The sequence below is a fragment of the Enterobacter quasimori genome (assembly GCF_018597345.1).
Classification (GTDB): Bacteria; Pseudomonadota; Gammaproteobacteria; order Enterobacterales; family Enterobacteriaceae; genus Enterobacter; species Enterobacter mori.
In genome coordinates, this window is the sequence record NZ_JAHEVU010000005.1 from 1 (window position 1) to 115,020 (window position 115,020).

The window sequence follows — 115,020 nt, forward strand, 5'->3', positions numbered from 1 at the left end:
ATGTCGCATTTGTTCAGGAACACGATGATGAAAGGAACGCCTACCTGACGACCCAGCAGGATGTGCTCACGAGTCTGAGGCATTGGGCCGTCAGTTGCAGCAACAACCAGGATCGCGCCGTCCATCTGCGCAGCACCGGTGATCATGTTTTTAACATAGTCGGCGTGGCCTGGGCAGTCTACGTGTGCGTAGTGGCGAGTCGGGGTGTCGTACTCAACGTGGGAGGTGTTGATGGTGATACCACGCGCTTTTTCTTCTGGTGCGTTATCGATCTGGTCGAATGCGCGAGCAGAACCACCGTAGGTTTTTGCCAGAACGGTAGTGATTGCAGCGGTCAGCGTTGTTTTACCATGGTCAACGTGGCCGATAGTACCGACGTTAACGTGCGGTTTTGTACGTTCAAACTTTTCTTTAGACATCGATTGTCCCTCTAAGACACGGATAAATCGGTGATATCACCACATCAACCAGGCGAAATGCCTGAACTGTTGAATACATTTAAATTGAAACAGAGAGAAACGGGAGGAGAAGTGAAGTGGTGCTGATACCCAGAGTCGAACTGGGGACCTCACCCTTACCAAGGGTGCGCTCTACCAACTGAGCCATATCAGCACGTATTGGAGCGGGCAGCGGGAATCGAACCCGCATCATCAGCTTGGAAGGCTGAGGTAATAGCCATTATACGATGCCCGCATCCTGAAACTCGGCTACCCAGTTCTTTCTGTAACAAAAAAAGAGATTTCTCTCTTTTCATGTTCGAGCTGGTTAATTTTTCCAACCAGCTCCGGCGGCATTTACGCTGCCAGAAAGTGGTGGTGGGGGAAGGATTCGAACCTTCGAAGTCTGTGACGGCAGATTTACAGTCTGCTCCCTTTGGCCGCTCGGGAACCCCACCGGACTTGATGGTGCCGACTACCGGAATCGAACTGGTGACCTACTGATTACAAGTCAGTTGCTCTACCTACTGAGCTAAGTCGGCATCAAGTAGCGCGCATTCTATGGAGACATGCGCATTCATGCAACTAAAAAATTGCATAAAACGTTCTTTCGCTCACATTTTATGCGAAACCAGTGCTAACCGCTTTAAATTCATCCGCTCGCGGTCAAATATTCAACATGAACCCCTGATTTACCCCTTCTATACCGTACCGTGATACCTCCCGCGTAAAGCATCGCTTTCCCATATTTTTTCTTATTATTCCTGTCATCTGGTGTTAACCTCCTGCCCATTGTCCAAAATTAACTATGTGAAGAGCCATGACCCGGCAGTTTTGTGCTGGCTTACAGAAGCAGGCTTATGAGCAAAAAAGAGCAAACGTTAATGACACCTTATCTTCACTTTAACCGCAGCCAGTGGGCTGCCCTGCGTGATTCCGTTCCTATGACGCTGACGGAAGGTGAAATCGCACGGTTAAAAGGGATAAACGAAGATCTGTCCCTGGAAGAGGTGGCAGAAATTTATCTTCCCCTCTCTCGCTTGCTTAACTTCTATATAAGCTCGAACCTCCGCCGCCAGGCGGTACTGGAGCAGTTCCTCGGTACTAACGGTCAGCGTATTCCTTATATCATCAGTATCGCGGGCAGCGTGGCAGTGGGTAAAAGCACCACCGCGCGCGTGTTACAGGCGTTACTGAGCCGCTGGCCAGAACACCGCAGCGTGGAACTGATTACCACCGACGGCTTCCTGCATCCTAATGAAGTATTGAAAGAACGCGGGTTGATGAAGAAGAAAGGCTTCCCGCTCTCGTATGATATGCATCGTCTGGTGAAATTCGTCTCTGATCTGAAATCGGGCGCGCCTAACGTCACTGCGCCGGTTTACTCACACCTGATTTACGACCGTATCCCGGATGGAGACAAAACGGTTGTGCAGCCAGACATCCTGATTCTGGAGGGGCTAAACGTGCTGCAAAGCGGAATGGATTATCCCCACGACCCGCATCACGTCTTTGTTTCCGACTTTGTTGATTTCTCTATCTATGTTGATGCGCCGGAAGATCTGCTGAAAAGCTGGTATATCAACCGCTTCCTGAAGTTCCGCGAAGGGGCGTTCACCGATCCTGATTCCTACTTCCATAATTACGCCCAGCTCTCTAAAGAAGAGGCGATCAACGTCGCAACGGGACTGTGGAATGAGATCAACTACGTGAACCTGAAAGAGAACATCCTGCCAACACGTGAGCGCGCCAGCCTGATCCTCACCAAGAGTGAGAAACATGCTGTCGACCAGATCCGTCTACGGAAGTCATAACGCAGATATAAAAAAACCGGCTTCACGCCGGTTTTTTTCTTTACGCATGCGGCTTTTCGCCATTTTCATCCTGATCGACCGCGAAGCAGGCCACCAGCTGTCCACGATAATCCTTCAACTGTGGCTGCAACTGCGTGCAGGGTCCGAAGCGTCGGCTACAGCGGGCATTGAACGCACATCCCGGAGGCGGATTCAGCGGGCTTGGCAGCTCGCCGGTCAGCTTAATGCGCTCACGGCGATCGTCCGGGTTCAGGCGCGGCGTCGCAGACAGCAGTGCCTGGGTATACGGGTGACGAGGATTATTGAAAATCTGCTCTTTCGTCCCCTTCTCCACGCAGCGCCCTAAGTACATCACCATCACTTCATCGGCAATGTGCTCCACGACAGACAAATCATGTGAAATGAACACATACGACAGCCCCAGATCCTGCTGCAGATCCATCATCAGGTTCAGCACCTGCGCGCGTACGGATACGTCGAGCGCAGAAACAGGCTCATCGGCAATCACGACGTCCGGGTCGAGCATCAGACCGCGGGCGATGGCGATACGCTGACGCTGGCCGCCCGAGAACATATGCGGATAGCGATCGTAATGCTCAGTTTTCAAACCCACTTTCGCCATCATCGCCAGCGCTTTCTCACGACGCTGCTCTTTGCTCAGGCTGCTGTTGATCAGCAGCGGCTCTTCCAGAATTTGCCCCACTTTTTTGCGCGGGTTCAGTGAACCGTACGGGTTCTGGAACACAATCTGGATTTTCTGGCGACGCAGCTTCTGCGCCTGCGGGTCGTGCTTGAGCAGATCCTGCCCCTGATAGTACAGCTCACCGCCGGTCGGCACTTCAATCATCGTCAGCAGACGCCCCAGCGTCGATTTGCCACAGCCGGACTCCCCCACCACCGCGAGCGTTTTACCGCGCTCGAGGGTAAAGGAGACACCGTCCAGCGCTTTGACCAGGCGCTCGGGAGCGAATAAGCCCTTCTTCACCGGGTAGTGTTTTTTCAGGTCGATGGCCTGCAACAGCAGTTGTTGCGTACTCATAGTGTTGGCCTCCCGGCATCATCGAGTGGGTAGTGGCATTTGGACTGGCGACCGTCGGCCAGCAGATTCAGCTCTGGCTCGTCGACGCGGCATTTATCCGTCGCATACGGACAGCGCGGGTTAAGCAGACAGCCCTGCGGACGGTCATATTTACCCGGTACAACCCCCGGAAGCGAGGCCAGACGCGCTTTATCCTGCGCAAATTCCGGCAGCGCGCGCAGCAGAGCCTGCGTATACGGATGACGAGGGGCACGGAAGATATCGTGCGAACTTCCGGTCTCCACCACCTGGCCTGCGTACATCACGATGATTTTGTGTGCCGCTTCAGCCACCAGCGCCAGATCGTGCGTAATCAGCACCAGCGCCATATTCTCTTTCTGCTGCAGCTCCAGCAGCAGCTCGATGATTTGCGCCTGGATGGTTACATCCAGCGCGGTTGTCGGTTCATCGGCGATCAGCAGTTTTGGCCGACAGGCAATTGCCATGGCGATCATTACGCGCTGGCTCATCCCGCCGGATAGCTGGTGCGGATACACATCCAGACGCGATGCCGGATCGGGAATACCCACCTGCGTCAGCAGATCGATAGCGCGCTGACGACGGGTTTGCTTGTTCCCCCCCTGATGCACCTTGATGGCTTCCATAATCTGGAACCCCACGGTGTAACACGGGTTCAGGCTGGTCATTGGGTCCTGGAAGATCATCGCCACTTCCGCGCCCACCAGCTGGCGGCGCTGCTTCTCGGAAATGCGCTGCAGATCCTGACCATTAAATTCCAGGCTTTCCGCCATTACGCGGCCGGGATAGTCAATCAGCCCCATGATTGCCAGAGAGCTTACTGACTTACCGGAACCGGACTCCCCGACGATACCAACCACTTCGCCCTGATTTACGCTGTAGCTGATGCGGTCCACGGCGCGAAACGGTGTGCCTTCGTCGCCGAAGTGCACCGATAATTTATCTACATTTAATAACGCCATCTCGTGCCTCTTACTGCTTCAGTTTGGGATCAAGCGCATCACGCAGGCCATCACCCATCAGGTTAAATGCCAGCACCGTCAGCAGAATCGCCAGACCCGGGAAGGTGACGACCCACCAGGCGCTTTGCGCGAACTGCAACACGTCGGAGAGCATAGTGCCCCACTCCGGTGTTGGCGGCTGCGCACCCATGCCAAGGAAGCCAAGAGCGGCCATATCGAGAATGGCGTTAGAGAAACCGAGCGACGCCTGAACAATCAGCGGCGCAAGGCAGTTAGGCAGAATATTGACGAACATCTGGCGCATTGCACCCGCACCCGCCACGCGAGAAGCGGTGACGTAGTCTCGATTCACCTCGACCAGGACGGCCGCACGGGTTAATCGGACATAGTGCGGCAGCGCAACGAACGTCAACGCCAGGGCAGCATTGCCTATCGAAGGTCCAAAGACCGCCACCAGCACCAGCGCCAGCAGCAGGCTTGGCAATGCCAGCATGATGTCGACGATACGCATAATGACGTTATCAACGATACCGCCGAAGTAGCCAGCCACCAGTCCGAGCACAACGCCCATGATCAGCGACAACACAACAACGAGGCAGCCCACCAGCAGCGACAGACGCGCGCCGTACATCAGACGCGACAGCACGTCGCGGCCCACATCATCGGTACCGAGCAGGTGCGTCAGGCTGCCGCCGTCCTGCCAGGCAGGTGGCGCGAGCAGCGCATCACGGAACTGATCGGCCGGGTTATAGGGCGCGAGCACGTTCGCAAACACCGCAATGAGGATCATGATGGTGACATACACCAGCCCTACCACCGCGCCTTTGTTGCGCTTGAAGTAGTGCCAGAACTCCTGCAGCGGCGTCATAGGCACCGGTGCAGAGACCACTTTATTTTGAGTGACTTGTGACATGATGGTCCCTTACTTCTTATGACGAATACGCGGGTTCACCACGCCGTACAGCAAATCGACCAGCAGGTTGACGAGGATAATCATCGTCGCAACCAACAGTACACCGCCCTGCACAACCGGATAGTCACGGCGCTGCAGCGCGTCAATCAGCCAGCGCCCAAGGCCCGGCCAGGAGAAGATGGTTTCCGTCAGGATCGCCCCTGCAAGCAGCGTCCCTACCTGCAGACCGATAACGGTCACCACCGGCAGCATGGCGTTACGCAGGGCATGAACGATGATGACGCGCATGCGGGTTAACCCTTTGGCGCGCGCGGTACGGATGTAATCTTCGCCCAGCACTTCCAGCATGGAGGAACGGGTCATACGCACGATCACCGCCAGAGGAATGGTGCCCAGCACCATCGCAGGCAGGATCATGTGCGCGACGGCATCAATGAAGTTGCCCTCTTCGCCCCAGATAGCCGTGTCGATCAGCATAAAGCCGGTGAGCGGGTTGGTATCATCAAGGAAGACCATATCGCTGACGCGCCCGGAGACCGGGGTTAGGTTCAATTGCACTGAGACCAGCATGATCAGCATCATGCCCCACCAGAAGATAGGCATGGAGTAACCGGTCAGCGCCAGACCTACGGCAGTATGGTCGAAAATAGAGCCACGCTTAACGGCAGCCAGTACCCCAACAGGAATACCCACCGCGGTGGCGAAAATCATGGCGCAGACGCCAAGCTCCAGCGTCGCTTTAAAACGCGGCACGAACTCGTCCCACACCGGAAGACGGCTTTTCAGCGAAATTCCTAAATCACCGTGCAGCACGCCCCAGATATAGTGGAGATACTGCTGCCACATCGGCTTATCGAGGCCGAGTTCAGCCAGCAGCTGTGCATGGCGCTCAGGGGAAATACCACGCTCGCCCGCCATAATCATTACCGGGTCGCCGGGGATCATATGGACGAAGGCAAAAGTGAGAAGGGTGATACCGATAAACGTCGGGATAACAAGTCCCAGACGTCGGAGGATGAACTGCAACATAACCCGAATTCTCTCTGATGACGCACGACCAGTGGCGTGACGTCTGTATTGCTCACAAATGTAAATTCCCTCTCCCTGTGGGAGAGGGTTAGGGTGAGGGGATGCATGCACGACCCTCACCCCTGCCCTCTCCCACAGGGAGAGGGAGAACACCCTACTTATTATTCAACAGATACGTTTTCGAAGTGGTGTTTGCCCAGTGGATCAACCACGTAGCCCTTCACTTCTTTACGCACTGGCTCATACACGGTGGAGTGAGCAACAATCAGCGCCGGGGCCTGATCGTGCATAACAACCTGCGCCTGCTTGTACAGTTCAATACGTTTGTTGTGATCGTCGGTCGCACGCGCCGGCTGGATCAGATCTTCAAACGGCTTGTAGCACCAGCGAGAGTAGTTGGAACCGTCTTTCGCTGCAGCGCAGCTGAACAGGGTGGCGAAGAAGTTGTCCGGATCCCCATTGTCGCCGGTCCAGCCCATCATCACCGCCTGGTGTTCACCCGCTTTGGCACGCTTCAGGTACTCGCCCCACTCGTAGGTCACAATCTTGGCCTGAACGCCGATCTTCGCCCAGTCAGCCTGAACCATTTCCGCCATACGGCGCGCGTTCGGGTTATATGGACGCTGAACAGGCATTGCCCACAGCTCAACGGTAAAGCCTTTATCCTGGCCTGCTTCTTTCAGCAGCGCTTTCGCTTTCTCAGGATCGTAGGTGTAGTCCTTAACGTCATCGTTATAGCCCCACATGGTTGGTGGGATCAGGTTCTTGGCAGCAACGCCAGCGCCCTGGTAAACGGCTTTGATGATCGCTTCTTTGTTCACCGCGTAAGTCAGCGCCTGACGCACTTTCACGTCATCAAACGGTTTCTTCTCGGTGTTGAAGGAGAGATAGCCCACGTTCAGGCCAGCCTGCTCCAGCAGGTTGATGTTCTTGTCCTGCTTCATACGAGCGATGTCAGCCGGGTTCGGGTACGGCATCACCTGACATTCGTTTTTCTGCAGTTTTGCGTAACGCACTGACGCGTCAGGCGTGATGGAGAAGACCAGGCGATCGATCTTCGGCTTGGTGCCCCAATAGCCTTCGAAGGCTTTGTACAGAATGCGGGAGTCTTTCTGGTACTGCAGCAGCTGGAATGGACCGGTACCGATTGGGTTCAGGTCGACTTTCTCCGGCGTACCGGCTTTCAGCATGTTGTCCGCGTATTCTTTAGAGAGAATAGAAGCGAAGTCCATGGCCAGGTCAGCCAGGAACGGTGCTTCCGGACGCGTCAGCACGAACTGAACGGTATTATCGTCCACTTTTTTCACTTCGGCGATCAGGTCCGGCAGGCCCATCCCTTCAAAGTATTCATAGCTGCCGCCAGAGACTTTGTGGTAAGGGTTCTGGGCGTTTTTCTGACGGTCGAAGGAGAACACCACGTCGTCGGCGTTAAAGTCGCGCGTTGGTTTGAACTCTTTGCTGTCCTGCCACTTCACGCCCTGACGCAGGTGGAAGGTATAGGTTTTACCGTCTTCGCTGACGTCCCACTTCTCGGCCAGACCCGGAATCACTTCCGTGGTGCCGGTTTTGAATTCAACCAGACGGTTATAGATCGGTACAGAGCTTGCGTCGTACGTCGTACCAGAGGTAAAGAGCTGTGGGTTAAAGCCTTCCGGCGAGCCTTCAGAACAGTAAACCAGGGTTTTTGCCTGTACGCTTGCTGCCACGGTCATAGCCACCAGGCTCAGACCAAGCTTCAGCATCCCTGACTTCTTCAAGGAAATACTCATTATTCTGCTCCAATGTGATGTTTTGCTTTGTTGTGTTACGCCGCCAGACCTTTATTTATTTTTTACCCGGTCCGGTCGGTGATGCCCGAAGGCGTTAAAGGGATGGAGAATCCTTTCAGAAGAGCGTTTGAGTTGCAGCGCAGATCGTCCCTGAAATGCCCCTCATGCCCTACAATCTGTCAACAGAATGTGAAAACGTCAATACAGGTGACGGGGATTTACGCGGAGTGTGAGAAACCGCAAACAAAGATTAAAAAAACCTCCAGCGCCCGTTTTCAGCAGGGAAATTTATGCTACTCGCCATGTAGCAGCACAACTATCTTCATATTTCGCAACATGTAGTGATTAACTTTTATTCAGATTGGGTAAACTTTCTTGCAGAATGGTGATTATCTGAGCACTAAATTCCGCGAACGTTAAAACGCACAGCGAAAAATGCTGAGGTTATCCATAAGCAACGCGAAAAAAGATCAATCCATATATAAAAAAATACAATGGATAACGTCACAAAATCGTTAACAGGCAGGGTGAAGCAGGGCTAAGGGGCGTTTTGGTGAGTCTGGCTGGCTAACGCCATAATGCAAAAAGGGCTAACCTTGCGGTTAGCCCTTTTTTAAATGTGGTCGGCGAGAGAGGATTCGAACCTCCGACCCACTGGTCCCAAACCAGTTGCGCTACCAAGCTGCGCTACTCGCCGAATGCGGAGCGCATCTTACTGCTGAGGTGCGCCCCCGTCAATCCCTTATTTTCAAAAAGCCATTCAACTGGCGATATTCTCGCCAGAGCAGCTACTGCGCGGCTTTTGCGGTGTTATCAGGGAGTTTACACCAGTTGTTGTTTTCGTTAATCCCACCGTTCGGTGAGGTATAGCCGAGACAACCCATAATGGTATCGTACAGCTCAACGTGACGGCGCGGGACCTTGATTTCTGCCTGCTGCTTCAAATGTGCAAACATTTTGGCTTTGTCAGGGTTCTCAAGGTACTTATCCGACATCCACATGATCATCGGCACGCGGAACTGCTCCGGCGGCGCAAGCTTGCGTGGCGTGCCGTGCAGGTGTTCTTTTTCGTTGATGGACTCGCCGTGGTCAGCCGCGTAGATCACAATCGCCTTCTTATCGCGCAGCTCGTCGATCACCCTGCTCAGGAACGTGTCCACATACAGAATCGAGTTGTCATAGGCATTGATCAGCTCCTGCTTGCTGCAGTTTTTGTTAATGCCGACACACTCAGGCGTCCATTTCGCGAAATCGCGGGTATAACGCTGATAATAGCTGTAGTGCGAGCCTTTGGTATGCAGCACGATAAGATGCTTACCCTGCGGATGGTTTTTCAGCGACTGTTCCATCTCGGAGAGCAGCAGCATGTCGTCAACGTTCTTCCCACGGTTGCGCGGCTCGGCGCCAATCTGCTCGCGATAGGCGATGTTATCCGCCAGCGTGTTGGTGTAGAACCACATCTCACTTTGCATGGCGAACAGGTCGGCGCTAAATCCAAGTTGCTTCAGTACGGCAAATACGTTCTGCTCTTTGAGGGTACGCTGCGGGTTATCGCTGGCACCGCCTTCACGCACAAACATACAGCGCAGAGAGAGCTTCGTCGCGGTATCGCAGGAGTAGCCGCGGTAAGCCACGAGGTTCTTTTCCTGGGCCAGTTTTGGCGTGGTGTCGCGGTCATAGCCGAGAAGACCCATATGATCCCAGCGCGTGGTTTCACCGATAACAAAGACGACGTAGGTATCATCCAGCCCGTCAGCCGGTGCCACGTACTTGAATTTTTTCGTCGGATTCATCAGGGATTTGACATCACTGGACTCGTCCGCCTGTGCCCAGGCATAGAGGCCTAATGCCGAAAGCCAGTTCGAGGGCAAATAGGAGTTAGCGACTACACCGCCGTAGCTTGGCATGTCCACGCCCGTCGCTTTTTCGATGCGTTTTTGCTGTTTTTCCATCAAGCGAATCGGTGCCCAGACCAGTAATCCGGCCAACAGGACAACGGCGATATTCCGGATCCGCTGCCCGCGCGTGCGCAGCTGGCGTAATAACGTATAGCGGCAGGTATTACTCCAGATAAAGAAGAGCGGTATCAGACAGGTTAAAACCGTCCAGACGATAAAGCCCTTACCTACGACCTCTTTCGAGAGATCGATATCGGTGGTCATGACTGACGCCACAATCCCATAGCCAATGACCACATTCATAAAGGTCATGTAATAACTGGCGGCGGCAGAAATAATGACAACCAGTGAAGCCAGAATTTGCCACGGGCGTCGGCCAAAAAGGGAAAGCAGACGTAACAGGAAGAAGGTAGCGAGGATGGAACCGAACACTTCAATTGCAGCAAAAATTCCATTTCTTACGGTGAGGTGCTCGAAATAACCTTCCACTCGTCTGAACAGCACCGCGCCATTCAGAAACAAACCGATATAGACAGCCAGCATCAGACACAATCTTTGCTGGGTAAGAGACCTAATGTATTTCATGCAAACAACCCTGGGGGAAGGGGTATAGAGACCCGCCGACTCTCATCGAGAAAACAGACAGAGTAAGTATGTGCGTAGGAAAGCGTTATCAGAAACGTCTACAAGCGCGGTAAGTAGACCACAGCGGGAGAGAAAAGTGGCAGCAGAGAATGTGATCCGTGCAAATTTTTACAAAAAAGCAAGTCAGGAAGCGTATCCCACAGCGCAAAAAAAGAGGCCATTACGGCCTCTCCTTATTCGTTAAGCATGCGCTTCTTTAAAGACTTCTCGCTGCGGCTGACGAATCGTCGTCGACAGCGCCAGGGAAATAATCAACAAGGCAAATATTACGCAGAAGGTCACGTAGAACCCGCCGAACAATGAAGCAATCAGCGAGCCGCAGATACTGCCGATCCCGAACCCTAAATAGATGACGCCGTAGTTTTTCGCCAGATTGTTCAGACCGAAGAACTCGCTCACCAGAGACGGGAAGACGGTAATGGTGCCGCCAAAGTTAAAGGCCACGCAGGCAATCGCCGCGAAGAAGGTGGCTTCATTCAGCGGAGCGAACAGCAGCGCCGCCATGCCGACCAGCGAAACCACCTGCCCAATCGTAATCACGCGGATACGGGCAATTTTGTCAGACAGAATACCGAGCACCAGACGGCCGGAGAGGTTGGCAATAGAAATCACGGTAACCGCATTCGCCGCCGTGGCCGCGTCCAGCTTCACCATGCCCTGCGCGATATCCTTCGCCACGCCAATGACATACAGACCACTCATGCAGGCCGTCAGGAACATCACCGCCAGCATCCAGTACTGTGGTTTGCGCATGGACTGAGCCAGGGTGAAGTCGTTCTCCACCACGCCGTTAACGGATTTCACTTCCTGCTGCGGCGCATCTTTCATCAGGGTTGCACCGAACAGAATCATCACCAGAACGATAACGCCCCAGATCATAAAGGTCTTTTCAAGACCAACGGAGGCCAGCAAATGGGAATCGATAAATTTGAACCCGAGGCTGCCCAAACCATAAGAACCGATGGCAAACGCAGAGATCAAGCCTTTACGCTCCGGGAACCACTTCACGCAGTTCGACAGCGTCAGCAGGTAGCCTGCGCCGTCTGCCAGACCCACCAGTACCCCGGCGCTCAGCCAGAGCATCATCAGGTTGTTGGAGTGCGCCGTCAGGAAAAAGCCCACGCCCAACAGGATCCCGGACGCCATGGTGACGCGCTTAACGCCGAAGCGCTCCTGCAGTTTGCCCGCGACAGAAGAGGAAAGCGCCAGCCCCAGGCTCAGCAGGCCGAAAGAGAACGCCACCTGGCTGACCGGCGCATCGAGCTTATCGGAAAGCGCGCTGTTGAACAGGCTCCAGGTGTAGACCGATCCCAGCGCGAACTGGGTGACGATAGTGCCGAAAAGCGTGAGCCAGCGCGTACGGTTATAAGTTGAAGTGTTCATGGCAGTTGTCCTGCAAGAGAAATTAGGGAAGTTCGCTGAGGACAACAATAAACAAAACCTTATTTCCGCTGGGGTAAAACGGCATGAAATGCAGGAGGAACGGAATGAAATGCCTGGAATCGGGAATGAATGACCTTGCCGGGGAACGACATGCACAATTGTTAGTGCCTGCTATCACGACAAGGCGCGCCGTTATTGTATTTAATATGTTATCGCAACGTTGGAAAAAGTGACAACTTTAAAAATTTGCACTCACACCCAGGGTGTACATGAACTCCTCGCCCGTCGTGGTGTTTTCCCCCTGAGCCAATGACGCATAGGCCGCCATATGGGTTGTAAACGGCATATCCGTTCCGACGGTCACGTCCATCCAGCTGCTGTTTTGTGCAATAGCAGGCGTTTGCGACATGCCGAACTGAGACTTCCACTGATTCTCGCCAAACTGCTGGTTGAAACTGACCTGCGCCCAGGGCCGAAGATCGCCATATTGCGTATCCACGCGCCAACCGAGGCTGCTCACGCTGGCATGCCAGAGCGGATCGGTCAGCCCCTGCGTCGTCACGCTATCACCGAATTCATTAATCATCATGGGTGCCGTGCCATCGTAACGCCACGCCATCACCGGGCCGGTTGTTATATTTCCCGCCAGCGGAAAATTCCAGCCTACGCTCATGCTGCCTTCCGCTGTCGAGCCGGAAGGCGAATTCAGGGCAAGCCCAGGTCCAGTTTGCGAAGACTTAATACGTTCAGCCAGAATGTCTTCATAACGCGGTTGGTGATCCGCATCCCATGTATAGCGTTCCGCCATATTACTTTGTGCGTCTGAAACGATATATTCCTGTTGCCAGGCAGATGCTGTGTGACAAAAAAACAACCACGCTGAAATCCCCACCAGGCCAGAAACAGCATGGCGACCACTGATTTTTTTTATCATCATCAAAGCGACTCCAGAAAGAGCCAATTTCGGCGATATTTATCGTTGTTCAGGAAGAGGTTTAGGGCATATAGCCCTGTATTAACTATTGTCTTTAAAGCAGACACGTCAAGCCTGACGAAATGAAATTTTTTGCGATAACCGTGTGAATAAGGGAGATAACCTATGCAACGTTGCGGCTGGGTAAGCCAGGATCAGCTCTATATCGACTATCACGATCGTGAATGGGGCATACCGGAAACGGATGGCAAAAAACTGTTTGAAATGATCTGCCTGGAGGGCCAGCAGGCGGGTTTGTCATGGATTACCGTACTGAAAAAACGGGAAAATTACCGCAACGCCTTCCACCAGTTCGATCCTGTCGCCGTCGCCGCCATGACCGAAGAGGACGTCGAGCGACTGGTTCTGGATGCCGGTATCATTCGTCATCGCGGTAAAATCCAGGCCATCATCGGCAATGCACGCGCTTACCTGGCGATGGAGCAAAACGGCGAGTCATTTTCAGAATTTGTCTGGTCTTTTGTGAATGACGCGCCGCAAGTCACGCAGGCCGCTACGCTCGGGGAGATCCCCGCCTCCACACCCGCTTCAGATGCACTTTCTAAGGCGCTGAAAAAACGCGGTTTTAAATTTGTCGGCAGCACCATCTGTTACGCCTTTATGCAAGCATGCGGGCTGGTCAACGATCATATTACGGTCTGCTTCTGTCATCCGGGAGGCCATCATGATCCGCAAATGGCAAAGTGAAAATACCGATCCGCTCCTGAGCCTGTGGCTTGCAAGCACCACGGAGGCGCATCCGTTTATCGATGCAAACTACTGGAAAGAGAACGAAGCCATGGTGCGGGAGGTTTACCTGCCGTCAGCGGAAACCTGGGTCTGGGAACAGGACGGAAAGCCGTGCGGATTTATCAGCGTGATGCAGTCGCAGTTTGTCGGCGCGCTGTTTGTCGCACCGTCGTACATCGGGAAAGGCATCGGGCGGGCGCTGCTGAACCATGTTCAACAGCGCTTTCCGTATTTAAGCCTGGAGGTGTACCAGAAAAATGTCCGGGCGGTGAATTTCTACCATGCGCAGGGTTTTCGCATTGAAGACAGCGCCTGGCAGGATGATACCCAACACCCGACGTGGATCATGAGCTGGCAGGCGGATCAAACGCCGTTAACGTAAGCGCTGGCCCCTGATATTTCTCGACCCATGCCAGCGCCGTATTCCCCGCGCAGCCATTCCCCAGCTTCGAGCTGGGGAGATCTTTGGTCAACACGTTAACCGCCCCGTTTTTACAGATGCCACCTTCGCTCAGGTCCAGATCCGGCCATGCCCCCTGGTGAATGCAAATAACGCCAGGCTTAATCCCGTCGCTCACCACCGCCCCCGCCAGCACCTGTCCGCGCCCGTTCCAGACGCGCACCACGTCGCCATCTGCGATTCCACGCGCTTTCGCGTCCTCGGAATGCAGGGTAATGGGCTCGCGCCCGGCAACCGCATACTGCTCGCGCAGTGACGTATAGTTCAGCTGGCTGTGCAGGCGGTGCGCCGGATGGGCAGATAAGATCTGAAGCTGTCCCGGCTGCGCATTGCCGTACCATTCGTCAGGCTCCAGCCACATAGGGTGCGGTGGGCAATCAGCATAGCCAAAGCCAGCAATGCGCTCGCTGAAGAGAACGATTTTCCCGCTTTCGGTTTTTAGCGGATGGTTCTCCGGGTCGCGGCGGAAATCAGCAAAACGGACAAACTGCGCATTTTGCTCGCTCTCTGGCATTTCGAAGATGCCATTCGCTTCCCAGAACTCAGCAAACGGCGGCAGCGTCACCCCTTGGGCTGCGCCACGCTGGGCCGCAATCTGGTAGAAGGTTTCCAGCCATTCCAGATCCGTTTTGCCTTCGGTAAAACGCTCGCGCCCGCCCGCTTCCCAGCGCTCGCTCAGCTCCGCAAAGACGTCAAAATCATCACGTGCTTCATCTCGCGGGGCCACTACGCGCTTCATCGGAACCATATGCTGGTTGCTGTAGTCGCCGGTCATGGTGAGATCGTTACGCTCAAACGAGGTGGTCGCAGGCAGCACGATATCGGCATGCTTAGCCGAGCCGGTCCAGAAGCACTCGGAAATGACCACCAGCTCCGGCTTCTGCCAGGCGCGGATCAGGCGGTTGGTATCCTGATGGTGCGTGAAGTTCGACCCGCCCGCCCACCAGACAAATTTAATATCCGGGAAGTGGCGGTCCAGACCGTTGTGCTGATAAAAACCGCCCGGGTTTTCCAGGGCTTCAACAATGCGCGCCACCGGGATTTTATCCACCGCATCCACGCCGCCCTGCACCGAGCCTTGCAAAGAGGCCAGCACCGCCGCTTTGCGCGTGGGGTTACCGCCGTTCGCAAAGTGATAGGAGAGACCAAAACCCCCGCCCGGCGTGCCGATCTGCCCCAGCATCGCAGCAAGGGTCACAAGCATCCAGTGTTTCTGCTCGCCAAACTGCTGGCGCTGCATTCCCCAGCCGGACATTAACATGGTGGTATTTTTATGGAACAACGCTGCCAGTTCGCGGAGTTTGCCCGCAGGAACGCCACAAATCTCTGCTGCCCATTCCGCCGTTTTAGCCACCCCGTCGGCTCCACCCGTCAGGTAGTCGGCGAATTTATCGAAGCCGGTGGTACAACGCGCCAGGAATTCCGCATCGTGCCAGCCGTTTTCTACCAGCGTATGGGCAATACCCAGCATCATCGCCACGTCGGTGCCCATATGGGGGGCAATCCACTCGGCGCTGTCGCCGAAGAAATCCATGGTTTCAGAGCGCATGGGGTCAATGCAGATGATGCGCTTGCCGCTTTTGCGCAGCGCGTCGAAATACGACACGCCCTGTTCATCGCTGGCATTCCAGGCAATTTTCAGGGTGTTGAGCGGGTTAGCGCTCCATAGTACAACCACATCAGTATGTTCCAGCACCAGCGGCCAGCTGGTCTGCTGTTGGTAGACCTCATTCCCGCCCACGACATACGGCATAATCGCCTGCGCCGCCCCGGTGGAATAATCTCCCAGATGCCCGGTATAGCCCCCGGCCAGACTCATATAGCGCTGCAGCAGCGTCGAGGCCTTATGCAGCACGCCGTTCGAACGCCAGCCGTAAGAGCCAGCAAAGATGGCCGACGGACCATAGCTATCACGGATACGTTTATGCTGGGTGTGAATCAATGCCAGCGCCTCATCCCAGCTCACGCGGACAAACTCATCCTGCCCCCGAATACCTTGCGGTTTGTCTGGCGAAGCCAGATAACCTTTACGCACCATCGGCCAGCGCACGCGCGTTTTGCTATGTACCTGATCGCGTACGACAGTCTGTAACGAGTTGGGATGCTGTGTTGGCAGTGCCCCGCGGGACGACAGGACATTTTCTCCGTCGGTTTCGACCAACATGGGTCCCCAGTGGGCGGCGGTCAGAATGGTTTTGGTTGAGGTGCTCAAAGCGTGCGCTCCTGGTTGCGTGCAGGTTTACGGCCTTCTTAATTGAGGCGGTTTATGGTTTGTCACAAATTTCAGAGTTATACACTGAATTTTCTCCGTATCTGGACGTCATAATCAACTGCCACGCTCGCCGTGGCAAAGAATAAAAAGGATTAAGGAAATAAGATGAAAAAACGCGTACTCGTTATTGCCGCTCTGGTGAGCGGTGCCCTGGCTGTTTCTGGCTGCACAACTAACCCTTACACCGGTGAACGCGAAGCGGGTAAATCCGGCATCGGCGCGGGTATCGGCTCGCTGGTCGGCGCAGGCGTTGGGGCGCTCTCTTCCTCCAAGAAAGATCGCGGCAAAGGCGCGCTGATTGGCGCAGCAGCAGGTGCAGCACTGGGCGGCGGCGTCGGTTATTACATGGACGTGCAGGAAGCGAAGCTGCGCGACAAAATGAAGGGAACCGGCGTGAGCGTGACGCGCAGCGGCGATAACATCATCCTGAACATGCCAAACAACGTGACCTTTGACAGCAGCAGCGCAACGCTGAAACCAGCAGGCGCAAACACCCTGACCGGCGTGGCGATGGTGCTGAAAGAGTACAACAAGACCGCTGTAAACGTGATGGGCTATACCGACAGTACCGGCAGCCAGGAGCTGAACATGCGTCTGTCTCAGCAGCGCGCCGATTCCGTGGCCAGCTCGCTGATTACCCAGGGTGTTGAAGCGAACCGTATCCGCACCAGCGGCATGGGTCCGGCAAATCCAATCGCCAGCAACAGCACGGCGGAAGGCAAAGCGCAGAACCGTCGCGTAGAGATTACGTTAAGCCCAATTCAGTAGGTAAAAGCAAAACGGCAACCCCGTTGCCGTTTTTAGTGTTTGCGCCCTCTCCCGTGGGAGAGGGTCGGGGTGAGGGCATCAGACCGCAACCTCCGCTAAGCGCAGCGCCACCGGGCAAATTACTTGATTCGCCAGATTTTCCCGCTAAGGTATTCTCACTAAATTCAGGGAAATCAGCGATGAGCAAACCAGCCCGGGCCACCATCAGCGACGTGGCGAAAGCCGCCAAAACCGGTAAAACCAGCATTTCGCGCTATCTCAACGGTGAGAAGCATCTGCTGTCCGACGCGCTGCTCGCCCGCATTGAACAGGCCATTGCCGAACTCGACTATCGCCCAAGCCTCATGGCGCGCGGCCTGAAACGCGGCAGAACTCGCCTGATTGGTCTGATCATTGCCGATATCACCAACCCCTACTCCGTCAACGTGCTCAGCGGCATCGAAGCTGCCTGCCGCGAAAAAGGCTTTACGCCGCTGGTCTGTAACACCAATAACGAGGTCGATCAGGAGCTGCACTATCTGGATTTGCTCCGCAGCTACCAGGTGGAAGGTATTGTGGTGAATGCCGTGGGCATGCGTGAAGAAGGGCTCAACCGGCTGCAGCAATCTTCGCTGCCAATGGTGCTTATCGACCGCAAAATTCCGGAATTTGCCTGCGATGTGGTCGGGCTGGATAACACGCAGGCGGCGACTACCGCCACCGAGCACCTCATCGAACAGGGTTTTGAAGCGGTACTTTTCCTGAGCGAACCGCTGGGTATGGTCAACACGCGGCGCGAGCGTTTAAGCGCCTTTTGCGCCACGCTGGACCGCTATCCCGGCGTGATCGCCGAAAATGCCGAAACCCCGCTGCACGAAGCTGACCAGATCGACAATACCCTTCGCCAGTTCCACACGCGCCACCGCGGAATGCGTAAAGCCGTCATCTCCGCAAACGGGGCGCTAACGCTCCAGGTTGCCCGCTCCCTCAAGCGCATTGGCCTGCACTGGGGAAGCGATATCGGCCTGCTGGGTTTTGATGAGCTTGAGTGGGCAGAACTGGCAGGCGTTGGCATCACCACGCTCAAGCAGCCCACATGGCAAATCGGCTATGCCGCTGTGGAACAGGTGGTTCGCCGTATTGAAGGCGCGAGCGACGCCGTGCGTGAACAGGTCTTCTCTGGCGAACTGATCGTTCGCGGCTCTACCGCCCGCTAAATTCCCTTCGTGACAGCGATCATAAATTCAACATCCCGATCTTTTCTTTGGAACCGGTTCCATCTAGCGTAATACTATCGATTACGCGATGGAGTCTGGTATGAGCAGGAAAATAATGGTGGTCACCGCCGCTTATGGCGCGGACCAGGTGCGGCAGGCCGGTGGTCAACGCGCAATGCTTCCCGTCATTGCGGGCGCAGGCGCGGACGGGGTAGAAATTCGCCGGGAGCTGTTCAACAGCGAAGAGCTGCTGGCGCTGCCTGCGCTGGGGGAATCCATCGAGCTGCTGGGTCTGCTGGCATGTTATTCCGCACCCGCCGCCCTGTTTATGCCTAACGGAACGCTCAACCCTGACCTTCCCCGCTATCTGGCCGAAGCCACCGCGCTCAACGCGCTGTGGTTGAAACTCTCGCTGGGTCATTTCAACGATAAACAGCCGCTTGAAGCTTTACGCGCGATGCTGAATGAAAGCGGTATGGCGCTGGTGGTGGAAAATGACCAGACCGACTGCGGCCAGCTCGCGCCCATGCAGCGCTTCAAAGCCGCCTGCCGGGTGATGGCATTGCCCGTCACCCTGACCTTCGACATGGGCAACTGGCTGTGGGTGGGCGATTCCCCCGAAGAGGCCGCGCGTCATCTGGCTCCGGCCGTGAGCTATATCCACGTTAAGGCCGCCGTTCCGCATAAGGAGCAGTTCCGCGCCATTGCGCCGGACCGCGCGGAATCACGCTGGCTGGACTTACTCAATCAGCTTCCTGCCGATGCCCCGCGCGGTATCGAATTTCCGCTGGAAGGGGCAGATTTAACTGCCGTTACCCGCCACTACGTTAACCTGCTGCGCGAGGAGTAAACCATGCAAAAGACGCTGGATGCGATCACTATCGGCGAAGCCATGGCGATGTTTGTGGCCACCGAAACGGGCGACCTGAGCGCGGTAGAACGCTTTATGAAACGCGTGGCGGGTGCAGAGCTGAACGTCGCCACGGGGCTGGCGCGCCTGGGCCTGAACGTCGGCTGGGTGAGTCGCGTAGGGGACGACAGCTTTGGCCACTTCGTTCTCGACTCGCTGAAAAAAGAGGGAATTGATGCCGCAGGCGTCACGCTCGACGGACGTTTCGCAACGGGTTTCCAGTTGAAATCTAAAGTCGAAAATGGAACCGATCCCATCGTGGAGTATTTCCGAAAAGGATCGGCCGCAAGCCATCTTTCCGTGGAGGATTACCACGCCACCTATTTTGCCTCCGCGCGGCATCTGCACCTCAGCGGCGTGGCGGCAGCGCTGTCTGCCAGCTCGTATGCGTTGCTGGATCATGCGGCAACAGCCATGAAGTCGCAGGGTAAAACGATCTCTTTCGATCCCAATTTGCGGCCGGTGCTGTGGAAAAGCGAAGCGGAAATGGTCGAGAAACTGAACCGTCTGGCGTTCCAGGCCGACTGGGTTCTGCCGGGCCTGAAAGAAGGGATGATCCTGACGGGTGAAAATACGCCGGAAGGCATTGCCGATTTCTACCTGAATAAGGGGGTAAAAGCGGTGGTGCTGAAGACCGGTGCCGATGGCGCATGGTTTAAAACGGCCAACGGCGAACAGGGCGCGGTCGCGGCGGTGAAGGTTGAGAACGTGGTCGACACCGTCGGCGCGGGCGATGGCTTTGCCGTGGGCGTCATTAGCGCCCTGCTGGAAGGCAAACCGCTGCAGCAGGCCGTCGCGCGGGGCAACAAGATTGGCTCGCTAGCGATTCAGGTGCAGGGCGACAGCGAAGGATTACCAACGCGAGCAGAGCTTAACGAATAAACATCCCCCTCACCCGAACCCTCTCCCCAAAGGGGCGAGGGAACTCGTACACCCTCTCCCCTTTGGGGAGAGGGCTGGGGTGAGGGGAGCAAATCGCACTCAACAAAACAAGCCACCGTGTACCCTACAGACAACGGCGGTAACAACCTCAACAACAGAGGCAAGCCTATGAACAGTTCGACCAATGCAGTAAAACGCTGGTGGTACATCATGCCAATCGTGTTTATCACGTACAGCCTGGCGTACCTCGATCGCGCTAACTTCAGTTTCGCATCTGCCGCGGGGATCACCGAAGACCTCGGTATCACCAAAGGTATCTCCTCCCTGCTCGGCGCGCTTTTCTTCCTCGGCTACTTCTTCTTCCAGATCCCCGGCGCGATTTACGCGGAACGCCGCAGCGTGCGCAAGCTGATCTTCGTCTGTCTGATCCTGTGGGGCGGCTGCGCGTCGCTGACCGGCGTGGTGAATAATATTCCTGCCCTGGCGGCCATTCGCTTTATTCTGGGCGTCGTTGAAGCGGCGGTCATGCCGGCGATGCTGATTTATATCAGCAACTGGTTTACCAAATCTGAACGCTCGCGCGCGAATACCTTCCTGATCCTCGGTAACCCGGTCACCGTGCTCTGGATGTCGGTGGTCTCCGGCTACCTGATCCAGTCTTTCGGCTGGCGCGAGATGTTTATCATTGAAGGTGTACCGGCGATTATCTGGGCCTTCTGCTGGTGGGTGCTGGTGAAAGATAAACCTGCCCAGGCCAAATGGCTCTCTGAAGATGAAAAAGCCGCACTGCAGGCTCAGCTGGATAAAGAACAGCAGGGTCTGAAGGCGGTGCGCAACTACGGTGAAGCCTTCCGCTCCCGCAACGTGATCCTGCTGTGTGCGCAATATTTTACCTGGAGCATTGGCGTCTATGGCTTCGTGCTGTGGCTGCCGTCGATTATCCGCAGCGGTGGCGACAATCTTGGCATGGTCGAAGTGGGCTGGCTGTCATCCGTGCCTTATCTGGCCGCCACCATCGCGATGATTATCGCTTCCTGGGCATCGGACAAACTGCAAAATCGTAAGCTGTTCGTCTGGCCGCTGCTGCTCATCGCTGCCTTTGCCTTTATTGGCTCCTGGGCCGTCGGTGCGAACCATTTCTGGGTCTCTTATACGCTGCTGGTGATTGCGGGTGCAGCGATGTACGCCCCGTATGGTCCGTTCTTTGCCATCATCCCGGAAATGCTGCCGCGTAATGTGGCAGGCGGCGCGATGGCGCTGATTAACAGCATGGGCGCGCTGGGATCGTTCTGTGGCTCCTGGTTTGTGGGCTATCTGAACGGTGTCACCGGCAGCCCGTCAGCGTCGTACATATTTATGGGGGTAGCGCTTTTCGCCTCGGTATGGCTTACTCTGACCGTTAAGCCTGCTAATAATCAACAGCACCCTGTCGGCGCGCGACACGCCTGAAACCTTTTAAAATCAACGGAGATTAGCATGAAGCCGTCCGTCATTTTGTATAAAGCACTGCCTGACGATCTGCAAAAACGCCTTGAGGAACACTTCACCGTCACGCAGGTGAAAAACCTGAGCCCGGAAACCGTGGCGCAGCACGCCGGGGCGTTCGCCAGCGCTGAAGGTCTGCTGGGTTCAAGCGAGAAAGTGGATGTCGCCCTGCTGGAGAAAATGCCGAAGCTTCGTGCGACCTCTACCGTTTCTGTGGGTTACGACAACTTCGACGTGGATGCCCTTAACGCCCGCAAGATCCTGCTGATGCACACGCCGCATGCCCTGACGGAAACCGTGGCCGACACGCTAATGGCGCTGGTGCTCAGCACGGCCCGCCGCGTGGTGGAAGTGGCTGAGCGCGTCAAAGCGGGCGAATGGACAAAGAGCATTGGTCCGGACTGGTTCGGTGTGGACGTTCACGGCAAAACGCTTGGCATTGTTGGCATGGGACGTATCGGGCTGGCGCTGGCGCAGCGCGCACATTTCGGTTTTAACATGCCGATTCTGTATAACGCACGCCGTCACCACAGCGAAGCTGAAGAACGTTTCAACGCGCGTTACTGCGAGCTCGATACGCTGCTGCAGGAATCTGATTTCGTCTGCCTGATCCTGCCGCTGACGGATGAAACGCGTCACCTGATTGGCAAAGCCGCGTTTGAAAAGATGAAGACGTCGGCCATTTTCATCAATGCGGGTCGCGGCCCGGTGGTGGATGAAAAGGCGCTGATTGAGGCGCTGCAAAACGGCGAGATCCATGCAGCAGGTCTGGACGTGTTTGAACAAGAGCCGCTGTCAGTAGATTCCCCGCTGCTCAAACTGCCAAACGTCGTCGCCCTGCCCCACATCGGCTCTGCCACTCACGAGACGCGCTATAACATGGCGGCGACTGCGGTAGACAACCTGATTGCCGCGCTCGGCGGAAAAGTGGATAAGAACTGCGTTAATCCGCAGATCCAACAGTAGAAACGAAAAAACCCGCCAGAAGGCGGGTTTTTGAATTTTGTGCTACTGGGTTGGAAGCTTACAGGCTTACAACGTTACCAGCTGCTGGGCCTTTAGCGCCGCTTTCGATGGTGAAGGAAACTTTCTGACCTTCATCCAGAGATTTGTAGCCATCGTTCTGGATAGCAGAGAAGTGTACGAACACGTCTTTAGAGCCATCGTCAGGAGTGATGAAGCCGAAACCTTTATCAGCGTTGAACCATTTTACCAGACCAGTCATTTTAGCAGACATAGAAATTACCTTATTAACAAATATATTGTGCCTTCCGGCTTGATGGATTGCGTTACAGATTTTTAAGCGATGAAGGAAGGGTCACAACGAAGGGTATCTATGGATAACAATCTGGACTGCTTTACTAAACTGCTTTAGGTCTGTGTAACAAACCGACGGCGATAGTTATACCGATGTGGTAGAGGAATGACAAGCGTTATTTTCAACACGCTTAAAAAAACCCCGCACGAAGCGGGGTTTTTTATCTTACTCGGTGGCAGCGACTGCCGCACTCCACGCCTGGCTAAAGGCCTGGTGCTGAGAAGCCAGCGGCCCAATCAGCGTATTGTATTGACTTGCCTGCTGTGAGGTCGGGAACTGGATACCGTTAGAGACAAAGCTCACCTGCGTCCCCTGCTGGGAGATAAAATCCCCCACCTGAACCAGCTGCTGCGTGAAGACCTGCGCGGCCGGGATCAGCGGCTGCAAAGCGTCAGACGGCTTCGTCACCACTTTCTCATACACTTTGTCAAAGACAGGCTTGAGATCCTCGCCCTGCTTCAGCGCAGAACGTGACGCATCGGCCTGCATTTTGGCATTCTGTAACTGCTGGCTCAGCACGCCAAGCGCACCGTTGGACTGGCGCAGCGGTTCACGTTGGGTCATATAATCCTGCGGTACACGGATCGCATTAACGCTATCCAGCACCGGACGAAGGCCGGAGTCCATCGCCTGGCTCACCTGCTGCGAATAACCATAAAGAATGGCGTAATCGGACACGAAAGGACCAAACTGTTTTTTCTGATCCGCAGTCAACGTCGGTAAACGCTCGCCGCTACGCATCACTGTATTCTGTAGAAAATCGATAAACGCTTTGCGCTGATCGCCTTCTTTATCGAAACACCCACTCAGGCTAACTACCATCAACAACGCCGCAAGAGGCGCAAACCAGCGAGAGCAGGACTTTCCTGTCGCCATTTTATTACTCCTTTCACCCAAAAAAGCGCACACCGGCACACGCGTGCCCAACGCTGACAAGGATAGTCCAGGTCAGCCCCGCAAGATACTCTTTTCATGCAAAACGGCTATTGCCGTTTTATTTCTTACCATTTACAAAAAAATACCTGTCGCAGCCGATATATGGCTAATCAGGTAATTAGCATAACTATCCAGATAGCTGAAACGCATAAAGCTATCGTTACCGCACGATTAATCACATCCGTAACGATCCTTCGTTTGTATTAGGGACTATTCTTAATTGGCTCTCTGATGTTCTTGATCCCGATGTGTGATTTAAGAGGAGTTCTCAATGGAATATAAAGATCCTGAGTTTGAGCTGCTGAGCAGCCTGGAACAGATTATTTTTAAAGATGTACCGCAGACGGTTACCCTGCAACAAAAGTCCAATCCCTTTACAGAATTTGAGCAATTGCGCAAAGGGACAGGGCTGCAAACAGATGAATTCGCCAGAGCGATGGGTGTCAGCGTAGCGATGGTGCTGGAGTGGGAATCAAAACGTGAAAAGCCCACGCCAACCGAGTTAAAGCTGATGCGCCTGATTCAGGCGAACCCTGCACTCAGTAAACAGATTGCGTAATACAGTTTGACCGCCCCCGCCCTTGCGGGGGCTTGTGTTTTACAGGCTTACGTAATTCCATCCCGCCTCATTCCACACCAGGTTATGCGTCAGCGTTAATCCCTTTAGAAAAGCTTCATCATGCGACACCACCAGCAGCGCGCCGGGGAACTCCGCCAGTGCAGCCTCAATGGCCTGAACGGAGGCCAGATCCAAATGGTTAGTGGGCTCATCCAGGAGCAAAAGCTGCGTGGCCTCTTCACGCCATAAAACAATGGCCAGCGCGGCTTTGAGGCGCTCACCGCCGCTGAGTTCCGCCAGGGGGAGCGAGACCTTATCAGCGCCAAGCTGAAGCTGCGCCAGACGAGTACGCAACGTGCCTTCTTCAAGCGGCGAGTTGCTGAGGTTGAGATGCGTCATCACCGACTGTGAAAGATCGAACTGCGACAGCTGTTGATCGAGATAGGCGCAGGTGACCGATACCGTGCAGGTTCCTGAACGGGGCTCTTTCTCTCCTGACATCACTTTCAAGAGCGTCGATTTACCACAGCCATTCGGCCCTCGGAGTGCGACACGCATTGGCCCGTCCATACGCCAGCTTATCGGCGGAATATCCACATGCGGCAGCGCCAGCGCCTCCAGCACCAGTACCTGCTTCCCCTCCGCGACGCGACTGCCCGGCATGGTGAAGATGACCGGGTTATCGTCTTCAACCCGCTCGCGCGCGTTGTTTACTGCAGTATTTAACGCGTCATTCCTTTCGCTGTGCTGTTTTTTCCAGGTGCCAATGCGCTCTTTTGCCGCCATTTTGTATTTCACCCGCTCAAAGGAGGCAATATTGAGGCTATCAACCGTACGCAACGTTTTTGCTGAACGTCGCTGGCTGTCATCGTGCTCTTTATGCATCCGCGCGCGGATTCGTTTGCGCTCAGTGGCCGCGTGCTCCAGCGCGGCGCGGGCAGCCTGCTGTTCCGTATCGCGCTGAGTTTGATAATCAGCATAGTTTCCACCGAAGCTGCGCAGGCCAGAAGGGCTCAGCTCGAGAATGCGCGGCACCAGTGCCAGCAACTCACGATCGTGAGAAGCCACCAGCACGCCGCCCTGATGGTGGGAAAGCTGGTCGTAAAACCATTCACGCCCTTGTCTGTCCAGATGGTTCGTGGGTTCATCCAGCAGCAGATAATCGGCATCCGCAATCAATGCCCCGCAGAGCAGGGCGCGAATACGCTCGCCGCCGCTGAGTTCCCTGGCCGGTTTATCGGGATCAAACGGCGGGAGGTGCGCGTTCATAAACGCTTCACTCAGGCGTTCCGCCAAATCCCAGTTACCGTCGAGCTTTTCCAGATCCTCGGGCTGATAGTCACCGCTGTCGATGCGCTTACGGGCGGCGAAGATCGCGTTATATCCGAGCAGTTCCGCAAGCGTGGTCTGCGAGGAAATATCATGCTGCTGCGCCACATAGGCATGGGTACCGAAACGCTCAATATGACCGTTTTCAGGTTCATCAATGCCAGCCAGTAGACGCAGCAGGCGTGTTTTACCGCTGCCGTTGCGGCCAACCAGCGCGCACGGCGACGCATCGAGTGTAAGATTTAGCGGACCGAAAAGGGTATCGCCCGTCGCAAACTGACAGGTGATCTGATGCAAAATAAAAGAAGGGGACTGCGCAAAATGAGCCATAAGCACTCCTGAATGAAATCAAAAACCTCCCCTGCCGACGCGGTGGCGTTTAGCAAGGACAGAAATTCATCAGTCGTGTTTGTTCATTTTTGGGGGGCGCTCCTGAGGGAGAACAATAACAGCGCTAAGGATAGCGGCAATGCATTAACCTTTTCAAGGTTAAATTATCGCCAATTCTCCTTGAGACAAAAAACCCGCCGAAGCGGGTTAGACACTTAGATAAACGCGAACGCATCGCCAAACAGGCGATCTTCCCGCGCGTCGCGCTCATTACAGAACAGATCGCGGGCAATTTTCGCCATTTCAAAACGGCCAGCGATGTAGATATCGTGCCCGGCGAGCGTGCCATGATCCTGCAGGACCGCCGTTAGCACCGTACCACTACGCCCGCGCCAGCCCTCTTCCGGCTGCTCGACAACCGGCTCAACGCGCAGGTTCGGGTGATTCACGCTCAGCGCTTCCAGTTCGGACAGGTCGTACAGATGTTTCTCTTCGCGGCCGCCCCAATAGATGGTGATGTCGCGGTTCGGGTTACGTGCCAGCGCGGTCAACAGAATAGAGCGAACATACGAGAACCCCGTACCGCCAGCAATCAGGATAAGCGGACGGTCTTCATCTTCGCGCAGCCAGGCTTCACCGTGCGGAATGTCTACCACGATTTCACGCTCTTTCAGGATGCGGTCCATGACGGCCATGGCGTAAAGGTTAAGCTCAGACGCACCAATATGAAGCTCAATAAATTCCTGCTCCGCTGGCGTAGACGCCATAGAGAAAGGACGTTTATCGCGCTCATCCATCACGACCATCAGGTACTGACCAGCGCGGAAAGAGAATGCCGATTCTGGCACTAAACGGACGCGATATACGGTGTCGGTAATGGCATCTACCGAGGTCACTTTACAGCTTAAGGTTGTCATTCGCTCTCTCTGTCGGGAAGTCTATAGGGCTTAACGGTCAGCTTCAGATTTACCGTTATTCATTATGGCCAGTTCGTCCCAGATCGCGTCTATTCGCGCGGTCACGGCAGGATCTTTTTTGATCGGGCGACCCCATTCACGGTCGGTTTCGCCAGGCCATTTATTCGTGGCATCCAGTCCCATTTTTGAGCCAAGACCGGAAACCGGCGAGGCAAAGTCCAGATAATCTATCGGCGTGTTTTCGACTAACACCGTATCACGCGCGGGGTCCATGCGTGTAGTGATCGCCCAAATAACGTCGTTCCAGTCGCGGGCGTTAACGTCATCATCGCAGACGATAACAAACTTGGTATACATAAACTGGCGCAGGAAAGACCATACGCCCATCATCACGCGCTTAGCGTGACCGGCATACTGCTTCTTCATCGTCACTACCGCCAGGCGATACGAGCACCCTTCCGGCGGCAGATAGAAATCAACAATTTCCGGGAACTGTTTCTGCAGAATCGGCACAAAGACTTCGTTCAGCGCCACACCCAGCACCGCAGGCTCATCCGGTGGACGGCCGGTATAGGTTGAGTGGTAAATCGCATCTTCACGCTGGGTAATGTGCGTGACGGTAAACACCGGGAAGTGATCAATTTCATTGTAATAACCCGTATGGTCGCCGTAAGGCCCTTCCGGTGCAAGCTCACCCTGTTCGATGTAGCCTTCCAGAACGATTTCCGCACTGGCTGGCACTTCCAGGTCATTGGAGACGCACTTTACGACTTCCGTTTTGGTGCCGCGCAGCAGCCCGGCAAAGGCATACTCTGACAGCGTATCCGGAACAGGCGTAACCGCGCCCAGAATCGTTGCCGGATCGGCACCCAGGGCAACAGAAACCGGGAATCGTTCACCGGGATGTTCCGCGCACCACTCCTGGAAATCGAGCGCGCCGCCGCGATGTGACAGCCAGCGCATGATAAGTTTATTTTTACCGATCAGCTGCTGGCGGTAGATACCAAGGTTTTGGCGCTCTTTGTACGGACCACGGGTGACGGTCAAACCCCAGGTAATCAGCGGAGCGGCATCTTCAGGCCAGCATTGCATAATCGGGATTTTTGTCAGATCAACCGCATCACCTTCCAGCACTTTTTGCTGGCACGGCGCACCGCGCAGGCGTTTGGTTGGCATGTTCAGCACCTGCTTGAACTGCGGGAGCTTGTCGAACAGATCGCGGAAGCCTTTCGGCGGCTCCGGCTCTTTCAAAAACGCCAGCAGTTTACCCACTTCACGCAGCGCCGTGACATCCTCTTGCCCCATGCCCAGCGCCACGCGGCGCGGCGTGCCGAACAGATTGCACAGCACCGGCATGTCGTAACCTTTCGGATTTTCAAACAGCAGCGCAGGCCCGCCGGCACGCAGGGTGCGGTCAGCAATTTCTGTCATTTCCAGATAAGGATCAACAGGAAGCGTAATCCGTTTAAGTTCGCCCTGCTTTTCCAGCAGCGTCAGGAAGTCGCGTAGATCGTGGTATTTCATGCAGTTAGTCATGGCCTCTCTGTAAGCGCTTCATTATACGGCGTAAGCCTACGTGATGCTGTAATTTTGTTAAATTAGCGTGAACTTCCGCGACTTACTCCACTTTTGCCCATTATAATCAACTTAGCGATCCGGCCAGGGTTTTGATATGCTTGCGCCCCGAACTAAGGGAAAGAGTGATTATGCAGGCCTGGTATTTACTGTATTGCAAACGCGGGCAACTTCAGCGCGCGCAGGAACATCTTGAACGTCAGTCGGTGAATTGCCTGACGCCCGTGATCACGCTTGAAAAAATGCAGCGCGGGAAACGCACGATGGTCAGCGAGCCTCTCTTCCCGAACTATCTGTTCGTCGAATTCGACCCGGAAGTGATCCACACCACGACAATCAGCGCCACGCGCGGTGTTAGTCACTTTGTCCGCTTTGGCACCAGCCCCGCGACGGTTCCCTCAACCGTCATTCATCAGCTTTCGATTTATCAACAACCCGAAGGGATTACCGACCCGGAAACCCCTTATGCGGGCGATAGCGTGGTGATTACAGAAGGTGCCTTTGAAGGCCTGCAGGCCATATTCTCTGAACCTGATGGCGAAGCGCGCTCTATGTTGCTGCTTAACCTGTTGAATAAACAGGTGCTGCAGAGCGTGAAAAACACCGACTTCCGTAAGCTTTAAAACGCAATTCGAAACAGGCGGCGCACGTTGTCATCGGTCTGCGCGGCCAGCCAGTGCGGATCTTCTCCGCGCCAGTGCGCCACGCTCTCAACGATATGCCCCAGATACGCCGGCTCGTTACGCCGCGATGCCGGTTTGGGTTTCATGTCGCGCGGCAGCAAATAAGGGGCATCGGTTTCCAGCAGCAGGCGTTCGGCCGGGATCGCCGGCAATAATTCACGCAGTTCCAGCCCGCGACGCTCATCGCAAACCCAACCGGTAATGCCCAGATAAAGTCCTCGATTCAGGCAATCCAGCGCGTCCTGATGCGATCCGGTAAAGCAGTGCAACACAGCACCAGGCAGTTTATCCAGCCACGGTTCCAGAAGGGTGAGAAAACGCTCATGCGCATCGCGGCAATGCATGAACACCGGCATTTCAAGCTCTGCGGCCAGCGCCAATTGTGCGGTGAATGCTTTTTCCTGGTCTTCCGGCGTGGAAAAATTGCGATTGAAATCAAGACCGCACTCGCCGATGGCGACCACCTGTGGCATTTTCGCCAGCGCGTGGAGCGTTTCAGCGCTGTGTTGCGTCCATTGGCTACTGTCATGAGGGTGGACGCCTGCGGTTGACCAGCAGCGTTCGTAGCGTTGCGCCAGCAACTGCGCCTGCTCACTTTCATGAAGGTTGGTTCCCGTCAGCAAGAGCCCTTTCACCCCGGCGGCAAAAGCACGGGCGACGACCTCATCCCGGTCTTTCGCGAACTGCGAGCTGGTCAGGTTAAGCCCAATATCAAACATGCCCCTCTCCATATGACAACCGCCCTGACGGGCGGCTAGTGTTATTCTTCTGTGGTCTTTTCAGACCCGTCTTCTTCATCTTCCGGCGGACGTCGTTTGCCCACATAGAAACGCGAGAAGAACACGCCGACCTCAAACAAACAATACATCGGTATCGCCAGTAAGGTTTGCGAGAAGACATCCGGTGGCGTCAGCAGCATGCCCACCACAAATGCGCCTACGAGGATATACGGGCGCTTCTTGCGGAGATCGTCAGGCGTTGTCACGCCCATCCAGCACAGCAGGACGATTGCCACGGGCACTTCGAACGCCACGCCGAATGCCATAAACAGCGCCATAACGAAGCTGAGATAGCTGGCGATGTCTGTCGACACCTGAACCCCTTCCGGCGCGGTATGCGTGAGGAAGCCGAAGGCCAGCGGGAAGACAACGAAATAGGCGAACGCCATGCCGATATAGAACAGCAGCGAACTGGAGACCAGCAGTGGGATCACCAGTTTACGCTCGTGCTTGTACAGCGCCGGCGCGACGAAGGCCCAGACCTGGTACAAAATGACCGGCGCAGACGCAATCAAGGACACCCAGAAGGTCAGCTTGATCGGGGTGAAAAACGGCGAGGCCACGTCCGTAGCAATCATCGTCGCGCCCAGCGGCATCTGTTTAATCAGCGGTGCAGAGACCACCTGATAGATATCGTTGGCAAAATAGACCAGGCACAGGAATATAAGGAGAACTGCAATAATGCAGTTTAACAGGCGCTTGCGCAGCTCAATGAGGTGCGTAATGAGCGGTTGAGTATCATCTACTGCCATGTTTACGCTTTATCACTCGTGGAAGGGGATGATTCGGAAACGGACGCAGCAGGCTTTACTTCAGCCGCTTTTAACACCGGTTCTTCCGACTGCGCCTGTTTTTTCACTTCAGGTTCCTGCGGCGTCTGTTCTGGTGCGGCAGCCTGATGCTCCGCGCTGGACGGCGTTACGCCCTCGCGCTGCTCTTCGCTGCCCTTCACCACCGGGTTATGGATGGTGTTAGCTTCATCACTCGCCTTTTCAGGATCGTTGATGCTGTATGAACGCTTCATAGATTCAGCCGCTTCGCGCAACTCATCCATTGATGCTTTTAGCTCGGGCGTCAGGTTTTCCATGCTCGCCTTCTCAACTTTTTTCAGGCTGTCCTGAAATTCCTGGAGCTTGAGCTCCTGCGCCAGCTCGTTTTGCACGGTGGTAGCCAGCGAGCGAAGCGCACGCACCCAACCCGCCACGGTTTTAACCGCAACAGGGAGACGCTGTGGCCCCAGCACAATCAAACCAATCACAAAGACCAGCAGCAGCTCACTAAAACCAATGTCGAACACGAATTACACCTGCTCTTTATCGTGGCGTTTAGCGTCTTCCTTTTTGGCTTCATCTTGCTTGTCAGCGATGGATTTAGCAGTAAAGTCAGCGTCCTGGCTGGTTTTATCCTGCTTACTTTCATCATCACCCATGGCCTTCTTAAAGCCTTTGATAGATGCACCAAGGTCGGAACCGATAGAACCGAGTTTCTTCGTACCAAACAGCAGTACGACGATGACGGCAATGATCAACAATTGCCAGATACTGATACCACCCATACGTATTCCTCAGTGATAGATGCTTAATGAGTCAGGTTGCATTATACGTATGCAACCTGGTGATAGCGACGCAAAATCAGCGCGTTTTTCTCCAGCCAGCGAGCCAGACAACAACGCCGCCAGCCATAATCCACGCGGGCATCATCTCCCAGTCAGGGCGATTGATGAGCAGCAGCGTACCGCTCAGCAGCAACGTCGCGCCAATGCCAAAGAGGTAGCGTGACTGTCCCTGGCGCACGCGGCTGGACTGAAGCTCGTGCGCGATTTTATCCATGCTGTGCTGAAGGTTCTTGCTCTGACGCAAGCTGTCGTAAACCAGTTCAGGAATTTCAGGCATTTTTTCAATCCAGAACGGGCCTTTCTCCTTAAGGGAGCGTACCAGCGCTGGAATGCCAACCTGATCTTTAATCCAGGATTCAAGGAAAGGTTTCGCCGTTTTCCATAAGTCTAACTGAGGATAGAGCTGGCGACCTACGCCCTCAACGTAAAGTAATGTTTTCTGAAGTAAAACTAATTGTGGCTGCACTTCCATATTGAAGCGACGCGCGGTATTGAAGAGGTTCAGCAAAACGTGACCGAAGGAGATCTCCGACAGCGGTTTTTCGAAAATAGGTTCGCATACCGTGCGGATCGCAAACTCAAACTCTTCAACATTGGTGTCTGGTGGAACCCAGCCAGAGTCCACGTGCAGCTCGGCCACCTTACGGTAGTCGCGGTTGAAGAACGCGATGAAGTTCTCTGCGAGATAGCGCTTATCTTCTTTGTTCAGCGAGCCAACAATGCCGCAGTCGATCCCGATGTACTTCGGATCCTCCGGGTGTTCGTAGCTCACGAAGATGTTGCCCGGGTGCATGTCCGCATGGAAAAAGCTGTCGCGGAAGACCTGGGTAAAGAAGACCTGCACACCACGCTCGGCCAGCAGCTTCATGTTAGTGCCCTGCTTTTCCAGCGCCACAACATCCGAGACCGGAATACCGTAAATACGCTCCATGACCATCATGTTCTGGCTGCAATAGTCAGAATAGACTTCAGGAACATACAGCATCGGGCTGTCTTCAAAGTTACGACGCAGCTGAATGGCATTCGCCGATTCACGCAGCAGGTTGAGCTCGTCAATCAGCGTTTTTTCATACTCCCGCACCACTTCCATCGGGCGCAGTCGGCGGCCATCCGGCAACAAACGCGGTACCCAGCGGGCCAACCTGTAGATCAGCTTCATATCGGCTTTGATAATCGGCAGGATATCCGGACGAATAACCTTGATAACCACTTCTTTGCCGTTTTCTTTCAGGCGAGCCGTATGTACCTGGGCAATGGAGGCCGATGCGAGCGGCTGAATGTCGAAATCATCAAACCAGGTTTCAACAGGTATGTTGCCCATCGCTTCTTCGATCTGCTTCTTCGCTCTCACCCCGTCAAACGGAGCAACGCGATCCTGCAGCATCGCCAGTTCATCGGCAATTTGCGGTGGGAAGAGATCGCGGCGGGTAGAGAGCATCTGCCCAAACTTGATCCATACCGGGCCCAGCTCCTGCAGCGCAAGACGCAAGCGTTCGCCTAAAACCTGGTCTTTGTGGCGATTTGGCATCCAGAACAGCATGCGCCGCCAGATACGAAGCGGCAGCGTGATACGCATTCTGGGGATAAGCTCGTCGAGCCCGTAGCTCAAAAAGGTGCGAACGATAAAATAGAGGCGCCGAATTTCACCAGGCGTCATTTGCCCTCCAGTTTTTCCAGGCGTTTGGTTAACGCATCAACCGCGCGTTCAACAGCAGCGGTCTCTTCTGCAAACCATGCCACTTCCAGCGGCCCGGGGGCCATGCGCCACTCTTCGGTGAGGACTTCTGCGGCATAGCGCTGCTGGCGTTGCAGATTTTTGCGCAGGAACGCCGTACCGCCATGAATCGCTTTTCCAATCCCTTCGGCAGCGATGTCGCCAATAAAAGGCGCAAGCAGTTCTGCCGGGTCAAACTCGGCCATATCGCTGAGCGCCACGAAGTTCTGCACGACCTGAATGTCGCCTTCCACTTCGAGTTCAGCGCTGCGGATAAGCGCCGTCAGCTGCTGACGGTCACGCAGTTTTGGCAGCACGCTCATATGGGTGATGACCGAGCAGTCCGCCTCGCCCTCCCATTCACCCAGAACGTCAAGCTGGCGCTCGCTGAAGACCAGCACAAGCGGCGTCGAGAACTCTTTCAAAACGATACGCAGTACCTTTCCGTTCAGCCGCTGACGTGCAGCCTTCAGCGCCGGAGCGCGATACAGAAAGGCATTCAGTACATTCTCAATGCCTGCGGTGACTAAGGGTTTAAAGGGCACGGGACACCTCCACTCAGAACTTGTAACCGCGGTGCAGCGCGACGACACCCGCCGTCATGTTGAAATACTCAACGTTTTCAAAACCCGCGTCCTGCATCATCGCTTTCAGGGTATCCTGATCCGGGTGCATACGGATGGATTCGGCCAGGTAGCGATAGCTCTCCGCATCGTTCGCTACCAGCTCACCAATACGCGGCAGAACGTGGAAGGAGTAGGCGTCGTAGGCTTTGCTCAGCGGCTCGATAATCGGTTTGGAGAATTCAAGCACCAGCAGGCGTCCACCCGGCTTCAGCACGCGGTACATGGAGCGCAGCGCTTTATCTTTGTCGGTGACGTTACGCAGACCAAAAGAGATGGTGATGCAGTCAAAGGTGTTATCCGGGAACGGCAGCGCTTCGGCGTTTGCCTGCACATATTCCACGTTACCCACGACGCCGATGTTACGCAGCTTCTCGCGTCCCATTTTCAGCATGGAGTCGTTGATATCTGCCAGCACGACGCGACCGGTTTCACCCACCAGACGGGAGAATTTCGCCGTCAGATCGCCCGTTCCGCCAGCCAGATCGAGAACTGTTTGTCCACGACGCACGCCGCTGCAGTCAATAGTAAAGCGCTTCCACAAGCGATGAATGCCGAAGGACATCAAGTCATTCATCACATCGTACTTCGCCGCCACGGAATGAAATACGTGGGCCACCATGTCCGCTTTCTGCGCTTTGGCAACGGTCTGAAAGCCAAAGTGCGTCGTGTCTTGTGAATCGTCAACCATCTCAGAGCCTGCTTATCAGTAAAATGTTCGTGAAGTGTAACAGATTGGGCGCATTTGCCCTACGATTCAACCACCGCGAAAGAAACGCGTCGGCTGCTCTTCTGGCGATAAATTCGCCGCTACATCGTTGTCTTCACTGTGCGTATTTTGTTCATCCGCGCCTTCACGCAGTCGGAACTCTTCGTCCTGCGCCGTCGCCTGTTCAACCAATTCCGGATTAATCTCGCGTTTCACCTCCACCCCCAGGCTGCGAAACGCTTCGGCCTGCGCCAGCAGGTTGCCACGCCCGGAGGAGAGCTTTTTCATCGCCTGCCGGTAGTTATCCTGCGCACGATCCAGGCTTTGCCCGACCGAGGACATATCGTCCACAAACAGGCGCATTTTGTCGTACAGCTTACTGGCGCGATCGGCAATGTGCTGCGCGTTACGGCTTTGATGCTCGTAACGCCACAGATTAGCAATGGTCCGTAAGGCCACCAGCAGCGTGGTAGGGCTGACCAGCATAATGTTATTTTTCAGCGCTTCGGTGATCAGTTCGGGCTGTCTGTCGAGCGCCAGCAGGAAGGCGGGCTCTACCGGGATAAACATCAGCACGTAGTCCAGCGATCGCAGCCCCGGCAGCTGCTGATAATCCTTTCTGCCCAGCAGACGAATATGGTTACGCACGGAGGCAATGTGTTCCTGCAGCGCCGACTCGCGCGTGTAGTCATCTTCCGCGTTGAAGTAGCGCTCGTAGGCCACCAGCGTCATTTTGGCGTCAATCACCACATCTTTGCCCTGCGGCAGCCTCACGATCACATCCGGCTGCATGCGCGAGCGGGCATCGTTCTCAATGCTCACCTGGGTTTCGTATTCGTACCCTTCGCGCAGCCCAGAGGCTTCCAGCACGCGGGTGAACACCACTTCCCCCCAGTTGCCCTGGGTTTTGTTATCCCCTTTAAGCGCACGGGTCAGGTTCACCGCCTCCTGCGCCATCTGGGCATTCAGCTGCTGGAGATTACGGATTTCATGCGCCAGGGTGTGCCGCTCGCGCGCCTCCTGGCCAAAGCTGTCCTGCACCTGACGGCGAAAACCGTCCAGCTGTTCACGCAGCGGCGTCAGCAGGCTATTCAGGCTCTGTCGATTCTGTTCGTCAACGCGGCGGTTGCTGTGCTCAAAAATTCGGTTGGCGAGGTTCTCAAACTGTTCGCTGAGGCGCTGCTCGCTGTTGATCATCTGGCGGATTTTGTCTTCCGCATGCAGCTGGGTGGATTCAAGACGGGTGGTCACTTCGCGGAGATCGGCCTCCAGCGAGGTGTTGATATCACGGAGATTGCGCAGCTCGTTGTTGAGCAGCTCGCACTCGTCGCGCCAGTGGTCGCTCAGGGCAAGCTGCTGCTTTGCCGCACTTAATTCAGCGACTATCTCTTCGCGCTCTGCCAGCTGTTCGGCCTTCTGCTGCGCATGCTGATAGCTGGAAATAAGCCAGCCTATCGCCACGCCCGCCAGCGCAATCACCGCATAAATCAGGATTGAGATATCCACAATGCCCCCTGCATCAACGTATTACCCGCACAAAATAGAATTGTGCTGTATAAACGTCCAGTTTGAAAGGGTTTTCCTGCGAGGCGCTACGCAAAAAATAAAGGCCGAACGTGTCGGCCTTGTGTCTTTAAAGAGAGGATTAGATGAGGCGACGAGCCGCTTCCACCACGATTTTCACCGCATGACTTTCGGTCTGCTTCATGGTTTCGGCGTTCGGGATCTCCTGCTGGGTACGGTTGACGATCACGCCCGCCACCATACCGGCGCGCAGACCCTGGCTTGCACACATGGTTAACAGCGTTGCAGATTCCATTTCGTAGTTCATCACGCCCATGGACTGCCACTCTTCCATAGAGCCTTTGAAACGGCTTACCACGCGGCCTGAGAAGGTGTCGTAACGCTCCTGGCCCGGGTAGAAGGTATCGGAAGAGGCGGTGACGCCCACGTGAGTAGTCGCGCCCACGGATTTCGCGGCTTCAACCAGCGCGGTGGTGCATTCGAAGTCGGCAACTGCCGGGAATTCCATTGGTGCAAAGTGCAGGCTTGCGCCGTCAAGACGAACGGATGCGGTCGTAACCAGCACGTCGCCGACGTTGATGTGCGGCTGAATAGCGCCAGTGGTGCCGATACGCAGGAAAGTACGAATGCCCAGCTGCGCCAGTTCTTCCACCGCAATAGACGTAGACGGGCCACCGATACCGGTAGAGCACACGATCACCGCTTTGCCATCCAGCTCTGCGCGCCAGGTGGTGAATTCACGATGGGCTGCCAGCTTAACCGGCTTATCCATCAGCGCGGCGATCTTTTCCACACGCTCAGGATCGCCAGGGACGATAGCGAGCGTAGCCCCTTGTAAATCGTTTTTGGTGAGGCCGAGATGAAAAACATCAGACTTAGACATAGGGTGACTCCTCTGTGGGTCGGTTAGTCAGAAGAAGTAAAACGGTACTTTACAGAAGCACTACGCAGAATTTCGTGACACACCTCACCATGAATGAAAATGATTGCAGTTAATTTCCATTAAATAGTGACTTACATCACATTAACAAGTTATATCGCCAGGTGCTGCACAAAAGATAGACCGTATAAGGCACTGTGGGTTGTTAACCTGGTGACTATATTTACCTTTGCGCTAACTCATTGGTACGGAGAATGCCATGACTGAAAAAACCGGTTTTGCACCTGCTGCGGCTCCGCATGCTTCAACCATCGTCTCAACCTCAGAAGAAGCCATTACTGCGGGCGAGACCTCCATCCCCTCGCAGGGAGAGAATATGCCTGCTTATCACGCTCGGCCAAAATCAGCAGAGGGTCCGCTGCCGATCGTGATTGTGGTTCAGGAGATTTTTGGCGTTCACGAACATATTCGCGACCTCTGCCGCCGCCTGGCGCTGGAAGGGTACCTGGCCATTGCGCCAGAGCTCTATTTCCGTCAGGGCGATCCGAACGATTACAGCGATATCCCTACGTTGTTCAACAATCTGGTGAGCAAAGTCCCGGATGCCCAGGTGCTGGCTGACCTTGATCATGTTGCCAGCTGGGCCGCACGCAACGGGGGTGATGCACATCGCCTACTTGTCACCGGCTTCTGCTGGGGCGGACGCATTAGCTGGCTGTATGCCGCGCATAACCCGCAGCTGAAAGCGGCCGTGGCCTGGTACGGCAAGCTGGTGGGCGAAAAAACGCTGAACTCGCCGAAGCAGGCCGTTGATATCGCCACGGATTTGAATGCGCCGGTGCTGGGGCTTTATGGTGGTCAGGATACCGGCATTCCGCTTGATACCGTTGAGACCATGCGTCATGCGCTGCGCGCGGCGAATGCAAAGGCGGAGATTGTGGTGTACCCGGATGCCGGACACGCGTTTAACGCCGATTATCGCCCAAGCTATCACGCAGAATCAGCCAAAGATGGCTGGCAGAGGATGCTGGCGTGGTTTAGCCAGTACGGCGGGAAAAAAGCTTAAAAGCAAAAAAGCCCGGTGGCGGCAACGCCTTACCGGGCCTACGCTTCATCAAGCCTGACGCAAGTTCTGCGCCGCCTTCACCATGTTGGCGAGCGCCGCGCGCGTTTCCGGCCAGCCGCGGGTTTTCAGCCCGCAGTCCGGGTTCACCCACAGACGTTCCGCCGGGATCCGCTGGGCGGCTTTTTTCAGCAGGGCTTCAATCCACTCCACGCTCGGCACGTTCGGGGAATGAATGTCATACACGCCCGGCCCGATTTCGTTCGGGTAGTCGAACTCTTCAAACGACTCCAGCAGCTCCATGTCTGAACGCGAGGTCTCGATGGTGATCACGTCGGCGTCCAGCGCGGCAATCGAATCCATGATGTCGTTAAATTCGCAGTAGCACATGTGGGTGTGGATCTGCGTGTCGTCCTTCGCCACCGCGGCGTTGATGCGGAACGCTTCCACGCCCCACTGCAGGTAAGCATCCCAGTCGCTGCGGCGCAGCGGCAGACCTTCGCGCAGGGCCGGTTCATCAATCTGGATGATGCCAATGCCTGCGGCTTCCAGATCTGCCACTTCATCACGCAGCGCCAGCGCGATTTGCTTCGCGATGGTTTCACGGGTCACGTCTTCACGCGGGAACGACCAGCAGAGAATGGTTACCGGACCGGTGAGCATGCCTTTCACCGGCTTGTCGGTCAGGGACTGGGCATACTTCGCCCACTCCACGGTGATCGCTTCCGGGCGGCTGACGTCGCCAATAACCACTGGCGGCTTCACGCAGCGGGAGCCGTAGCTCTGCACCCAGCCGTTCTGGGTAAAGACGAAGCCGTCCAGGTGCTCACCGAAGTATTCGACCATGTCGTTACGCTCGGCCTCGCCGTGCACCAGCACGTCCAGACCTAAACGCTCCTGCTCGATAATTGCCTGCTTAATGTGCTCAGCGATACCGGTGCGGTAGTTGTTCGCATCCAGGTTGCCCTTCTTGAAGTCCAGGCGCAGGCCGCGGATTTCAGTGGTTTGCGGGAAAGAACCAATTGTGGTGGTCGGCCACGCGGGCAGGTTGAAACGGGCGCGCTGCGCTTCGGCGCGCACCTCATACGGGCTCTGGCGCTGGCTGTCCTGCGCGGTGATGGCCGCCAGGCGTTTTTCCACCGCCGGGTTGTGCACGCGGGCCGAGTGACGACGCGCCTGGATCGGTGCGCTCCATTCGGTAATCGCCGCCGTCTCGCCGCTGTTCAGCGCGTCGCGCAGCAGCGTCAGCTCTTCACATTTTTGCAGGGCGAAGGCAAACCAGCTTTTCACTTCAGGGTCGAGACGGGTTTCCACGCTGAGATCGATTGGGCTGTGCAGCAGCGAGCAAGAGGATGCCACCCACAGCTCACGTTTGCCGACGATGTCTTTGATTTGTGCATATTTCTCGGTCAGATCGGCACGCCAGACGTTGCGCCCGTTAACCAGCCCGGCAGAAAGCAGCCAGTCCGCCGGCAGGCGCTTGTGCAGCTCCGCGACATCGTCTTTCCCGTGAACGAGGTCAACGTGCAGGCCCTGCACCGGCAGCGCGGTTATGGTCTTCAGGTTCGGCGTCACGCCTTCGAAATAGGTGGTGAGCAGCAGCTTCACCTGCCCGGTGAGCGCGTCATACGCCGGTTTGAAGGCATCAAGCCACTCCTGCGGCAGCTCGAGCACCAGCGCGGGTTCGTCGATTTGCACCCACTGAATGCCGCGCTTGCCCAGCTCAATCAGCACCTGTTTGTAGACCGGCAGAATATCGTTCAGCAGGCTGAGGCGGTCAAACTGTTCGCCTTTTACTTTACCCAGCCACAGGTAGGTGACTGGCCCCAGCAATACGGGCTTCACCTGATGACCCAGCGCCAGCGCTTCGTCCACTTCATCCAGCAGCTGCGTCCAGGTCAGCCTGAACTCCTGACCTTTTACGAACTCCGGCACCATATAGTGATAGTTAGTGTTAAACCACTTGGTCATTTCCGCCGCTGCCGCTGGCTCACCCGTTGGCGCACGGCCGCGGCCAATGCGGAACAGGGTATCGATATCTACCGATCCATCTTTGTTCTGATGACGAGCCGGCACGTTGCCAAGCAGCAGGCTGGTCGTCAGAACATGGTCGTACCAGGCGAAATCGCCCACCGGCAGCAGGTCAATGCCCGCCTGTTTCTGCTGCTCCCAGTGACGGGCGCGCAGCTCGCGTCCCACCGCCAGCAGTTCTTCACGGGTGCTGTTACCCGCCCAGTAGCTTTCTTGCGCTTTTTTCAGTTCGCGGCGCAGGCCAACGCGAGGGAAACCGAGAGTGTGATTGCGGATTGTCATGTTATGCCCCTTGTGAAATTTGTTATTTAGACGTCCAGATGTTTACACATCTATAATTGGCAGGTACTGTATATTCCTCAAGCGCAAAATGTTCATGGCGAAGTGAAGGACTTTCATGATCGAGATTAAACACCTGAAAACGCTACAAGCGTTGCGGAACTGCGGTTCTCTTGCGGCAGCGGCGGCCACGCTGCACCAGACCCAGTCTGCCCTTTCTCACCAGTTCAGCGATCTGGAACAACGCCTCGGCTTTCGTCTTTTTGTGCGTAAGAGCCAGCCTTTGCGCTTTACGCCGCAGGGTGAAATTTTGCTGCAGCTGGCAAACCAGGTCCTGCCGCAGATCGCCAGCGCGCTGCAGGCGTGTAACGAACCGCAGCAAACCAAACTGCGTATTGCCATTGAGTGCCACAGCTGTATTCAGTGGCTGACCCCCGCGCTTGAGAACTTCCGCCAGAAGTGGCCGCAGGTGGAGATGGACTTTACATCCGGCGTGACATTTGACCCGCAGCCCTCGCTGCAGCAGGGCGAGCTGGATCTGGTGATGACCTCTGACATTCTGCCGCGCAGCGGCCTGCACTATTCGCCGATGTTTGATTATGAAGTGCGCCTGGTGCTGGCCCCGGACCATCCGCTTGCCAGTAAAACGCGCATCACGCCGGAAGATCTGGCGACGGAAACGCTGCTGATTTATCCCGTGCAGCGCAGTCGACTGGATATCTGGCGTCACTTCCTGCAGCCCGCAGGCATTAGCCCACAGTTGAAAAGCGTGGATAACACCCTGCTGTTAATTCAGATGGTGGCGGCCAGAATGGGCATCGCGGCATTGCCGCACTGGGTGGTGGAGAGTTTTGAACGCCAGGGCCTGGTGGTGACCAAAACCCTGGGTGAAGGACTGTGGAGTCGACTGTACGCCGCCGTGCGCGATGGCGAGCAGCGTCAGCCGATTACGGAAGCGTTTATTCGCTCAGCGCGGAACCACGCGTGCGACCATCTTCCCTTTGTGCGGAGCGCGGAGCGACCCAATGGCGATGTACCCACAGCGAAGCCAGGATCACCGCTCCCCCAATAAGGAAACTCGGCCAGTGCGGCTGTTGCTGCCAGATGGCGAGATTGACCAGCAGCCCTGCCGGGACATGTACGTTATTCATGATCCCTAGCGTACCGGCGTCTACCTGCGTAGCGCCGTAGTTCCACATGAAGTATCCCAGCCCGGAAGCCACCACGCCCAGCCAGACCAGAACGCCCCACTGCAGGGTGGTGGTCGGCAGTTTTTGCGGGTTGCCGAGCATAAACCACGCCGCCACCGCGACAATCGCGGCCCCCATATAGAACCAGGCAAACGCGTTGTGCTGCGGCATCGGACGGGTTTCCATCAGGCGTTTGTAGCCCACCATGCCGATAGCGAAGCTGATATTGGCGAGCTGGACGAACATCAGCCCTGTCCAGAAGTGATCGCTTACCTTGTCATAGCGAATAATCGCCGCCCCAAGCACCGCCAGCGCCGCGCTTAGAAGATATCCCCAGCGCAGGCGGCGCCTGCTGAGCAGGTCGTAGATTAGCGTGATATAGAGCGGCGTGAGCACGGTGAACAGCAGGAATTCCGAGACGGACAGATAAACGTAAGCCCGGAAGCTAAACAGGTACATGATGCCGAGCTGCATCGCGCCCACCAGCATATACAGCAGAATCGTTTTCAGCGATTGTCCGCGCGCGCGCAGAAACGGCAGGAACACCAGCGCCGCCAGCCCCACGCGCATCAGCACCGAGAAGTAGCTGTCGACCGATCCGGCAAGGTATTCGCCAATCAGGCTAAAGGAGAAGGCCCACAGGATAGTGGTGATAATGAGTAGCGCCACAATGCTTGTCTCTCAGAAAGAAGGACAGGCATTGTAGCGAACTCTTTAGTTGACAACTGAGCAATAAATAATCAAATGAAGATTATTCAAGGAACAGTTTGCGCAGATACTTAGGCACAGCGTTATCGCCATTGGTGCCGATCACTTCCAGCTCCGGGTGCAGGTCTTTCAGGCGCTGGTGCGCATTCTCCATGATGCAGCCTTTTCCCGCCATGGAGAGCATCTCGGCGTCGTTCATACCGTCTCCGAACGCGATGCAGTCTTTCAGCTCAAAGCCCAGACGTTTAGCCACCGCTTCCAGCGCGTGACCTTTGGAGACGCCACCGGCCATCACTTCCAGACAGGTCAGCGTGGAGAAGCTTACGTTAACGCGGTCGCCCCAGCGAGCGTTGATCGCCTGCTCCAGCGGTAGCAATGCCTCATGATTTACACAGGTGAAGAACACCTTACTGATCCCTTCCGGCTCCAGCAGGCCAGGCTCGTACAGTGAGTACTGGAATACGGCTTCCTTGAAGAAACGCATCTCTTCCGGGCGGTGGCGGTTCATAAACCACTCGTCATCGCGATAAACGTTAGTGACGATATCCGGGTTATTGTGCACTACGCCGAACAGATCGGCGGCAATATCGCGGTCCAGATTATGGGTAAAAATCAGGTTACCCTCCGTGTCGTGCACGCGCGCACCGTTGGAGGTGATCATGTACGATTTGATTTCCAGATTATCGCGGATCTGCCCCACGTCCACGTGGTGGCGACCGGTGGCAAACACGAAGTTCACGCCACGGGCAGTCAGGAGTTTTAAGGTCTCTTTCGCATAAGGCGAGAGGGTGTGGTCGGGGGAAAGCAGCGTGCCATCTAAGTCAGATGCAACAACCTGGTACATAGGGAAATTTAACCTCTGGTGAATATCAATTATGCCTGTTGAAAAATTCAACAATGGCGTTGAGCGCGACTGAGCGCATAGCGTCCTTTTCAAAAAGGATCTCATGGTACGCGCCGTTGATGACCAGCGGTTTACCCCCTTCACAAGGGTGACCGGCGGCAGCGCGCAGTTCACAATAGCGGTCATGCATGCGGTTATCCACCACACGCTCGTCCTCCGCCTGAATCAGAAGCGTCGGCGTGTCATCATCGCCTACGCCCGCCAGCACCTGCTCACCGGCATGAATACCTTCCCGCACCCAGTGCCAGGTCGGGCCGCCAACGCGCAAGCGCGGTTCATCGGCATAAAAGCGCAGGTTGCGGCGATAGCGCTGTCGACTGTGGGTCAGAACGTTGATGGCGAACGGCAATGCGCGCCAGCGTCCGGTTCCGATGGCATAGCCTTCACGAATGCGCTGATGGCCCTCAGCCCAGTCGAGAAGATGGCGTACCATCCAATCGGGAAAACGAATGACAATACCGTACATCGGTGCGGTGAGCGCAATGGCGTCGCACTGATGCTCATACCGCTGCAAAAACAGCGTCGAAATGGCACCGCCCATGGAGTGCGCAAGGATATACCGCTTGCGCCAGGGACCCGGCTGCACTTCCTGCTGCCAGAACGCTGCAAAATCGTCGACGTAATCGCTGAAGTTATCCACGTGCCCACGGTGCGTATCCGGCAGCATACGACCGGACAACCCCTGTCCACGGTGGTCGATGATCAGCACGTCGAACCCCATATGGACCAGGTCGTAAGCCAGTTCGGCATATTTAACGTAGCTTTCGATGCGTCCGGGGCAGACAACGATCACACGGTCATTTTTTTTATTGCGGAAACGAACGAAGCGCACCGGGATGCCCCCGACGCCCGTAAACTCATCTTCCTCACGCTGCCGCCAGAAATCGGTCAGCGGCCCCATAGAGAAAGCAGCAAAAGCGTTTTCTCGTGTTTCCCAGTCCTTTTTCTGCTGAAACATTGGGTTTCCACTCACGTAATCCAGGGAATATCGTTTTTTTCGTCACTGTTCACAAAATGACGCAATAATAGCGTATTGTGGCATAAAAATAGACGGTTCGGGAGTTTCAAATGACCTTCGAATGGTGGTTCGCCTACCTGCTGACATCCATTATCCTCAGCCTTTCACCGGGCTCGGGTGCCATTAACACCATGACCACCTCCATCAATCACGGCTATCGCGGAGCGGCGGCATCCATCGCGGGTTTGCAGACCGGGCTGGGTATTCATATCGTCCTGGTGGGGGTTGGGCTTGGGACCCTGTTCTCCCGCTCCGTGCTGGCCTTTGAAGTGCTGAAATGGGCCGGAGCGGCGTATCTGATTTGGCTCGGCATCCAGCAGTGGCGCGCCGCAGGCTCCATCAACCTCAATACGCTCGCGCAGACGCAAAACCGCGGCCATCTGTTTAAGCGCGCGGTGTTCGTCAACCTGACCAACCCGAAGAGCATCGTGTTCCTCGCCGCGCTATTCCCACAGTTTATCGTGCCGCACCAGCCGCAGGTGATGCAGTACGTGGTGCTTGGCGCGACCACCATTATTGTCGATATCATCGTGATGATTGGCTATGCGACGCTGGCGCAGCGAATTGCGGCGTGGATCAAAGGGCCTAAGCAGATGAAGGCCCTGAATAAGGTGTTTGGTTCGCTGTTTATGCTGGTTGGCGCGCTGCTTGCGTCAGCGCGTCATGCTTAGCGAGAAATGATGAGATGAATGCCGAAGCCGGCGAACAGCGCGCCGGCGAAGCCATCAATCCACTTCGCGATACGCTGGTAGCCGCGGCGCATCGCCGGTAAGGCAAACAGGCTTGCTACGATGGTAAACCAGGCAAAGGTTTCAACAACGATCAGCAGGAAGATGCCCCAGCGTGCGCCCGCACCGACGCTATCGCCGACAAACAGCGAGAACACCGAGCCGAAATAGATAATCGCTTTTGGGTTTGCCAGATTGGTCAGCAGCCCTTTTACAAAGCTGCGGCCGCCCGTTGCCAGCTCAACCTTCGGCTCTTCCGGCTTTTTCTCTTCTTTCTTCAGCGCCCCGCGCAGCATCTGGTAGCCCATCCAGCACAGGTACAGCCCACCGCCGACCATAATGATGTTATGCAGCCAGGCCATCTTCGCCAGGATCAGGTTCAGACCGAGCAACGCGACTGCCGCCCAGACCATGACGCCCATGGTAATACCGAGCACGCCCATCATCGCCTCTTTGCGGGAGCGGCTGACGGCGGTTTGCGACACGAAGAAAAAGTCAGGTCCCGGGCTCATCAGCGCAACGATGTGCACTAACGCCACGGTAAGAAATAGCATTAACATAATTAGCTCGCGGGGAAATAATTCAGTGAGTCATCATCCTGGCACTTTTTCGCCCGGCTGACTACTCCTCATCGTCACCGTCGGCGTGAGAACGGATGAGCGCCATAAACTCCTTTCCGAAGCGCTCCAGCTTGCGCGTGCCGACGCCGTTGACGCTGAGCATTTCGCTGGCGCTGAGCGGCATCTGCTCGGCCATCTCAATCAGCGTCGCGTCGTTGAACACCACGTAAGGCGGGATGTTCTCTTCGTCGGCGATGGCCTTACGCAGTTTGCGCAGTTTGGCGAACAGCTTGCGGTCATAGTTGCCGCCGTAGGATTTTTGCATCACGCGCGGCTTGAGGGCGATAACGCGCGGAACCGCGAGCTTCAGTTCAACTTCACCGCGCAGGACCGGGCGCGCGGCCTCAGTAAGCTGAAGGGCGGAGTGCTGAGCAATATTTTGCGTGGCAAAGCCGAGGTGGATCAGCTGACGAATAATGCTGACCCAGTGCTCGTGGCTCTGATCTTTACCGATGCCGTAGACGGGCAGCTTATCGTGACCCATATCGCGGATACGCTGGTTATTAGCCCCGCGCAGCACTTCCACCACGTAGCCCATACCAAAGCGTTGATTGACGCGCCCAATGGTTGAGAGCGCCTTACGCGCGTCCATCAGACCATCGTACTGCTTCGGCGGATCAAGGCAGATATCACAGTTGCCGCACGGCTCCTGTCGCCCTTCACCAAAGTAGTTGAGCAGCACCAGACGGCGGCAGGTTTGCGCTTCGGCAAACGCGCCCATCGCGTTGAGCTTGTGGCGCTCGATATCCTGCAGCTGTCCCTGCGGTTTCTCTTCCAGACAGCGGCGCAGCCACGCCATGTCCGCCGGATCGTAAAACAGCATTGCTTCCGCAGGCAGCCCGTCACGCCCGGCGCGACCAGTTTCCTGATAGTAGGATTCGATATTGCGTGGGATGTCGAAGTGCACCACAAAGCGCACGTTGGGCTTGTTGATGCCCATCCCGAACGCCACCGTCGCGACCACGATCTGCAGGTCGTCGCGCTGGAATTTCTCCTGCACGTCGGCGCGGATGTGGTTCTCTAACCCGGCGTGATACGCGGCGGCGCTAAAGCCGCGGTTTTGCAGCCGCGCGGCGGTGTCTTCCACCTTCGCCCGACTGTTGCAGTAGATGATGCCGGACTTGCCGCGCTGCTCCTGGACGTAGCGCAGGAGCTGATCCAGCGGCTTGAATTTTTCCATCAGCATGTAGCGGATGTTGGGGCGGTCGAAGCTGCTGACCTGAATATAAGGGTCGTTCAGCCCGAGCAGACGAACGATGTCCAGACGCGTGGTGTCATCCGCCGTGGCGGTAAGCGCCATAAACGGCAGCTCGGGGAAGCGCTGACGAAGCTGGCCGAGGGCGGCATATTCCGGGCGGAAATCGTGTCCCCACTGGGAGATACAGTGCGCTTCATCGACCGCCAGCAGCACCGGATTCCAGTGCGCGAGATGGTCGAGGAAGTTATCCAGCATCAGGCGTTCCGGCGCGATATACAGCAACCGGATCTGTCCGGTGCGGCAACCCGCCATCACCTCTTGCTGCTGCTCGCGGGTTTGCGTGGAGTTAAGACAGGCGGCCGCCACGCCGTTGGCGAGCAGCTGGTCGACCTGGTCTTTCATCAGGGAAATGAGGGGGGATACCACGACCGTCAGGCCGTTCAGCACCAGCGCAGGCACCTGATAGCAGAGGGATTTCCCGCCGCCGGTCGGCATCACTACCAGACAATCACGACCTTCCAGCACGGTTTCAATGATGGTTTCCTGGCCGGGGCGGAACTGCTGGTAGCCAAAGGTTTCATGCAAAACCTGTTTAGCCAGCGATTCCTGATTCAATACTTCCGCCTGCGCCACGTTAACCCCATATGCCAGAAATGAAACAGGCGCTATTTTCAGCGCCTGAGAAAGAAACTTCAACGTTTAACGCAAAAACATTCGAGCGACCTAGAAAATATCGTTCAGCATCACGCCCACGCCAACGCGGGTCTGGTTGAAGTTGTAATCGATAAGCGACTCGCCGTAACCGCTGTACACCTGAGTATAGATGCGGACATGCTTCGTCATTGGATAGCTTAAGCCCACTTCCGCACCACCGTAGCCGGTGTTCCAGTTGTACTGACCTTTGGCGCTGAGCACGGCATCACCTAGCTGGTAGCCGACCTTGAGCTGGTAGTAGCCCATATATTTGGTGATATCCGGGTTGTCATCGGTTTCGCCCACCACATACCACGGCTTCACTTCCACCATCCAGTTACCGTTCTGCGCCATCAGACGCGTATAAGCGCGGTTCCAGCTGCGGGAGGTTGGGTCGGAGCGACCGTTGGAATCGTGGTTAAAGCCCACTTCGACGTCGCGCAGCGTCCAGCCTGCAAATTCGTAATCCGTTGCGAAGCCGAGGAACAGCTGCGGCTCATAGTTAGTTTCACGGAACGGCGAGGACTCCCCGCTGTTGGAGAGCTGCCACCAGGACTTTTGGGTGTATGACGCACCGAGCACCGAGTTCGGCCCAAGAATGCCTCGCCAGAACGGGAACGCGAGGCTGAGCTGGAACTTCACCTCATCTTTACGCGCATTATCGGACCAGTTATAGGAACTTATCGCCTCTTTGTTGAGATCGCTGGTCTGGGTGTAGATCACGTAGTTGGTGTCATACGGGTACAGCGTGAACGGATTGTCATGCTCCTGAAGCATATTGGCGATGATGCTGCCGCGCACTGCGGGGGCATCGTGCACTTCTTTGACGGTTGCTTCTTGCGCATATGCTGTGAGGGGCAGCGAAACCGCCGCCAGTAACCAACCCAGATACGTCCGCATCGGTGGTGTTCTCCTGAAAGGGTGATATTTAATGAATAGTTTTGTCCGGGCATTCTACAGACTTCTGCAGCAACTTCCGCCTCCTCGTTTCTGAAAGTGGAAATCCTTATTGTTGAGGCATAAAATCAACATTTTGTTAACAACAAGGATGCATCCCTCATGTCAGCCACGCTTACCGCCGAAGAAACATTAAAACTCGTGGGCGAGATTTTTGTGTACCACATGCCGTTTAACCGCGCGCTGGGGCTGGAGCTGGAGCGATACGAGAAAGACTTTGCCCAGCTCAGCTTTAATAATCAGCCAATGATGGTAGGCAACTGGGCGCAAAGTATTTTGCACGGCGGGGTAATTGCCTCCGCGCTGGACGTGGCGGCAGGGCTGGTCTGCGTCGGCAGTACGCTGACGCGCCATGACACCATCAATGAAGAGGAGCTCCGCCAGCGTCTTTCGCGGATGGGCACTATCGATTTACGCGTCGACTATCTGCGCCCTGGACGGGGTAATCGCTTTACCTGTACCAGCAGCCTGCTGCGCGCGGGCAATAAAGTCGCGGTGGCGCGCGTTGAGTTGCATAACGAAGAACAGGTTTATATCGCCAGCGCAACCGCCACTTATATGGTGGGTTAAGGCGATAAAAACGGGTAAAATTAATTCACTCTTTTGTAACGGATTTTCCCGATGGATGCTAAACAGACGCGGCAGGGCGTTTTACTCGCCCTTGCCGCTTATTTTATTTGGGGTATCGCACCGGCGTACTTCAAATTTATCGCCTATGTACCGGCCGACGAGATCCTCACCCACCGCGTCATCTGGTCGTTCTTCTTTATGATTGCGCTGATGAGCGTCAGCCGTCAGTGGTCCGGCGTCAAAACGCTGCTGCAAACCCCTAAAAAGGTCTTCCTGCTGGCGCTTTCTGCGGTTCTGATCGGCGGCAACTGGCTGCTGTTCATTTGGGCGGTAAATAACCATCACATGCTTGAAGCGAGCCTGGGGTACTTTATTAACCCGCTGGTGAACATTGTGCTGGGGATGATTTTCCTCGGCGAACGCTTCCGCCGGATGCAGTGGTTAGCGGTCCTTCTGGCCTTCTGCGGCGTACTGGTGCAGCTGTGGACCTTCGGCTCGCTGCCGATTATTGCCCTCGGTCTGGCGTTCAGCTTTGCCTTCTACGGCCTGGTACGCAAGAAGATTGCGGTAGAAGCGCAGACGGGGATGCTGTTTGAAACCCTGTGGCTGCTGCCGGTGGCGGCGATTTATCTCTTCGGCATCGCCGACAGCCCAACCAGCCACATGGGCAGCAACCCGTGGTCGCTGAACCTGATGCTGATGGCCGCGGGCGTGGTAACCACCATTCCTCTGCTGTGCTTCACCGGCGCGGCGACGCGCCTGCGTCTCTCCACGCTGGGCTTCTTCCAGTACATTGGCCCGACGCTGATGTTCCTGCTGGCAGTGGTGTTTTACGGCGAAGTGCCGGGGGCAGATAAGATGGTGACGTTCGCCTTTATCTGGGTGGCGCTGGCGATTTTCGTTGCGGATGCGATTTATACCCAACGCAGAGTGCGTAAAGGGCTGTAATGTTGCCCTCACCCTAACCCTCTCCCACAGGGAGAGGGAATTCGATCGTAGGGCGGGTAAGCGCAGCGCCACCCGCCAGATTTTTACAGCCAGTTCCGGCGTTTGAAATAGAGATACGGCGCCAGGCCCGCGAGGATCATAAAGATAATCGCCCCCGGGTAGCCAAAGCTCCACCTCAGCTCCGGCATAAACTCGAAGTTCATCCCGTAGCTGGATGCCACCAGCGTCGGCGGCAGGAACACCACGGACACCACCGAGAAGATCTTGATGATGCGGTTCTGCTCGATGTTGATAAAGCCCATCGCCGCCTGCATCAGGAAGTTGACCTTCTGGAACAGGGATTCGTTGTGCGGCAGCAGAGATTCGATATCTCGTAAGATCTCACGCGCCTGTTCCAGCTGACCGCCCGGCAGACGCGCCTTGCGCACCAGGAAGTTCAGCGCGCGCTGGGTATCCATCAGACACAAGCGCACCTTCCAGCCGATATCTTCCAGCTCCGCCAGCGTGGAGAGCGCTTCGTCGTACTCATCGCCCTGATGGCCTTCCATGATCACCCGGCTCAGCTTTTCGAGGTCGCTGTAGATGTTCTCAATTTCATCCGCCAGCTGTTCAATTTTGGTCTCGAACAGATCGAGCAGCAGCTCGTACGCGTTGCCGTCTACCATCGCCTGGCTGCGGGCGCGCATGCGGTAGAGACGAAACGCAGGCAGTTCGCGCTCGCGCAAGGTAAACAGACGACCATCGCGAATGGTAAACGCCACGGTGGAGTTACCCGCGTGGTCATCAGCGTCTTCAAAGAAGAAGAAGGAGTGGATGTGCAGACCGTCTTCATCTTCAAAAAAACGTGCGGATGCTTCGATGTCTTCCAGTTCAGGACGCGTTGCCAGGCTTTGCCCCAGCTCAGATTGTACGCGAAGGCGCTCATCGTCGTCCGGCTCGACCAGATCCACCCATACGGCATCAACGAGGGGCTGTGACTCTTCGGCTTCAAGCCGAGTCAGTCGGTTATTTTCGAGTTGAAATGCGCTCAACATGACCGGGACTCCCAATGCAAAAAATATCGGACAGTTCGGTGGGCACACAGAAACAAATTGGGTTTCAGACCATTAAACAGCCTGACTCAGCGCGACGGGAATAGAGCAGTCGCTGACAACCACTAAGGCCATCAGCAAGGGGAGATAGCCTTAGGAGTTGTTCCTGGATGACAGGGAATTGAGCCAGTATCTACTGGGTGTGTCCAAGGCGAATGTCCTCTTAGCGTAATCGTGCGCGCATGTTACGCCAGCAGTAACTGTGGCGTCAACACGCAACGGAACGCTGAAGGGCATTAATTGACCTTCACGGTATAAGGCTAGCAGATTATTACAAAATAATGATATTTTTCTGAAGGTTAGACTGTTTCCAGCTTCGCATAGGCCGCCACCAGCCATTTGATCCCCTGCCCCTGGAACGCCACCTGCAGGCGACTGTGCTCGCCGCTGCCTTCCAGATTCACAATGGTACCTTCGCCAAACTTCGAATGGCGCACGCGCTGGCCCAGCTTGTAGCCGGTGTCGGTTTCCGCAATCGGCGAGCCCATGCGCTGATGGCTGACCGGACGGCTGATGCTTGCCCGCAGACGCACCTCTTCCACGCACTCTTCCGGCAGCTCGCCGATGAAGCGCGACGGACGGTGATAAACCTCTTTGCCGTACAGACGGCGGGTTTCGGCGTAGGTCAGCGTCAGCTTTTGCATCGCGCGCGTCACGCCCACGTAGGCCAGACGACGCTCCTCTTCCAGACGTCCGCCTTCATCCAGCGACATCTGGCTCGGGAACATCCCCTCTTCCATGCCAACAATGAACACCTGCGGGAACTCCAGACCTTTGGCGGAGTGCAGGGTCATGAGCTGAACCGCGTCCTGCCAGGTGTCCGCCTGCCCTTCGCCCGCTTCCAGCGCGGCGTGGGACAGAAACGCCTGCAGCGGCATCAGGTCTTCGTCTTCTTCGTTGTAGCTGAACTGGCGCGTTGCCGTGACCAGTTCCTCTAAGTTCTCAATGCGGGTCTGGCCCTTCTCGCCTTTCTCCTGCTCGTACATGGTGCGCAGGCCGGAGTCTTTAATCACCCGGTCGGTCTGCACGTGCAGCGGCATATCGGCCGTTTCCTGTGCCAGCGCGTCAATCAGTTCGAGGAAGCGCTGTAACGCGCTGGCGGCACGTCCGGCGAGGGCTTTTTCCTGCAGCAGCTCGCGGCACGCCTGCCACAGCGTCAGCTGGCGGTCGCGCGAGGCCTGACGCACCACGTCCAGCGTGCGGTCACCGATGCCGCGCGTCGGCGTGTTCACCACGCGCTCAAACGCCGCATCGTCGTTGCGGTTGGCGATCAGGCGCAGATACGAGAGCGCATCTTTGATCTCCTGGCGTTCGAAGAAGCGCATGCCGCCGTAAATGCGGTACGGCATGCTCACCTGCAGCAGCGCCTCTTCCAGCACGCGCGACTGGGCGTTGCTGCGGTAGAGAATAGCGCACTGCTCCAGCGCGCCGCCGTTGTCCTGCCAGGTTTTGATGCGGTTCACCACGAAGCGGGCTTCGTCGAGCTCGTTGAAGGCGCAGTAAATCGAAATCGGTTCGCCGTCGACGCCGTCGGTCCACAGTTTTTTACCCAAACGCCCGTTGTTGTTTTCGATCAGGGCGTTAGCCGCGCTGAGGATGTTGTTCGTCGAGCGATAGTTCTGCTCCAGACGGATGGTTTCCGCGCCGGGGAAATCGTTGAGGAAGCGCTGGATGTTCTCCACCTGCGCCCCGCGCCAGCCGTAGATCGACTGGTCGTCATCGCCTACGATCATTACCTTGCCGGTATCGCCGGCAAGCAGGCGGATCCACGCGTACTGGATGTTGTTGGTATCCTGGAATTCGTCCACCAGGATATTGGTGAAGCGTTCACGGTAGTGCTGCAGGATGTGCGGCTTGTTGAGCCACAGCTCGTGGGCGCGCAGCAGCAGCTCGGCGAAATCCACCAGACCGGCGCGATCGCACGCTTCCTGATAGGCCTTGTAGAAGTTCTGCCAGGTCTGCTCGACCGGGTTGCCAAAGCTCTGAATGTGATGCGGGCGCAGCCCTTCGTCTTTCTGGCCGTTGATGTACCACATCGCCTGACGCGGCGGCCACTGCTTCTCGTCGAGGTTCATCGCCTTGATCAGGCGCTTCAGCAGACGGAGCTGGTCTTCGCTGTCGAGGATCTGGAAATCCTGCGGCAGGTTGGCGTCCATGTGGTGCGCGCGCAGCAGGCGGTGCGCCAGGCCGTGGAAGGTGCCAACCCACATGCCGCCCTGGCTGGTGCCCATCAGCTGCGCGATGCGGTGGCGCATCTCCGCCGCCGCCTTGTTGGTAAACGTGACCGCCATGATGGAGTACGGCGAGCAGTTCTCCACGCTCTGCAGCCATGCGATACGGTGAACCAGCACGCGCGTCTTACCACTGCCCGCCCCAGCCAGCACCAGCATGTTGGTGCGCGAGGCGGCTACGGCTTCACGCTGTTTGTCATTAAGGCTGTCGAGCAGGTAAGAAACGTCCATTGGCACCGTCACATAGTATTCAGGAACACAGCAAAACGCCCGGTGGCGCTTCGCTTACCGGGCCTACAACTGCAAAACCCTGGTAATTTATACAATATTACTGGTGATTATATCAGCGTCGTGAGGGATGCCAACCGCGAAATTTCCACGTGCGGCAGAAGACGGCTATCCTGCGCGATCATCAGGTCGGCGTTTTCCGGCTTGATCCAGCAGGCCTGCATGCCGCAGCGAATGGCGCCCGCTACGTCCGTGGTCAGATCGTCGCCCACGTGCAAAATTTCACCGAGCGGCAGGTTCATTTTTTCCGCTGCCAGATGATACATATCGCTGAACGGCTTCGAGCGCCCGTGCGGGCCCGCGCGCAGCACGAACTCGAAGTAATCGCCGAGGCCAAACAGCTCCGGCTGGGCGTTACCGTTGGTGATGGCCACCAGCGGCCACTTTTCGGCAAGCTTCGCCAGCGTGTCGTGGGTTTCCTGCGGCACGTCGATACGGCTGCGCCATTTGGCGAAGTTTTCCATGGCCGCTTCGGCACCGATGGCCGCGTCCTGCACGCTCAGACCCACGTTGAGCATCGCCTGCTCTACCGCACGACGACGCCATTCGGTCACGTCGTGGTAAATGTCCGGCTCGGTCTCCCGCAGGGACTGGCGCAGCTTCTGGAAATCCTTGTTCTGTATCGCCTTCAGCGCGGGATGGTAGTTCTGCACGAACGCCAGCGACTCCTGCTCGGTACGCAGGATCACCTCGCGGTTGTCATAAAGGGTGTCATCAAGGTCAAACGTCAGAGCTGAGATCTGACCGAGTGGGCGGTAAAAACGCATTATTTCCCCCGTTTGGCGCGTGGATGCGCCGCGTCATACACCGAGGCAAGGTGCTGGAAGTCTAAGTGGGTATAAATTTGTGTGGTCGACAGGTTCGCGTGGCCAAGCAGTTCCTGCACGCCGCGCAGATCGCCGCTGGATTCCAGCATGTGGGTGGCGAACGAGTGGCGCAGCTTGTGCGGATGCACGTGGCTGTTCAGCCCCTGCTTGATGCCCCACTCCGCAAAGCGCTTCTGCACGTTACGCGCCGAGATCCGCTTGCCGAGTTTCGACAGGAATAGCGCATCTTCGTCGGAGCCAAACAACCCGCGCAGATCCAGCCAGTGCTCAATCCAGGAGACCGCATTGCGGCCAATCGGCAGGCGGCGCTCTTTGCTGCCCTTACCCATTACCCACACTTCGCCAGATTCCAGATCGAGATGCTTGAGGTCAAGGTTGACGAGTTCAGACAGACGTAGCCCGGCACCGTACATCACCTCCAGCATCGCGCGGTCGCGTACGGCGAGCGGATCGTTGAGATCGATATCCAGCAGGCGGTTTACGTCATCGACGTCGATATTTTTCGGCAGATGGCGCGGCGCCTTCGGCGTGGCGATCCCCTTTGCCGGGTTGGCTTTTAAGCCCCCCTGGCTCACCAGCCAGTCGAAGAAGCTGCGCAGCGCTGAGAGCCTGAGCGCCAGGCTCGCCGGGCTGAGGTTTTTTTTACGGCTACGCACGACGAACCCGCGTACCGTCGCAGCATCACATTGTTGCCAGCTTTTCAGGCCGATTTCGTCGGCGATCTGCATGATGGCATCAAGCTGACGCTGATAGTTAAGCAACGTAATGGGGCTAAGCTGACGCTCCACGCCGAGATAGCGCAGAAAGCGCGAGACGTCAGTGGCGAGCAGTCCGTCCGTCATACGCGCTCAATCCAGCGCTCCAGCAGCTCGGGCAGCATCAGGGCGATCTCCTGCAGCAGGTGCGTGGCTTGCCCTTGCTCATAGTGATGCGCATCGCGGCTGGTAAATAACATGACCCCCAGATCGCCGTCGCGCCCCATCAGCGACATCGCCACCGAGCCAATCGCTTTGGCTTCCGGTAATACCACCAGCAGCTCAGGCCCGTTAAGCGGCCCCAGATAGTGGTGCTGATGGCCCAGACGCTGAATGCGCAGCGGCTCAAACGCCTGACGGCTCAGCGCCAGATGGGTAAACCCCGACGGCGCGCCGATGCGCCAGCGATCCGGGAACAGGCGGATCGTCGCGCCTGCCAGCCCAAGCTCGCGCGCCCAGCGGTGGAAGCGGCTGAGGAATTCTTCAAGGCTGTGCGCCGAGGCCAGACGCGCCTGCAGGTGCAGCAGACGATAAAACAGGCTCTCGTTATTGCTGGCCTGCTCCATCAGCAGCATCATGTTCTCTTCAAGCTGGTTGATGTGCTTGCGCGAGCGTGCCATGTGCCATTCGACCAGCGACACGGTTTCACGAACCGGATGCGGTACGCGCATCTGTTCAACGACGCGCGCATTGCGGATAAAAAACTCAGGATTGTTCAGCAGGTAATCAACAACAGCGCTGTCATCCAGTTCCGTCATTATTTCCTGCAGTTCTTCCCCTGGTTGTTTCATAGATGGATAAACCCGTCATAAACATGTGTCGCCGGGCCCGTCATATACAGTGGATGACCCGGTCCTTTCCAGGCGATATCAAGCCGACCGCCCGGTAATTCCACGCGAACCTCTTCTGCCAGTAACCCCTGAGAGATGCCCACAGCAACTGCCGCACAGGCACCGCTTCCGCAGGCCTGGGTTTCGCCCGCGCCGCGCTCGTAAACCCGCAGACGGATGTGCTCACGCTTCACCACCTGCATAAAGCCGATGTTCGCGCGCTCCGGGAAACGTTCATGGCTTTCCAGCACCGGGCCGAGCGTTTCAACCGCGGCAGTTTGCACATCATCAACCTGAATCACACAGTGAGGGTTACCCATCGAGACGACGCCGCACAATACTGTCTGCTCGGCCGCACGCATAATATAGGTCTTTTCCGCTTTGTTTGCGCGGAACGGTACGGCGGAAGGCTCGAAGTTTGGCTCGCCCATATTCACGCGTACCAGCTCGTCATCGGTCACGCTGAGCACCATACGGCCGTTCGCAGTACTGACGCGAATATCGCGCTTGTTGGTCAGCCCTTTCAGGCGGACAAAGCGGGCAAAACAGCGCGCGCCGTTGCCGCACTGGTTAACTTCGCTGCCGTCAGCGTTAAAAATACGGTAGTGGAAATCAAGATCGGGATCGTACGGCGGCTCGACCACCAGCAGCTGATCGAACCCCACGCCCACGTGCCGATCCGCCAGGCGGCGAATCAGCTCCGGGGAGAAAAACACATTCTGCGTTACCGCGTCGACGACCATAAAATCGTTGCCAAGGCCATGCATTTTAGAGAACTGCATCATTTGCTCCATTGCGCGGGTACAGAACGTAATCTGTCAGAGATTAACCTGAGTCGGGCCACCGTTATCGCCGCGATCGTTAGTATCTGGCGTAGTTGACTCAATGCCGCTTTGCACCGGTTTCGTTGGCGGCGGTGCGTTTTTATCCTCTGGCGGGAAGTACAGCGGTCCTTTCAGTCCACAACCCGTCAGGCTAAACAGCGTGATGAGAACGGCAAGCGTTCGGAAGACGTTTTTCATTATCAAGTTGCTCGTAAGTTCAAATCTGTTTCTATCATCGCAGGAGAAGACACAAAAGCAAGAGTTTGCCGCTTTCCTGCAACGGGAATTATTTAGCGTTATACTGCCGCCATCACGAAAAACAGGAACAAAACCATGAACGACAGTGAATTCCATCGCCTTGCCGACACCCTGTGGATGACCATCGAAGAGCGCCTGGACGACTGGGACGGCGACAGCGATATCGATTGTGAAATCAACGGCGGTATCCTGACCTTAAGCTTTGAAAACGGCAGCAAAATTATTATTAACCGCCAGGAGCCGCTTCACCAGGTGTGGCTGGCCGCGAAACAGGGCGGCTATCATTTCGATCTGAAAGACGGGGAATGGGTTTGCGACCGTAGCGGCGTACCGTTCTGGGATCTGCTGGAACAGGCCGCGACCGCGCAGGCGGGTGAGGCGGTGAGTTTCAGGTAGTTTCTGTGCCGGGTGGCGCTTACGCTTACCCGGCCTACGGGTTCGAGCGGTTGTAGGCCGGGTAAGCGTAAGCGCCACCCGGCGAAAAGGCTCAGGAGAAATACTGCTGCAACAGCGGCGCGGTGTCCTGATTGGCAGGTGCGGCAGGCGTGACGGCCTGGGTGCGGAACGGGATCACCTGCGCACGCCCGTCGACGTTTACGATCTGATAGAACTGCGGCAGGTTGAAGTTAATGAAGCTTGAGCCGTAGGTAAAACGGTCATGCGAAGAGGAATAGAAGCGGCTGACGTCGCGCACCAGCTCCTCTTTGCTACCTTCACAGTGGTGATACACCTCGGCGCGGTTAGTCTCATCAAGGATATAGATATTAAAACCGGCATCCTCGCCTGACTCTTCGAAGAAGAACTGAATAATCCCTTCGCTCGCAAAACCATCCACTACCTGCGGCAGTTTGACATGGTTGGTTTCAACCTGCACCGACAGGCCATGCAGCTTGTTGTGCGAAATCGCCCCGTAGAACTCGATGGCATTTTCCAGCTTCTGTACCGACACGTTAAGGCGCTCGAAGAACAGCCCCCAGGTCTGGCCGGAGACGCGTAGCGCTTTGAAGCGCCCGGTTTCGTGGCGGGTGCTGGAAAGACGCAGTTCGATGCACTCAGAGACCAGCTGCTGCACGCGGGTACGAATCAAACCGCGCAGGTGCTGGCTGTAGCAGAACACTTCGACGCTGTCCGGCGGCGCGGCGTCCTGATGCATCTTGCCAAGAATGGTTTTCAGCGCTTCGATCATCGCCTGCTCGCCGTTGAAGTGCAGGGTACGCACTTCGTTCCACGAATTGCGGTAAAGCAGATCTACGCTGCCCACCAGGCAGTTTTGCTGCTCGCCAAAGCTGAAGACGTCCAGCTTGCGGAAGTCAAAATGGACCACCTGATTGCGGAAGGCCGCCGTCGGGTCGTACTCCAGGTTGACGATAATCGCCAGATGGCGAATCTCGCACGGGCTGTAGAGCGCTTTTGGCGTTGGCGCAGGCAGACGCAGCGGGAAGTGGTGCGAGACGTCAGCGACCATCTCCTGCAGCTTGGCTAAATCAACCACCTCATTGCCTTTGATAAACAGGCGCGTGCGCGAGGTCAGCAGGCCGTTAAACCAAGCCCAGGCCACCAGCTTGTTCAGATAGCGGTTATACTCCAGCGGCTGATGGCTGATGATGGAATCCATGCTTGGCGCACGGTTGTACAGATACCACCCGGTGCGGTTTGCGCGGCCCGGTGGCACAAAGATAAAGGTCAGATTCGGCTCTGACAGGTCAGGTGAAATCTGCGGGTTCACCAGGGTGACTTTACCCGGCAGCGCTTCAAACGCCGCGTACAGCTTACGGGTCAATACCCCGATGTCCTGCGGGCTGGCGGAAACGCTGAGGTTGTTACGGCGCGCAAAGCGGATCAGATTACGGTAGCTTTGCATCATTGCATCGAGCAGTTCGTTGTGCGCTTCACGCACCTGATCGATCTTCCAGTTGGCGCGGTTGTCGAGCATGGACAGACGCGCTTCGTCCCATCCCCACTCTTTGACTAACTGACTGACCACTTCACGACGCCAGCCCACGCAGGCGCGTTCGCGGCTCAGTTTTTCACAGACTTTGAGATAGAAACATCGACGCACCAGATCGAGACGCGTGGTGTCATCAATGGCTTTCAGGTATTCGGTAACGCGTTCCAGCATCATGCAGTAGGCATCAAGCCCGTAGGAGACAATCTCCCCGTCGTGCAGACGCTGTTTGATGTCTTTCGCCAGCAGGCGCGGCGTAGGGTATTCCCAGGAATAGGCTTCCAGCAGCAGCGTTTTCAACACCGCTTTGTACGGTGAGTCGATGCTCTTATAAAGCTGCCAGAGGCTCGCGCCAAAGTACTCTTCAGCGGACAGAGAGCTGAGGCCCCCCAGATCCAGCCATTCGTTTGGCGTCAGTACGCCCTGCGAATAGAGCGACATGACGTAATCGTCGTAATGCTCTTCTTCATCGCACGGCACCATATTCCACAGAATACGCTTCCCGGCAAGGCGAACGGCAGTACGGTAGAATTCATCCAGCAGTAAGATGTGCTGAGTCGAGCCGCAGTCTTCACCACCCAGACTGCCGCTTTCGTTATGGCGGAAACGGTTTTCATCAATCAGGAAGAAGCTCACTTCCACGCCGAGCGACGCCGCCCAGCTTTCCAGCAGGCTGCATTTACGCTGCAGCAGCTGGCGCTCTTCGTTATCAAGCCAGGATTGATGGCAGACCCAGATATCCAGGTCAGAGGAACAGCTTTGCCCTACCGATGAGGTGCTCCCCATGGAGTAAACGCCCGTGATGGGCAGTTCACCTTTCGGAGAAACCTGAGGCGGCATGCCGCGGTAGAGTTCGAGCTCGTTCAGATAGTGCTGTTGGGTTTCATCAGGCGTGAAAAGGCAAATGCCCTGGGGAACGTTACCATCGAGGTAACCCGGCATCAGCGGATGGTGATAGTGCAATAATGTCGGCAGCAGACTGTATACCTGCTGGAAAGCAGGGCCCATGGCAGCAAGCGCGCGATCCACGCGCAGTTGATTTATGGCATCCAGTCTCTGTTTCAGAGTCTCAATATAGAGGTACAAGACGTATCGCCTGATGTTTCCGGGTGTCGTAAGCTATTCAAAACACGAATAACAGCGAGCCCGCAGTATTTCAAAAAGATAACCGTTACCCTTCTTTCGCCCTTATCATTATGGTGGTACCGACGAAAAAATGGTCTAAAACGTGATCAATTTAACACCTTGCCGGTTGACCGTAAAGAAAGATGCACTACATAAAAGTGTAGCACCGTTCTGTACGTGTAAATTCCTGAATACGGCTACGGCAGACAAATACGCCGCCTTGTCCCTCTCACCCTTCATCAACCGTAAAACTGCCATCCCAGAGTCAACAATGTTAGGATGGTTAGCGATTGATAATGACGGTAACAAGCATGTTAGACAATGTTTTGAGAATTGCCACACGCCAAAGCCCACTTGCGCTCTGGCAGGCACATTATGTGAAGCAGCGCCTTGAAGCCTGCCATTCCGGATTGCGCGTCGAGCTGGTGCCGATGGTGACGCGCGGTGACGTGATCCTTGATACGCCGCTGGCGAAAGTCGGCGGAAAAGGCTTGTTTGTCAAAGAGCTGGAAATGGCCTTGCTTGAGAACCGTGCTGACATCGCCGTGCACTCCATGAAGGATGTGCCCGTTGAATTCCCGGAAGGGCTGGGGCTGGTGACCATCTGCGAACGTGAAGATCCGCGCGATGCGTTTGTCTCCAATCAGTATGATTCTCTTGACGCGTTGCCGGAAGGCAGCGTGGTTGGCACGTCCAGTTTACGCCGTCAGTGTCAGCTGGCTGAACGCCGCCCGGACCTGGTAATTCGCTCGTTGCGCGGAAACGTGGGCACGCGTCTGGGCAAGCTGGATAACGGCGACTACGATGCCATTATCCTCGCCGTTGCCGGTCTGAAGCGTCTGGGGCTGGAATCACGTATTCGCGTCGCATTGCCGCCAGAGCTGTCGCTCCCGGCCGTGGGCCAGGGTGCGGTGGGCATTGAGTGCCGTCTTGACGATGCGCGCACGCGCGAGCTGCTTGCACCGCTGAACCATGACGAGACCGCTATCCGCGTAAAAGCGGAGCGCGCCATGAACACTCGCCTCGAAGGCGGCTGTCAGGTGCCAATTGGCAGCTATGCTGAATTAACCGACGGTGAGCTGTGGCTGCGTGCGCTGGTTGGCGCGCCGGACGGTTCACAGATGGTGCGCGGCGAACGTCGCGGCAAAGCGCAAGATGCCGAGCAGCTTGGCGTGTCGCTGGCGGAAGAATTGCTAGATAACGGCGCCCGCGAGATTCTGGCTGACGTTTACAATGGAGAACCCCCTGCATGAGTATTCTTGTCACCCGCCCTTCTCCCGCAGGAGAGCAGTTAGTGAGCCGTCTGCGCGCACTGGGGCAGGTGGCCTGGAGTTTTCCGCTCATTGAATTCTCCCCCGGTCGGGAGCTGTCCATGCTCGTCGACCAGATGAATGCCCTGCAGGAAGGCGACCTGATCTTTGCGCTGTCGCAACATGCCGTGGAATTTGCCCGTGCGCAGTTGCAACAAGCAGGGAGAGAGTGGCCAACTGCTCCCCGCTATTTCGCTATCGGGCGAACAACCGCACTGGCCTTACATACCGTGAGCGGAGCAGACGTTCGCTACCCGTTAGATCGGGAAATCAGTGAAGTCTTGCTACAATTACCTGAATTACAAACTATTGCCGGAAAACGTGCGCTCATTTTACGCGGTAACGGTGGACGTGAACTGTTGGGTGAAACGCTGCGGGAACGCGGGGCTAACGTCACGTTCTGCGAATGCTACCAGCGTTGTGCGAAACACTACGATGGCGCGGAAGAGGCGATGCGCTGGCACATGCGCGGCATCGATACCCTGGTCGTAACCAGCGGTGAAATGCTGCAGCAGCTATGGTCGCTTATTCCACAATGGTATCGTGAGAACTGGTTACTCCACTGTCGGCTTCTGGTCGTCAGTGAGCGTCTGGCGAACCACGCCCGGGAACTGGGCTGGCAAGATATTCGGATCGCTGATAACGCCGACAACGATGCGCTGCTGCGCGCATTACAATAACTCTCAAATGGGAAGCCATAATGACGGAACACGAAAAATCCTCCGCCGTGGTTGAAGAGACCAGGGAGACTGTGGATACAACCCCACAGCCAGAGACGACAGAGAAAACCGCTGAGAAGAAAAACGGCAGCAACAAAACCAGCCTCGCGCTGAGCGCAATTGCCATCGCCATTGCCCTGGCGGCAGGCGTTGGCCTGTACGGTCTTGTTAAGCAGCAAGGCTCTAACCAGACGGCCACCAGCGACGCGCTGGTCAATCAAATTACCGCCCTGCAAAAAGCGCAGGAGACGCAGAAAACCGAGCTGGAAAGCGTGATCAAACAGCAGGCCGCCGCGCTTGCCGATGCGAACAGCAAACGGGAAGAGTTGACCAAACAGCTGAGCGAGGTGCAGGAGAAAGTCGCCACGATTTCCGGTACCGATGCCAAAACCTGGCTACTCTCTCAGGCTGATTTTCTGGTGAAACTGGCCGGTCGTAAGCTCTGGAGCGATCAGGACGTTACCACTGCCGCCGCGCTGCTAAAAAGCGCCGACGCGAGCCTGGCAGACATGAACGACCCAAGCCTGATCGCCGCGCGCCGCGCGATTACCGAAGATATCGCCAGCCTGTCTGCGGTGTCACAGGTGGATTACGACGGCATTATCCTCAAGGTGAACCAGCTCTCGAACCAGATTGATAATCTGCAGCTGGCGGATAACAACGACGACGACTCCCCGATGGATTCCGACGGTACCGAGCTTTCCAGCTCCCTGAGCGAATGGCGCATAAACCTGCAGAAAAGCTGGCAGAACTTTATGGACAGCTTCATCACCATCCGCCGCCGCGATGAAACCGCCGTGCCGCTGTTAGCGCCGAACCAGGATGTCTATCTGCGCGAGAACATCCGCTCCCGCCTGCTGGTTGCGGCACAGGCGGTACCGCGTCATCAGGAAGAGACCTACAAGCAGGCGTTGGATAACGTCTCAACGTGGGTGCGTGCGTATTACAACACGGATGACGCGACGACCACGGCCTTCCTGGAAGACATCGATAAGCTGAGCCAGCAAAACATCACCATGAACGTGCCGGATAAGCTGGAAAGTCAGCCGATTCTGGAGAAGCTGATGCAGACGCGCGTGCGTAACCTGCTGGCCCAGCCCGGCGTTCCGGCGGAAGGCACGGCTGAAGCACCGGCCGCCGCGCCAGCGCCTGAAAGTGCGCCACAAGGAGAGTAATGATGCTAAAAGTCCTCTTACTCTTTATCCTGCTGATCGCCGGGATCGTCCTGGGGCCGATGCTCGCAGGTCATCAAGGCTATGTGCTGATCCAGACTGATAACTACAACATCGAAACCAGCGTTACCGGCTTAGTGATTATCCTGATCCTCGGCGTGGTGGTGCTGCTTGCTGTGGAATGGATCCTGCGCCGTATTTTCCGCACCGGGGCGCATACCCGCGGCTGGTTCGTTGGCCGTAAGCGCCGTCGTGCCCGTAAGCAAACAGAACAAGCGCTGCTGAAACTGGCCGAAGGCGATTATCAGCAGGTAGAAAAGCTGATGTCGAAGAATGCCGATCACGCAGAACAGCCGGTGGTGAACTATCTGCTGGCCGCTGAAGCGGCACAGCAGCGCGGCGATGAAGCCCGTGCCAATCAGCACCTTGAGCGCGCGTCCGAGCTTTCACCTAAAGATCCGATTCCGGTGGAGATCACCCGCGTTCGCCTGCAGCTGGCGCGGAATGAAAACCATGCGGCGCGCCACGGCGTTGACCGACTGCTGGAAATCACCCCACGCCATCCCGAAGTGCTGCGCCTTGCTGAACAGGCCTACATCCGTACCGGTGCCTGGGGTTCACTGCTGGACATCATTCCTTCGATGGCAAAAGCAGACGTCGGTGACGATGAACATCGTGACGAACTGCAGCGCATGGCGTGGATTGGGCTGATGGATCAGGCGCGCGCCGACCTGGGCAGCGACGGCCTGAAAACCTGGTGGAAGAATCAGAGCCGTAAAACGCGTCAGCAGGTTCCTCTGCAGGTGGCGATGGCGGAACATCTGATTGAATGTGACGATCATGACACTGCGCAGGAGATCCTCCTCGACGGTCTGAAGCGCCAGTACGACGACCGCCTGGTAATGGTGATCCCGCGCCTGAAAACCAATAATCCTGAGCAGATCGAAAAAGTGCTGCGCCAGCAGATCAAAACCGTGGGCGACCGCCCGCTGCTGTGGAGCACGCTCGGTCAGTCGCTGATGAAGCACGGCGAATGGCAGGAGGCGAGCCTCGCCTTCCGCGCGGCGCTAAAACAGCGTCCGGACGCGTTTGACTACGCCTGGCTTGCGGATTCACTGGATAAGCAGCATAAGCCGGAAGAGGCCGCCGCCATGCGGCGTGACGGGTTGCTGTTGACGTTGCAAAATAACGGTAACCAGCCGTAATTGAAATGGAGGCCTTTAGGCCTCCTTTTTTTATCTTCACTCTCCTGCTACATTCATTGCATCTTCCGCAGGAAACGAACCCGCCAATGTAACGATCGCTTTTCATTAACCCCTTTTTCGCACACGCGCATTTTGCAGCGTGGAGTAAAACGTTTTTGAAAGGAAATCGTCATGAATTCGCTTTTGTATGCGCTTATTGAAGCGCTGCGCTGCCACCGCTGGCTGCGCCTGCTTGCCTGCGCGTTTATCTTCTCTTCACTGGGGAATGGTTTGACCCAGGTTGTTGTTTTCGGCTTACTGCTGCAGTGGGCAGCACCACCGGTGCTGCTGACGCTCGCTTTTCTTTTTGCCACGGTGCCAGGATTCCTCGGCAGTATGATCGGCGAAAAATTGTGCTCTCGATTTTCCCCGTTGTCTTTGCTGATTCTGACTGAGGTACTGGGATTGCTCGCACTGACCTTTCCCTCTCTCGGCGTGCATTATCACAGCATACCCGCCCTGCTTGCCATGCAATCCGCTGAAGCATTATTGAGTGGGATCGGCTGGCCTGCGCTAACGCTGCTGTTCAAACGCGGCCTAAGTGATGCCGAGCTGCCTGCCGCAACCGTTCTGGAGAATCTGATATTTGCTTCTCAAGTCCTTTTGGGAACCGGACTTGGCGTCGTGCTTTTTCAGAAAATGCCGGTCGTCGATTTGCTGGCAATCGATGCCGCCAGTTTTCTGGGATCGCTCTTGATGCTTCTGCTGGCGAGGCGAGTGTTTGCGGCACGGATAAAACCCTCTCCCACCGACGCTCACGCACTCGTCGCGCTACGTTGGCAGAGGCTAACCCAGCGGCAAAAACGCTGTTTGCTCCTGCTGTCAGCGCTGGCTGCCGTAGGCTCACCCGCTATGGCGTTACTGCCCGCCCTGGCGCAGGAGATACAGCCTGAGAATGCGGCAGGTCTCGCGCTGCCCCTGCTTTTCGCCAGGAGCATGGGGCAGCTTTGCGGTCCAATGTTGCTCAAGAGAGACAGTCTGACGCGCGTCGCGACCCAACCTCTCCTGCTGATGGGCTACCTTGCTCTCTTTCTGGCTGCTTATGGGGTGCTTCCGCTGTTATCCGGCTGGGCTGTGCCCGCGCTGGGAATGATCTTCATTGCACATCTGGCGTCGAATATTGTATTTGCGGCAGGTACGTTTGGGGTGCTTAGTAACTTTCAGATGGCCCAGATTTCGTCAGCAAGCAGTAAAGCCTGGCGCTGGCAAACGCTTAGCGCTTCCCTCTTTACTGGCCTCGCAGCGATGGCAGCGACAGCGTTCGGGGCAGTTGAGGCACTGTATATGGTCTCTGGCACCGCGCTGCTTTTCGTTACGCTGGTACTGAGGCGTTTCAGTGATTAAGACATAAAAAAACGCCTGCTATAAAAGCAGGCGTTAAAACAGGTCTGTAAGACAACATATTTGGTGCTTCACTCAACGTTGTGTCCATGGTGTTTGATGAGGCCGAAGCGACATCTGTCAGTGGACGATAAGCACCGTAAACGGCTCTGCGTCATTCCTGAGTTTATGAGGCACTAAGGCGAACATAAGAGATGGAATGAGCATCTACGCGTATATTATTGCACGTTACATGCCAGATTTACACGCAGAACTTTTACACGGCGCAACATTCTAAGATAAAAGGAAATTCTGCTGTTAAGAACCGCCTGAAGCCCGATAATGTACCGATAAGAGAGTCAACGTGTCGTCGGCAAGAGACAATAAAGCCGCCGGAATATTAAATTATTTATTTTCAACGTATTGCGTGTCGCCAAATCGCGACAGTAGAGAAGCGTGCTGTTGGGGAATAACGACAGAGATTAAAACCGCAGAAAACAAAAAACCCCGCCGAAGCGGGGTTCAAAATTGGTCGGCGAGAGAGGATTCGAACCTCCGACCCACTGGTCCCAAACCAGTTGCGCTACCAAGCTGCGCTACTCGCCGATGTACTGCTTTTTGAATTTTTAGTTCAATTCATTTAAAAAGTCGTGGTGCGAGGGGGGGGACTCGAACCCCCACATCCAAAGGACACTAACACCTGAAGCTAGCGCGTCTACCAATTCCGCCACCTTCGCAATTCACAACTCTTTCAAATAATGGGGTGGCTAATGGGATTCGAACCCACGACAACTGGAATCACAATCCAGGGCTCTACCAACTGAGCTATAGCCACCACTGTATTCTTTCACGCGGTACTGACTACTTCTCAGACCACCGCAGCTCCAGCACCGGGTTAATGGTGCGCCCGACAGGATTCGAACCTGAGACCTCTGCCTCCGGAGGGCAGCGCTCTATCCAGCTGAGCTACGGGCGCTTAGCGCCGTTGCGGGGCTGGATATTACGTACCTCCGTCCCCGCTGTCTAGTGCTTTTTTGAAAAAAATGCGCGTTTGGTTATGGTTTGCACATTTTGCCGCTTATTCCTCCACTTTCTGCGTGGTGGCGCGGCGACCCAGGCCAAAAAGCTTATATGCCGCTGTGACGGCAGCCAGGAAGATCATCCCGACAAACAGCGACATGCGGGTATCTTCATTAAAGTACATCCCGATTAATACGCAAATCAGGAACGCCATCGTCAAATAGTTCGCGTACGGGAACAAAATAGAGCGGAACGGATGGCTTTCAATCGCTTTTTTATGTGCATGACGGAAACGCAGCTGGCTGATGAGGATAACAAACCACGGCACCATGCCCGGCAGCACGCTGGCGCTATAAACGTAAACGAACACGCGCTGCGGATTTGGGATGATGTAATTCAGGCAAGAGCCAATCAGCAGGATCGCAATGGAGACCGCCACACCCGCCACCGGCACCCCGGCACGTGAGACTTTACTCATCGCCGCAGGCAGCTGGTTGTTCTTCGAGAGCGCATAGAGCATGCGGCCGCAGCTGTACATCCCGCTGTTACAGCCTGACAACGCTGCCGTCAGGACCACAAAGTTGATGATACCCGCCGCCGCCGTGATACCAATTTTGGCGAAGGTTAAAACAAACGGGCTGCCGGTGGTGCCGATTTCGTTCCACGGGAAGATGGTCACGATAACGAAAATTGCGCCTACATAGAAAATCAGGATACGCCACAGCACTTTGCCCACCGCGCTACGCAGCGTGACCTGCGGGTTTTTCGCTTCACCGGCGGTAATACCGATCAGCTCCACGCCCTGATAGGAGGCGACAACAATACAGAGCGCCGTCAGGAAGCCCTTCCAGCCGCCCGCGAAGAAGCCACCGTTCTCGGTCAGGTTGCCGAAACCAATCGCGTGCCCGCCGTTGCCGAAGCCAAAGAAAATAACCCCGAGCCCCACGACAATCATCACGATAATGGTGGTGACTTTGATCATCGCAAACCAGAACTCGATCTCACCGTAGAGCCGCACGGCAGCCAGGTTAGCCAGCGCCACCAGCCCCACAGCAATGAGCGCAGGTATCCACTGGACCATATCCGGGAACCAGAACTGCACGTAGACCCCTATCGCCGTGATTTCCGAGATGCCCACGGCCATCCACATAAACCAGTACGACCAGGCCGTAAGGTAGCCAAAGAACGGGCTCATATAGCGGTGCGCGTAAACGGCGAAAGAGCCGGTTACCGGCTCCAGGAAGAGCATTTCGCCCATTGAACGCATGATGAAGAAAACGAATAGCCCGGCGATAATGTACGCCAGTAATACGGAAGGACCCGCCCATTTAAGCGTACTTGCCGAGCCCATGAACAGGCCAACGCCGATAGTGCCGCCCAGCGCTATCAATTCAATGTGTCGAGCTTCCAGCCCACGCTGTAGCTCCGGTTTTTTCTCTGCCATAAATCCTCGGTTGTGTCTGCTGTTTACCGGCTTAAGCCGGTTATTGTTTTTTAGGGGAACTAAAATACGGTGCGAATGGTTTCTTAAATTCTGCTAAATGGCAAACGATGCATTAAAAAAATGAATGCATTGCACAGATTAGCAGCAGTTTTGCAGGGGAGTTGCAGCGCGAACAGCATATCGCGCTACATTTTGATTACATTTTACCGGTGTAGTGCCAGGCGAGATAGCGCAGCAGACGAATCTGTCGTTTGATACGCGTCGGTTGTGATAACAGACGATACAGCCACTCCAGGCCGAGGTTTTGCCAGACTTTCGGCGCGCGCTTAACGTGGCCGGTAAAGACGTCGTAGGTGCCACCAACGCCCATGTACAGGGCATCCGGGCAGACCAGACGGCAATCGCGCATCAGGATCTCCTGACGCGGCGAGCCCATCGCCACGGTAACAATTTTCGCCCCGCTGTCGCGCACGCGTTCAAACAGCGCCTGCCGATCTTCAGGTTTAAAATAGCCGTCCTGGCTACCCACAATGTTAACATTCCACTGGCTACGCAGCTTCTGCTCCGTCTGGGCCAGCACCTCCGGCTTACCGCCGATCAGGAAAACCGGCGTGCCTTCTGTTCCCGCGCGCGCCATGAGCTGTTCCCAGAGGTCAGCCCCCGCCACGCGTGAAACATTAGCGCCAGGATACTTTTTGCGGATAGAGCGCACGACGCTGATGCCGTCTGCGTACTTGAATTCGGCGGCGGTAATCAGGTCTTTCACTTCCGCGTTATCTTCAACCGCAAGAATTTTTTCCGCATTGATGGCCACCAGCGTGCCCGATTTCATCTGCCCGTCCGAGAACAGAAAATCCAGCGCGTGTTGCATATCACGCCAGCCAATAAGTTGTAGACCGCGCAGCGCATAGCGCGGCGCAGAAGTTGTGTCAGTCATTACACTCCCTACTCAGACTTGCGACAGCGTTGTGCTGCCCTGATGCTCGCGTCGGTGAACAAGCCCTGCGCTGTCAAACAGCCAGTACAAGAGTTTTGCCAGCACCAGACACACACCGAAAACGACCATGAAGAACACCACGCGCGAGACGAACGAATCCAGCCCCTCGCGGGCCAGAACAATCATATTGAAAATGGCACCAAAGCAGAAACTGTGCAAAATAGCCGCCTTGTAGCGGTTGGTCTCTTCGTTACCGAGCGTGTAAAGCCAGTCAAACCATTTAATGATCAGCCCAACCGCAATCGCGCCCGGCAGGATAAACCACGCGCCGCCCATCACGACCAGCGAGCCAATCAGCGTTGGCGAGATCGCCAGGCCGGAATGGTTGTTCAGCACTTCCCAGGTAAAGTAGTTCGCCGTATTGAGCACCACGCCCGGACGGTCCGGCCACAGCCAGGTCGGGATAAAGACGTAGAAGTCGCGGGCAATCGGCGCTAATCCCTGGAAGTCGATCTTGTCGTAGTTTTGCAGCAGCAACGCCAGGTTTTCCCACGGCGAGAAGGTGTCGCGCGTGAGGTAGAGGAAGGTGTAAAACGCTTCGTCACCGGCAACGTTTAACCCATAGCGCTTCAGCGCCAGCCAGAACATTCCAACAATGCCAAATACGCCTGCTGCCGCCAGCATCCACAGGGAGATCCACCCGCGAATGATGCCGATAAACAGGAAGATGGCGAAGGCGATAATAATGTTGGCGCGCGTTCCACCCACAATCATGTAGGTCAGAATGCCGAAGGCGACGGTGCTGACGAGGAAAAACAGCCACGCCTTGCTGTCCTGACGCAGGAAAAAGACCACCAGCATCGCCGGAATGAAGAAGTAGAAGAAACGCTTGAGCGCCACGCCTGACACTTCAGCAGAGAAAATCTGGCTGTAGGACTGGAGCTTAAACAGCAGGAAGCCGTTATGCATGAAGAAGATGCCCACGCTGACCAGCGCGATGGTCATCAGCATCACCCACGTAAGGTGCGTCTCCACCCGGTTCATGGTGAAAATCGGTCGCCGTGGCGCGGACGCTGTCGCTGAGCGCAGGCGCGTTTTATAGGTGACGTAGTACACAGCATAGAAGCAGGTTGCGGAGAGCAGCGCCTGCAGCAAAATTTCCGGCGGGGCAACGGCCACATCAAAACGGAAAACCAGAATACTGGTCAGCGGGAAGCCGAAGTAAAAGGTCAGCAAAAACAGCAGCGAGAAGAAGACGTTGAAGTTAAAGCGCACGCGACGGAACTCAAACCAGGTGAGCGTGGCGATAAACAGCGTGCTCAGCAGCCAAACCACCAACAAGCCGCTAAATTGCAACTGGCTCATGCGTTGTCTCCTGCAGCGATACGCAGCGCGCGGTGCCACGGCGTGAGGTAGTTCGGGCTAAAGAAGTCGATGCTATTTTTATCCACCAGCGCCAGCTGACGCTGCGCCTCCCGCACGATATCGACGTCCAGCGTGTCCGAGGTAAACAATACCGGAATATGCTGCTCGGTCATATCCTGCCAGAACGGGTTTTCGCGGTTCAGCACGCACGGAACGCCTGCCTGGATAAGCAGACATAAGGTACCAATCCCCTGCTGGCGGGCAAAGATAAAATAACCCAGGTCGCACTGTCTCAGGAGCGCAAGATAGTCATCAAATTCCAGCTTATCCTGCAGAATATTCACATGATCTGCGCTGAATAACGCCAGCGCCTGCTGACGGACCTCAGCGATGTAGGCGTCGTTATTCGCCGGGTAGCCCATTGGCACTACCACGTTCACCGTATCGCCAAACTGCTGATGCACCGCCCGGAGCGCCGCAACATGTTCGTTACTGCGATCCCCGGAGTTACCCACCAGAATCGTCAGTTTACCCTCGCGCACCGTGTCGTTCGCCATATTGTTCAGCGCCGGGTTCATGCGGGTGGGGAAATAGAGCAGCTCACCGCGCACGTTCGGATGCCGTGCAGCAAAGTAGTTAAGATCGCCACGGGTAGCGAACACGCAGCCCACGCGCCCCTGGGCCATACGGCGCAGCGGATAGAAAAGGCGGAACTTCCAGCCGCGCGACACTTCATAGAGATCGGCGCCCCAGATATGCCAGCTACACTGGGAAGGCTTTATCCCGCCGCTCAGCAGAGCCAGCCACAGGCCCGTATTGAACTGTCCATGGAAGAAAAAGCGTTGTTCACGAGAGGCTTTGGCCTTCGCGATGACCGCTTTCGCCAGCGCGGCTTTATCGGGCCAGAAGGTGATGTTAAGCGCCGGACACGCCGCGCCCAGGCCATTGTCCTGACCTGCAACCATAAACTCGCGCGCATCAGGATTACCCGACGCCAGCTCATCGTTGAAGAACCGCAGTACGGTCTGGTTATGGTGTGGGATGTCCGATCCCAGGATGTGAATCAGTGCAGTCATGCGCGTTTACGCCAAAGTAAAAATACGCCGCAACAGGCAGCGAAATAAACGATATAAGTTGCCATATAGGCCTGAGCGGCCCCCAGCGCGCCGTGCGAAGGGATCAGCCAGTGAGAGAACGCCGTCAACAGCGCAAACTGGCTAATCTCCGCCAGGATATACAACCGCAGCGAGGCTTTCGCAATCACCAGATAACCGAAAACGTAAGCGCCGACTTTCAACACATCGCCGACCAGCTGCCAGGCAAAGAGATCGCGCATGGCGGTGAACTTCGCCGAGAACAGCAGCCAGATGGCGACATCGCGTAATAACCAGACGGTAAAGCTGGCGGCCGCCACGGCAGGGAGCACAAAGCGCAATGAGCGGAAAATCTCGCGGGTAATATCCTTTTTTACGGTCAGCCGCGATAAGGTTGGCAGCAAATAGACGCTAAAGGAAGCCGTTATAAATTGGAGGTAGGCATCGGAGATGCTGCTCACGCCCTGCCAAATCCCGACTTCATCCCAACTGTAATGCGCAGCCAGCAGGTTTCGCATCATGACGTAGGCCACCGGAAGCGTCACCGAGGTGATGAGCGCCATCAGGGTAAATTTGCCTAACTGCCCCGCCAGCATCTTGTCCCACTGCGGTTTCAGGTAACGTAGCGGGATGACCCCTCTGCGCATCAGCATAAACGCCGCCGGAACGACAACCAGAGCAGGCACCAGCGCCAGCCCCAGCAGCGCGCCCTCATAGCCACCCAGGCGATAGCAGAAGTAATAGGCAATCACACCGATGACGCTTCCCAGGATCAGCGCCAGCGCATTGCCCGCCGCATCACGGAAGCCCTTCATCAGTGCCAGCAGCAGGTTGGCCCAGGCAATCCCCATCTGAACCAGCGCGACCAGGCGAACCAGCCCCTGATACTGCGTGTGACCAAACAGTCCCTGGCTAATCGGTGCCGCCGCCAGTAAAAACACAACGGCCAGCAGCGTGGAAAATCCCAGGACCATGGCCGAAGACGTTCCCACGACCGTGCGCAGTTTTTCCGCATCATCATGATGCTGAGCCACGTATTTGGTGACGCCGTTAAATATTCCCGCCCCGGCCAACACGCCGAGAACCGTGATCAGCTGGCGGAAATTACCCGCCAGCCCGACGCCCGACGGGCCGAATGAGACAGCCAGCAATTTGACGACCAGCAATCCGGCACCAATTTTTACAAGCGTGGACGCAGCCGTCCACACCGATGCTTTTGCCAGAGACATATCAGCCGAAGTAACTCAGAAGGGTATTGATCACCGTGCGTTGGTTAACGGGCGCGAGGTTGTAGAACAGAGGCAGGCGGAGCAAACGCTCGCTCTCTTTGGTGGTGTAACGGTCTTCGCCCGCGAATACGCCAAACGCTTCTCCAGCCGGGCTGGAGTGCAGCGGGATGTAGTGGAATACCGCCAGAATTTCGGCCTCTTTCAGCCAGGCAATCAGGCTGCTGCGATCGTCGTTATCGCGCAGCTTGATGTAGAACATATGGGCGTTGTGAACGCAGTCTGCCGGGATCGTCGGCAGTTCAATACGTCCGGCTTTCGCCAGCGGCTCCAGCGCGTCGTAGTAGGTTTGCCACAGGGACAGGCGCTGCAGATTAATACGCTCCGCCGCCTCCAGCTGCGCCCAAAGATATGCGGCCTGCAGATCGGCCATCAGGTAGCTTGAGCCGATATCGCGCCAGGTGTACTTGTCGACCTGACCACGGAAGAACTGGCTGCGGTTAGTGCCTTTTTCGCGGATCACCTCGGCACGCTCCACCAGCGCTCGATCGTTAATCAGCGTCGCCCCACCCTCACCGCCTGCGGTGTAGTTTTTGGTCTCGTGGAAGCTAAAGCAGCCGATGTGGCCGATCGTGCCCAGCGCGCGCCCTTTGTAGGTGGACATCACGCCCTGCGCGGCGTCTTCCACAACGAACAGGCTGTGCTTTTTGGCGATCGCCATAATCGTGTCCATTTCGCACGCCACGCCCGCATAGTGAACCGGGACAATCGCGCGCGTTTTGTCGGTGATCGCCGCTTCAATCAGCGTTTCGTCGATGTTCATGGTATCCGGACGGATATCCACAAAGACAATTTTCGCCCCGCGCAGGACAAACGCGTTCGCCGTAGAGACAAAGGTGTAGCTCGGCATGATCACTTCATCGCCGGGCTGGATGTCCAGCAGCAGTGCGGCCATCTCCAGGGAGGCCGTACAGGATGGCGTGAGCAGCACTTTGGCGCTGTGAAAACGCTGCTCCATCCACTGCTGGCAGCGACGGGTAAAACCGCCGTCGCCGCAAAGTTTGCCGCTGCCCATGGCAGACTGCATATAGTCGAGTTCTGTTCCCACGACGGGTGGTGCGTTAAATGGAATCATCATGTCACCTGTATAACCAGTAAGCGGTGGCGTCGACGTTGGCCCCACTCGCAATATAACGTTTAAGCGCGGCGGTGTTGCCCATCTGGGTCGCCACCCGCAGCGTTGATAACTGTGCCTGCTCAGCCCAGTGCAGCGCGGCCTGCATGAGTTTCTCACCCATGCCGCGCCCGGCGAGTAAGCCGATACGCGCGTCCAGCTCATTCACCTTACGCAGGGAAACAAAGCCCTGAATCTGTCCATCCACCGCGCGGAAAACCAGACACACGTGGTCGAACGTGCCTTTTACCGCATTTTCAATCCACTGAGCATAAAAACGGCCGCTGTCTTCAGGCTTATACCAGGGAGCACGAAAGCGGCTTTGTGCAAAGGCCTGCGCCGCCATCTGGCGCAGCGCGGGAATGTCCTGCTCTGCTGCAATTTCTGCGCCTGCCGACGCGTGGCGGGAAACCGTTAAGGAGAGATCAACCTCGCCTTCGACCAGCTGAAAGCCATGCTGCTGCAGCGCATCCAGCAGGTCGGCACGGCCCGCCGGGATCTTCGCCTGCACGCGCGACCAGGCCGCAAAGTCGGACGCCTGCAAAGCAGGCGCATCTTCACGCAGCCGAACAATCGCCGAAGGCCGGGAAAAAAAAGTGCTTTCCCACTCAAGGGGTTCCAGCACGCCGTTGAGTTGACTCAACGCCACACGCCTTTGGTATCAACCACGTACTTCTGGGACACGGTCTTACCGGGGATCGCTTTGAACGCTTTGTGATCCACCAGCAGCACCAGTACATCCGCCGTCGCCAGCGCATCGTGTAGCGCGGTCAGCGTACAATGGCCCGCCAGCTTCGCCGGCAGCTCATGGATATTCGGCTCAACCACCAGCGTTTCACCGCTGTGCCAGCCTGCGATCATCTCAGCAATTTCCATCGCCGGGCTTTCGCGCAAATCGTCAATGTTCGGTTTAAAGGCCAGGCCAAAGCAGGCAATTTTCAGCTCGCTGGCGCGCTTGCCGCTTTCAGCCAGACAATCCGCCACCGTCGCTTTTACCTGATTGAGTACCCAGTGAGGTTTGCTGTCGTTGACTTCACGCGCGGTGCGGATCAGGCGCGCCTGATCGGGGTTTTGCGCCACGATAAACCAGGGATCGACGGCGATGCAGTGACCGCCCACGCCCGGACCCGGCTGGAGAATGTTGACGCGTGGATGGCGATTCGCAAGGCTAATCAGCTCCCAGACGTTAATCCCCTGATCGGCACAAATCAGTGACAGTTCGTTCGCAAAGGCGATATTAACGTCGCGGAAGCTGTTTTCGGTCAGTTTGCACATCTCGGCGGTGCGGGAGTTGGTCACCACGCATTCGCCTTCAAGGAAAATCTTATACAATTCGCTGGCACGCGCGGAACATGCCGGCGTCATGCCGCCAATCACGCGGTCGTTTTTAATCAGCTCGACCATGACCTGGCCCGGCAGCACACGCTCAGGGCAGTAGGCAATATTAATATCGGTCTGCTCACCCGCCTGCTGTGGGAAGGTTAAATCTGGACGGGCTTCTGCCAGCCACTGGGCCATCTGCTCGGTAGCGCCCACCGGAGACGTGGACTCGAGGATCACCAGCGCCCCTTTTTTCAATACAGGCGCGATTGATTTTGCTGCCGCCTCGACGTAAACCATGTCGGGCTCATGATCGCCTTTAAATGGCGTCGGAACGGCAATCAGAAAGGCATCGGCGTCGACCGGCGTGGTGCTGGCGCGCAGGAATCCCCCGTCGACGGCCTTTTTCACCACGAGATCGAGATCGGGTTCCACAATATGAATTTCGCCATGGTTAATGGTGTCCACCGCGCGCGCATTGATATCGACGCCTACAACCTGCTTTTGACGAGAGGCAAAGGCCGCCGCAGTAGGCAGTCCAATGTAGCCAAGACCCACGACAGAGATGGTAGTAAAACTCATAGCGTTACCCGATTATGTTTAAGTGCATGCAAAATACGACCACAAGACTGCCCATCACCATACGGGTTATGGGCGCGGCTCATCGCCTGATACTCTTCTTCATCGTGCAGCAGGCGCGTCACCTCGTCGACGATGCGGCGCATATCCGTACCGACCAGACGTACCGTGCCCGCTTTTACCGCTTCCGGGCGCTCGGTGGTTTCACGCATGACCAGTACCGGTTTGCCGAGAGACGGCGCTTCTTCCTGAATCCCACCGGAATCGGTGAGGATCAGCCAGGCGTGGTTCATCAGCCAGACGAATGGCATGTAGTCCTGCGGTTCGATCAGAAAGACATTATCCACATGCCCCAGAATACGGTTCACCGGCTCGCTGACGTTAGGATTGAGGTGTACCGGATAGACAATCTGCACATCTTCATTCTGCGCGGCAATCTCAGCCAGCGCGTGGCAGATTTGCTCAAAGCCGCGACCAAAACTTTCGCGACGGTGGCCCGTTACCAGGATCGTTTTCTTGCCGTTATGCAGGAAAGGATAGCGTGCAGCGAGTTCTGCCTGCAGATCGGCGTTTGCCAGCACGCGGTCGCGTACCCAGATCAGCGCATCGATAACCGTATTCCCGGTGACAAAGATCTTATTGTCGGCAATATTTTCCCGCAGCAGGTTCTGGCGTGAGTTTTCAGTTGGCGCAAAGTGGTACATCGCCAGATGTCCGGTGAGCGTGCGGTTGGCTTCTTCCGGCCAGGGGGAGTAAAGATTGCCCGTGCGCAGGCCCGCTTCAACATGACCAACGGGAATGCGCTGATAGAACGCGGCCAGACTGGTCGCCACGGTGGTCGTGGTATCACCATGCACCAGCACCACATCAGGTTTGAAGGATTCCAGAATAGGCTTCAATTCTTGCAGAATACGGCAGGTGATCTCCGTCAACCCCTGCCCCGGTTTCATAATATTGAGATCGTAATCCGGGACGATAGAAAAGAGAGTTAAGACCTGATCGAGCATCTCCCGGTGCTGGGCAGTCACGCATACTTTCGCTTCAATATCAGGATCTCTGGCCAGCGCATGAACCAGAGGCGCCATCTTGATGGCCTCCGGCCTGGTGCCAAATACGGTTAGTACTTTCACATCGATTCTCTTCGATTAGGCGATGAAGGCCGTAGCCTTCATCGTAGACGGCGTTCTTAATTTGTGCGGCGACGCATTAATGCTACGCCAGCGCCAGTCAGTGCGCCCACAATCCCCCACATGATCATCAGGAATGCGCGTCGCGGACTATCGCGTTTTACAGGTTCTTCAGGCGTTCTCAAATAACGATACGTCTGAAAACGGGGGTCCATCGTTGGACCGACGTTCAGGGTGTTAAGCATGGCGCGGTTTTGGTCGTAATCGAGGTCAAAATCAGGGCCAACGGCCTGGAGATTTTCCAGTCGCGCCTGGAGCATTGGACGACCAAGGAGGAACATTTCGGAATCAGGCAGTTCATCAGCCGGGACATCCGTTTCGCTGCGAGAGATATTATGCTGCTCCGCAATTTTGAGCGCCTGCTCAATATTGTGGACACGGCGGGCAAAAATGGCTTTCGCCACCTCTTCCTGACGTTTCACCTGCGCCTTCATCTGAATCGTTCGCGCAGCCCAGGCGCCTTTCAGTTCATCATTGAGATGGCTTGCCGCACGCTGGCTGGCAAAGGCCACATACTGACGCAGCAGGTTATTCGCATCCGGCGCCGTTTCGGCAATCAGCTTCACGCTGTCGCTGACATTGCGCAGCGCATCGCCCGGCATAAACTGGATATTGTTGATGAGATCGTCCAACAGCGCGGCGTCGACTTTTGTGTTATCAACCCGACGCTGCTTGAAGTAATCGGTCTGCGACCAAAAATCGCGACGCGTATCCCAGGAGGCCAGTTGCATCACAAACTCTTTGTAGGCCTCATCCATAACGGAAATCTGATCCGGCGTGGCGAGATTCGCTTTAATATCCAGGTTACGCAGGAACTGCTGCTGGGAATAGAAGCCGCCGAGCATATTAACCGTTGGTCTGTCGGTAATCGCCGTCGCGCTCCACTCTTGTTTTGCAAAGAATGTGTAGGCCAGCGCTAACAGAGCGAACCCCAACGCGATCCCCGCTATCCAGAATTTGCCCCGCCATAACACGCGAAACAAACCACGAATATCCAGCTCATTCTCAGTTACCACTGATTTCGCTCCCGCCAACGGTTGAGTCATCATAGTCCCGGTTTTACTTAGTTAATGTTGTGTTTTTGCCACTGTTCCGACGCATCCTGCGTTTTAAACGTTTAATGAATCTTGCGACTTTCCATGCGCGTTTGATGCAGTAACCGTACATAAAGAATGCTAGCAAGAATAATACCAACATTACCCATTCAGGGATGAAATGAGCATATTCCGCGGCTACGCCAATTCCGGCGAGGATAGCCGCTGCGAGGGTGATCAGGACAAAAGCCTGACGGGACGTGAACCCGGCGCGCATGATCAGATGGTGGATGTGCTGACGGTCAGGAGAGAATGGACTCATCCCTTTACGCAGACGGCGATACATAATCGCCACCATGTCCATCAGCGGGATAGCAATAATCCACAGCGCCGTTACCGGGCTAATCGGATGCGTTTTACCTTGTGTGGTTTCCAGCAGGACCCAGATAACGGTAAAGCCAATCAAGGTACTTCCCGCATCACCCATGAAGACTTTATAGCGACGCCCCAACACACCGAGGTTGAGGAAGATATAGGGCAGGATGGCGGCAATCATGGCGAAGCACCACATTGACAGGCTGTACTGGCCATCAAACCACAAAATAATACCGATCGCGGCAAACGAGACGGAGGACAACCCGCCGAGCAGGCCGTCAATACCATCGACCATGTTGAAAGCGTTAATCGCCGCCCATACGGCAAACAGCGTCAGGAAGAAACCAAACGGCCCTAGCACCAGCTCCCACGGGCCAAAAACATAACCCAGACTTCTCAGGTACAGGCCGCCGACCACCATCATGATGACGCCAATGGCCGCCTGTACGGTCGCGCGAAACTTCACACTGATATCAAATCGGTCATCAAGCGCCCCGACTAACACGAGGACACCCGCACATGCCAGGTAGAGCGCAGCATGCGGAATATAGTAATCCGCGATCGCAAACGTGAAACAGATACCTGCGTAAACCGAAATCCCCCCCACCAGCGGGATTAGTCCCTGATGGCGCTTACGGAAATTCGGCTTGTCCACTAACCCGATTCTTTTTGCTACCTTGCGCGCAATGAACAAAAAACAGGTTGTGAATAAAAAAATACTGATCAGCTCAGTTACTGCAGTGAGTAGATTCACAATGGATTGCTCTCAACAAAAGTTAGTCCCGGAAGTATAACCATGAAGCACCCTGCCTCTGAAGGAATAAAAGGTGGCCTCTCACAACTCCCTTTGTATATTTTTCAATCAATTATTTCTTTGACTGTTTAAACCTGCTTATTGTCGCACCGACAGGTCGAAAATGGGAGTCTGTGGTAATAGCGTATAGTCCATAAATGAAAAACGCCACGTAAAAACGTGGCGTTCACTGGGATAATTTACGTTACGAGCGTTTCATCATGTCGAAGAAATCGTCGTTGGTTTTGGTCATCGCCAGTTTGTTGATGAGGAACTCCATTGCGTCGATTTCACCCATTGGATGGATGATTTTGCGCAGGATCCACATTTTCTGCAGCTCTTCCTGAGTGGTGAGCAGCTCTTCCTTACGGGTACCGGAACGGTTGTAGTCGATAGCCGGGAAGACGCGTTTTTCAGCGATCTTACGAGAGAGGTGCAGTTCCATGTTGCCTGTACCTTTAAACTCTTCGTAGATAACTTCGTCCATTTTGGAGCCGGTATCAATCAGCGCGGTCGCAATGATGGTCAGGCTGCCGCCCTCTTCCACGTTACGTGCCGCACCGAAGAAGCGCTTCGGACGATGCAGGGCGTTGGCATCCACACCACCGGTCAATACTTTACCGGAAGCTGGCACCACGGTGTTGTACGCACGCGCCAGACGGGTGATGGAGTCGAGCAGGATGATCACGTCTTTCTTGTGCTCAACCAGGCGTTTCGCCTTCTCGATAACCATTTCGGCAACCTGAACGTGGCGAGATGCTGGCTCGTCGAAGGTAGAAGCAACCACTTCACCTTTAACCAGACGCTGCATCTCGGTCACTTCTTCCGGACGTTCGTCAATCAGCAGTACCATCAGCACGCAGTCTGGGTGGTTGTAGGCAATGCTCTGCGCGATGTTCTGCAGCAGCATGGTTTTACCCGCTTTTGGCGGTGCCACAATCAGGCCACGCTGACCACGACCAATAGGTGATGCCAGATCCAGAACGCGAGCGGTTAAGTCTTCGGTAGAACCGTTACCACGCTCCATGCGCAGGCGAGAGTTCGCGTGCAGCGGCGTTAAGTTCTCAAAGAGGATCTTATTGCGCGAGTTTTCCGGTTTGTCGTAGTTAACTTCGTTAACTTTCAACAACGCAAAGTAGCGTTCACCCTCTTTTGGAGGACGAATCTTACCTGAAATGGTGTCACCAGTGCGGAGGTTGAAACGGCGGATTTGGCTAGGGGATACGTAGATGTCGTCAGGGCCGGCGAGGTAGGAGCTGTCTGCAGAGCGGAGGAAACCAAATCCGTCTTGCAATATCTCCAGCACACCGTCGCCAAAGATATCTTCGCCACTCTTAGCATGCTGCTTCAGGATGGCGAAAATGATGTCCTGCTTGCGCATACGAGCCTGGTTTTCCAGCCCCATATTTTCGCCGAGAGTGATCAGCTCAGAAACCGGCGTATTCTTTAATTCGGTAAGATTCATAATGGTGTGGGTTCTTAAACTCGGGGTGATTCTCGAACTTAATGTTGTGAATGGTATGGCAGGGTCATCCATGCCTGTTTAGCGGCCATCAACTCATGTCTGTTCGCTGTCTGGTCACAGGGAAAGAACGCAGAACTGAAACGACAAGACGGATTGAGTGACAAGCCCGGAATCTAGCAACTTCACGCACTGTTCATGTTAACAACGGGAAGTATCGGGTAAAACAAGATTCAAACAACAAGATATGTTTAAAACGAAGTCATAGCTAACTTAGCACGACTAAAGCCGGGCGTCCAGAGATCCACACAATTTAGGCGCTCAGGACGCTCAGCCGAGAAACCTTACGCCAGATTAGCGTCGAGGAACTCTTTCAGTTGACCTTTGGACAGTGCGCCCACTTTGGTCGCCGCCACTTCACCGTTTTTGAACAGCAGCAGGGTCGGGATGCCACGGATACCGTATTTTGGTGCGGTGCCCGGGTTCTGGTCGATGTTCAGCTTGGCAACGGTCAGTTTGCCCTGATATTCGTCAGCGATTTCATCCAGAATCGGGGCGATCATTTTGCAAGGACCACACCATTCAGCCCAGAAATCGACGAGGGTTAGCCCGTCAGCCTTAAGCACGTCCGTGTCAAAACTGTCGTCAGTCAGGTGAATAATTTTATCGCTCATATATAACTCCACAGGAATAAGCCTGGTACGTTGGTTTTGTCTCCACCAACGACGTGTTGATGTCGCATTAACCAACTAAAGGTTGACTTTATTTCACCGGATACGCTTTCGTAAAGCAATAGTAAGCTGATATTCTACCACACTATGAGCAAAACACATTTAACAGAACAGAAGTTTTCCGACTTCGCCCTGCACCCAAAAGTGATCGAAGCCCTTGAAAATAAAGGGTTTCATAACTGCACGCCCATTCAGGCTCTCGCCCTGCCGCTCACGCTGGCCGGTCGCGATGTTGCAGGGCAGGCGCAAACCGGTACTGGCAAAACGATGGCGTTCTTAACGTCAACGTTTCATTATTTACTGTCTCATCCAGCGATTGCAGACCGCAAAGTTAACCAACCGCGCGCGCTTATTATGGCTCCGACGCGAGAACTGGCGGTACAGATCCACGCAGACGCTGAACCCCTGGCGCAGGCTACTGGCCTGAAGCTTGGTCTGGCCTATGGCGGCGACGGCTACGATAAGCAGTTGAAAGTGCTGGAAAGCGGTGTGGATATCCTGATCGGTACCACTGGCCGTCTTATCGACTACGCCAAACAGAACCATATCAACCTCGGTGCCATCCAGGTTGTCGTGCTGGATGAAGCCGACCGTATGTACGATCTGGGCTTCATTAAAGACATTCGCTGGCTGTTCCGCCGCATGCCTGCTGCGAATCAGCGTCTGAACATGCTGTTCTCTGCAACCCTTTCTTACCGCGTTCGCGAGCTGGCGTTCGAACAAATGAACAACGCCGAGTATGTGGAAGTGGAGCCCGAGCAGAAAACAGGTCACCGCATTAAAGAAGAGCTCTTCTATCCTTCGAATGAAGAGAAAATGCGTCTGCTGCAAACGCTGATCGAAGAAGAGTGGCCCGATCGCGCCATCATCTTTGCGAACACCAAACACCGCTGTGAAGATATCTGGGGCCATCTGGCTGCCGACGGCCACCGTGTTGGTCTGCTGACCGGCGACGTCGCACAGAAAAAACGCCTGCGTATTCTTGAAGAATTTACCCGTGGCGATCTCGATATTCTGGTCGCAACCGACGTTGCCGCTCGTGGTCTGCACATCCCAGCCGTGACGCACGTTTTTAACTATGATCTGCCAGATGACTGCGAAGACTATGTACACCGTATCGGTCGTACCGGTCGTGCGGGCGCAAGCGGTCACTCTATTAGCCTTGCGTGTGAAGAGTATGCGCTGAATCTTCCAGCCATTGAGACCTACATCGGTCACTCTATTCCGCAGAGCAAATACAACCCGGAAGCGCTGTTAAGCGAACTGCCGCCGCCGAAGCGTCTTACTCGCCCACGCTCCGGCAATGGTCCGCGTCGTTCCGGTGGCGCACCGCGTAATCGTCGTCGTTCAGGTTAAGAAATTATGCTCAGCTCCACCTCGCTATATGCGGCAATTGATCTCGGTTCGAATAGTTTTCATATGCTGGTTGTGCGCGAGGTGGCGGGAAGCATACAGACGCTGACGCGCATTAAGCGCAAGGTCCGCCTGGCGGCGGGCCTGAGCAGCGACAATCATCTCTCCCCCGAAGCCATGGAACGTGGCTGGCAGTGTCTGCGCCTCTTTGCTGAGCGCCTGCAGGACATACCCCATACCCAAATCCGCGTTGTCGCTACCGCGACGCTTCGCCTGGCGGTTAATGCCGTGGATTTTATTGCCAAAGCGCAGGAAATTCTCGGCTGCCCGGTGCAGGTCATCAGCGGTGAAGAAGAAGCGCGTCTGATCTATCAGGGCGTGGCGCACACCACCGGGGGTGACGATCGCCGTCTGGTGGTGGATATTGGCGGAGCGAGTACCGAACTGGTCACCGGCACGGGCGCCCAGGCGACGTCGCTGTTCAGCCTGTCGATGGGCTGCGTGACCTGGCTTGAGCGCTACTTTACCGACCGCAATCTCGCGCAAGAGAACTTTGACGAGGCTGAAAACGCCGCGCGCGAGGTGCTGCGTCCTGTCATGGACGAATTGCGCTACCACGGCTGGAAAGTGTGCGTTGGCGCGTCCGGAACCGTACAGGCGTTGCAGGAAATCATGATGGCGCAGGGGATGGACGAGCGGATCACGCTTGCCAAACTCCAGCAGCTGAAGCAACGCGCTATTCAGTGTGGTCGGCTGGAAGAGCTGGAAATTGAAGGCCTGACGCTTGAGCGTGCGTTGGTTTTCCCAAGCGGCCTGGCCATTCTGATCGCTATTTTCACCGAACTTAACATCCAGTGCATGACTCTGGCAGGCGGCGCGCTGCGCGAAGGTCTGGTCTACGGAATGCTGCATCTGTCAGTTGATCTGGACATCCGCAGCCGTACGCTGCGTAACGTCCAGCGCCGCTTCATTGTGGATACCGAGCAGGCGCAACGAGTGGGGCAGCTGGCGTCGGTCTTTGCGGATCAGGTCAAACAGCGTTGGGATATCGAACCATTAAGCCGCGATTTGCTGCTAAGTGCATGTGCGCTGCATGAAATTGGCCTGAGCGTTGAGTACAAGCAAGCGCCGCTGCATGCCGCCTGGCTGGTGCGTAATCTCGATTTGCCGGGCTATACCCCTGCGCAGAAAAAATTGCTCGCTACCCTGCTGCTAAATCAGACCAATGCCGTGGATCTCTCTTCACTCCACCAGCAAAACGCTGTGCCGCCGCGCGTGGCCGAGCATCTGTGCCGTTTACTTCGTCTGGCGATTTTGTTTGCTAGCCGTCGCCGCGACGATCTGCTCCCGGCGATTACGCTGGTGGCAGACGATGAAAAGCTCACGCTGACGCTACCGGAAAATTGGCTTGATAATCACCCACTTGGGGCTGAGCTGATCGAGCAGGAGTGCCAGTGGCAGAGCTACGTGCACTGGGCGCTTGAGGTAAAGTAAGTCGCTGAACAATGCCGGGCGGCGGCTTCGCCTTACCCGGCCTACTCATCATTATCCCTTCTCTTTGGCTTTTGCCAGCATGGCGCGAATATTCGCCACGTTAGCCTGCCCCTTGTGCATGCGCTCTTCCGCGGTAATGACTTTGCGCTCCTGCTCCCAGATGAGGTCGTCCTGAGGTAGCTCCAGCAGGAAACGGCTCGGCTCAGGGCGCACCAGTTCACCGTACTGTCTGCGCTCTTTACACAGGGTAAAAATCAGCTCTTTCTGCGCGCGGGTGATCCCCACGTAGGCCAGTCGACGCTCTTCATCGACGTTATCTTCATCAATGCTGCTCTGGTGCGGCAGTAAGCCCTCTTCCATACCGACCAGATAGACATACGGGAATTCGAGTCCTTTAGACGCATGCAGGGTCATCAACTGCACCTGGTCGGCCTCTTCCTCACTCTCACCGCGCTCCATCATATCGCGCAGCGTAAAGCGAGTGACTACCTGGGTCAGCGTCATCGGCTCGTCAATTTCCGAGCCTTCCAGCATTTCGGTCATCCAGCTAAAGAGCTGGTTGACGTTTTTCATCCGCATCTCGGCCGCTTTCGGGCTGGCAGAGGTTTCGTACAGCCAGGATTCGTAGTCGATACCGTGGATCAGATCGCGCACGGCAGCCACAGGCTCACGCTCTGCCAGCCGCTGTACCTCACCAAGCCAGTGGGTGAAGCGGGTTAAGTTGTCATATCCGCGCCCCGTCAGCGTCTGGCTTAGCCCCATATCAAAGCTGGCGGTAAACAGGCTTTTATTGCGGGTCATCGCCCACTCGCCCAGCTTTTGCAGCGTCGCCGGGCCGATCTCGCGTTTTGGCGTATTCACAATGCGCAGGAAGGCACTGTCATCATCCGGGTTGGTCAGCACGCGCAGATAGGCCAGCAGATCTTTGATCTCCGGGCGCGAGAAGAATGAGGTTCCCCCCGAAATTTTGTAAGGAATGCGGTTCTGCATCAGCATCTTTTCAAAGACGCGCGACTGGTGATTACCGCGATAGAGGATCGCGTAATCCTTGTACTCCGTTTTATTAACGAAGTGGTGGGCAATCAGCTCACCGGTGACGCGTTCGGCTTCGTGCTCTTCATTGTTGGCGCTGAGCACTTTCAGCTCTGTACCGTAGCCCAGCTCGGAGAACAGACGCTTCTCAAACACGTGTGGGTTATTGGCGATCAGGATGTTCGCCGCTTTCAGGATGCGGCCGGACGAACGGTAGTTCTGCTCCAGCTTAATCACCTGCAATGCCGGGAAATCTTTGCTCAGCAGCACCAGGTTTTGCGGACGCGCGCCGCGCCAGGAGTAGATCGACTGGTCGTCGTCGCCTACCACGGTGAAACGCGCGCGTTGCCCCACCAGCAATTTCACCAGCTCGTACTGGCTGGTATTGGTGTCCTGATATTCATCCACCAGCAGGTAGCGGATCTTGTTCTGCCAGCGCTCTCGCACCTCTTCATTACGCTGCAACAGCAACGTCGGCAGCAGGATCAGGTCGTCGAAATCCAGCACGTTACACGCTTTCATGTGCGCGTCGTACAGACCATAGCAGTGAGCGAAGATACGATCCCGTTCCCCTTTCGCGCTGGCTGCCGCCTGGGCTGGCGTCATCAGATCGTTTTTCCAGTTGGAGATCGTCGAGATCAGCTGTTGCAGCAGGACTTTGTCATCTTCAATCAGCCCTTCCGTCAGCTCTTTAAGCAGCGCCACCTGGTCAGTATCATCAAAAAGCGAGAAGTTGGACTTCATCCCCAGCGCCGCGTATTCGCGTTTAATAATATCCAGCCCCAGCGTGTGGAAGGTAGAGATCATCAGCCCGCGCGCCTCTTTACGGCCCAGCGTCTGCCCCACACGCTCTTTCATCTCGCGCGCCGCTTTGTTGGTAAACGTTACGGCAGCGATGTGCCGCGCCTGATACCCGCATCCACGGATCAGGTGGGCGATTTTATTGGTGATGACTCGCGTTTTGCCCGATCCCGCACCCGCCAGCACCAGGCAGGGTCCGGTGACGAATTCGACGGCTTGTTGTTGTCCGGGGTTTAAACGCATAAAAGATCACTCAATGAAAGTCGGGAGAGGAGGAAAAACGCGTGGTAGTATACCGAGCGTAAACTAGTCGACTCAAGGCACGATCATGGCAAAAACAGCAGCAGCACTGCATATCCTTGTTAAAGAAGAGAAACTGGCACAGGATCTTCTGGAACAGATTAAAAACGGCGCCGACTTCGGCAAGCTGGCGAAGAAGCACTCTATCTGCCCGTCAGGCAAACGCGGCGGTGACCTGGGTGAATTCCGCCAGGGCCAGATGGTTCCAGCATTCGATAAAGTGGTCTTCTCTTGCCCGGTACTGGAGCCAACCGGTCCCCTGCACACGCAGTTCGGATACCACATTATCAAAGTGTTATACCGCAACTAACAAAAAGCCCGGTGAGTCAATGCACCGGGCTTTTTTGTCAATGCCTGCCGACGGGCTAAATGCCGTCGCCATACTCGAACGTATGATGAATACCGTTGAAGTGCTGATCCATATCCATCGACGGTTTATCGCTATCCGGTTTACCGACAATGCGCGCCGGTACGCCAGCGGCTGTGGTGTGCGGCGGTACAGGCTGCAGCACAACTGAGCCCGCCCCTATTTTGGCCCCACGCCCCACTTCGATATTACCGAGGATCTTCGCTCCCGCGCCAATCATCACCCCTTCACGGATCTTCGGATGGCGATCGCCGCTGGTTTTACCGGTACCGCCAAGGGTAACCGACTGCAGGATCGAGACATCGTCTTCAATCACCGCCGTTTCGCCGACAACAATGCCGGTGGCGTGGTCGAGCATGATGCCACGGCCAATTTTCGCCGCAGGGTGAATGTCCACCTGGAAGGTCACGGAGACCTGATTTTGCAGGAAGATAGCCAGCGCGCGGCGGCCTTCATTCCATAACCAGTGGCCGATGCGATAAGCCTGAAGCGCGTGGAAGCCCTTCAGGTACAGCAGCGGCGTGGAGTATTTATCGACCGCCGGGTCACGCGTGCGCACGGCCTGGATATCACAGGCGGCAGAGGCGATCATCTCCGGGTCAGCGGCATAGGCCTCTTCCACCACTTCACGAATGGCGATAGCAGGCATAATGGAGGAAGCCAGCTTGTTGGCGAGCATATAGCTCAGGGCGCTGCCGAGGTCTTCGTGCTTGAGTAGCGTCGCGTGGTAGAAACTGGCCAGCATAGGCTCGCAGTCGGCCAAAGCCCGGGCTTCGGCTTTAATATTGTTCCAGACGATATCCAGTTCTTCACACGGCATTGCTTACTCCAGACGATAGTTAATGACCAGCCAGTTCTGCGCTGGCTGGGTCATTCAGGTGACAACGGTTCCGACTAGTTACTGCTGCGCTCGTCCTTTCGCGCACGACCTAATAAGGTCAATGCTGCCTCGCGCGCATTTTTTCCGCAATACAATACCTGATAAATTTCCTCGGTTATTGGCATTTCGACACCGAAACGGTGCGCCAATTCGCGGACTTCTTTGGTATTGCGGTAGCCTTCAACCACCTGACCAATCTTCTCCTGCGCGCTTTTTACATCGCTGCCCTGACCGAGCATCATGCCGAAGCGACGGTTACGAGACTGGTTATCGGTACAGGTCAACACCAGGTCACCCAGGCCTGCCATGCCCATAAAGGTGGCGGGATCGGCACCCAGCGCTGCGCCCAGGCGCGACATCTCGGTCAGACCTCGGGTGATCAGCGCAGTACGTGCGTTCGCACCAAAACCGATACCGTCGGACATCCCGGCACCGATGGCAATCACGTTCTTCACCGCGCCGCCCAGCTGCACGCCGATGAAATCGGGGTTACTGTAGACGCGGAAGCTCTTGCCGCAGTGCAGCAGCTGCTGGAGATCGTCAGAGAAGGCCTGGTCAGTGGATGCCAGTGAAATCGCTGTCGGCAGGCCAGCAGCCAGCTCTTTGGCAAAGGTCGGGCCGGAAATCACCGCAAGCGGGATGTCATCGCCCAGCGCTTCGCGAGCAACGTCCTGCAGCAGGCGTCCGGTTTCCGCTTCCAGCCCTTTCGTCGCCCAGACAATGCGCGCATCCGGGCGCATCAGCGGCTTGATCTGACGCAGGACTTCGCCAAACACATGGCTCGGCACCACAATCAGAATGTTGCGGCTGGCCGCCAGCGCGGTCGCGAGGTCGCTTTCCAGGTGCAGGGAGTCAGGGAACGGAACGTCCGGGAGAAACGCCACGTTGCAGCGGTCGTGTTGCAACGTCGCGATATGTTTGGGATCGTGGCCCCACAGGACCACGTCGTGACCATTTCTTGCCAGCGTGATGGCAAGAGCGGTGCCGTAAGAGCCGGCACCGATCACAATCATTGACGCATTAACAGTGCTCATCAGGCATCCTGATGTTGTTCGGCACCTTCGCCAGCCTGCTGCTGCAGATAGTTCATGAACAGCGCATCAAAGTTAACTGGCGCAAGGTTCAGTTGCGGGAATGTACCACGAGAGACCAGGCTGGTGATGCATTCGCGAGCATACGGGAACAGGATGTTCGGGCAGTATGCACCCAGGCAATGTGCCATCTGGTTGCCTTCAATACCGCCAATGGAGAAGATGCCGCCCTGCTGTACTTCGCACAGGAACGCCGTTTCTTCGCCCAGAGAAGCGGTTACGGTCACACGCAGTACAACTTCATACACATCATCCGCCAGTTGGGTGGATGCGGTATCAAGATCAAGTTTAATCTCTGGCTGCCAATCTTTCTGGAAAACGTGTGGCGCATTTGGCGCTTCGAAAGAGACATCTTTGGTGTAGATGCGCTGGATCTGGAAAGTCATTTCAGTGTTGTTTTGTTCTGACATGGAAAAACCCTTTTTAATTGTCCTAAAGTCTCTTAGCTCAGCAGGGGATCGAGTCCACCACGGGCGTCGAGCGCATACAAGTCATCACAGCCACCAATGTGCTGCGCATCAATGAAAATCTGCGGAACCGTCGTGCGACCACTGCGTTGGATCATCTCTTCGCGTTTAATCGCGTCACCATCGATTGGCAGTTCCTGGAACGTTACGCCTTTGCTGTTCAACAGTGCTTTCGCACGGTGGCAGAACGGGCAAGTTGCTTTGGTGTAGATCTCAATATTGGCCATCACTGAACTCCTTATTTACCGCGAACTAAAGGAAGATTTTCCCCGCTCCAGCCGGAAATACCTTCTTTCAGTACCGTTACGTTTTCGAAGCCTGCTTTATGCAGTGCGTTGGCAGATTCCTGCGCCTGCATGCCGGTGCCGTCAACAACGATGATCGGCTGAGCTTTATGTTTTTCCAGCTCACCAATGTTGTTCGCTTTGATTTCAGCAGGCAGCAGGTTAATAGAGCCTGCAATGTGACCTTTGCGGAAATCGTCGCGCTGACGCAAATCGACGACAACGGCGTCTTCTTTGTTGATCAGACGTGTCGCTTCACCGCGGGTGATCACCTTAATTTTAGACGTCAGTCCCTTAAAGGTGGTGAACAGCACAGCGACCAGCAGGCCAATCCACGCGATGCTCAGAACCGGGTGGCGGCTAACGAATTGCATAATTTCTTGCATGGGGGGTAACAACTCCCGACTAAGTGATTAAAAAAACCAGGACAGGAGTATACCTGTGCGTTGTGGCAAATACAGCCAGCGACAATAAGCTAATCGATTTTCTGCGGCATGCCACGAAAAAAAAGCCTCAAAATGTCCGGGGAAGTGCCTTGCCCCTACGCATTCTTTGATCTTCTGCGGCTATTTGATCGATTCAGCTGTAGTAAAATTACGCAAATTTTTCGTCTCTTGAGCATGAGGTTGTCGCAATGTCGGTTTCTAAAAAACCTATGGTACTGGTGATTCTGGATGGCTATGGCTACCGTGAAGACAGCCAGGATAACGCTATTTTCAACGCCAAAACGCCCGTTATGGATGCACTGTGGGCGAAACGTCCGCATACGCTGATTGACGCGTCTGGCCTGGAAGTGGGCCTGCCGGACCGCCAGATGGGCAACTCCGAAGTTGGTCACGTTAACCTGGGCGCGGGTCGTATCGTGTATCAGGACCTGACGCGTCTGGACGTTGAAATCAAAGAACGCACCTTCTTCTCCAACCCAACGCTCGCAGGTGCGGTAGACAAAGCCGTTGCCGCAGGTAAAGCCGTGCACATTATGGGCCTGCTCTCTGCAGGCGGCGTGCACAGCCACGAAGATCACATCATGGCGATGGTTGAACTGGCCGCCGAGCGCGGTGCGGAAAAAATCTATCTGCACGCGTTCCTGGACGGTCGCGATACGCCACCACGCAGCGCAAAAGGCTCTCTGCAAGCCTTCGAAGAGAAATTCGCCGCGCTGGGCAAAGGCCGCGTGGCGTCCATCATTGGTCGTTACTACGCGATGGACCGCGACAACCGCTGGGATCGCGTTGAACAGGCCTATGACCTGATGACCCAGGCAAAAGGTGAATTCCAGTTCGCGACCGCCGTTGAAGCGCTGGAAGCCGCTTACGCACGCGATGAAAACGACGAATTTGTGAAAGCATCGGTCATTCGCGCTGAAGGCCAGGCCGATGCCGCCATGGAAGATGGCGACGCGCTGATCTTCATGAACTTCCGCGCTGACCGCGCGCGCGAAATCACCCGCGCATTCGTGAACAGCGACTTCGACGGTTTTACCCGTAAGAAAGTGGTGAACCTCGATTTCATCCAGCTGACCGAATACGCAGCAGACATCAAAGCCCCATGCGCGTATCCGCCTGCATCGCTGGCTAATACCTTCGGCGAGTGGATGGCGAAGAACGATAAAACGCAGCTGCGTATCTCTGAAACCGAAAAATACGCGCACGTGACCTTCTTCTTTAACGGCGGCGTAGAAGAGCCGTTCAAAGGTGAAGACCGCATTCTGATCAACTCCCCGAAAGTGGCCACCTACGATCTGCAGCCAGAGATGAGCTCTGCCGAGCTGACTGAAAAACTGGTTGCGGCCATCGAGAGCGGTAAGTACGACACCATCATCTGTAACTACCCGAACGGCGACATGGTCGGTCATACCGGGGTGATGGAAGCAGCGGTGAAAGCGGTTGAAGCGCTGGACCACTGCGTTGAGCAGGTGGCGAAAGCGGTTGAATCCGTTGGCGGCCAGCTGCTGATCACCGCGGATCACGGTAACGCTGAACAGATGCGCGACCCGGCGACCGGCCAGGCGCACACCGCCCACACCAACCTGCCTGTTCCGCTGATTTATGTGGGTGATAAATCACTGAAAGCAGTGGAAGGCGGCAAGCTTTCCGACATCGCGCCAACCATGTTGTCGCTGATGGGCATGCCGATCCCTGAAGAGATGACTGGTAAGCCGCTGTTCATCGTGGAATAATCGCTCCCCATGAGGGGAAAGGCGATTTTTTCAATCACATGGGTCGTGAAGCCGCTTAGGTTATCAGTCAGACCTCTGTTTTACGCCAGCGCACTCAGCGCTGGCGTATTGCTGTGCGCCGCATCCGCCCATGCGGATGACCGCGATCAGCTGAAATCCATCCAGGCCAATATCGCCGCCAAAGAGCGTGCGGTGCGCCAGCAGCAGCAGCAGCGTGCCTCGCTTCTTGCCCAGCTTAAGCAGCAGGAAGAGGCGATCTCCGCCGCCGCACGCAAACTCCGTGAAACGCAAAACACCCTCGCCCAGTTGAACAAACAGATCGATGAGATGAACGCGTCGATTGCCAAACTGGAACGCCAGCGTGATGCCCAGGAGCGCAATCTTGCGGCACAGCTTGATGCCGCGTTTCGTCAGGGTGAACACACCGGCCTCCAGCTGATCCTCAGCGGGGAAGAGAGCCAGCGCGGCCAGCGCCTGCAGGCCTACTTTGGCTACCTGAACCAGGCGCGTCAGGAGACGATTGCGCAGCTGAAGCAGACGCGCGAAGAGGTCACCACCCAGAAAGCCGAGCTGGAAGAGAAGCAGACCCAGCAGCAGACGCTGCTCTACGATCAGCAGGCCCAGCAGGCGAAGCTGGAGCAGGCGCGCAACGAGCGTAAGAAAACCCTGTCCGGCCTTGAGTCCTCCATTCAGGAAGGCCAGAGCCAGCTGAGCGAAATGCGCGCTAACGAATCGAAACTGCGTAACAGCATTGCGCGAGCAGAAGCCGCGGCGAAAGCGCGCGCCGAAAAAGAGGCGCGCGAGGCGCAGGCCGTTCGCAACAAGCAGCAGGAAGCGTCCCGCAAAGGGACCACCTACAAGCCAAGCGAAAGCGAACGTTCTCTGATGTCGCGCACCGGCGGTTTAGGCTCGCCTCGCGGTCAGGCCTACTGGCCGGTTCGCGGTTCCATTCTGCATCGCTATGGCGAACAGTTGCAGGGTGAACTACGTTGGAAAGGGATCGTTATCGGTGCGTCTGAAGGTAGCGAAGTGAAAGCCATCGCCGATGGCCGCGTGATCCTGGCCGACTGGCTGCAGGGTTACGGGCTGGTCGTGGTGGTCGAACACGGTAAAGGCGACATGAGCCTTTACGGCTACAACCAGAGCGCGCTGGTCAGCGTCGGCACGCAGGTGCGCGCCGGCCAACCCATCGCCCTTGTGGGCAGCAGTGGCGGTCAGGGCCGCCCGTCACTCTATTTCGAAATTCGTCGCCAGGGTCAGGCGGTCAATCCACAGCCGTGGTTGGGAAGATAAGTTTTGCTTCAATTTCGTCGAATGATTCTCTCCGTCGCCAGCGCACTGGCGCTGGCTGCACCGGTATACGCAGGCAAACTCGCTATTGTCATTGATGACTTCGGTTATCGTCCGCACTATGAAAATCAGGTACTGGCGATGCCGTCAGCGATCTCCGTTGCGGTCCTTCCCAATGCGCCTCACGCGCGGGAAATGGCGACCAAGGCCCACAGCAGCGGTCACCAGGTTCTGATCCACCTGCCAATGGCACCGCTAAGCAAACAGCCGCTGGAAAAAGACACGCTTCGTCCGGACATGAGCAGCGATGAGATCGACCGCATCATCCGCGACGCCTACAATAAAGTACCTTATGCCGTTGGCCTGAATAACCACATGGGCAGCGCGATGACGTCCAGCCTGTACGGGATGCTGAAAGTGATGCAGTCGCTGGAGCGCTACAACCTCTATTTCCTCGACAGCATGACCATCGGCAACAGCCAGGCCCTGCGCGCCTCTCAGGGAACCGGCGTGAAGGTGATCAAGCGCAAGGTGTTTCTGGATGACACGCAAAATGAAGCGGATATCCGGGTGCAGTTTAATCGTGCTGTACAGCTAGCCCGACGCAACGGATCGGCCATCGCCATCGGTCATCCGCATCCTTCAACGGTGCGCGTGCTACAACAGATGCTGCCGAGCTTACCTGCTGACATCACGCTGGTGCGCCCGAGCGATCTGCTCAATGAACCGCAGGTGGATACGTCTCGTCCTGGCAGCGCACAGCCGCCAGCAACGCAGCCGCGCAATCCGTTCAGCGGCGTAAAAAACTGCAAGCCAAAACGGCCGCTTGAACCGGTGCATGCGACCCGCTTCTTCACAGTAATTAGCGAAAGCGTGAGCCAGAGTACGCTGGTGCAATACTTCCAGCATCAGTGGCAAGGTTGGGGTAAAAAGCCCTTCCCCGCGACAGGTGACTAAGGTAGAAAGATGCCGCAACGACACAAAATCCTGCTCCTCGATACTGGTAAAGAATGGGGAGGAGGCACCAACAGCATGCTCGAACTTCTGAAGCGCATTAATCGCGAGAAGTTTGATATCACCTGTTGTTTTTACTCCGACTACAGCCGGGCCGAAGGGCAAACCATCGGTCAGGTGTTAAATGGCATTGGCATCCCGTTAATTGTCATTCCTCAGCATAGGCAGCCCGCGTGGGCGAAGATGGCAAAAGAGCTGGGTCGCAGCCTGCTTTTCTTCTCGCGCAGCAGCCGCAAGGCCGTCACGCGCCATATCGATACGCTCTGGCGTATTCGCCCCAACGTCAGCAAAATCGAGACGATTTTCAGGGAAGGCGGTTTCGATACGCTGTACATGAACAACCAGCCAGGCTCTAACGAAGAGGGTTACCTGGCGGGGGCTAAACTGCGCACCCGGATCATCCAGCACTGCCGCATTGAACCGGTGCTGACGCCGCCTCTGGTGAAGCTGGTGAATGCCCATGCCACAAAAATCATCGCCGTCTCCCACGGCGTTGAGCGCGTGCTACTTCAGCATGGCGTCCGGCCTGAACTGTGCACAACGGTCAACAATGCCATCGACATCCACCAGCCTTTGCCGGATCGACGCGCCATGCGTCATCGCCTGAACATTGATGACGATACGTTTGTCTTTGGCAGCATTGGATCGTTAATTCCTCGCAAAGCCAACCACCACACGCTGGCGGCGCTGGCACAGTTCAGCCGCAGGGAACCCGACGCAAAATGGAAGATGGTGCTGGTGGGTGAAGGTGCAGAGCGTGCCGCATTAACCGCGCAGGCCAAAGAATTGGGCATTGAGAACAACGTGATTTTCACGGGCTTCCAGAATACGCCTTTTGACTACCTTGCTACGTTTGACGCGTTTATACTCGCCTCAAAAAGCGAAGGGCTGCCTCGCGTAGTGCTGGAAGCGATGCTGCTTAAAATCCCTGTTATTGGCTCTCAGGTGACGGGTACGGCTGAACTGATTGACCATGCGTCAACGGGGCTGCTCTTCCCCTGGAGCGATGTTTCACAGCTTGCTCAGCATCTGAATAATATCTGGGCGGATGCAGACCTGCGGGCTCGACTGGCTGCGGCTGCATACCAGAACGTCTGTCATACCTACGCTATCGAAAACTATGTCAGCGGTGTCGAAGCCGTTCTTGGCGCGCACTAACCAAACGAGAAGAACATGTTTAAATTCCTTAATGCTCGCTACCGCCACATCACCGGGCGACATAACATTCCATACGCATCCCTTCCGGTCACGCGCGATCTCGTTGCGGTGGATTCCATCGTGATCCCCTGTACGGGAGCAGATTTCGTTGAAGAAGCGTTATTGTCAGCGACGTTTGCAGAACGTTACGCCACTGCCGTCAGCGAGATCGTCATCGTCAGCGATCAGCCTGAATCCGCCTTTGGGGTACTGCCGCCGAAAACCCGCGTAGTGACGCTTAACCTTCCGGTTCGTGAGGAAGGTTACCGCTATAAGCAGATCTACCTCAGCCGTCTGGTGAAGCTTAACGCCCCGCTGCAGGCGCGCGGTGAAGGCGTATTGATGATCGATTCCGATCTCAACCTGCTGAAGATGCCCGAGATCAACATGGCCGAGATGCACATCTACTCCAGCTTCCGTCAGGGCAAAATGATTGCCAAACTGGACGGCGCGCCAGCGGAGAAAGTGCCGGCGTATTACAAGGAGACGGTGCGTCCGTATCTGGTCGATCACGTTAACGGCGCGTTTCTTGCAGCAACCAAAAAGACCTGGCGTCGTATCTGCCCGCTGTGGCTGACGCTATTCCAGGATACCTGGGAACTGATGGACGACACGCAGCCGCCGACCGATCAGCTGCCGCTCGCCGCGCTGCTGGACATGCTGGATTTAAAAACGGTTAATCTGGGTGACTGGATGAACTGGCCGGTCTCCAAGAAGATCGGCGGTCAGGAAGCCGTTGTGCCGAAAGAGGTGATTGGCGCGCACGGCGGTTTCCCTCTCTCCGAATGGCAGAAATATCTTGAATCGCCGGATAACAGGCTGCTGTTCAAAGGTCAGGACTACACCCGCAAGGTGCGTTACCTGACGGACGAAGAGAAAAAGAATCAATGAAAAAAGGGGCCTCAGGCCCCTTTTTGATTACTTATCCCAGCTCAGGATCACTTTGCCTGACTGGCCGGAACGCATCGCGTCGAAGCCCTGCTGGAACTCATCGATGGAGAAACGGTGAGTAATAATCGGGGACAGATCCAGACCGGACTGGATCAGCGCCGCCATCTTGTACCAGGTCTCGAACATCTCGCGGCCATAGATACCCTTGATGAACAGCCCCTTGAAGATGACTTTGTTCCAGTCGATGGACATATCTGACGGCGGAATACCCAGCATCGCGATTCGGCCACCGTGGTTCATGGTGTCGAGCATGGTGCGAAACGCCGGTGGCGCGCCGGACATCTCCAGCCCCACGTCAAAGCCTTCGGTCATGCCCAACTCTTCCATCACGTCGGTCAGGCTCTCTTTCGAGACATCCACCGCGCGGGTAACGCCCATTTTGCGCGCCAGCGACAGACGGTATTCGTTCACGTCGGTGATCACGACGTTGCGCGCCCCCACGTGCTTCGCTACGGCTGCCGCCATAATGCCGATGGGGCCCGCGCCGGAAACCAGCACGTCTTCACCCACCAGGTCGAAGGAGAGCGCCGTGTGTACCGCGTTGCCGAACGGGTCGAAGATGGAGGCCAGATCGTCAGAGATGTTGTCCGGGATTTTGAACGCGTTAAACGCCGGGATCACCAGGTATTCCGCGAAGCAGCCCGGACGGTTTACGCCCACGCCGACGGTGTTGCGGCACAGGTGCGTACGTCCGCCGCGGCAGTTACGGCAGTGGCCGCAGGTAATGTGGCCTTCGCCAGAAACGCGATCGCCAATCTTGAAGCCTTTCACTTCCTGGCCGATACCGACCACTTCGCCAACGTATTCGTGACCGACAACCATCGGTACAGGAATGGTTTTCTGCGACCACTGGTCCCAGTTGTAGATGTGAACGTCAGTGCCGCAGATGGCTGTTTTACGAATTTTGATCAGCAGATCGTTATGACCGACTTCCGGCTCCGGCACGTCGGTCATCCAAATCCCTTCTTCCGCTTTCAGTTTGGATAACGCTTTCATCACACGTCCTCAGGCAATTACGCCCAGCTGTTTGCCGATGCGGGTAAAGGCTTCCACCGCACGCTCAATTTGTTCAGGCGAATGCGCCGCAGACATCTGGGTGCGGATACGCGCCTGACCTTTTGGCACCACCGGGAAGAAGAACCCGGTGACGTAAATCCCTTCTTTCTGCAGCTCGCGGGCAAACTTCTGCGCAACGACCGCATCGCCCAGCATGACCGGAATGATCGCGTGGTCGGCACCGGCCAGGGTGAAGCCTGCAGCGCTCATTTTTTCACGGAACAGACGGGCGTTAGACCACAGGCGGTCGCGCAGCTCAGCGCCGGACTCCACCATCTCCAGCACTTTGATGGAGGCAGAAACAATCGCCGGTGCCAGGGAGTTGGAGAACAGGTACGGACGGGAGCGCTGGCGCAGCCATTCCACCACCTCTTTGCGCGCGGCGGTATAGCCGCCGGACGCGCCGCCGAGCGCTTTGCCCAGCGTACCGGTGATAATGTCCACGCGGCCCATCACGTCGCAGTATTCGTGGGAACCGCGGCCGTTTTCGCCAACAAAGCCGACCGCGTGAGAGTCATCGACCATCACCAGCGCGTCGTATTTATCCGCCAGGTCGCACACGCCCTTAAGGTTAGCGATCACGCCGTCCATGGAGAACACGCCGTCGGTGGCGATCAGCACGTGGCGAGCCCCCGCATCACGAGCCTCTTTCAGACGCGCTTCCAGCTCAACCATGTCGTTGTTGGCGTAGCGGAAACGCTTCGCTTTGCACAGGCGAACGCCGTCAATGATGGAGGCGTGGTTCAGGGCGTCGGAGATAATCGCATCTTCTGCGCCGAGCAGGGTCTCAAACAGACCGCCGTTAGCGTCGAAGCAGGAGGAGTACAGAATCGCGTCTTCCATTCCGAGGAAGCTCGCCAGCTTTTGCTCAAGCTGCTTGTGGCTGTCCTGCGTACCGCAGATAAAGCGTACGGAGGCCATGCCGAAACCGTGGGTGTCCATGCCGTTTTTTGCAGCGGCAATCAGCTCAGGGTGATTCGCAAGACCCAGGTAGTTGTTCGCACAAAAGTTGATCACATGGCTGCCGTCGGCAACGGTGATGTCCGCCTGCTGGGCAGACGTGATAATACGCTCTTCCTTGAACAACCCTTCCGCACGTGCGGTGTCGAGGTCGCTGTTTAACTGTTTGTAAAAATCACCACGCATTGCAATTCTCCAGACTCGGCAAATTTCGGCACATATTACCCAAACCTATAGTTCATGACGAGATGACGCAGTATCTCTTCTCGTTTTTGCAGCATAAATCACGTGTAACCCTGCTGCATATCGGTGAATGGCTGAAGGGTCGCCATACTAATGATATGATATGAATATTAGCGTCCGGGATTGTCCCCGGGCTCCACACTTCAAAGGTTACAGTTATGATCATCGTTACCGGCGGCGCGGGCTTTATCGGCAGCAATATTGTTAAGGCCCTCAATGACAAAGGCATCACCGACATCCTGGTGGTGGACAACCTGAAAGACGGCACCAAGTTTGTAAACCTGGTGGATTTGAACATCGCTGACTACATGGATAAAGAAGACTTCCTTATCCAGATTATGGCGGGTGAAGAGTTCGGCGAGATCGAAGCCATCTTCCACGAAGGTGCGTGCTCCTCCACCACCGAGTGGGACGGCAAGTACATGATGGACAACAACTATCAGTACTCCAAAGAGATCCTGCACTACTGCCTGGAGCGTGAAATTCCTTTCCTGTATGCCTCTTCCGCGGCAACCTACGGTGGACGCACCTCTGACTTCATCGAGTCCCGCGAATATGAGCAGCCGCTGAACGTCTACGGTTACTCCAAGTTCCTGTTCGACGAATACGTCCGTCAGATTCTGCCAGAAGCAAACTCGCAGATCGTCGGCTTCCGCTACTTCAACGTTTACGGGCCGCGCGAAGGCCACAAAGGCAGCATGGCGAGCGTGGCGTTCCACCTGAACACCCAGTTGAATAACGGCGAAAGCCCGAAACTGTTCGAAGGCAGCGACGGCTTCAAGCGTGACTTCGTCTACGTAGGCGACGTTGCAGCCGTAAACCTGTGGTTCTGGGAAAACGGCGTGTCCGGCATTTTCAACCTGGGTACCGGTCGCGCGGAGTCCTTCCAGGCGGTGGCTGATGCCACGCTGGCGTACCATAAAAAAGGCAGCATCGAGTACATTCCGTTCCCTGATAAGCTGAAAGGCCGTTACCAGGCGTTCACGCAGGCGGACCTGACCAACCTGCGCGCCGCAGGCTATGACAAGCCGTTCAAGACCGTTGCCGAAGGCGTAACGGAATATATGGCCTGGCTGAACCGCGACGCATAAGTATGAAGATTCTGGTGATCGGCCCGTCATGGGTGGGCGACATGATGATGTCGCAAAGTCTCTATCGCACGCTCAAGGCGCGTTATCCCCAGGCGATAATCGACGTGATGGCACCCGCGTGGTGCCGTCCGCTGTTGTCGCGTATGCCGGAAGTGAATGAAGCCATCCCGATGCCGCTCGGCCACGGGGCGCTGGAAATCGGTGAACGCCGCAAGCTCGGCCATAGCCTCCGAGAGAAGCGCTATGACCGCGCGTACGTGCTGCCCAACTCCTTTAAATCCGCCCTCGTACCTTTCTTTGCGGGCATCCCGCACCGTACCGGCTGGCGCGGTGAAATGCGCTACGGCCTGCTGAACGACGCACGGGTGCTGGATAAAGAGGCCTGGCCGCTGATGGTGGAGCGCTACGTGGCGCTGGCCTACGACAAAGGCGTGATGCGCAGCGCGAAAGAACTGCCGCAGCCGCTGCTCTGGCCACAGCTTCAGGTTAACGACGGGGAGAAATCCCAGACCTGTAACGCGTTTGGTCTTTCGTCCGAACGCCCGATGATTGGCTTCTGCCCCGGTGCAGAGTTCGGTCCGGCGAAACGCTGGCCGCACTATCACTACGCTGAACTGGCGAAACAGCTGATCGACGAAGGCTATCAGATTGTGCTGTTTGGCTCGGCGAAAGATCACGAGGCGGGTAACGAAATTCTCGCCACGCTGAGCAATGAGCAGCAGGCCTGGTGCCGCAATCTGGCTGGCGAAACGCAGCTTGAGCAGGCGGTTATTTTGATCGCCGCCTGTAAGGCCGTGGTCAGCAACGACTCTGGCCTGATGCACGTGGCCGCCGCGCTGGACCGCCCGCTCGTAGCGCTGTATGGCCCGAGCAGTCCGGACTTCACGCCGCCGCTGTCGCATAAGGCGCGCGTCATTCGACTCATCACCGGCTACCACAAGGTGCGTAAAGGTGATGCTGCTGAGGGTTATCATCAGAGCCTGATCGACATTACGCCAGAGCGCGTCCTCGAAGAACTCAACGCCCTGCTGTTGAGCGAAGAAGGATAACGAATGCGGGTACTGATCGTTAAAACATCTTCAATGGGTGATGTTCTGCATACGCTGCCGTCGCTGACGGACGCCATGCAGGCCATTCCCGGCATTCGTTTCGACTGGGTGGTAGAAGAAGGCTTCGCGCAGATCCCCACCTGGCATGAAGCGGTTGATCGCGCGATCCCGGTGGCGATTCGCCGCTGGCGCAAAGCGTGGTTCTCCGCCCCCATTAAAGCCGAGCGCAAAGCCTTTCGCGATGCGGTGCGGGCTCAGCGTTACGATGCCATCATCGACGCGCAGGGACTGGTCAAAAGCGCCGCGCTGGTGACGCGTCTGGCGCACGGCGTAAAGCATGGTATGGACTGGCACACCGCCCGCGAACCGCTGGCAAGCCTGTTCTATAACCGTCGCCACCACATTGCAAAACAGCAGCACGCCGTCGAACGCACCCGGGAGCTGTTCGCGAAAAGCCTGGGGTATGCGAAACCGGACACTCAGGGCGATTACGCCATTGCGCAGCATTTTTTGCGCAATACAGACGCCTGTACTCAGCCTTATCTTGTCTTCCTGCATGCCACAACGCGCGACGATAAGCACTGGCCGGAAACGCACTGGCGAAGGCTGATTGAACTAATGCAACCTTGCGGTATCCATATTAAACTCCCGTGGGGCGCTGAACATGAGCGACAGCGTGCGGAGCGGCTGGCCGCAGGATTTTCGCATGTTGAGGTTTTGCCTAAACTCACGCTGGCACAGGTTGCTGCGCAGTTAGCGGGAGCGAATGCTGTCGTTTCCGTTGATACGGGATTAAGCCATTTAACCGCTGCGCTGGATCGTCCAAATCTGACGATTTTTGGCCCGACCGATCCGGGTTTGATTGGGGGTTACGGTAAAAACCAGCATCAGATGGTCAGTCCGACTCAGCAAACAAAGGATATTAGCGCAGATGCGATTTTTTCATTTTTACAGGGCAGCCACTGGCTTTCCAACAGGGATATTTAACCCATGAGTTATGTATTTCTGCTGATTTTACTCTTTCCGGTGAAGCTCATCCGGAAGCTGTTTCGCAAAGACACAGGTAAAAACCTTGTCATTCAGACAGCCAAAATCGGTGACTTTGTTAATGCTACGCCCCTCCTGGCGTACCTGCAAAAAAGCGATGTGCTTATCAGTCGCGGCGTGGGTGCGCTGGCGAAGCATGATGACACTATCGAGCAGATATATTTTATCGAGCAGCATAAGCGCAATCTGTGGCGCAAGCTCTGCTTTGCCTGCAGGATCATGAATCGCTATGACAACGTGTATCTCCTGCAACCCAACAGCGTGAACCTCTTTTTCGCCTCCGTCTGCAATGCAAAAAACAAACAGTTTCTAAGCACTTATACGCGCAGATGGTATCACGGCATTTTCTATGCCACGGCTGACGGTACCGTTGAGCATGGTAAACAAACGCTGTCGGTCACAAACTATCTGAAGCTGGCGGACCGCTCGCTAACGTGGCAAGACTCCCCAAAGCACGCTACAAAACCACTTTTTAAGCCCCAGACCTGGCCGGAAATCCTTGATAAACCCGGCGTTATCCGCATCGGCATCAGTATCGCCGCCGGGAATAAAGCGAAAACCGTTCCGCCCATTATCTGGAAGCGAATTGTTGAGCATCTCGCTGACCTGCCCTGCGAGTTTTATGTATTTGGTGCGCCCAATGAGCAGCCGTGGATGGATGATATCACCCGTGCTTATGGTGAAATGCCCAATTTCACCAACCTCATCGGGCAAATTTCCCTTGAAGAGCTTCCCTGGGCGATTTCAAAGATGGATTGTTATATCGCATCGGATTCGGGGAACGTTTATATTGCCGACGCGGTAGGTGTGCCGGTGGTATTGCTGTTTGGACCATGCTGTCACCATGAACAGCGTCCGCTTGGCAATGTGTTGTTGATTGGTAATGACGACAACATTTGTTCTTATGTGTTTGAAACGCGTTATTATTTTTCACAAGAACGCGAAGCGTTATTCGCGGTAACAGAAGACGCGCTACGCGAGCTTAAACATTTTATCTGCGAGTTACCTACCGTTAACGCGACCACATCTGCTATTGATGCTCAGGGAAACTAATTTCTATGGCTTTTCTTAGCGTCATTATTGCCGCGCATAACGCCGAAGATACGCTTAATGCTACGTTAGAAAGCCTGCACGCCGCGATTGATAATGCGGGCGATGTTGTTGAAGTCATTATCTTTAATGACAGTTCCGATGATGCCACCCGGGATATTATCGAGAAATGGTTGCCTGCGTTCCCACGCGCGCAATCCCGGTACGTTGAGTACCGTAACGTCGGTCATGTTCGAAACAGTGCAGTGTCTCTGGCATCAGGCGATTACATCACGATGCTGGATAGCGATGATCGACTGAAGCCTTGCAGCCTCAGGGACGCAGTGGCTTTTTTGAAAGCACAGCGTCCAGATATGCTACTGACGCGATTGCTTGAAACGCGTGATATCAGGAAAATCACCGCATTCTGGCAGGGCTTTACGCCCGTCTCTTTATCACAGAGAGACGCGATAAAGCGTTTCTTGCAGCATAAAGAGTTTCAGGCACATCTTATCGGTCAGTTTATTCACCGAAAGCTGTACGAAAGTCATCCCATTCCCTCGATGGTCTGTTACGAAGACTTTGCGGTATTTCCTGCCATGCTCATGCAGGCAGAAAAAATCTGCTATCAACGCCAGGGCAATTACTATTACATCAAACGTAGCGAAAGTTTGTCGAGCCGTCTCGACGCCAGTAAAATTACGACACTTGTTGAATGTACTTTAAAGATGGAAAAAACGTTTCCGAAAGCGTTTAAAAATCTGATTAATTGCCACTGGTTTGATATCTACAGTAACCATCGGCAACACCTCACCGATCAACAGATCAAATTGGTTAAATCACGGGTAAACGCGCTTTATTCGGTGTCATTCTTCTTATCCAGCGATGTTCGTTTTAGCTATAAAAAAAGGGTTATTGAGGCATTATGGAAAAAGTAAAATTGCGTCTTTATCAACTGACGCTAATTCTTAGCCTTATCTCGCTTGCATTGGCCTTGCTCAGTTCGGGTAAGCAGCGAGAGTTTTTCTATATCGCGATTTATGCCAGCATTATCGGCTTAGCGCTCGAATATAAAAAAATCACACTGCGCCCCTTTTCAATAGCACTTCCCATTTTGTTGATTGGGTTACTTAATTTTGTCTGGTACATGATCTATGAATACCATAGTGAAGGGCTGAACGCGTACAGTGATTATCTCGGTGCAAGTAAGAAGCTGATTTTAGCCAGTTTCCTTATTTTCTATCTTGACCGGTTTAAGTCTTACGTTGATAAAGCCTCCTTCCAGAAGTATTTCTTCTATGCCTCAGGCGCGGGGTTTGTCCTCGCCACGGGTTATGGTTTATGGCAGGCATCGCAGGGAATGGGACGTGTTGAGATGGCCATTAATCGTGCGACCGTATCAGCTTACGTATACTCTGTGTTATCTCTGGCTTTCGTATACAGCCTTTATCTTCAGAAAAACGTTAAGCTGTATGTGGCTGCGGGTCTCACCATCTTAATTTCTTACTTCGTCATTCTTCTGACGGGGACGCGTGCCGCAATGGGCCTCTATTTGCTTTTGGCCATTGTGCTCACGCTTTATCACTTCAGACGAATTCATCTTAAATCGACGCTGATCTTTTTATGTATTGTGGCGGGGATTGTCATCGTTAGCTACAAGCCATTGATTGCGCCAAAGATAACGCAAACGCAAATCGAAATAGCAAACTATGAGAAAGGGTATGACAAAACCTCACTCGGCGCGCGTTTCTCTATGTGGACGGTGGGTATTCAGAACGGGCTCGCGCATCCATTGGGGCAGTCAGTTGAAGATCGCCAGGCATGGACGCAGCGTTATATAAAAGAGGGACATCCGCATCTCGTTACTGCACTAACCTATATCAATGTGCATCTGCACAATGAATTTATTGAGAAATACTCGCTGCAGGGTATCCCCGGGCTGGTGATATTATTCTTTTTCTTTGCGTCGATGATCGCTTACGCGCTTAAAAATAAAAATGGCCTGTTGCTAACGACCATGCTCCTGCTTTTACTGTATGGCCTGACCGACGTGATATTGTTGAGCTCAGAAGCCTTGATCTTCTTTGTTACCCTGTTTGCCTTAAGTACACCCTTTTCGCAAACCAGACAACGCTGATGATAATGCCCGCTGCGCGGGCATTAATTTTTTTTGTACTGATAAAACTCCGCCAGCGTCATCCCTACGGTTTTATCTGACAACCACGTAAACAGCGCTTCCAGATCCTGATACAACCCTTCAATCGCCGCCTCATCCTTAAACGTGGGGCTTCCGCCCGGCATAAATTCCGAGGAATGAAGCATAAACTCCACGTAATCATTCCCCTGCGATAAGCACTGTTGCGCGACCTGAATCATCTGCGCGGCGTTCCCGCCAGACGGTCGTAGCCAGTTCACGGACGGTGAGCGATATTTACCGCGAAGACGATCGTAGCCCTGCTTAACGGTATTCAACCAGGCCGGGTGTTTATACTGAATACTCATCGGGACTTCGAGCAGCGGGCTATTACCCGCCCGGGAAATATCATCCGTGTCCATGAAGTAGGCATGGTCAGGGAAATGCTGATAATTCGTTCCGCCACTCCCCTGCGGGGCACCTTTCGCATTGCGCCAGTTCACGCGCGGCGTAACGGAACAATCAACCTGATAGCCCAGTTCAATAAGCAATCTGGCATAGCGGCTATCAAAGGCCCAGCGCCCGGCACGATGGCTCAGCATTTTGGTCTGGAAGGTCTCTTCCAGCAGGCGGGTCATGAAGAGCACTTTTTCGCGCATCATCTCGTCTGAAAACTCAATCAGATACGGCTGCCAGCGCCAGTCATCCCCCGTGAGATCGTGCTCCGGCGGGCTATTCCAGGCATGCAGGTGCATACCCACTTCCCCCTGACCGCGAGCAATAACGTCCCTTGCGAATTCAATGAAAACGGGTTCGATTGCCATCTCATAGTTTGTCAGCCAGACGGGCTTAAAACCAAAACGTTCGCAAAGCGCCTGAAAGCGCGCCAGGTAGCGTGCGTTTTCCGTTTTGATCACCCGGTGGTTTTGCCAGAGATTATCGCCTTCGGTATCGATCGTGATGATAAACGCTGGTTTTTTCATAATGAGTCCATGAGACAAAGTAGTTAGCGCTATGTTACGCACGCCTCAAAGCAGGAGTAAACCCTTCCAGGGAAATTCCTGACATTGTGGAGAAAGAGTGCAAGTCGCTACCAGGTCTATTAGAATTGCCAACAGTACAACGCCGATAAGATGATGATGAATAACTTACCTGACACGCCTGATTTGCGCATTTTACTGATCAAACTTCGCCATCATGGTGACATGTTACTCACCACCCCCGTCATCGATTCGTTACGCCAAAAATGGCCTGAGGCGCAAATTGACGTGCTTCTCTATGAAGAAACGCGCGATATGCTCGCCGCGCACCCGGCGATCGGCACAATTTATGGTATCGATCGCAAATGGAAGCAGCTGGGCACGCTGAAGCATCTTCAGAAAGAGTGGCAGCTGCTTAGCACATTGAGAAGACAGCATTATCACCTGGTGATTAACCTTGCCGATCAGTGGCGCAGCGCCATCGTCACGCGCTTCACCGGCGCCCCGGTTCGTCTCGGGTTTGCCTTTAATAAGCGCAAGAGTGCATTCTGGCGTTTTTGTCATAGCAATTTGGTCTCTGTCGCGGATCACCCGTCACTGCACACCGTTGAGCAAAATCTTTCCATCCTGTCAGCACTGCCGGTTGATCCAAAACCCGCCGTCACCATGGCTTACCGCCCGGATGACTGGCAACATGCGCACCACCTCTTGACGCAGAAAGGTGTGGGAGAGCGGTACATTGTGATTCAACCCACGTCGCGCTGGTTCTTCAAATGCTGGGATGAAGGAAAGATGGCGCAAACCATCACCGCCCTGCAGCAGGAAGGCCATACCATCGTTCTCACGGCTGGCCCGGATAAAAAAGAGATGGCAATGATCGATCGCATTCTCGCTGCCTCACCGAAAGCGGGCGTCGTCTCGCTTGCAGGTCAATTAACGCTGCGTCAACTGGCATCCCTTATCGATCATGCGCGTCTGTTTATCGGCGTGGATTCCGTGCCGATGCATATGGCCGCGGCGCTTCAGACACCCTGCGTGGCGCTGTTTGGTCCCTCAAAGCTGACGTTCTGGTCTCCGTGGCAGGTCAACGGGGAGGTTATCTGGGCCGGTGACTACGGCCCGCTCCCCAATCCGGACGCCATTGATACCAACACCAAAGAACGCTATCTCGACGCCATTCCCGTGGATGCTGTCGTCTGTGCTGCAAAGAGATACCTGTAATGAAACACCATCGCCTGGCGATTGTTCGCCAAAAATATCGCCCTGATGGCGGAGCGGAGCGTTTCGTCTCCCGCGCGCTGACGGCGTTAAGCAATCAAAATCTTGAGCTCAACGTTATCACCCGCGAATGGCAGGGAGAAAAGCAGGACGACTGGCATATCCACATTTGTGACCCGCGCAAGTGGGGACGCATCAGCCGCGAACGCGGTTTTGCACATGCTGCCCGCGCACTGTGGCAGCAGCAGCAGTTTGATATTGTGCAAAGCCACGAGCGTATCCCGGGCTGCGACATTTACCGCGCAGGGGATGGCGTTCATCGCCGCTGGTTGCTGCAGCGTGCGCGGATCCTGCCCGCCTGGCGCGCACAAATGCTCATGCACGACCGCTACCACCGCTACGTGATGAATGCCGAACGTGAAATGTACCAGGCTCCTGAGCTGAAGGCCGTTATCTGTAATGCGGAGATGATCAAACGCGAAATCGTCGAAGACTTTGATATTGACGCAAAAAAGATACATGTGATTTATAATTCAATTGATTCCAGCCGCTTCGTTCCGGCCGAGGAAGCACAGCGTGCCGCGCTGCGTCAGCAGTTTGGTTTACCCGCCGACGCCGTTGTGTTTTGCTTTGTAGGCTCAGGATTTGAACGAAAGGGATTAGCCAGCGCCATACGCGCTATCGCGGGAACAGCGGCGTGGCTGATTGTGGTTGGGCAGGATAAAGCGGAAAATCGTTATCGTGAACTCGCCCGTTCACTCGGCTGTGAAGGGCAAATCCGTTTCCTGGGGATGCAAAAAGAGACGTTGCCATTTTACCAGCTATCCGATGGTTTACTGCTGCCAACGCTGTATGATCCCTTTCCTAACGTTATTCTTGAAGCGATGGCCTGCGGTTTACCCGTCATTACTTCAGAGAGTTGCGGCGGAGCCGAATTTATTGAGCAAGGCAACAACGGATTTTACTGTGACGCACTTGATATCAACACACTGAAGGAGGCAGTAGCTGCCATTCCTTCTCTGGAAAAGAATAACAAAATGGGGCTAGCGGCACGTGAACGTGTAAAAGAGGCCACCCCCGAAAAACTATCAAGTCAGCTTATTTCGCTTTATCAAAAATTACTGGATTAAAAATGCGCATCCTAATGATTATTGATGGTTTACCCGGTGGAGGAGCTGAAAAAACAGTTCTTACACTTTCCAGCGGATTGATCGAAATGGGACATCAGGTCTCCCTGTTCTCCCTGCGGAAAGTGTGCGACTACGCCATCCCGGAAGGCATCGATTTTCAGGTTGTTCAGGATACGTGTAAAAAGCCGTGGCGGAAGCTGACGGAGATCCCGCGCCGCGCCCGACTGCTGGATAATGCGATTAAGCAGGCTGAACGCAGTGGAAAATTTGATGCGGTGTTCTCCCATCTGCATAAAACTGACCGCATCGTGGCACACTGCCGCGCGCTGGAACGCGATAAAGTCTGGTTCTGCGTACATGGCATGTTCTCGTTCTCCTATCTGCGCCATCGCAGCGGTCTCTCGCGCTGGTTCAAACATTATAAGATTCGTCATACCTACGAAAACCGCAATGTTGTGGCCGTCTCAGCCGCCGTGTTGAAAGATCTCTCAGAAACGCTGGCAATCGATCTTCGTCGCCAGGCGGTTATCCATAATCCTTTCGATATTCCAGAAATCCAGCGTCTGGCGGACGAACCCTATGAGATGCAGGGACAGGATTATCTTATTCACGTTGGCCGCTTCCACGAGCACAAACGTCACGATCGTCTTTTACGCGCGTTTGCACTGAGCCAGATAGATACAACGCTGGTCATGATGGGAAATGGCGCCGACGCTAAAATTCAAAAACTAAAACAGCTGGCCACCGAGCTGGGCATTGAAAACAAAATTGTTTTCCGCCCATTCCAGCCCAATCCCTATCCATGGATCAAAGGTGCACGCCTCTTAGTGTTAAGCTCTGACTGTGAAGGTTTTGGTAATGTATTGGTCGAATCCATTATCTGTCAGACGCCGCCCGTCAGTACAAACTGTCCGGGTGGACCCGCTGAAATCCTCACAGGCGACTTAGCGCGCGGGCTGACAGCATTAAACGATGAGTCACTGGCAAAAACGCTGGCAGATATCTATGCCTCTCCGCCAGTCGTCGATCGCGCAACGATCGCATCGTTCGGCATCAATGCCATCTGCCAGCAATATATTGCTTTGGTCGACAATCCATAATAATCAGGTTTCTTATGCAAAATTCAGCGCCATTATTAAGCGTGGTGGTTGCCGTTTATAACGGTGAAGCGTTCCTGGATCAGTTCTTTACCTGCCTTGTCAATCAACGCATCGACAGCATGGAAGTCATCATCGTCAATGACGGCTCCACTGACCGCTCGATGGAGATCGTCGAAAACTGGCGAGAAAAGCTGCCGCAGCTGCAGGTCATTGAGCAGCAAAACCAGGGTGTCTCTATCGCGCGGAATACCGGTCTGGCCATCGCGACGGGTCACTATCTTTCCTTCCCGGATATTGATGATGTCTTTAAACCCGGCATGTATCAGCATCTGCTGGATATGGCCGTTACGCAGGATCTGGACGTCGCCACCTGTAACGGGAACTACGTCTGGGAAAATAACAAAAAACCCTCGCGCCCAATTTTCCCCGAGGACAAACTGGCCTCGACAGGCGTGATGACTGGCGCGGCATGGTTAAAGATGGCGCTGGATTCTCGTAAGTTTCTCCACGTCACCTGGTTGAATATCTATCGCCACGACTTTATCCGTAAACACAGTTTCCATTTCGAACCCGGCCTGCGCCATCAGGATATCCCGTGGACGACTGAAGTGCTGCTCGCGGCAGAGCGGGTTCAGTACACCAGTGAACGTTATTATGACTACTACATTCACTCCGCATCGGTGTCCCATATGCCGGACAATGACGACACGCTCATTCGCTCGGCGCGCCATTACATGAAAATCCTGCAGATGCTTGATGCCATCAATCAGCGCTACCCGGATAAAGTGAAAGGTATCCCGGCCTGCCACTGGCAAATCGCCAAAGAGGGACTGGGGATTATTCACACCTTCGACAACATGAAGGATGAGAAGAAGAAATCCATGATTATTAAAGAGTTCTTCGAAACGGGCATCTGGAAACTCATCTGGAAAAGTGCAAAAAGTCCGCGTTTGCGCTGGCGACTGGGCCGCCGTTACTTCCGCTTAAAGCGGTATCTGGCATAAGAGATAGCTTTACCTGGCTTAAATGCTTAGAATTTGCCCGCCGAAACTAAAAAAACGGATAATCGATTGGAATTGTTGTATACCGCCCTGCTCTATCTCATTCAGCCACTGGTGTGGCTGCGACTGTTGCTTCGTAGCCGTAAAGCACCCGCGTATCGAAAACGCTGGGCTGAACGCTATGGCTACTGCCGTAATAAAGTTGCCCCGGACGGTATTTTGCTCCATTCCGTTTCAGTTGGTGAAACGCTGGCGGCTATCCCGCTGGTTCGCGCCCTGCGTCACCGATACCCGTCACTGCCGATCACCGTTACGACCATGACGCCCACCGGCTCTGAGCGTGCGTTATCCGCTTTCGGAAAAGACGTGCATCACGTCTATCTGCCTTACGATCTGCCCTGCGCCATGAACCGGTTCCTCAATACCGTTCGCCCGAAACTGGTGATCGTGATGGAAACCGAGCTGTGGCCGAATATGATTTCCGCCCTCCATGCCCGTAAGATCCCGTTGGTTATCGCTAATGCCCGCCTGTCTGAGCGCTCGGCGAAAGGGTACGGCAAGCTGGGTAAATTTATGCGTCGCCTGCTGAGTAAAATCACCTTGATTGCGGCGCAGAATGAAGAAGATGCGGCGCGCTTCATCGCGCTCGGCCTGAAACGCAATCAGCTTGCGGTAACGGGCAGCCTTAAATTCGATATTTCCGTCACGCCTGAACTCGCCGCCCGTGCGGTGACGCTGCGTCGCCAGTGGGCACCGCGACGTCAGGTCTGGATTGCGACCAGCACCCACGACGGCGAAGAAGAGATCATCCTCCAGGCGCACCGTAAGCTGCTGGAAACATTCCCTGATTTACTGCTTATCCTCGTGCCTCGCCATCCTGAGCGCTTTAAAGATGCCCGCGATATGGTGCAAAAAGGGGGCTTCAGCTACACCCTGCGCAGCAGCGGGGAGATCCCGTCTGGCAGCACTCAGGTGGTGATTGGCGATACGATGGGCGAGCTGATGCTGTTGTACGGCATTGCTGACCTCGCCTTTGTCGGCGGCAGCCTGGTCGAACGCGGCGGTCATAACCCACTGGAACCGGCAGCACACGCCATTCCGGTACTGATGGGACCGCACACGTTTAACTTCAAAGATATCTGCGCGAAATTACAGCAGGCCGATGGTTTAATTACCGTGACCGACGCGGATTCGGTGGTCAAAGAGGTATCTACCCTTCTGACTGACGAAGATTATCGCCTGTGGTACGGGCGTCATGCCGTCGAAGTGCTGCACCAGAACCAGGGTGCACTGACCCGTCTGCTGCAGCTTCTGCAACCTTATCTGCCTCAGCGGAGCCACTAATGTCAACGCGTCTGTCGGTCGTGATGATCGCCAAAAACGCCGCCGACCTGCTTCCGGACTGCCTGGCCTCCGCCGCCTGGGCTGATGAAATCGTCATCCTGGACTCCGGCAGCACGGACAACACGGTAGATGTCGCCCGCGCGGCGGGCGCAAAAACCTATACCAATACTGACTGGCAAGGTTATGGCATTCAGCGCCAGCGCGCGCAGGAATATGCCACCGGCGATTATGTGTTAATGCTCGACACTGACGAACGCATCACGCCAGAACTGCAGCAGGCTATTCAAACGGTGCTTTCCTCGCCTCAGCCCGGTGCGGTATACAGCATTGCCCGCCGCAACTACTTCCTTGGGCGTTTTATGCGCCACAGCGGCTGGTATCCTGACCGCGTGATGCGCCTCTACGAGCGCGAGTGCTATCAGTACAACGACAATCTCGTCCATGAATCCCTGAACTGCGATAACGCCCAGGTCATCCCCCTGACGGGCGATTTGCTGCACCTGACCTGCCGTGATTTCGCGAGCTTCCAGCGTAAACAGCTTAACTATGCCACCGCATGGGCGCAGGAGCGTCACCAGCGCGGCAAGAAGGCCTCGCTGACGGGTATCTTCACCCACACGCTGGGCGCGTTTCTGAAAACGCTGCTGCTGCGCGGCGGCGTACTGGACGGTAAACAGGGCTGGTTACTCGCGGTCGTGAATGCCCAGTATACTTTCAACAAATACACCGAGCTGTGGGCGCTCTGCCGCGGCTACTCAGAGAAAACGTGAGCCATGAGCACAAAAGCGATTTATCCGGGTACCTTCGATCCAATCACCAACGGTCATCTTGATATCATCACCCGTGCGGCGTGCATGTTCGACAAGGTGATTCTGGCGATTGCCGCCAGCCCCAGCAAAAAGCCGATGTTTGACCTGAACGAGCGCGTTACGCTCGCCATCGATGCCATCTCGCATCTGCCGAACGTTGAGGTGGTTGGGTTTAGCGACCTGATGGCTAACTTCGCGCGCGCTCAGCAGGCAAACATTCTGATCCGAGGTTTACGCGCCGTAGCAGACTTTGAGTATGAAATGCAGCTGGCGCACATGAACCGCCATCTGATGCCGGAGCTGGAGAGCGTGTTCCTGATGCCCTCCAAAGAGTGGTCGTTTATCTCTTCCACGCTGGTAAAAGAGGTGGCGCGTCATCACGGGGACGTCACCCACTTTCTGCCGGTTAACGTCCACCAGGCCTTGATGGAAAAGCTAAAGTAACGCTATTTCTGGCACTGACGGCAGTAGAACGTGGCGCGCTGGGCGTGCTTCGTGGCAATAATGGGCGTGCCGCAGGCTCGGCACGGTTCGCCCTTACGGCCATATACCTGCAGCTCCTGGGCAAAATAGCCCGGCTTCCCGTCGCTTTGCAGGAAGTCCTTCAGCGTAGTCCCGCCCTGCTCAATTGAGCGCAGCAGCACCGCTTTAATCACTCTGACCAGCAGTTCGCACTCCTGTGCCGACAGCGACGAAGCCAGCCGATCGGGATGGATACCGGCGGCAAACAGCGATTCGCTGGCATAAATATTCCCCACGCCGACCACCAGCTTGTTATCCATTAGCCAGGGCTTAATCGGGCTTTTCTTCTTCGCGCACTTCTCTTTCAGGTATTCCGCATTAAACGCATCTGACAGCGGTTCTGGCCCGAGATGTGCCAGCACGTTGTGCCCTTCCAGCTCCTTCGTCCACAGCCACGCGCCAAAGCGCCGCGGGTCGGTGTAACGGAGCACTTTGCCGTTGCTCATCACCAGGTCAACGTGATCGTGCTTTTCCGCAGGCAGCTCTTCGGTAAGAACGCGCAGGCTCCCGGACATCCCCAGGTGGATAATAATCCAGCCGTCTGGCAGCTCCAGCAGCAGGTATTTGGCGCGACGCTGCACGCTAAGGACGGGTTTGTCGCTTAACGCGTGGATCTCATCGGACACTGGCCAGCGCAGACGCCCGTTACGGACAACTGCGTGAAGAATGGTTGCGCCGACCAGATGGGGCTCAATGCCGCGACGGCTGGTCTCTACCTCTGGTAATTCAGGCATGGTTCCTCCGTTGAGATGCAGAATGCAAAAAACCCCGCAGATGCGGGGTTTTTCAATACAAGGAGACTAAAATTATTTGATTTTAGCTTCTTTGTACAGTACGTGCTGGCGTACAACTGGATCGAATTTTTTCAGTTCCAGTTTTTCCGGCTTAGTACGTTTGTTCTTCGTGGTGGTGTAGAAGTGACCTGTACCAGCAGAAGAAACCAGCTTGATTTTCTCGCGAATACCTTTAGCCATGATTTATTTCCTCTTTAAGTACTTAGTACTTTTCGCCACGGGCACGCAGTTCGGACAGAACTGTATCGATGCCTTTCTTATCGATTACACGCATACCTTTAGCAGATACACGCAGGGTGACAAAACGCTTCTCGCTCTCAACCCAGAAACGGTGAGAGTGCAGGTTCGGCAGGAAACGGCGTTTAGTCGCGTTCAGTGCGTGGGAACGGTTGTTACCGGTCACCGGACGCTTGCCAGTAACTTGGCAGACTCGGGACATGTCTATTCTCCAAAAATCAAATTAGCTCGAGCTTCGTATGGGGTATCGGCGCCTCGTCAGGCTTTACAGCCCGGTCATCGCATAGTTCTAAGTGAACTCTCGATTGCCAGGCCCAAATGCCAAACCCGAGATTCTCAAAGGTGGCGTAGTATACGCTGACTCGGCGGTGTGCTCAAGTCCCGAACAGACAAAGATCCCGATGGATCGCGAGAAAGGGTCTAAATCCAACCACGTTCTGCAAAAGAAATGTATTCTCCGCGGCCAATTATCAGATGGTCCAGCACACGAATGTCCATGAATTGACAGCATTTGATAATGCGTTCGGTGATTTCTTTGTCCGCTCTGCTCGGTTCTGCGCAGCCAGAGGGGTGATTATGCGCGAGGATCACGCCGGCTGCATTCACTTTTATCGCTTCCCGCACAATTTCTCGCGGATAAACCTCTACGTGGGTCAAGGTTCCAGAGAAAAGGTGACTGTGTTTTAACACCCGGTTCTTATTGTCGAGAAAGATCACCATGAAGATCTCCCGCTCCATATCTGACAGCTGGCTTTGCAGGAATTCGCGAGTCATCGCCGGGGTAAGGATCGGATCTTCCTCCTCCATACGGACGTTGTAAAAACGGCGGGCAAGTTCAGCAATCCCCCTCAGCTGGGCATATTTCGCCACGCCAATTCCCTCGACGTGCGCAAAC

Annotated in this window: 109 protein-coding genes and 9 tRNA genes (1 of these 118 only partly in view); 43 read left to right on the forward strand and 75 right to left on the reverse strand. The window is 55.5% G+C overall.

The window, feature by feature from the left end:
• From KK102_RS18040 to KK102_RS18060, 5 genes are all read right to left on the reverse strand, one after another.
• On the reverse strand, nt 1–419 hold a 419-nt coding region (locus tag KK102_RS18040; RefSeq protein ID WP_143102676.1), incomplete at its 3' end, for a GTP-binding protein.
• A gap of 117 nt (nt 420–536) precedes the next feature.
• Nucleotides 537–612 (reverse strand) — tRNA-Thr (locus tag KK102_RS18045).
• Between the two features lie 6 nt (nt 613–618).
• Nucleotides 619–693: transfer RNA gene (locus tag KK102_RS18050), tRNA-Gly, on the reverse strand.
• 117 nt (nt 694–810) lie between these two features.
• A tRNA-Tyr gene (locus tag KK102_RS18055) sits at nt 811–895 on the reverse strand.
• An 8-nt stretch (nt 896–903) separates the two neighbouring features.
• A tRNA-Thr gene (locus KK102_RS18060) sits at nt 904–979 on the reverse strand.
• 318 nt (nt 980–1,297) lie between these two features.
• On the opposite strand from KK102_RS18060, the gene coaA reads away from it, so the two are divergent.
• Entirely contained in the window at nt 1,298–2,251 is a 954-nt protein-coding gene (gene coaA, locus KK102_RS18065) for a type I pantothenate kinase (RefSeq protein ID WP_010426211.1), read from the forward strand.
• A gap of 40 nt (nt 2,252–2,291) precedes the next feature.
• On the opposite strand, the gene dppF is transcribed toward coaA, so the two are convergent.
• The 9 genes from dppF to KK102_RS18110 all read right to left on the reverse strand — a co-directional run bounded on the left by dppF (nt 2,292) and on the right by KK102_RS18110 (nt 12,844).
• Nucleotides 2,292–3,290 carry a dipeptide ABC transporter ATP-binding subunit DppF gene (gene dppF, locus KK102_RS18070; RefSeq protein WP_126546316.1) on the reverse strand — a complete coding sequence of 333 codons (999 nt, stop codon included), beginning with the start codon at nt 3,288–3,290 and terminating at the stop codon, nt 2,292–2,294.
• A complete protein-coding gene (dppD, locus tag KK102_RS18075; protein ID WP_010426220.1) occupies nt 3,287–4,270 on the reverse strand; it encodes a dipeptide ABC transporter ATP-binding protein in 984 nt (327 codons plus the stop codon). The genes dppF and dppD overlap by 4 nt, the downstream gene beginning before the upstream one ends.
• A 10-nt stretch (nt 4,271–4,280) precedes the next feature.
• The gene (gene dppC, locus KK102_RS18080; protein ID WP_126546317.1) at nt 4,281–5,183 is read right to left on the reverse strand and encodes a dipeptide ABC transporter permease DppC; all 903 of its coding nucleotides are present in this window, start codon (nt 5,181–5,183) and stop codon (nt 4,281–4,283) included.
• Between the two features lie 9 nt (nt 5,184–5,192).
• Entirely contained in the window at nt 5,193–6,212 is a 1,020-nt protein-coding gene (dppB, locus tag KK102_RS18085) for a dipeptide ABC transporter permease DppB (RefSeq protein WP_014882057.1), read from the reverse strand.
• A gap of 161 nt (nt 6,213–6,373) precedes the next feature.
• Nucleotides 6,374–7,981 carry a dipeptide ABC transporter periplasmic-binding protein DppA gene (gene dppA / locus KK102_RS18090; RefSeq protein ID WP_126546318.1) on the reverse strand — a complete coding sequence of 536 codons (1,608 nt, stop codon included), beginning with the start codon at nt 7,979–7,981 and terminating at the stop codon, nt 6,374–6,376.
• A 620-nt stretch (nt 7,982–8,601) separates the two neighbouring features.
• Nucleotides 8,602–8,678: transfer RNA gene (locus KK102_RS18095), tRNA-Pro, on the reverse strand.
• Nucleotides 8,679–8,769: 91 nt separating this feature from the next.
• A complete protein-coding gene (eptB, locus tag KK102_RS18100; RefSeq protein ID WP_216358158.1) occupies nt 8,770–10,464 on the reverse strand; it encodes a kdo(2)-lipid A phosphoethanolamine 7''-transferase in 1,695 nt (564 codons plus the stop codon).
• 240 nt (nt 10,465–10,704) lie between these two features.
• A complete protein-coding gene (locus tag KK102_RS18105; protein ID WP_216358159.1) occupies nt 10,705–11,907 on the reverse strand; it encodes an L-lactate MFS transporter in 1,203 nt (400 codons plus the stop codon).
• A 238-nt stretch (nt 11,908–12,145) separates the two neighbouring features.
• A complete protein-coding gene (locus tag KK102_RS18110; RefSeq protein ID WP_126546321.1) occupies nt 12,146–12,844 on the reverse strand; it encodes an autotransporter domain-containing protein in 699 nt (232 codons plus the stop codon).
• 162 nt (nt 12,845–13,006) lie between these two features.
• Between KK102_RS18110 and tag the strand changes: the two genes are divergently transcribed.
• Both tag and KK102_RS18120 read left to right on the forward strand, forming a co-directional pair.
• The gene (tag, locus tag KK102_RS18115) at nt 13,007–13,588 is read left to right on the forward strand and encodes a DNA-3-methyladenine glycosylase I (RefSeq protein WP_216358160.1); all 582 of its coding nucleotides are present in this window, start codon (nt 13,007–13,009) and stop codon (nt 13,586–13,588) included.
• The gene (locus tag KK102_RS18120) at nt 13,566–14,012 is read left to right on the forward strand and encodes an N-acetyltransferase (RefSeq protein ID WP_126546323.1); all 447 of its coding nucleotides are present in this window, start codon (nt 13,566–13,568) and stop codon (nt 14,010–14,012) included. Before tag ends, KK102_RS18120 begins: the two co-directional genes overlap by 23 nt.
• Here the strand turns inward: KK102_RS18120 and KK102_RS18125 are convergent.
• A complete protein-coding gene (locus tag KK102_RS18125) occupies nt 13,975–16,302 on the reverse strand; it encodes a molybdopterin guanine dinucleotide-containing S/N-oxide reductase (protein ID WP_216358161.1) in 2,328 nt (775 codons plus the stop codon). The two genes, KK102_RS18120 and KK102_RS18125, sit on opposite strands and share 38 nt — an antisense overlap.
• A 165-nt stretch (nt 16,303–16,467) precedes the next feature.
• Here KK102_RS18125 and KK102_RS18130 point away from each other — a divergent pair, with 165 nt between their 5' ends.
• From KK102_RS18130 to ghrB, 6 genes are all read left to right on the forward strand, one after another.
• The gene (locus KK102_RS18130; RefSeq protein WP_126546325.1) at nt 16,468–17,130 is read left to right on the forward strand and encodes an OmpA family lipoprotein; all 663 of its coding nucleotides are present in this window, start codon (nt 16,468–16,470) and stop codon (nt 17,128–17,130) included.
• Between the two features lie 179 nt (nt 17,131–17,309).
• A complete protein-coding gene (locus KK102_RS18135; RefSeq protein ID WP_216358162.1) occupies nt 17,310–18,326 on the forward strand; it encodes a LacI family DNA-binding transcriptional regulator in 1,017 nt (338 codons plus the stop codon).
• A 100-nt stretch (nt 18,327–18,426) separates the two neighbouring features.
• Entirely contained in the window at nt 18,427–19,176 is a 750-nt protein-coding gene (locus tag KK102_RS18140; RefSeq protein ID WP_126546327.1) for a sugar phosphate isomerase/epimerase family protein, read from the forward strand.
• A 3-nt stretch (nt 19,177–19,179) separates the two neighbouring features.
• Nucleotides 19,180–20,118 carry a sugar kinase gene (locus KK102_RS18145; RefSeq protein ID WP_126546328.1) on the forward strand — a complete coding sequence of 313 codons (939 nt, stop codon included), beginning with the start codon at nt 19,180–19,182 and terminating at the stop codon, nt 20,116–20,118.
• 168 nt (nt 20,119–20,286) lie between these two features.
• The gene (locus tag KK102_RS18150) at nt 20,287–21,567 is read left to right on the forward strand and encodes an MFS transporter (RefSeq protein ID WP_126546329.1); all 1,281 of its coding nucleotides are present in this window, start codon (nt 20,287–20,289) and stop codon (nt 21,565–21,567) included.
• A 27-nt stretch (nt 21,568–21,594) separates the two neighbouring features.
• Nucleotides 21,595–22,569 (forward strand): glyoxylate/hydroxypyruvate reductase GhrB, encoded by a 975-nt coding sequence (ghrB, locus tag KK102_RS18155; protein WP_216358163.1) that lies wholly within the window; start codon nt 21,595–21,597, stop codon nt 22,567–22,569.
• 58 nt (nt 22,570–22,627) lie between these two features.
• Here the strand turns inward: ghrB and cspE are convergent, their stop codons facing one another.
• The gene (cspE, locus tag KK102_RS18160) at nt 22,628–22,840 is read right to left on the reverse strand and encodes a transcription antiterminator/RNA stability regulator CspE (RefSeq protein WP_003860775.1); all 213 of its coding nucleotides are present in this window, start codon (nt 22,838–22,840) and stop codon (nt 22,628–22,630) included.
• A 246-nt stretch (nt 22,841–23,086) separates the two neighbouring features.
• On the reverse strand, nt 23,087–23,797 hold the full coding sequence (locus tag KK102_RS18165; protein ID WP_042715665.1) for a DUF3053 domain-containing protein: 711 nt from the start codon (nt 23,795–23,797) through the stop codon (nt 23,087–23,089).
• Nucleotides 23,798–24,128: 331 nt separating this feature from the next.
• Between KK102_RS18165 and KK102_RS18170 the strand changes: the two genes are divergently transcribed.
• Nucleotides 24,129–24,416 (forward strand): HTH-type transcriptional regulator, encoded by a 288-nt coding sequence (locus KK102_RS18170; protein WP_010426260.1) that lies wholly within the window; start codon nt 24,129–24,131, stop codon nt 24,414–24,416.
• A 39-nt stretch (nt 24,417–24,455) separates the two neighbouring features.
• Here the strand turns inward: KK102_RS18170 and KK102_RS18175 are convergent, their stop codons facing one another.
• The 3 genes from KK102_RS18175 to ubiD form a co-directional block, all read right to left on the reverse strand.
• On the reverse strand, nt 24,456–26,075 hold the full coding sequence (locus KK102_RS18175; RefSeq protein ID WP_216358164.1) for an ABC-F family ATP-binding cassette domain-containing protein: 1,620 nt from the start codon (nt 26,073–26,075) through the stop codon (nt 24,456–24,458).
• 215 nt (nt 26,076–26,290) lie between these two features.
• Nucleotides 26,291–26,992, reverse strand: a complete 702-nt coding sequence (gene fre, locus KK102_RS18180) for an NAD(P)H-flavin reductase (protein WP_010426263.1) — start codon at nt 26,990–26,992, stop codon at nt 26,291–26,293.
• Nucleotides 26,993–27,022: 30 nt separating this feature from the next.
• Entirely contained in the window at nt 27,023–28,528 is a 1,506-nt protein-coding gene (ubiD, locus tag KK102_RS18185) for a 4-hydroxy-3-polyprenylbenzoate decarboxylase (RefSeq protein ID WP_185805627.1), read from the reverse strand.
• A 170-nt stretch (nt 28,529–28,698) separates the two neighbouring features.
• Here ubiD and rfaH point away from each other — a divergent pair, with 170 nt between their 5' ends.
• Nucleotides 28,699–29,190 carry a transcription/translation regulatory transformer protein RfaH gene (rfaH, locus tag KK102_RS18190; protein ID WP_010426265.1) on the forward strand — a complete coding sequence of 164 codons (492 nt, stop codon included), beginning with the start codon at nt 28,699–28,701 and terminating at the stop codon, nt 29,188–29,190.
• Here rfaH and tatD read toward each other — a convergent pair.
• The 9 genes from tatD to udp all read right to left on the reverse strand — a co-directional run bounded on the left by tatD (nt 29,187) and on the right by udp (nt 37,097).
• Nucleotides 29,187–29,969, reverse strand: a complete 783-nt coding sequence (gene tatD / locus KK102_RS18195) for a 3'-5' ssDNA/RNA exonuclease TatD (RefSeq protein WP_148400220.1) — start codon at nt 29,967–29,969, stop codon at nt 29,187–29,189. The genes rfaH and tatD overlap by 4 nt on opposite strands.
• A 41-nt stretch (nt 29,970–30,010) precedes the next feature.
• Nucleotides 30,011–30,781 (reverse strand): Sec-independent protein translocase subunit TatC, encoded by a 771-nt coding sequence (tatC, locus tag KK102_RS18200; RefSeq protein ID WP_010426267.1) that lies wholly within the window; start codon nt 30,779–30,781, stop codon nt 30,011–30,013.
• A gap of 2 nt (nt 30,782–30,783) precedes the next feature.
• A complete protein-coding gene (gene tatB / locus KK102_RS18205; RefSeq protein ID WP_216358165.1) occupies nt 30,784–31,326 on the reverse strand; it encodes a Sec-independent protein translocase protein TatB in 543 nt (180 codons plus the stop codon).
• A gap of 3 nt (nt 31,327–31,329) precedes the next feature.
• Nucleotides 31,330–31,584 (reverse strand): Sec-independent protein translocase subunit TatA, encoded by a 255-nt coding sequence (tatA, locus tag KK102_RS18210; protein ID WP_010426269.1) that lies wholly within the window; start codon nt 31,582–31,584, stop codon nt 31,330–31,332.
• Between the two features lie 76 nt (nt 31,585–31,660).
• The gene (gene ubiB, locus KK102_RS18215) at nt 31,661–33,301 is read right to left on the reverse strand and encodes a ubiquinone biosynthesis regulatory protein kinase UbiB (RefSeq protein WP_126546336.1); all 1,641 of its coding nucleotides are present in this window, start codon (nt 33,299–33,301) and stop codon (nt 31,661–31,663) included.
• Nucleotides 33,298–33,903, reverse strand: coding sequence for a ubiquinone biosynthesis protein UbiJ (gene ubiJ, locus KK102_RS18220; RefSeq protein WP_126546337.1), 606 nt, complete (start codon nt 33,901–33,903; stop codon nt 33,298–33,300). Before ubiJ ends, ubiB begins: the two co-directional genes overlap by 4 nt.
• A 13-nt stretch (nt 33,904–33,916) precedes the next feature.
• Nucleotides 33,917–34,672, reverse strand: coding sequence for a bifunctional demethylmenaquinone methyltransferase/2-methoxy-6-polyprenyl-1,4-benzoquinol methylase UbiE (gene ubiE / locus KK102_RS18225; RefSeq protein WP_010426273.1), 756 nt, complete (start codon nt 34,670–34,672; stop codon nt 33,917–33,919).
• Nucleotides 34,673–34,738: 66 nt separating this feature from the next.
• Nucleotides 34,739–36,196, reverse strand: a complete 1,458-nt coding sequence (gene rmuC / locus KK102_RS18230; RefSeq protein ID WP_216358166.1) for a DNA recombination protein RmuC — start codon at nt 36,194–36,196, stop codon at nt 34,739–34,741.
• A gap of 139 nt (nt 36,197–36,335) precedes the next feature.
• Nucleotides 36,336–37,097 (reverse strand): uridine phosphorylase, encoded by a 762-nt coding sequence (gene udp, locus KK102_RS18235; RefSeq protein WP_003860792.1) that lies wholly within the window; start codon nt 37,095–37,097, stop codon nt 36,336–36,338.
• Nucleotides 37,098–37,353: 256 nt separating this feature from the next.
• On the opposite strand from udp, the gene KK102_RS18240 reads away from it, so the two are divergent.
• Nucleotides 37,354–38,160 (forward strand): dienelactone hydrolase family protein, encoded by an 807-nt coding sequence (locus tag KK102_RS18240; RefSeq protein WP_126546339.1) that lies wholly within the window; start codon nt 37,354–37,356, stop codon nt 38,158–38,160.
• A 48-nt stretch (nt 38,161–38,208) separates the two neighbouring features.
• On the opposite strand, the gene metE is transcribed toward KK102_RS18240, so the two are convergent.
• Complete coding sequence (gene metE, locus KK102_RS18245; protein ID WP_216358167.1) at nt 38,209–40,470, reverse strand: 5-methyltetrahydropteroyltriglutamate--homocysteine S-methyltransferase; 2,262 nt, start codon at nt 40,468–40,470, stop codon at nt 38,209–38,211.
• 115 nt (nt 40,471–40,585) lie between these two features.
• On the opposite strand from metE, the gene metR reads away from it, so the two are divergent.
• Nucleotides 40,586–41,539, forward strand: a complete 954-nt coding sequence (gene metR / locus KK102_RS18250) for an HTH-type transcriptional regulator MetR (RefSeq protein ID WP_126546341.1) — start codon at nt 40,586–40,588, stop codon at nt 41,537–41,539.
• On the opposite strand, the gene KK102_RS18255 is transcribed toward metR, so the two are convergent.
• The 3 genes from KK102_RS18255 to pldB all read right to left on the reverse strand — a co-directional run bounded on the left by KK102_RS18255 (nt 41,427) and on the right by pldB (nt 44,227).
• Nucleotides 41,427–42,326, reverse strand: coding sequence for a carboxylate/amino acid/amine transporter (locus KK102_RS18255; RefSeq protein WP_126546342.1), 900 nt, complete (start codon nt 42,324–42,326; stop codon nt 41,427–41,429). The genes metR and KK102_RS18255 overlap by 113 nt on opposite strands.
• A gap of 82 nt (nt 42,327–42,408) precedes the next feature.
• The gene (yigL, locus tag KK102_RS18260) at nt 42,409–43,209 is read right to left on the reverse strand and encodes a sugar/pyridoxal phosphate phosphatase YigL (RefSeq protein ID WP_126546343.1); all 801 of its coding nucleotides are present in this window, start codon (nt 43,207–43,209) and stop codon (nt 42,409–42,411) included.
• A 25-nt stretch (nt 43,210–43,234) separates the two neighbouring features.
• Complete coding sequence (gene pldB, locus KK102_RS18265) at nt 43,235–44,227, reverse strand: lysophospholipase L2 (protein ID WP_126546344.1); 993 nt, start codon at nt 44,225–44,227, stop codon at nt 43,235–43,237.
• A 110-nt stretch (nt 44,228–44,337) separates the two neighbouring features.
• On the opposite strand from pldB, the gene rhtB reads away from it, so the two are divergent.
• Nucleotides 44,338–44,958 carry a homoserine/homoserine lactone efflux protein gene (gene rhtB / locus KK102_RS18270; RefSeq protein WP_042716819.1) on the forward strand — a complete coding sequence of 207 codons (621 nt, stop codon included), beginning with the start codon at nt 44,338–44,340 and terminating at the stop codon, nt 44,956–44,958.
• Here the strand turns inward: rhtB and rhtC are convergent.
• The 3 genes from rhtC to pldA form a co-directional block, all read right to left on the reverse strand.
• A complete protein-coding gene (gene rhtC / locus KK102_RS18275; protein WP_010426287.1) occupies nt 44,955–45,575 on the reverse strand; it encodes a threonine export protein RhtC in 621 nt (206 codons plus the stop codon). The genes rhtB and rhtC overlap by 4 nt on opposite strands.
• Nucleotides 45,576–45,636: 61 nt before the next feature.
• Nucleotides 45,637–47,466, reverse strand: a complete 1,830-nt coding sequence (gene recQ, locus KK102_RS18280) for an ATP-dependent DNA helicase RecQ (RefSeq protein ID WP_216358168.1) — start codon at nt 47,464–47,466, stop codon at nt 45,637–45,639.
• 90 nt (nt 47,467–47,556) lie between these two features.
• Nucleotides 47,557–48,426: a phospholipase A gene (gene pldA / locus KK102_RS18285; protein ID WP_126546345.1), complete on the reverse strand. Its 870-nt coding sequence runs from the start codon at nt 48,424–48,426 to the stop codon at nt 47,557–47,559.
• 159 nt (nt 48,427–48,585) lie between these two features.
• Here pldA and yigI point away from each other — a divergent pair, with 159 nt between their 5' ends.
• Both yigI and rarD read left to right on the forward strand, forming a co-directional pair.
• A complete protein-coding gene (yigI, locus tag KK102_RS18290; RefSeq protein WP_010426301.1) occupies nt 48,586–49,053 on the forward strand; it encodes an acyl-CoA thioesterase YigI in 468 nt (155 codons plus the stop codon).
• 51 nt (nt 49,054–49,104) lie between these two features.
• The gene (rarD, locus tag KK102_RS18295; protein ID WP_126546346.1) at nt 49,105–50,001 is read left to right on the forward strand and encodes an EamA family transporter RarD; all 897 of its coding nucleotides are present in this window, start codon (nt 49,105–49,107) and stop codon (nt 49,999–50,001) included.
• Nucleotides 50,002–50,084: 83 nt separating this feature from the next.
• On the opposite strand, the gene corA is transcribed toward rarD, so the two are convergent.
• The 8 genes from corA to lptM form a co-directional block, all read right to left on the reverse strand.
• Nucleotides 50,085–51,035 (reverse strand): magnesium/cobalt transporter CorA, encoded by a 951-nt coding sequence (gene corA, locus KK102_RS18300; RefSeq protein ID WP_126546347.1) that lies wholly within the window; start codon nt 51,033–51,035, stop codon nt 50,085–50,087.
• Between the two features lie 150 nt (nt 51,036–51,185).
• Nucleotides 51,186–51,242 carry a YsgD/CorL family protein gene (ysgD, locus tag KK102_RS18305; RefSeq protein WP_212743980.1) on the reverse strand — a complete coding sequence of 19 codons (57 nt, stop codon included), beginning with the start codon at nt 51,240–51,242 and terminating at the stop codon, nt 51,186–51,188.
• A gap of 149 nt (nt 51,243–51,391) precedes the next feature.
• Nucleotides 51,392–53,554, reverse strand: coding sequence for a DNA helicase II (gene uvrD / locus KK102_RS18310; protein WP_216358169.1), 2,163 nt, complete (start codon nt 53,552–53,554; stop codon nt 51,392–51,394).
• Nucleotides 53,555–53,661: 107 nt separating this feature from the next.
• Nucleotides 53,662–54,378 (reverse strand): 5-amino-6-(5-phospho-D-ribitylamino)uracil phosphatase YigB, encoded by a 717-nt coding sequence (gene yigB / locus KK102_RS18315; RefSeq protein WP_126546350.1) that lies wholly within the window; start codon nt 54,376–54,378, stop codon nt 53,662–53,664.
• Nucleotides 54,378–55,280, reverse strand: coding sequence for a tyrosine recombinase XerC (xerC, locus tag KK102_RS18320; protein ID WP_024907983.1), 903 nt, complete (start codon nt 55,278–55,280; stop codon nt 54,378–54,380). Before xerC ends, yigB begins: the two co-directional genes overlap by 1 nt.
• Nucleotides 55,277–55,984: a DUF484 domain-containing protein gene (locus KK102_RS18325; RefSeq protein WP_216358170.1), complete on the reverse strand. Its 708-nt coding sequence runs from the start codon at nt 55,982–55,984 to the stop codon at nt 55,277–55,279. Before KK102_RS18325 ends, xerC begins: the two co-directional genes overlap by 4 nt.
• A complete protein-coding gene (gene dapF, locus KK102_RS18330; protein ID WP_010426314.1) occupies nt 55,981–56,805 on the reverse strand; it encodes a diaminopimelate epimerase in 825 nt (274 codons plus the stop codon). Before dapF ends, KK102_RS18325 begins: the two co-directional genes overlap by 4 nt.
• 36 nt (nt 56,806–56,841) lie before the next feature.
• Nucleotides 56,842–57,045, reverse strand: a complete 204-nt coding sequence (lptM, locus tag KK102_RS18335; protein ID WP_042716806.1) for an LPS translocon maturation chaperone LptM — start codon at nt 57,043–57,045, stop codon at nt 56,842–56,844.
• A gap of 135 nt (nt 57,046–57,180) precedes the next feature.
• On the opposite strand from lptM, the gene cyaY reads away from it, so the two are divergent.
• A complete protein-coding gene (cyaY, locus tag KK102_RS18340; RefSeq protein WP_045403860.1) occupies nt 57,181–57,501 on the forward strand; it encodes an iron donor protein CyaY in 321 nt (106 codons plus the stop codon).
• A 91-nt stretch (nt 57,502–57,592) separates the two neighbouring features.
• Here the strand turns inward: cyaY and cyaA are convergent, their stop codons facing one another.
• Nucleotides 57,593–60,136, reverse strand: coding sequence for a class I adenylate cyclase (cyaA, locus tag KK102_RS18345; protein WP_126545679.1), 2,544 nt, complete (start codon nt 60,134–60,136; stop codon nt 57,593–57,595).
• Between the two features lie 350 nt (nt 60,137–60,486).
• Between cyaA and hemC the strand changes: the two genes are divergently transcribed.
• The 5 genes from hemC (at nt 60,487) to KK102_RS18370 (ending at nt 65,964) form a co-directional block, all read left to right on the forward strand.
• Nucleotides 60,487–61,428, forward strand: a complete 942-nt coding sequence (gene hemC, locus KK102_RS18350; RefSeq protein WP_139157908.1) for a hydroxymethylbilane synthase — start codon at nt 60,487–60,489, stop codon at nt 61,426–61,428.
• Complete coding sequence (gene hemD, locus KK102_RS18355; protein WP_216358171.1) at nt 61,425–62,165, forward strand: uroporphyrinogen-III synthase; 741 nt, start codon at nt 61,425–61,427, stop codon at nt 62,163–62,165. Before hemC ends, hemD begins: the two co-directional genes overlap by 4 nt.
• Before the next feature lie 20 nt (nt 62,166–62,185).
• Nucleotides 62,186–63,379, forward strand: coding sequence for a uroporphyrinogen-III C-methyltransferase (gene hemX / locus KK102_RS18360; protein WP_216358172.1), 1,194 nt, complete (start codon nt 62,186–62,188; stop codon nt 63,377–63,379).
• A 2-nt stretch (nt 63,380–63,381) separates the two neighbouring features.
• Nucleotides 63,382–64,581, forward strand: a complete 1,200-nt coding sequence (gene hemY, locus KK102_RS18365; protein WP_042715887.1) for a protoheme IX biogenesis protein HemY — start codon at nt 63,382–63,384, stop codon at nt 64,579–64,581.
• A gap of 171 nt (nt 64,582–64,752) precedes the next feature.
• Entirely contained in the window at nt 64,753–65,964 is a 1,212-nt protein-coding gene (locus KK102_RS18370) for an MFS transporter (protein ID WP_216358173.1), read from the forward strand.
• A 505-nt stretch (nt 65,965–66,469) separates the two neighbouring features.
• Here the strand turns inward: KK102_RS18370 and KK102_RS18375 are convergent.
• From KK102_RS18375 to trxA, 17 genes are all read right to left on the reverse strand, one after another.
• A tRNA-Pro gene (locus KK102_RS18375) sits at nt 66,470–66,546 on the reverse strand.
• A gap of 45 nt (nt 66,547–66,591) precedes the next feature.
• Nucleotides 66,592–66,677, reverse strand: a tRNA-Leu gene (locus KK102_RS18380).
• Nucleotides 66,678–66,699: 22 nt separating this feature from the next.
• Nucleotides 66,700–66,775, reverse strand: a tRNA-His gene (locus KK102_RS18385).
• 64 nt (nt 66,776–66,839) lie between these two features.
• A tRNA-Arg gene (locus KK102_RS18390) sits at nt 66,840–66,916 on the reverse strand.
• 102 nt (nt 66,917–67,018) lie between these two features.
• On the reverse strand, nt 67,019–68,404 hold the full coding sequence (thrP, locus tag KK102_RS18395) for a bifunctional threonine/serine APC transporter ThrP (protein ID WP_126545685.1): 1,386 nt from the start codon (nt 68,402–68,404) through the stop codon (nt 67,019–67,021).
• Nucleotides 68,405–68,600: 196 nt separating this feature from the next.
• A complete protein-coding gene (gene wecG, locus KK102_RS18400) occupies nt 68,601–69,341 on the reverse strand; it encodes a lipopolysaccharide N-acetylmannosaminouronosyltransferase (RefSeq protein WP_216358174.1) in 741 nt (246 codons plus the stop codon).
• 12 nt (nt 69,342–69,353) lie between these two features.
• On the reverse strand, nt 69,354–70,706 hold the full coding sequence (gene wzyE / locus KK102_RS18405; RefSeq protein WP_089598259.1) for an ECA oligosaccharide polymerase: 1,353 nt from the start codon (nt 70,704–70,706) through the stop codon (nt 69,354–69,356).
• The gene (locus KK102_RS18410) at nt 70,703–71,782 is read right to left on the reverse strand and encodes a TDP-N-acetylfucosamine:lipid II N-acetylfucosaminyltransferase (RefSeq protein ID WP_126545687.1); all 1,080 of its coding nucleotides are present in this window, start codon (nt 71,780–71,782) and stop codon (nt 70,703–70,705) included. Before KK102_RS18410 ends, wzyE begins: the two co-directional genes overlap by 4 nt.
• Entirely contained in the window at nt 71,779–73,029 is a 1,251-nt protein-coding gene (gene wzxE / locus KK102_RS18415) for a lipid III flippase WzxE (RefSeq protein WP_126545688.1), read from the reverse strand. Before wzxE ends, KK102_RS18410 begins: the two co-directional genes overlap by 4 nt.
• A 1-nt stretch (nt 73,030) precedes the next feature.
• Entirely contained in the window at nt 73,031–74,161 is a 1,131-nt protein-coding gene (rffA, locus tag KK102_RS18420) for a dTDP-4-amino-4,6-dideoxygalactose transaminase (RefSeq protein ID WP_126545807.1), read from the reverse strand.
• 4 nt (nt 74,162–74,165) lie between these two features.
• A complete protein-coding gene (rffC, locus tag KK102_RS18425) occupies nt 74,166–74,843 on the reverse strand; it encodes a dTDP-4-amino-4,6-dideoxy-D-galactose acyltransferase (RefSeq protein WP_216358175.1) in 678 nt (225 codons plus the stop codon).
• A complete protein-coding gene (gene wecC, locus KK102_RS18430; protein WP_216358176.1) occupies nt 74,840–76,102 on the reverse strand; it encodes a UDP-N-acetyl-D-mannosamine dehydrogenase in 1,263 nt (420 codons plus the stop codon). Before wecC ends, rffC begins: the two co-directional genes overlap by 4 nt.
• On the reverse strand, nt 76,099–77,229 hold the full coding sequence (wecB, locus tag KK102_RS18435; RefSeq protein ID WP_216358177.1) for a non-hydrolyzing UDP-N-acetylglucosamine 2-epimerase: 1,131 nt from the start codon (nt 77,227–77,229) through the stop codon (nt 76,099–76,101). Before wecB ends, wecC begins: the two co-directional genes overlap by 4 nt.
• Nucleotides 77,230–77,285: 56 nt before the next feature.
• Nucleotides 77,286–78,332 (reverse strand): ECA polysaccharide chain length modulation protein, encoded by a 1,047-nt coding sequence (wzzE, locus tag KK102_RS18440; protein WP_126545692.1) that lies wholly within the window; start codon nt 78,330–78,332, stop codon nt 77,286–77,288.
• A gap of 13 nt (nt 78,333–78,345) precedes the next feature.
• A complete protein-coding gene (gene wecA, locus KK102_RS18445; RefSeq protein WP_089598263.1) occupies nt 78,346–79,449 on the reverse strand; it encodes a UDP-N-acetylglucosamine--undecaprenyl-phosphate N-acetylglucosaminephosphotransferase in 1,104 nt (367 codons plus the stop codon).
• A 244-nt stretch (nt 79,450–79,693) separates the two neighbouring features.
• On the reverse strand, nt 79,694–80,953 hold the full coding sequence (rho, locus tag KK102_RS18450; RefSeq protein WP_001054528.1) for a transcription termination factor Rho: 1,260 nt from the start codon (nt 80,951–80,953) through the stop codon (nt 79,694–79,696).
• 341 nt (nt 80,954–81,294) lie between these two features.
• The gene (gene trxA, locus KK102_RS18455; protein WP_004386384.1) at nt 81,295–81,624 is read right to left on the reverse strand and encodes a thioredoxin TrxA; all 330 of its coding nucleotides are present in this window, start codon (nt 81,622–81,624) and stop codon (nt 81,295–81,297) included.
• 144 nt (nt 81,625–81,768) lie between these two features.
• On the opposite strand from trxA, the gene rhlB reads away from it, so the two are divergent.
• Nucleotides 81,769–83,037 (forward strand): ATP-dependent RNA helicase RhlB, encoded by a 1,269-nt coding sequence (gene rhlB, locus KK102_RS18460; protein ID WP_010426359.1) that lies wholly within the window; start codon nt 81,769–81,771, stop codon nt 83,035–83,037.
• A gap of 6 nt (nt 83,038–83,043) precedes the next feature.
• Nucleotides 83,044–84,528: a guanosine-5'-triphosphate,3'-diphosphate diphosphatase gene (gene gppA / locus KK102_RS18465; RefSeq protein ID WP_126545693.1), complete on the forward strand. Its 1,485-nt coding sequence runs from the start codon at nt 83,044–83,046 to the stop codon at nt 84,526–84,528.
• A gap of 51 nt (nt 84,529–84,579) precedes the next feature.
• Here the strand turns inward: gppA and rep are convergent, their stop codons facing one another.
• Entirely contained in the window at nt 84,580–86,604 is a 2,025-nt protein-coding gene (gene rep / locus KK102_RS18470; protein WP_126545694.1) for a DNA helicase Rep, read from the reverse strand.
• An 85-nt stretch (nt 86,605–86,689) separates the two neighbouring features.
• Here rep and ppiC point away from each other — a divergent pair, with 85 nt between their 5' ends.
• On the forward strand, nt 86,690–86,971 hold the full coding sequence (ppiC, locus tag KK102_RS18475; protein WP_006812396.1) for a peptidylprolyl isomerase PpiC: 282 nt from the start codon (nt 86,690–86,692) through the stop codon (nt 86,969–86,971).
• Nucleotides 86,972–87,026: 55 nt separating this feature from the next.
• On the opposite strand, the gene cysE is transcribed toward ppiC, so the two are convergent.
• The 5 genes from cysE to KK102_RS18500 all read right to left on the reverse strand — a co-directional run bounded on the left by cysE (nt 87,027) and on the right by KK102_RS18500 (nt 90,136).
• Nucleotides 87,027–87,848 carry a serine O-acetyltransferase gene (cysE, locus tag KK102_RS18480; RefSeq protein ID WP_010426365.1) on the reverse strand — a complete coding sequence of 274 codons (822 nt, stop codon included), beginning with the start codon at nt 87,846–87,848 and terminating at the stop codon, nt 87,027–87,029.
• A gap of 74 nt (nt 87,849–87,922) precedes the next feature.
• Nucleotides 87,923–88,942, reverse strand: a complete 1,020-nt coding sequence (gpsA, locus tag KK102_RS18485; RefSeq protein ID WP_216358178.1) for an NAD(P)H-dependent glycerol-3-phosphate dehydrogenase — start codon at nt 88,940–88,942, stop codon at nt 87,923–87,925.
• On the reverse strand, nt 88,942–89,409 hold the full coding sequence (secB, locus tag KK102_RS18490) for a protein-export chaperone SecB (protein WP_216358179.1): 468 nt from the start codon (nt 89,407–89,409) through the stop codon (nt 88,942–88,944). The genes gpsA and secB overlap by 1 nt, the downstream gene beginning before the upstream one ends.
• Nucleotides 89,410–89,441: 32 nt before the next feature.
• Nucleotides 89,442–89,693: a glutaredoxin 3 gene (grxC, locus tag KK102_RS18495; protein WP_010426371.1), complete on the reverse strand. Its 252-nt coding sequence runs from the start codon at nt 89,691–89,693 to the stop codon at nt 89,442–89,444.
• 11 nt (nt 89,694–89,704) lie between these two features.
• The gene (locus KK102_RS18500) at nt 89,705–90,136 is read right to left on the reverse strand and encodes a rhodanese-like domain-containing protein (protein ID WP_010426372.1); all 432 of its coding nucleotides are present in this window, start codon (nt 90,134–90,136) and stop codon (nt 89,705–89,707) included.
• A 248-nt stretch (nt 90,137–90,384) separates the two neighbouring features.
• On the opposite strand from KK102_RS18500, the gene gpmM reads away from it, so the two are divergent.
• The 5 genes from gpmM to KK102_RS18525 are packed head-to-tail and all read left to right on the forward strand — an operon-like array spanning nt 90,385 to nt 96,321.
• On the forward strand, nt 90,385–91,929 hold the full coding sequence (gene gpmM / locus KK102_RS18505) for a 2,3-bisphosphoglycerate-independent phosphoglycerate mutase (protein WP_216358180.1): 1,545 nt from the start codon (nt 90,385–90,387) through the stop codon (nt 91,927–91,929).
• 33 nt (nt 91,930–91,962) lie between these two features.
• Entirely contained in the window at nt 91,963–93,222 is a 1,260-nt protein-coding gene (gene envC / locus KK102_RS18510; RefSeq protein ID WP_235843733.1) for a murein hydrolase activator EnvC, read from the forward strand.
• A gap of 3 nt (nt 93,223–93,225) precedes the next feature.
• Nucleotides 93,226–94,176, forward strand: a complete 951-nt coding sequence (locus KK102_RS18515) for a divergent polysaccharide deacetylase family protein (RefSeq protein ID WP_216358181.1) — start codon at nt 93,226–93,228, stop codon at nt 94,174–94,176.
• Between the two features lie 9 nt (nt 94,177–94,185).
• On the forward strand, nt 94,186–95,391 hold the full coding sequence (locus tag KK102_RS18520) for a glycosyltransferase (protein ID WP_216358182.1): 1,206 nt from the start codon (nt 94,186–94,188) through the stop codon (nt 95,389–95,391).
• 15 nt (nt 95,392–95,406) lie between these two features.
• A complete protein-coding gene (locus KK102_RS18525; RefSeq protein WP_126545700.1) occupies nt 95,407–96,321 on the forward strand; it encodes a hypothetical protein in 915 nt (304 codons plus the stop codon).
• Nucleotides 96,322–96,348: 27 nt separating this feature from the next.
• Here the strand turns inward: KK102_RS18525 and tdh are convergent, their stop codons facing one another.
• The gene (tdh, locus tag KK102_RS18530) at nt 96,349–97,377 is read right to left on the reverse strand and encodes an L-threonine 3-dehydrogenase (RefSeq protein WP_042717745.1); all 1,029 of its coding nucleotides are present in this window, start codon (nt 97,375–97,377) and stop codon (nt 96,349–96,351) included.
• Nucleotides 97,378–97,386: 9 nt separating this feature from the next.
• Entirely contained in the window at nt 97,387–98,583 is a 1,197-nt protein-coding gene (kbl, locus tag KK102_RS18535; RefSeq protein ID WP_126545701.1) for a glycine C-acetyltransferase, read from the reverse strand.
• Between the two features lie 215 nt (nt 98,584–98,798).
• On the opposite strand from kbl, the gene rfaD reads away from it, so the two are divergent.
• From rfaD to KK102_RS18565, 6 genes are read left to right on the forward strand one after another with little or no spacing between them, the layout of a single operon-like run.
• A complete protein-coding gene (gene rfaD / locus KK102_RS18540) occupies nt 98,799–99,731 on the forward strand; it encodes an ADP-glyceromanno-heptose 6-epimerase (protein ID WP_126545702.1) in 933 nt (310 codons plus the stop codon).
• A 2-nt stretch (nt 99,732–99,733) separates the two neighbouring features.
• The gene (rfaF, locus tag KK102_RS18545; protein WP_126545703.1) at nt 99,734–100,780 is read left to right on the forward strand and encodes an ADP-heptose--LPS heptosyltransferase RfaF; all 1,047 of its coding nucleotides are present in this window, start codon (nt 99,734–99,736) and stop codon (nt 100,778–100,780) included.
• A 3-nt stretch (nt 100,781–100,783) separates the two neighbouring features.
• Nucleotides 100,784–101,767 (forward strand): lipopolysaccharide heptosyltransferase RfaC, encoded by a 984-nt coding sequence (gene rfaC, locus KK102_RS18550; RefSeq protein WP_126545704.1) that lies wholly within the window; start codon nt 100,784–100,786, stop codon nt 101,765–101,767.
• A gap of 3 nt (nt 101,768–101,770) precedes the next feature.
• Nucleotides 101,771–102,880, forward strand: coding sequence for a glycosyltransferase family 9 protein (locus KK102_RS18555; RefSeq protein ID WP_126545705.1), 1,110 nt, complete (start codon nt 101,771–101,773; stop codon nt 102,878–102,880).
• Between the two features lie 5 nt (nt 102,881–102,885).
• The gene (locus tag KK102_RS18560; RefSeq protein ID WP_216358183.1) at nt 102,886–103,794 is read left to right on the forward strand and encodes a glycosyltransferase family 2 protein; all 909 of its coding nucleotides are present in this window, start codon (nt 102,886–102,888) and stop codon (nt 103,792–103,794) included.
• Nucleotides 103,782–104,993, forward strand: a complete 1,212-nt coding sequence (locus KK102_RS18565; protein ID WP_126545707.1) for an O-antigen ligase family protein — start codon at nt 103,782–103,784, stop codon at nt 104,991–104,993. The genes KK102_RS18560 and KK102_RS18565 overlap by 13 nt, the downstream gene beginning before the upstream one ends.
• A 23-nt stretch (nt 104,994–105,016) precedes the next feature.
• On the opposite strand, the gene KK102_RS18570 is transcribed toward KK102_RS18565, so the two are convergent.
• A complete protein-coding gene (locus KK102_RS18570) occupies nt 105,017–105,973 on the reverse strand; it encodes a polysaccharide deacetylase family protein (RefSeq protein WP_126545708.1) in 957 nt (318 codons plus the stop codon).
• Between the two features lie 150 nt (nt 105,974–106,123).
• Here KK102_RS18570 and rfaQ point away from each other — a divergent pair, with 150 nt between their 5' ends.
• From rfaQ to coaD, 7 genes are all read left to right on the forward strand, one after another.
• A complete protein-coding gene (gene rfaQ / locus KK102_RS18575) occupies nt 106,124–107,191 on the forward strand; it encodes a putative lipopolysaccharide heptosyltransferase III (RefSeq protein WP_126545709.1) in 1,068 nt (355 codons plus the stop codon).
• Entirely contained in the window at nt 107,191–108,318 is a 1,128-nt protein-coding gene (locus KK102_RS18580; protein WP_216358184.1) for a glycosyltransferase family 4 protein, read from the forward strand. The genes rfaQ and KK102_RS18580 overlap by 1 nt, the downstream gene beginning before the upstream one ends.
• 2 nt (nt 108,319–108,320) lie before the next feature.
• The gene (locus KK102_RS18585) at nt 108,321–109,418 is read left to right on the forward strand and encodes a glycosyltransferase (protein ID WP_216358185.1); all 1,098 of its coding nucleotides are present in this window, start codon (nt 108,321–108,323) and stop codon (nt 109,416–109,418) included.
• Nucleotides 109,419–109,432: 14 nt separating this feature from the next.
• On the forward strand, nt 109,433–110,422 hold the full coding sequence (locus KK102_RS18590) for a glycosyltransferase (RefSeq protein WP_216358186.1): 990 nt from the start codon (nt 109,433–109,435) through the stop codon (nt 110,420–110,422).
• A gap of 66 nt (nt 110,423–110,488) precedes the next feature.
• Nucleotides 110,489–111,763, forward strand: coding sequence for a lipid IV(A) 3-deoxy-D-manno-octulosonic acid transferase (gene waaA, locus KK102_RS18595; RefSeq protein WP_126545713.1), 1,275 nt, complete (start codon nt 110,489–110,491; stop codon nt 111,761–111,763).
• A complete protein-coding gene (locus KK102_RS18600; RefSeq protein WP_216358187.1) occupies nt 111,763–112,533 on the forward strand; it encodes a glycosyltransferase family 2 protein in 771 nt (256 codons plus the stop codon). The genes waaA and KK102_RS18600 overlap by 1 nt, the downstream gene beginning before the upstream one ends.
• A 3-nt stretch (nt 112,534–112,536) precedes the next feature.
• Nucleotides 112,537–113,016 (forward strand): pantetheine-phosphate adenylyltransferase, encoded by a 480-nt coding sequence (gene coaD, locus KK102_RS18605; RefSeq protein ID WP_216358188.1) that lies wholly within the window; start codon nt 112,537–112,539, stop codon nt 113,014–113,016.
• A gap of 2 nt (nt 113,017–113,018) precedes the next feature.
• Here coaD and mutM read toward each other — a convergent pair whose 3' ends face one another.
• The 4 genes from mutM to radC all read right to left on the reverse strand — a co-directional run.
• The gene (gene mutM, locus KK102_RS18610; protein ID WP_126545716.1) at nt 113,019–113,828 is read right to left on the reverse strand and encodes a bifunctional DNA-formamidopyrimidine glycosylase/DNA-(apurinic or apyrimidinic site) lyase; all 810 of its coding nucleotides are present in this window, start codon (nt 113,826–113,828) and stop codon (nt 113,019–113,021) included.
• Between the two features lie 72 nt (nt 113,829–113,900).
• Entirely contained in the window at nt 113,901–114,068 is a 168-nt protein-coding gene (gene rpmG, locus KK102_RS18615; protein ID WP_003024094.1) for a 50S ribosomal protein L33, read from the reverse strand.
• Nucleotides 114,069–114,090: 22 nt separating this feature from the next.
• The gene (gene rpmB, locus KK102_RS18620; RefSeq protein ID WP_002436699.1) at nt 114,091–114,327 is read right to left on the reverse strand and encodes a 50S ribosomal protein L28; all 237 of its coding nucleotides are present in this window, start codon (nt 114,325–114,327) and stop codon (nt 114,091–114,093) included.
• Between the two features lie 218 nt (nt 114,328–114,545).
• A protein-coding gene (gene radC / locus KK102_RS18625) for a RadC family protein (protein WP_216358189.1) crosses the window boundary here: on the reverse strand, nt 114,546–115,020 show its 3' portion. Its footprint extends 191 nt past the window's final position; the window shows 475 of its 666 coding nt (coding positions 192–666); its start codon lies beyond the right edge, outside the window; it ends in the stop codon at nt 114,546–114,548.

Excerpts from the sequence above, each read along its gene's own strand:
- coaA (WP_010426211.1), top strand. The coding sequence starts at position 1,298 with ATGAGCAAAAAAGAGCAAACGTTAATGACACCTTATCTTCACTTTAAC.
- dppF (WP_126546316.1), bottom strand. The coding sequence starts at position 3,290 with ATGAGTACGCAACAACTGCTGTTGCAGGCCATCGACCTGAAAAAACAC.
- dppD (WP_010426220.1), bottom strand. The coding sequence starts at position 4,270 with ATGGCGTTATTAAATGTAGATAAATTATCGGTGCACTTCGGCGACGAA.
- dppC (WP_126546317.1), bottom strand. The coding sequence starts at position 5,183 with ATGTCACAAGTCACTCAAAATAAAGTGGTCTCTGCACCGGTGCCTATG.
- dppB (WP_014882057.1), bottom strand. The coding sequence starts at position 6,212 with ATGTTGCAGTTCATCCTCCGACGTCTGGGACTTGTTATCCCGACGTTT.
- dppA (WP_126546318.1), bottom strand. The coding sequence starts at position 7,981 with ATGAGTATTTCCTTGAAGAAGTCAGGGATGCTGAAGCTTGGTCTGAGC.
- eptB (WP_216358158.1), bottom strand. The coding sequence starts at position 10,464 with ATGAAATACATTAGGTCTCTTACCCAGCAAAGATTGTGTCTGATGCTG.
- KK102_RS18105 (WP_216358159.1), bottom strand. The coding sequence starts at position 11,907 with ATGAACACTTCAACTTATAACCGTACGCGCTGGCTCACGCTTTTCGGC.
- KK102_RS18110 (WP_126546321.1), bottom strand. The coding sequence starts at position 12,844 with ATGATGATAAAAAAAATCAGTGGTCGCCATGCTGTTTCTGGCCTGGTG.
- tag (WP_216358160.1), top strand. The coding sequence starts at position 13,007 with ATGCAACGTTGCGGCTGGGTAAGCCAGGATCAGCTCTATATCGACTAT.
- KK102_RS18120 (WP_126546323.1), top strand. The coding sequence starts at position 13,566 with ATGATCCGCAAATGGCAAAGTGAAAATACCGATCCGCTCCTGAGCCTG.
- KK102_RS18130 (WP_126546325.1), top strand. The coding sequence starts at position 16,468 with ATGAAAAAACGCGTACTCGTTATTGCCGCTCTGGTGAGCGGTGCCCTG.
- KK102_RS18135 (WP_216358162.1), top strand. The coding sequence starts at position 17,310 with ATGAGCAAACCAGCCCGGGCCACCATCAGCGACGTGGCGAAAGCCGCC.
- KK102_RS18140 (WP_126546327.1), top strand. The coding sequence starts at position 18,427 with ATGAGCAGGAAAATAATGGTGGTCACCGCCGCTTATGGCGCGGACCAG.
- KK102_RS18145 (WP_126546328.1), top strand. The coding sequence starts at position 19,180 with ATGCAAAAGACGCTGGATGCGATCACTATCGGCGAAGCCATGGCGATG.
- KK102_RS18150 (WP_126546329.1), top strand. The coding sequence starts at position 20,287 with ATGAACAGTTCGACCAATGCAGTAAAACGCTGGTGGTACATCATGCCA.
- ghrB (WP_216358163.1), top strand. The coding sequence starts at position 21,595 with ATGAAGCCGTCCGTCATTTTGTATAAAGCACTGCCTGACGATCTGCAA.
- cspE (WP_003860775.1), bottom strand. The coding sequence starts at position 22,840 with ATGTCTGCTAAAATGACTGGTCTGGTAAAATGGTTCAACGCTGATAAA.
- KK102_RS18165 (WP_042715665.1), bottom strand. The coding sequence starts at position 23,797 with ATGGCGACAGGAAAGTCCTGCTCTCGCTGGTTTGCGCCTCTTGCGGCG.
- KK102_RS18170 (WP_010426260.1), top strand. The coding sequence starts at position 24,129 with ATGGAATATAAAGATCCTGAGTTTGAGCTGCTGAGCAGCCTGGAACAG.
- KK102_RS18175 (WP_216358164.1), bottom strand. The coding sequence starts at position 26,075 with ATGGCTCATTTTGCGCAGTCCCCTTCTTTTATTTTGCATCAGATCACC.
- fre (WP_010426263.1), bottom strand. The coding sequence starts at position 26,992 with ATGACAACCTTAAGCTGTAAAGTGACCTCGGTAGATGCCATTACCGAC.
- ubiD (WP_185805627.1), bottom strand. The coding sequence starts at position 28,528 with ATGACTAACTGCATGAAATACCACGATCTACGCGACTTCCTGACGCTG.
- rfaH (WP_010426265.1), top strand. The coding sequence starts at position 28,699 with ATGCAGGCCTGGTATTTACTGTATTGCAAACGCGGGCAACTTCAGCGC.
- tatD (WP_148400220.1), bottom strand. The coding sequence starts at position 29,969 with ATGTTTGATATTGGGCTTAACCTGACCAGCTCGCAGTTCGCGAAAGAC.
- tatC (WP_010426267.1), bottom strand. The coding sequence starts at position 30,781 with ATGGCAGTAGATGATACTCAACCGCTCATTACGCACCTCATTGAGCTG.
- tatA (WP_010426269.1), bottom strand. The coding sequence starts at position 31,584 with ATGGGTGGTATCAGTATCTGGCAATTGTTGATCATTGCCGTCATCGTC.
- ubiB (WP_126546336.1), bottom strand. The coding sequence starts at position 33,301 with ATGACGCCTGGTGAAATTCGGCGCCTCTATTTTATCGTTCGCACCTTT.
- ubiE (WP_010426273.1), bottom strand. The coding sequence starts at position 34,672 with ATGGTTGACGATTCACAAGACACGACGCACTTTGGCTTTCAGACCGTT.
- udp (WP_003860792.1), bottom strand. The coding sequence starts at position 37,097 with ATGTCTAAGTCTGATGTTTTTCATCTCGGCCTCACCAAAAACGATTTA.
- KK102_RS18240 (WP_126546339.1), top strand. The coding sequence starts at position 37,354 with ATGACTGAAAAAACCGGTTTTGCACCTGCTGCGGCTCCGCATGCTTCA.
- metE (WP_216358167.1), bottom strand. The coding sequence starts at position 40,470 with ATGACAATCCGCAATCACACTCTCGGTTTCCCTCGCGTTGGCCTGCGC.
- metR (WP_126546341.1), top strand. The coding sequence starts at position 40,586 with ATGATCGAGATTAAACACCTGAAAACGCTACAAGCGTTGCGGAACTGC.
- yigL (WP_126546343.1), bottom strand. The coding sequence starts at position 43,209 with ATGTACCAGGTTGTTGCATCTGACTTAGATGGCACGCTGCTTTCCCCC.
- pldB (WP_126546344.1), bottom strand. The coding sequence starts at position 44,227 with ATGTTTCAGCAGAAAAAGGACTGGGAAACACGAGAAAACGCTTTTGCT.
- rhtB (WP_042716819.1), top strand. The coding sequence starts at position 44,338 with ATGACCTTCGAATGGTGGTTCGCCTACCTGCTGACATCCATTATCCTC.
- rhtC (WP_010426287.1), bottom strand. The coding sequence starts at position 45,575 with ATGTTAATGCTATTTCTTACCGTGGCGTTAGTGCACATCGTTGCGCTG.
- pldA (WP_126546345.1), bottom strand. The coding sequence starts at position 48,426 with ATGCGGACGTATCTGGGTTGGTTACTGGCGGCGGTTTCGCTGCCCCTC.
- yigI (WP_010426301.1), top strand. The coding sequence starts at position 48,586 with ATGTCAGCCACGCTTACCGCCGAAGAAACATTAAAACTCGTGGGCGAG.
- rarD (WP_126546346.1), top strand. The coding sequence starts at position 49,105 with ATGGATGCTAAACAGACGCGGCAGGGCGTTTTACTCGCCCTTGCCGCT.
- corA (WP_126546347.1), bottom strand. The coding sequence starts at position 51,035 with ATGTTGAGCGCATTTCAACTCGAAAATAACCGACTGACTCGGCTTGAA.
- uvrD (WP_216358169.1), bottom strand. The coding sequence starts at position 53,554 with ATGGACGTTTCTTACCTGCTCGACAGCCTTAATGACAAACAGCGTGAA.
- yigB (WP_126546350.1), bottom strand. The coding sequence starts at position 54,378 with ATGCGTTTTTACCGCCCACTCGGTCAGATCTCAGCTCTGACGTTTGAC.
- xerC (WP_024907983.1), bottom strand. The coding sequence starts at position 55,280 with ATGACGGACGGACTGCTCGCCACTGACGTCTCGCGCTTTCTGCGCTAT.
- KK102_RS18325 (WP_216358170.1), bottom strand. The coding sequence starts at position 55,984 with ATGAAACAACCAGGGGAAGAACTGCAGGAAATAATGACGGAACTGGAT.
- dapF (WP_010426314.1), bottom strand. The coding sequence starts at position 56,805 with ATGCAGTTCTCTAAAATGCATGGCCTTGGCAACGATTTTATGGTCGTC.
- lptM (WP_042716806.1), bottom strand. The coding sequence starts at position 57,045 with ATGAAAAACGTCTTCCGAACGCTTGCCGTTCTCATCACGCTGTTTAGC.
- cyaY (WP_045403860.1), top strand. The coding sequence starts at position 57,181 with ATGAACGACAGTGAATTCCATCGCCTTGCCGACACCCTGTGGATGACC.
- hemC (WP_139157908.1), top strand. The coding sequence starts at position 60,487 with ATGTTAGACAATGTTTTGAGAATTGCCACACGCCAAAGCCCACTTGCG.
- hemD (WP_216358171.1), top strand. The coding sequence starts at position 61,425 with ATGAGTATTCTTGTCACCCGCCCTTCTCCCGCAGGAGAGCAGTTAGTG.
- hemX (WP_216358172.1), top strand. The coding sequence starts at position 62,186 with ATGACGGAACACGAAAAATCCTCCGCCGTGGTTGAAGAGACCAGGGAG.
- hemY (WP_042715887.1), top strand. The coding sequence starts at position 63,382 with ATGCTAAAAGTCCTCTTACTCTTTATCCTGCTGATCGCCGGGATCGTC.
- KK102_RS18370 (WP_216358173.1), top strand. The coding sequence starts at position 64,753 with ATGAATTCGCTTTTGTATGCGCTTATTGAAGCGCTGCGCTGCCACCGC.
- thrP (WP_126545685.1), bottom strand. The coding sequence starts at position 68,404 with ATGGCAGAGAAAAAACCGGAGCTACAGCGTGGGCTGGAAGCTCGACAC.
- wecG (WP_216358174.1), bottom strand. The coding sequence starts at position 69,341 with ATGACTGACACAACTTCTGCGCCGCGCTATGCGCTGCGCGGTCTACAA.
- wzyE (WP_089598259.1), bottom strand. The coding sequence starts at position 70,706 with ATGAGCCAGTTGCAATTTAGCGGCTTGTTGGTGGTTTGGCTGCTGAGC.
- KK102_RS18410 (WP_126545687.1), bottom strand. The coding sequence starts at position 71,782 with ATGACTGCACTGATTCACATCCTGGGATCGGACATCCCACACCATAAC.
- wzxE (WP_126545688.1), bottom strand. The coding sequence starts at position 73,029 with ATGTCTCTGGCAAAAGCATCGGTGTGGACGGCTGCGTCCACGCTTGTA.
- rffA (WP_126545807.1), bottom strand. The coding sequence starts at position 74,161 with ATGATTCCATTTAACGCACCACCCGTCGTGGGAACAGAACTCGACTAT.
- wecC (WP_216358176.1), bottom strand. The coding sequence starts at position 76,102 with ATGAGTTTTACTACCATCTCTGTCGTGGGTCTTGGCTACATTGGACTG.
- wzzE (WP_126545692.1), bottom strand. The coding sequence starts at position 78,332 with ATGACTCAACCGTTGGCGGGAGCGAAATCAGTGGTAACTGAGAATGAG.
- rho (WP_001054528.1), bottom strand. The coding sequence starts at position 80,953 with ATGAATCTTACCGAATTAAAGAATACGCCGGTTTCTGAGCTGATCACT.
- trxA (WP_004386384.1), bottom strand. The coding sequence starts at position 81,624 with ATGAGCGATAAAATTATTCACCTGACTGACGACAGTTTTGACACGGAC.
- rhlB (WP_010426359.1), top strand. The coding sequence starts at position 81,769 with ATGAGCAAAACACATTTAACAGAACAGAAGTTTTCCGACTTCGCCCTG.
- gppA (WP_126545693.1), top strand. The coding sequence starts at position 83,044 with ATGCTCAGCTCCACCTCGCTATATGCGGCAATTGATCTCGGTTCGAAT.
- rep (WP_126545694.1), bottom strand. The coding sequence starts at position 86,604 with ATGCGTTTAAACCCCGGACAACAACAAGCCGTCGAATTCGTCACCGGA.
- ppiC (WP_006812396.1), top strand. The coding sequence starts at position 86,690 with ATGGCAAAAACAGCAGCAGCACTGCATATCCTTGTTAAAGAAGAGAAA.
- cysE (WP_010426365.1), bottom strand. The coding sequence starts at position 87,848 with ATGCCGTGTGAAGAACTGGATATCGTCTGGAACAATATTAAAGCCGAA.
- gpsA (WP_216358178.1), bottom strand. The coding sequence starts at position 88,942 with ATGAGCACTGTTAATGCGTCAATGATTGTGATCGGTGCCGGCTCTTAC.
- secB (WP_216358179.1), bottom strand. The coding sequence starts at position 89,409 with ATGTCAGAACAAAACAACACTGAAATGACTTTCCAGATCCAGCGCATC.
- grxC (WP_010426371.1), bottom strand. The coding sequence starts at position 89,693 with ATGGCCAATATTGAGATCTACACCAAAGCAACTTGCCCGTTCTGCCAC.
- KK102_RS18500 (WP_010426372.1), bottom strand. The coding sequence starts at position 90,136 with ATGCAAGAAATTATGCAATTCGTTAGCCGCCACCCGGTTCTGAGCATC.
- gpmM (WP_216358180.1), top strand. The coding sequence starts at position 90,385 with ATGTCGGTTTCTAAAAAACCTATGGTACTGGTGATTCTGGATGGCTAT.
- KK102_RS18520 (WP_216358182.1), top strand. The coding sequence starts at position 94,186 with ATGCCGCAACGACACAAAATCCTGCTCCTCGATACTGGTAAAGAATGG.
- KK102_RS18525 (WP_126545700.1), top strand. The coding sequence starts at position 95,407 with ATGTTTAAATTCCTTAATGCTCGCTACCGCCACATCACCGGGCGACAT.
- tdh (WP_042717745.1), bottom strand. The coding sequence starts at position 97,377 with ATGAAAGCGTTATCCAAACTGAAAGCGGAAGAAGGGATTTGGATGACC.
- kbl (WP_126545701.1), bottom strand. The coding sequence starts at position 98,583 with ATGCGTGGTGATTTTTACAAACAGTTAAACAGCGACCTCGACACCGCA.
- rfaD (WP_126545702.1), top strand. The coding sequence starts at position 98,799 with ATGATCATCGTTACCGGCGGCGCGGGCTTTATCGGCAGCAATATTGTT.
- rfaF (WP_126545703.1), top strand. The coding sequence starts at position 99,734 with ATGAAGATTCTGGTGATCGGCCCGTCATGGGTGGGCGACATGATGATG.
- rfaC (WP_126545704.1), top strand. The coding sequence starts at position 100,784 with ATGCGGGTACTGATCGTTAAAACATCTTCAATGGGTGATGTTCTGCAT.
- KK102_RS18555 (WP_126545705.1), top strand. The coding sequence starts at position 101,771 with ATGAGTTATGTATTTCTGCTGATTTTACTCTTTCCGGTGAAGCTCATC.
- KK102_RS18560 (WP_216358183.1), top strand. The coding sequence starts at position 102,886 with ATGGCTTTTCTTAGCGTCATTATTGCCGCGCATAACGCCGAAGATACG.
- KK102_RS18565 (WP_126545707.1), top strand. The coding sequence starts at position 103,782 with ATGGAAAAAGTAAAATTGCGTCTTTATCAACTGACGCTAATTCTTAGC.
- KK102_RS18570 (WP_126545708.1), bottom strand. The coding sequence starts at position 105,973 with ATGAAAAAACCAGCGTTTATCATCACGATCGATACCGAAGGCGATAAT.
- rfaQ (WP_126545709.1), top strand. The coding sequence starts at position 106,124 with ATGATGATGAATAACTTACCTGACACGCCTGATTTGCGCATTTTACTG.
- KK102_RS18580 (WP_216358184.1), top strand. The coding sequence starts at position 107,191 with ATGAAACACCATCGCCTGGCGATTGTTCGCCAAAAATATCGCCCTGAT.
- KK102_RS18585 (WP_216358185.1), top strand. The coding sequence starts at position 108,321 with ATGCGCATCCTAATGATTATTGATGGTTTACCCGGTGGAGGAGCTGAA.
- KK102_RS18590 (WP_216358186.1), top strand. The coding sequence starts at position 109,433 with ATGCAAAATTCAGCGCCATTATTAAGCGTGGTGGTTGCCGTTTATAAC.
- KK102_RS18600 (WP_216358187.1), top strand. The coding sequence starts at position 111,763 with ATGTCAACGCGTCTGTCGGTCGTGATGATCGCCAAAAACGCCGCCGAC.
- coaD (WP_216358188.1), top strand. The coding sequence starts at position 112,537 with ATGAGCACAAAAGCGATTTATCCGGGTACCTTCGATCCAATCACCAAC.
- mutM (WP_126545716.1), bottom strand. The coding sequence starts at position 113,828 with ATGCCTGAATTACCAGAGGTAGAGACCAGCCGTCGCGGCATTGAGCCC.
- rpmG (WP_003024094.1), bottom strand. The coding sequence starts at position 114,068 with ATGGCTAAAGGTATTCGCGAGAAAATCAAGCTGGTTTCTTCTGCTGGT.
- rpmB (WP_002436699.1), bottom strand. The coding sequence starts at position 114,327 with ATGTCCCGAGTCTGCCAAGTTACTGGCAAGCGTCCGGTGACCGGTAAC.